This is a genomic window from Bacillus inaquosorum (assembly GCF_023238325.1).
Classification (GTDB): domain Bacteria; phylum Bacillota; class Bacilli; order Bacillales; family Bacillaceae; genus Bacillus; species Bacillus inaquosorum.
On record NZ_CP096592.1, the window covers coordinates 177,501 to 292,843 of the forward strand.

Consider the following 115,343-nt stretch of genomic DNA (forward strand, 5'->3'; position numbering starts at 1 on the left):
TTGTGCCTCTGCTACTTTCAACTTAAATTTGGGTTATACCAATAAAGAAGTTATTGATACAGTCAAAGAACAGGCTGACCAGCTGATACACGTCACTTCTTCCTACCAAACCAACGCCGTTAATAAATTAGCTGAAAAACTTGTAGAAATCTCCCCCGACAATCTAACTAAAGTTCACCCTAAGGTTAGCAGCGGCTCTGCTGCGAATGAAGGAGCTATTAAAATGGCTCAAAACTATTCTGGAAAAACAGATGTCATTTCTTTATTCCGAAGCCACCTTGGCCAAACGTATATGATGTCTGCGTTATCCGGAAATTCATTTCGAAGAGAGCCATTCCCCCCTCAGTTTTCTTTTGGCTTACAGGTGCCTGACCCCTATTGCAACCGTTGTTTTTACAATCAGAAGCCAGATTCATGCGGAATGCTTTGTGTAGAAAGAATTAATGATTTTATTGAATATGCGAGTAACGGAAAAATTGCCGCGATGATTATTGAACCGATTTCCGGTAACGGAGGAAACATCGTTCCGCCTAAGGAGTACTTTAAGCAATTAAGAAAGCTCTGTGATGAGCATGATATTGCACTTATTTTTGATGAAATTCAAACCGGATTTGGCCGGACAGGCAAGATGTTTGCGGCTGATTACTTTGATGTGAAACCGAATATGATGACTGTTGCAAAAGGATTGGGAGGCACGGGATTCCAGGTTGCCGCCACCCTCACAGAGGAAAAATACATGGGATTAGCCGGCCACAATCACTCTTTTACTTATGGCTCGAACGTGATGGCCTCGGCAGCAGCTTGTAAGACAATCGAAATCATGCAGCGGCCGGGCTTCTTAGAAAATGTAACAACTGTCGGGAATTACATTATGGATTCCTTAGAGCACATGAAGAAAGAATTCACATTTATTGCTGACGTCAGAGGCGTAGGTTTGATGATCGGTGTTGAAATTGTAAAAGAGAATAATGAGCCTGATGTAGAGCTGACCAATTACATTGCAAAACGGGCTATGGATTATGGGTTAATTTTGCGGACTTCCCGTTACGGATTCGGAAATGTATTTAAAATCCGTCCGCCTCTCACGATTACACTTAGTGAGGCTGAGGTGCTTTGTTTCAAACTTCGTAAGCTATTGGAGGATATCAAGTGAAAGAATATATTATAGAGCTTGGAACATTTGTTTATGAAGAAGTGAAGGGACAGAAAGGAACACTGAAAAACCGGTTAGTTAATGGGTATTCCCCAGGCGGAGATGCACAGTTTAACATTGATGCCGCTGCCGAGAATGCAGTGCTGGAATATGTGAATAGCAAAGAGGAATCAGTTGCGTTTTATACGGAAGATGGCGGCCTGAAGGTATTTGGGGACAATCCTCAATATATTTTGATCGTTGATCCGATTGACGGCACCCGCCCGGCAGCTGCAGGACTTGAAATGTCTTGTATCTCTATCGCATTAGCTGCATACAAGCCTGATGCAAAGATTAAGGATATTGAATTTGCTTTTCTGCTTGAGCTGAAAACAGGTGCCTATATGTACGCGGATGTTTATTCTGAAGGGATTTATTATGAAGGCTATCGTGGCACCCTGCCAAATCTGAGCAAAGTGACAGACATTAAACATATGTTCTGGAGCCTTGAGTTTAATGGGCATCCCGCGCACCTGATGATTGATGCGTACGGTCATTTGATTGATCAGTCAGCGAATAATGGCGGCGTATTTGTTTTCAATAGCGCTTCTTATTCAATCTCCAGGATTATTACAGGGCAGATGGATGCCTATGTGGATATCGGCAATCGTCTATTAAAAGATGATCCTGCGCTGCTGAAAGATTTTCAGGATGTGGGGAATGGGCAGGTCCTGCATCTGTTTCCATATGATATTGCCGCAAGTGTGTTTTTGGCGAAAAAAGCAGGTGTTGTGATTACTGATGCGTATGGAAAGTCCTTGGATGATACACTTCTGACGGATCTTAGCTACAATAACCAGCAGTCATGCATCGCTGCATCAACGAAGGAGCTGCATCAGAAGCTGCTGGATCAAATTCGCTGGGACAGAAAGGAAGAGACATATGAAAGCGTTGGTCTGGACTCCTAATGATCGGCTTGAAATGCAAGAAGTAGAAGAACCTCAAATCAAAAAAATGAACGATGTGAAAGTTAAAATATACGGGACAGGCATCTGCGGAACGGATTTAAATGTTCTAAAAGGAAAGATGCATGCGACTCACAATATGATCCTAGGCCACGAATCTGTGGGAGTGGTGACAGAAACAGGGCCTGATGTTAAAAACGTCAAGCCTGGTGATCGCGTGGTAATTGATCCGACTCAGTTTTGCGGGAAGTGTTATTATTGCCGGAAAGGTTTAACTTGTTATTGTGAAACGTTTGAAGACTGGCAGCTGGGATTAGGGGCGCATGGCACTTTTGCCGATTATTACGTAGGCGAGGACCGTTTTATGTATAAAATCCCGGACAATATGGATTGGGAACGAGCCACTTTGATTGAGCCGCTTTCCTGTGTATTAAATGTGATAGAGCGGGCTGCAATAAAACCTGACGATTCTGTACTTGTATTAGGGTCAGGGCCGATTGGGCTGCTTGTTCAAATGATGGTGAAAAAACTATCAAGGCTGACCGTTGCGACCGAGATCGGAGAGTATCGGTCAGAAGCGGCACGCCGGATATCTGACTATGTTTACCACCCGCAGGATTTAACGGCAGATGAGGTCAGGCGGATAAACCAAGGAAGAACATTTGATGTGATCTTTGACGCGATCGGCAATCAGCTTGATTGGGCATATCCGTTAATTGACAAGGGCGGAAGGCTTGTGCCGATGGGGTTTGATGATACGTATGAAATGAAAATCAGGCCTTTTCAGCTGCTTTCTAACGGGGTGACGATTGTTGGAACCGGAGAGGCTCGACAAATCATGGAGGATGCGGTATCATGTGCCGCGGACATGCCTCAGCTTTCTGAACTGATTACGGAGAAAACCCCGCTTGAGAACTATGAGGCTGCCATCCAGGAATTGATGGGCATAGATCCGTTGTCAAATGAGAGAAAAGATATTGCCGCAGTTAAAACGATTCTTGTTTCCCATCCGGATATGATATAATGCAGCGATATGGCTCAAACTTAGTTTGAGCCATATTTTTCTTCAGCATTCACCTTGCGTATTTGAATAAAATTTAATATGATACTCTTTGTATAATAACTCCTTGCCTCAATACAATATACTCAACGTTTCCCCTTTTTCTCCGATCGTTTTCCTTTTCATTTTCTCCCGTAAAATAAAGAAAGCTCCCATTACAACAGATACGGTGCGGATTTATTTTTTAAAAAGGAGTCGTTATATTTGAATAATAGTTTTACATTAAAACAGCAATGGTTCGGAAATATCCGAAAAGACATTCTTGCTGGCATTTTAGTTGCATTAGCGTTAATACCTGAAGCGATTGGCTTTTCTATTATAGCCGGTGTTGATCCGATGGTCGGTCTTTACGCTTCATTTTGTATAGCCATTATTATTTCTATTTTTGGCGGCAGACCAGGCATGATTTCAGCTGCGACTGGCTCAATGGCGGTCGTTATGGTGTCGCTGGTTGCTGATCATGGGCTTCAGTATTTATTTGCGGCTACGATTTTGACAGGAATCATTCAGGTGATTTTAGGCATCAGTAAAATAGCTAGATTAATGAAATTCATCCCGCGTTCTGTGATGATCGGGTTTGTGAATGCGCTGGCGATCCTTATCTTCTCTGCGCAGCTCCCTCAGTTTGAAGGTGCTTCTTGGAGCATGTATGCGATGCTTGCCGGGTCGTTGGTTATTATTTATGTGCTGCCGAGGTTTACGACTGCGGTTCCGTCTCCGCTTGTCGCGATTATTGTGATGACGATTATTGCTGTCACTTTCCATGTGGATGTGCGGACGGTCGGGGATATGGGGAATATTTCTAGTTCATTGCCTCATTTCTTAATCCCGGATGTTCCGTTTACCTTTGAAACACTGCAAATCATTTTTCCTTATTCCATCGCTTTAGCGTTTGTCGGGTTGCTAGAATCTTTACTGACAGCACAGATTATTGATGAGATGACGGATACGGATAGTGACAAAAATAAAGAGAGCCGCGGACAGGGAATTGCGAATATCGTGACCGGGTTCTTTGGCGGTATGGCTGGCTGCGCTATGATCGGACAATCTGTCATTAATACGAAAGCGGGCGGACGAGGACGCTTGTCAGCATTTGTTGCCGGTGCATTTCTGATGTTTTTAATTGCGGTGTTAAGTCAGGTTGTAGTGAAAATTCCGATGGCTGCGTTAGTGGCTGTTATGGTGATGGTTTCTGTCGGCACATTTGATTGGTCTTCTATAAAAGGCCTTAAAAAAGCGCCGCTCACCGACTCGATTGTCATGGTTGTGACTGTGATGACGGTTGTTGTGACGGATGACTTATCTAAAGGCGTATTCGTCGGCGTTCTCTTAAGTGCCGTATTCTTTGTGGCAAAAATCTCGAAGCTGAAAATTGTTTCACATGCAGAGGATCAAAAGCTGAGAACGTATCAAGTGAAGGGGCAAATCTTTTTTGCGTCAGTGACTGATCTTACGAATGCGTTTATTTATCAAGAGGATATTGAACGGGTCGTGATTGACTTAACTGAATCTCACGTTTGGGATGATTCAGGAGCGGCAGCGCTTGATAAGATTGTTGCGAAATTTAAAGAACAAGGCATTGAAGCTGAGTTAAAAGGTTTGAACAATGCGAGTAAAGCCCTTATGAAACAGATGACATAAAATAGGGAAGTCCAGATGAACGAGATCTGGGCTTTTTTATATAACATACGGTTGAACAGCATTGATATAATAGAGAGAAGAGAAATTTTAAATAGGGGACTTGCATATGATGCTTCAGAAGCTGAACCGTGTATTGGGGAGAGTGATGCCGCTTTTAACGCCGACTAGTGTGGTGCTGGGCGTGCTGCTGTCTCAGTTTTTAAATGGGTATGAATGGGCTGTGCCTTGGATCTTTGCTTTTATTACGTTTGCAGGCAGTTTGAGCGCTAACTTTCAATCTTTGAGACACGCGTTGTCTCATCCTCTACCTATGATTCTTGCACTATTTGTTCTTCATATTTTTATGCCGCTTTTTGCTTGGGGCAGCGGCCATCTTATTTTTAAAGGCGATCCTTTGACGATCACCGGTTTAACATTGGCTGTTGTGATTCCTACGGGGATTACAAGCTTGATTTGGGCAGCGATGTACAAAGGGAACGTCGGTTTGACGCTTTCAATTATCTTAGTTGATACTGTGCTGTCACCGCTAATCGTACCGCTGAGCCTTTCATTGCTTGCCGGCGCTCAGGTTCATATGGATGTGTGGGGAATGATGAAAGGGCTGATTGTGATGGTCGTGATTCCTTCTTTTCTGGGCATGCTGTTTAATCAGATATCATCTCCCGAAAGAACTGCATCTGTGAGCAGTGCGCTGTCACCTTTTTCAAAGCTTTGCCTGATGGCTGTGATTGCGATTAACAGTTCAGCGATTGCTCCTTATTTCAAAGCGGTTGATTTGAGATTCATAGGAATAGCTTTGACGGTTTTCTTTATCGCGTTAACAGGCTATGCCGCTGCATGGCTGATCGGGAAAATGATGAAAAGGCGCCAGGAGGAAATTGTCTCTCTTATTTTTACGGGAGGCATGAGAAATATCAGTGCCGGCGCAGTTCTTGCCGTTACGTTCTTCCCGTCTCAGGTTGCCGTTCCCGTTGTCATCGGCATGCTGTTTCAGCAGATACTGGCTGCTTTGTTTGGCTATATGCTGAATCGTTTTGAATTAAAACCTGTATTGCAGAAAGCATGAAAAAAACCGCTCATAGGGTTGAGCGGTTTTTTCCGTATAGCCATTTGAGCGCGATGATGAACTGTTTGCAGAAGTACTTGCGGTGGTGCACCGCCCCTTTTTCAATTGAAAGACACAGTTGCTCTTCAGTGAAGCCTTTTTCTTTTAAACTTTGGTGCACTTGCTTTGTATTCTGCAGCATATTCCGCTGAATGGATTGTTTCTCGCGGCCTTCGTTACTGCCGACAGACATAAAAACACTTGAAGTGCCGGGCTTTAAAGAAGATAAATGAACGGTTTCCGGTGCGTTCTCGTACCAGTATGAACCTGAGATAGAACCTATTTTTCCAAACACCGACGGGTACTTTAATAAGGCGAACATTGAGATGAGGCCGCCTAATGAGGCACCGATCATTCCTCTTGATTGCGGTTCCCTGGTGACGTTCCAGTTTTCTTCGATAAACGGAATGAACTGTTTCGTTATATTAGACAGATAGTGGTATCCCATCCCGCCGAAGTCCGGGAACCGATCACTAAGTGATGCAGCCGGCCAAGGCGTGTATTCATTTAGCCGGTTTTCGGGTTTGATACCGATCAGCACGAGTTCAGGCAGCCTTCGCTGTAGAAATGCGCTTTCTAATAATTCGATTTGGTCTTGAAACAAAGAACTGCCATCCTGCACGTAAACAGCAGGAAATGCCCTGCTGCCTGGACTGTAGGAAGGAGGGAGGTACAGCGTGAACCTCCTTTTCCCGGCTTTATGCTCTGAAAGGGATCCGTTCAAGCATTCTCCCCCTTTTTTTGCTTAAAAAGCAGATATAAGAAATAAGGAACACCGAGGATCGCCAAAATGATGCCTGCGGGCACTTCCGCGGGCTGGAAAAACAGTTTTCCGGCAAAGTCTGCGCTTATTACAAGCAGCATGCCGATTAAACCGCTCAGTGGCAGGATGTAGCGGTGTTCGACACCAGCCAGCCTCCGTGAAATATGGGGAGCAATTAAGCCGACAAACGCCATGCTTCCCGCTACGGAGACACAGGCGCTGATGATGGCTACACAGGCGACGAGCAGGATGGTTTTTTCTTTATTTGATGAAATACCGAGGCTTCGGACTGTATCTTCATCAAAACGAATGGTGTCGAGCAAGCGGGACTTGGCGATAAGAATCGGTATAAACAGCAGCATCCATGGGAGAACGGCTGTGATATACGTCCAGTTGGCAGACCAGATGCTTCCGTTTTTCCACACCATGGCCATTTGATAGTCTTGCGGGTCCATTTTTAATGATAAAAACAAAGACAGTGCGCTGAATCCTGAATTGATCGCGATTCCTACCAAAATAATTCTTCCTGAATCTAAATTGCCTCTGTGCCATGCAAATATGTAAATCAGGATCGCCGCAATCAGTCCGCCTATCAATCCGAAAAAAGGCATTCCCATCGCTGCAGCAATGGATGTCACTTCTTTCTGACCCTGGAACAAGAGCATGAACGCGACAATCCCAGCTCCCGCCCCTGCGTTGATTCCGAGAATTCCCGGGTCTGCAAGTCCGTTTCGTGTGATGGCCTGGATGACCGCGCCTGCAATGCCAAGACCGAGTCCGATAATGGCTGCCATGACGACCCGCGGCAGTCTTAAATCGAACAGCAAAACTTCATACTGCGGATTCGGATCGATCTGAAAAAGAGTGGAGAGCAGCTCAGCCGGACGAACAGAAAATGATCCGCTCGTTAAGCTGAAATAGCTGACAACGAGAATCAAAGCGATGAACACGGCATATTTTTTAGCCATTTTGCTCCCCTCCTTTTCGTTTAATCAAATAAAGGAAGAAAGGCACGCCGATAATGGATGTCACGACTTCAATCGGTGTTTCAAACGGATAATTGATAAATCTGCTTGCGAGATCACACAGGGTTAAAAAGATTCCGCCCAAAATGCAGGAACACGGAATCAGCCTGCTGTAATCGGAGCCAACGAGAAATCTCGTGATATGCGGAACAACCAATCCGACAAACGCTATTTTTCCGGCCAGCGCTACAGCACTGCCGGTTAAAATGATGACTGAAAGCATCGCCATGATTTTAATGGTTTTTTTCTTTTGCCCCAAACTTTTAGAAATGTCGTCACCTAATGATACAGCGGTCACCTTTTTGCTGAGAGAAATAGCCATTACGATGCCAATCAGGAAAAACGGAGCGGCTAGCTTCAGGAAATCAGGACTCATTTGATGAAGTCTGGCGCTGTACCAGAAACTGAGATCTTGTGAGATTTGAAAATAAATCGACATGGCCGCTGATAAACTGCTGAGCAGCATGCTTGTGACTGTGCCGATGATGGCAAGCTGCACGGGGGTAAACCCGTTAGGCATCATGGCGGCAAGGCTGAATACTAACACAGCTCCTAACGCTGAGCCGATAAAAGAGTAAATGATCATTTCAAACGAAGACGATTGCGGGAGCAAAACCATACAAAGCGTGATGATAAACGCGGAACCATCTGAAACGCCCATAATGGAGGGCGAAGCTAAATAATTGCGCGTAATGCCTTGCATAAGCGCTCCAGAAACAGCAAGGGCTGCCCCTATGAGCAGAGCGCCGGCAGCCCTTGGAATCCGGGAGTGCCATATAATTTGATGGTCTGTGTTTCCCGGATCGAAATGAATGAGAGATGTAAAAACAATATCTGTGCTTAGATGCTTTGCGCCATATAGGATTGAAAGCATCAGCGACAGTGCAATAGCAAATGGAGAAGTAATCAATATGATACGTGTCCACTGTTTTGAATACATAAAAAAACCTACTCTGAATTAGTTTTGTGTCAATTTTTCAGAAGCCGCTTTCAGGAAGCGGACTTTGCTCCAAGCTGTGCCGCCTTGTGCGAGAGGATCTACTGAGTTGACGTACACATGATCTTCTTTGACTGCTTTAAGGCTTTTCCAGATCGGATTTTTCTCTAAATCTTTTAATGCTTCAGGTTTGTCTGCATTTTCATCATCAGAAAATTGGACGAAGATATGGTCAGGATTCATTTCACTTAATTTTTCTAATGAAATCAGCTCTTGCGCTTTTGCAGCTTTTACTTCATTCGGCGCTTTAAGGCCTAAATCACCATAAAGTGTGGAGTTGAAGTACACCTGTTCAGGGTAAATGTAAATGTTGCCTTGTCTGATTCTGATGACAAGCGCTTTTGAATCTTTTGCTTTTTCATTGATTTTTGTTTTTGTTTCTTTTAGATCTTGTTCATAGTCTGCGATGATTTTTTTCGCCTTTTTCTCTTTTCCAGTCAGCTGGGCAAGCAGCATCATGTTTTCTTTCCAGTTTGAAGAGATGTGAGAAACTGGGATCGTCGTACCGGCTGTGCTTATTTTTTGCAGTGTTTTTTCCGGGAATTTTGTTGAAGCAAGGATGACGTCTGGCTTCATTTCAAGAATCTTTTCAATGTTTGGCTCCATTTTTTCTCCGGTTGCTTCGGCTTTATCAGTGATGTCTTTGAACATTTCAGGGAATTTGCCGGAGAATGAAATCGCGCCTTGCGGATGAACGTCAAGCAGTTTCGCGTCTTCCATCGATTCAACGCTTCCCGTAATGGCAATTTTGTCTGTCGGTACAGTTACTTCATATGTTTTATCAAGGTATTCAATTTTTTTCTTCTCAGATGCTGTGCCGCTTGCCTTGCTGGCAGTCGATTCGTTTTTGCTGCCGCAAGCTGCCGCCGTAAGCGCGAGAAGCAAGATTAATAAGGTAAGAGATATCTTTTTCATCTATAGAGCCTCCTGTTCAATTGATAACTATTATCAATTGGAATTATAGAGAATGAACAGATATAACACCATGGACAAATTCCATATTTATCATGGACTATCACCGGATAGTAAAGAAATGGTTTGCTGAACGATCCGTTCGTGCCCGCAAGCTGAGTATTCATTCCACGGGTCAAAGGATAGAAGATAAACACGGTTATTCCGCACCGCGCTTAGGTTTTGCCACGCTTCTGTCTGCTGCAATTGCTGATAATAAGCAATGGTTTCAGGCTCTTTAAATAGAAAAAGCATCATGCAGTCAGCTTGGCAATTTGCGATATTTTCTAACGAAATCGCTTGCTCTGAAGGCGTGTCTGCCGTTTTTGCCGAGCGAAATCCTAAATCTCCAAAGAAGACTTCGCGGACGCTTCGATTATGTGCCAGGTAAAAGTCTTGCTTATGCAGCCTTAAAAAGAGAAAACGCAGCCCTTCGGCGTGCTGAAGTGTTCTTTTGGCGGCCGCCGTCTGCTGGTCATAAGCCGCGAGCCACTTTTCTGCTTCGGTCTCTTCCTTTAAGAATGAAGCTGTTTGCAGAAAGTGAGTTCTCCAGCTTTCTTCTGAAGGAAGATAAATCACTTTTGCAATGCGATTCAGGCGATTTTGTTCTTCAGAAGTAATAGAATCCATGCTCAAAATCACATCTGGTTCAGCCTGAGATAACGTGTGCAGGTTTTCTTTCCACTTTTCATTAAACCGGTATGCGCTGAGCTGGACGGGGATATCTGTCGAATAATGCTGATAATAGTAAGACGTCCATTTTGGATGCAGCGCGGCCGCAAACGGTATGTGATGAAGAGGGATGAGATGTCCCATTGTGCCCCTTCCATATGCGGCAATTTTTTTTTGGCGTTTTTTCATATAGCTTGTAGGTGAACAGCCTGTATGTTTTTTAAAGATTCTGCTGAAATAAAATTCATCCTGATAGCCGGTTTGATGAGCGATTTCTTTCAATTTGCAGTTTGATCTTGCCATGAGCCGTTTTGCCCTGGTGATTCGCGTTTTTGTGATAAATTCTGTTACGCTTTGACCTGTCCATTTTTTAAAGGTTTCGCTGTAGTGTTTGGCGCTGATTCCTGCCATTTGCGACAGCTGGGCAAGTGTAATTTTTGTATCGGCATGGGTTTCGATGTATTGTTTTGTTTTTTCGATTGCTGAATGTGTATCCGTCTGGTCAGCTGAACTGGCAGTGAAGAGGTCATAAATCAGGCTTTGTACTTCAATCACACATTTTAGCTGTGAAAGCTGAGACGATTCATTCCATAGCGCTGCAAGCTCTTGAAGCCGAGCTGTAAGGTTTTCGATATGTGAAACATTCACAAGCTTCAGTTTGGCTAATTCCGTTTCTGTACATGGTATTAAGATATCTTGCCCGGTTTCCTTTATGTAGCTTTGAAGCCTGATCAGACAGGCATCTATATGTCCTTCGGCTGCGGGCGTAAAGCCGAAGGTCTCGTGAGGCGGACAAACATAAAGTGTCCTTTTTTGCAGAGGACTGATGTTTGTTCCGATCGAAATATGGCCGTTTCCTTTTAAATGAAAGATCAGCACGTATGAATCGGTTAATTGCTGTTCTGAGAAGAGATCACTTGTTTTTTTCAGATATTCAATTTGTATGGGATGATAAATCACTGTATTTTGCAAGAGTAGACCACCTTTTCAGAAACATTCAATTGATAATCATTTTCAATAAGATTGTACCAAATAAATGAAAGTTTTCCTATATAAAGCGGGTGGGTTTTTGTCATGAAAAAACCCTTACTCAGATGTGAAAGTAAGGGTCTTTTGTTCGGTAAGAATATGTTACACGTGTAACATACGATGCTTACGTCTTAATAGATCAGATATTTTTTTCTTGTTTTGCTGAATTGTTGGAGTGGTTTTTCATAGCTGTCAATGATGTCTTCAATAGAAGCGCCGTTTTTAATTTTTGTCCTGATCCAGCCGTTGCCTACCAGTTTATCAAATGAACCTGTTGATAGGAACTCAAAATCCTCAGGATAGAGGTCGTGTATTGTTTTAATGAGTGACAGACCTGTTTTTACTGCTTCAAACTTTTCTCTGTCTGTCACATAGAGCTGCACACCGTGGCAAAGCGTTCCTTGATGTTTAGAAAACGTCGGCGTAAAGGAAGCCGCCCTGAATGTCACGCCCGGCAGATTAAGGCTGTTTAATGCTTCTTCAAGTTCTGTGCTTTTGATAAAGGGAGCCCCAATCAATTCGAATGGCTTTGTCGTTCCCCGCCCTTCGGATATATTCGTTCCTTCAATCAGCCCGGTTGCGGGATAAACAAATGTGCTCTCCACCGTCGGCATGTTAGGTGAAGGGAGGACGAAAGGCAGTCTGGTGTCGTCAAAATCCATTTTTCGTTTCCAGTGTTTCATTTTCACCACTGTCAGATCTGCATCAATGTCAAATTCCTTGTTGAATAGTAAAGCCAATTCGCCTATGGTCATTCCGTGCTTTAACGGAATGGGATACAGTCCGACAAATGAGGCGTACTCAGGCTCTAAGATCGGTCCTTCAATATGTTTCCCGCCTTGAGGATTCGGGCGATCCAGCACCATAAAAGGAATGCCATTTTCTTTAGCGGCCTCCATTGCGTATGCCATTGTATAAATGTACGTGTAGTAACGGGTCCCGACATCCTGAATGTCAAACATAAGAACATCGACATTTTTCAGCATCTCTGGAGTCGGTTTCTTCGTTTTTCCGTAGAGGCTGTATACAGGAATCCCGGTTTTTTCGTCAATGTAAGAGCCTACTTCGTCTCCCGCCTGAGCGTCGCCGCGGACGCCGTGCTCAGGGCCGAATAGAGCTGTTAGCTTGATATCAGGGTTCTCGTAAAGAATATCGACACTGCTTTTCAGAGATGCGTTTACGCCGGTTGGGTTGGTGATCAATCCAATTCGTTTTCCTTTGAGCTGCTTTTTATAATTCGGGAAAAGCGTGTCTATGCCGGTCTGGACTTTAGGTTTTTTAGCCGTTTGATTCCTGGAATCGGGTGATGCTGAGGCAGCTGTTATCGTTCCGAACATCATGAGTCCTGTAAGAAAAGCGAATATTGTTTTTCGCATGTGCCCCTCCTTGTTAAAGCCGTTTTCCCGTTTTGATATTTAATCCATAGCCATATGGATAAAGGATGTCTTCCGGTTTCGTAACTGATGGAATGTCAACTGGAAGTGTGCCTTTAGGTTTTGCCTGGCCGAATATCGCCATAACTCCGGCCGGAATATTAGGTTGAAGATAACGCCCATTTGCGTATCCTTTAAAGCCATAGACAGCAATGAGTGCCTTAGCTTCTTCAAAATTGGCGGCATCATATGGGTTGCGCAGGCTCATTAAGACAAATTGTTTGTTGTGCTGCAGTGCGGCTTTCATCATAGCTCTCGGAAAGACGGTGGCCCATTTGCTTGAATCTGATATGGTGTCGTCGATGACACCGTCGTTGACGACAGGATCATTTTTCACGACGTAGGAGCCAGTAATGATATAATCAGCCTCTTTTACTTGTTTTTCATGCTCGGCATTAAATACTTGGTTGGCAAAATTGACTTTGCTGAGGGACACGGATTTGATTTTCTTTCGCTTGATGAGATCGCGAATGGTTTGTTCAATCGAAGCAGTTTGTTCTTCGTAAGGCGCGACAATTAAGATTCGGCTGTCTTTTTTAGGCTTGAACGGCAAGGTGTGTTGTTCATTTTTTAATACGGTCACTGCTTTTTCAGCTATTTTTTTCTCGGCTTTCAGGTGACGCTTGCTTCCTACGATTTTCTGGGCTTTCGCTATTTTTTCTTTTAGGCTGTCGTCATTTCGAGCTGGATACATACCGCGTTTTATTTTCAGGGAAATGATTCGTTCTACCGATTTGTTGATTTGATGTACAGGAATGTCTCCGTTTTTCACGGCTTCTTTTAAGGCTTGAATAACACGTGCGAATTTCTGTTCTTCTTTCAGTGAAGTAACTGAGGCAGGCATTAATGCAATATCGACGCCGGCTTTTATAGCCATGACTACCGCATCTTCCTGGCCAAAGTGATCTGCAATTGCTTTCATATTGAGAGCATCGGTAACGATGATGCCATCAAAGCCCATTTCCTGACGAAGAAGACCTGTCATCACTTTTTTCGAGAGTGTAGCCGGAACCAAAACGTCCGATCCATCGAGTTTGCTTTTGTATGTGGTGTCGTCAAAGGCAGGAAATTGAACGTGAGCTGTCATCACCATATCAGCACCGGCATCAATTGCTCTTTGGAAAGGATAGAGTTCGACCTCACGAAGCCTTTCTTGATTATGGGAAACGAGCGGCAGTCCGTAATGGCTGTCAACGTCCGTGTCTCCATGTCCCGGGAAATGTTTGAGGGCAGAGGCGATATCTTGCCGCTGCAAACCCTTCATCGTATATAAACCGAGTCGTGCTGTCAGTTCTCGATTGGAGCTGAATGACCGTACGCCGATTACTGGATTATCAGGATTATTATTAATGTCCATAACAGGGCTGAAATCTGTATTAATGCCTAAGGCAGAAAGCTCCTTCCCAATAATGGTGCCGGTCTGATAGGCATTGATTCTGCTTCTGGCTGCGCCCAGCGCCATATTCCCTGGGAAATTAGTGCCCTCCCCTAATCTCGTTACGATGCCGCCTTCCTGGTCAATACTCAGGATCAGCGGGATTTTAGGGCTCGCCTTTTGGTAAGCGTCTGTCAGCTGTACAGTTTGCTTTGTTGTTTTTACATTTTCTGCAAAAAGAATGACGCCGCCGAATTGATATTTTTTGATGAGGCCGGCGACTTCCTCATTCATTTCTGTAAAGGCTTGCGGAGAGGACTCGCCCTCCTTTTGCCAATTTCTGAAATCGGGCATCAGCATCTGGCCGAGTTTTTCATCTAATGTCATGCGATTGACAATCTGCTTGGCGTCGGCTGAGCCACTGGATGAAGTGGCTTTTGTCTGACTGGCGCCGAGAAAACATGAAAGAAAGAGAACAGCTGAAAGGATAAGCGGAAAGACAGGTTTCATAGAAACTTCCTCCTATCGTTGAATCATTCATTCCATCGTTTCATAAATCGCGGTAATGACGCTCCCATAACTGCCTGTTGGAAATTGGTCACCCTCAAACACGTTTGGATTTTCCTCTGGATCAGCTACTGGTGAATGCTTTTTATTTGTTAACAATGCGATGCCTAAATTGTAGGTTGGATCAATGACGGTAACTGTCCCTGTCCAGCCGGTATGCCCGTAAGCTTTTTCGCTGGCATAAGGGCCAAACATCCATTCCATGCTTTTACTTCCGTTTCGCCGCCAGCCAAGTGCGAATGTCGGATCTATTGCTGAAGGTGCTGTAAATAGGTCGGCTGTTTTTTGATCAAATAAAGAAACGCTGCGATATGATCCTTTGTTTAACATGACTTGCAGCAGAATGGCCATATCATCAGCATTTGAGAACAATCCGGCATGGCCGGACACGCCGTCCATTGAGTAAAATGCTTTTTCGTCATGAACTTCTCCTTGCAGCGTGTTTGTGCGGATGTTAGGGAAATGAATAACGCCGTCGCGCGTATTGCCCATACGTTCAGTAGCTGCGATCTGCTTTGGTTTAAAGCCTTTTTGGAGCGGATTGTACAAGGTATGTCTCAGTCCCAGCGGCTTGTAAAGTTCTTGCTCCGTGTAGATATCAAGCGGTTTACCGGTGAGTTTTTCGACAATACAGCCGAGGAGCATATATCCGATGTCACTGTATACGTGTTTTGTCCCTGTTTCATAATCGAGCGGGATTTTTGTCAAATATTCAATCGTTTTGTCCCGATCCTGAGAATAGTACATGCCGGCTTTTTCCGGCGTGTAAAAGTAAAAGCTTGAGGGGAGCCCGGACTGGTGCTGGAGAACATCGATGACACGAATCTTGTTTTTTCCTTTAATAAGGTCTCCCGGCTGATCTTTGAAATCAGGCAAATATGCAGAAACCTTTTCATAGACGTCGAGTTTTCCTTGGCTGACTAAGCGCTGCAATGCAAAATTAGTTGCGTACATTTTCGTATTAGAGGCTAAGTCAAACATCGTGCGGGTTTTCATTTTTACCGGACGGCGCAGCAGTTCTGATCCTTCGTACTTTTTACTGTAGCCGTATGCTTCTTTTTTTATGATGCGGCCATCCTTCACGACGACAAGAACGGCGCCTGGAAATCCTGCTGCAATATCCCGTTCAATCATCTGATCAACCTTCCTTAGTTTCTTCGACGAGAATTGTGCAGTTTCTGCATTTATGGTTTTCGGCTCAACTTGGTAATCTGCTGTTTGCGCGAAGGTTTCATTTGGCGTCAATATAGATAGGATTAAAATGGCACTGAGTAAGGACAATGTTTTAGTTTTCACAGGCTTGCTCCTTTCCGTGCTTCTATCCCGTTACTATCCCAAAAACAGAAACAATTTAATCGAACTGAGAAGCCATTTCATCTTTATACCCGAATGCGTAGGTCAATAAAAAACCGGCCGCGTATGAAATAAAGAGCCCGACGATATATAGGATGATTTGTGATGGCAGGACGAGAAAGGAAAGCGGCAGCCCGGAGACACCGATCGCAAAGGTGGCTACCTGAAAATAAGCTTGAAAAGCGCCGCCGATTCCGGCACCTAGGCATGCTGTTAAAAACGGACGGCCGAGCGGCAGCGTGACTCCGAAAATAAGCGGTTCACCAATGCCGAGCAGCCCCGAAGGAAGCCCTCCGGCGATCGCTTTTCTCAATGTTGTTTTTTTCGTTTTCACAAAGATGGCAAAGGCCGCGCCTACCTGTCCTGCACCTCCCATAGCCAGAATAGGGAGCAAAGGATCATTGCCGATTGAATTGATCAGTTCCATGTGCACAGGCGTCAAGCCTTGATGCAGTCCGGTCACGACGAGAGGAAGGAAGGTTGCGCCCAGAATAAAGCCTGCAGCGATGCCGCCGATGTCCAGGATGGACAGAAGGCCAGATGTAATGGCATCAGAAATGAAGCCGCCTAAAGGCATAAATACGACATATGTGACGATTCCGGTGATTAATAGTGAAACGGTTGGGGTGACAATGATATCGAGAGATTGAGGAATAAAACGGCGGATAAATTGTTCGGTGTAAGCAATGAATATGGCTGCGAAAAGAACTCCGATCAGACCTCCCCTGCCCGGAAGAAGCTGTTCTCCGAATAAACTGATCTTTGCGATCTCCGGATTAATAATCAAGATCCCTGCCAAAGCCCCAAGAGCGGGTGTACCGCCAAATTCTTTCGATGCGTTAATGCCGACGAGGATGCCGAGATATGTGAACAGTCCTGATCCGATGACTGTCAGGATAACAGCGATTTGTGATTCTGCAGAGAGCCATCCGGCTTGTATAATTGCTTTGGTAATCCCAGTGATTAAACCGGAAGCGACGAGTGCGGGAATAAGAGGGATAAAGATGCTGGCAATTTTACGTAAGAATAGTTTAAAAGGAGTGGCGTTTTTCCGATTTATATCTGCTTTCTTTTTGGCAGCTGCTTCTTTGACATCGACACCTTCTTCTTCTGACACGAGCTTTGAGAAAGCGGCTGTGACATGATTGACGACTCCGGTGCCGAGGATGATTTGTAAGGTTTCAGCTTCAACGACTCCTAATACGCCGTCCAGGTCTCTTAAGGCCTGAATATCTGTTTTGTTTTCATCGTAAGGCGTAATACGCAGGCGTGTCATGCAATGAGTATATGAGGAAATATTGGATTTTCCTCCGCATAGCTCAAGGATTTTCTTTGCGAGATGATTGTAGTTATTTTCTTTGCTCATCAAAACCCCTCCTCTTCAAGATGTCTTATTTTTTTCTCATAGATTGTATGGCTGCTCTCGTTTTATCGATATAGCCGGTTGTTTCTTCATACTGCTCAGCGGCCATGCCTAAAAACAAAACATCAATCATAAAAAGCTGAGCGAGGCGGGAGGAAGTGGCTGCACTTCGAATCAGGGCTTCGTTGGAATGTGCTGTGTACAACGGGACATCAGCCAGCGCAGAGACGGATGTCTGACTGAATTGTGTGAGGCTGATCGTTGTGATGCCTTTTTCCTTAGCCATGGTGAGCAGTTCAATGATTTCCTGCGTCTCTCCCGAAAACGAAATGGCGAATACGATGTCATCCTTATCTGCATTTGCAATTAAAGATGCCACAAGGTGAGTGTCTGAGAACGCGGTAGCTTGTTTATGAATGCGAAGCCATTTTTGCTGGGCGTCCTTGGCGACAATGCCGGAAGCCCCGACGCCGATAAAATGCACAGTGTGAGCTTTGAGAAGCAGAGAAACCGCTCGTTCCAGCTCTTTGTAGTCCATCAGGTCTGAAGTATCCTGAATGGCCTGAATGGCATTGCCGGCTGTCTTTTCAGAAATGGAGTGCAGCGGTTCGTGGGGAGCAATGTCCCGGTAGCCCTGTAAAGTAGGCTTTGCCAGATCCCCTGCTACTCTCATTTTTAAATCTTGAAATCCCTTTAATCCGAGTGATTTGCAGAGCCTGATGACGGCAGCGTCACTTGAATTGGCTAAGGCACTGATTTCACTAACAGTGCTTTCGATTGCTTTGTGGGGATGAGTTAGGATGTAATCTGCAAGTTTACGCTCGGATGGAGGGAGCTTGTGCTTCATTGATTGGATGATGGCTAAACCGCCTGCTGCCATTCTTGGTCTCTCCTTATCATGAATGGTAATTTTCGATTGCTTTGTCTATAAAACCGTTTGCTTCATTAAGCAATGTCTTAGCTTGTTCCTGATCTGTACGTGTTTTGAGCATGACGATTGCCGTTTTGACGTGATGATCGGCTTGTTCCAGTGTATTTCTGGCTGTGTCGTATGAAGCGTTTGTGAGGCTTTGGATGATGCTGATGGCACGTTCTTTTAGTTTTTTGTTGCTGACGTTGACGTCCACCATCAAGTTTTCGTAAACCTTGCCGATTTTGACCATTACTGCGGTGGATATCATGTTTAGAATCATTTTATGAGCGGTTGCGGCTTTCATACGTGTTGATCCTGTAATGGCCTCAGGTCCGACGACAACCTCAATGCTGTGATCCGCATCCTTGCTGATGGCGGAATTTTCATTACAGGTAAGGGCGATGGTGTGTGCTCCGACTTTGCGGGCGTATGTTAGGGCGCCTGAGGCATAGGGTGTGCGCCCGCTTGCTGCGATGGCAATGACGGTGTCGTTTGAAGTGAGTTGTATGTTTTTTAAATCCTCAGCTCCTGCTTCTTCACTGTCTTCAATGCCCTCTGCTGCCTGCAAAAATGCTTTGGGGCCTCCAGCCATGATTCCGATGACCTGATCTGGGCTTACGCTGTAGGTGGGAGGACATTCAACAGCATCCATGACACCGAGTCTGCCGCTTGTGCCGGCGCCTGTGTATATGAGGCGGCCTCCATTTTGAAACGAGTCGTACGCGCAGTCTACAGCTGTTTTAATATCGGGGAGAACCTGCTGAACGGCGGCAGCAACTTTCAAATCTTCGTTATTAATCATTTTGAGGATGCCGAGCGTGTTTGCTTTGTGGATTTCCGCTGTTTGGCTATTACGTGATTCCGTTGTAAGACGGTGAAGGTTTAATGGTTCTGACATGAGGATGCCCCCCTGTTTAAAAATAATATATCTTATTATTCAGTATATTCATTTCTGTCATGATATTTCAACTATGTTTTTGTATTTTTAAAATTTTATTTCATGCAAGACTATAAGAAATAATGAAGAATCAGCTGTTCCCCGAGCGGCCCGATTCTTCGCCGTCCTTTATCAAGGAACCCGCTTTTCATATAAAGGTGCTTTGCTCGTGTGTTCAGGTGATTGACGGCCAAGATGATTTCATCGCACCATGGAAAATAACCGCTCACAAAAGAGGGAAGCTGAAGCATTGCTTTTTTGGCATAGCCTTTCCCGTGATGCATAGCATTTAAAGACAGGGAACTGAGCAGTAAAGCAAATGGATTGTTAGAATAGGGTGCAAGCGTTTCTTTTGATGTATGTAAAATGAAAAAACCGACTGGCAGATCGTCTTTTAAGATGACAACTGGATATCGGTCCTGTATGCCCAGGGCCTGAGTCAGCACCTCTTTGGGGAGAGAGGTAAAGCGTTTGTCATCGTTATTTAGCGTGAATGATTGAAGCTCCGGCAAATGTTCAGGCTTATAGAAGGATAAAGAAATGTCTTGAGTCATGTGGTGGCCTCCTTACAATATGTCGTCTAGCTGGTTTTCTGAAATGACGCGGTAGCCCGCTTGTTTTAGCAGTGCGGCAGTCACTCCGCTGCCGGCGATTTTTTTGCCAGAGAATGTGCCGTTATAGATAAAACTGCTTCCGCACGATGGACTGTTTTCTTTTAATATGACGGCAGAGGCATTGATTTCTTTTGCGTAAGCTAATGTTTTAGCGGCGCCTTCCATATATAATTCTGTTACATCTTCTCCTGAAGCTGTCACGATTTTCGCGGTTCCATTGAGAACATCCTCGCCTTTGCCTCCGATGATCTCTGCAGGTTCGCGGGGAGTTGAGAAGCCGCCGAGAAGCTCGGGGCATGCCATAACTGCTTTATTTTCTTCGACGAGTTTTCTGATTTTCTCCGATGCGGCATGAGAGCCGTTGTATCTGCATTCAATGCCGCCAAGGCAAGAACTGACTAGAATCATATTGGTTTCTCCTCTCTTGATTTGTTTGTCTCTATCATAAAAGAAATGATAAATGTTGGGAGGCTTTTTCAGTTAAAAAAGGAGTTAAAAAGTTTGAAAATAAAAAATTTAATTTTCCTCTTTACAAACAGGGGGTAACCTGTATATAATAACTTTTGTCAGCTCGACGAGAACACAAACGGCCCGTTGGTCAAGCGGTTAAGACACCGCCCTTTCACGGCGGTAACACGGGTTCGAATCCCGTACGGGTCACCATTTGGAGGATTAGCTCAGCTGGGAGAGCATCTGCCTTACAAGCAGAGGGTCGGCGGTTCGAGCCCGTCATCCTCCACCATCTTGCCGGTGTAGCTCAATTGGTAGAGCAACTGACTTGTAATCAGTAGGTTGGGGGTTCAAGTCCTCTTGCCGGCACTCTTTTCTTACATCTATATGGAGGGGTAGCGAAGTGGCTAAACGCGGCGGACTGTAAATCCGCTCCCTCAGGGTTCGGCAGTTCGAATCTGCCCCCCTCCACCATTATTGGGCTATAGCCAAGCGGTAAGGCAACGGACTTTGACTCCGTCATGCGTTGGTTCGAATCCAGCTAGCCCAGTCACAGACACCTTTGACCAAAAGGTGTCTTTTTTTCTTTTTAAAATCATTCCAATTTCTAACTGTTCAGTCTGTATAGTAATTTTAAAAATATGTTAAGGTAGTTTATTCACGAATTACCATCTACACCCTGCCAAAAATTTGATAAACTTATTTTATAAAAAAGTTGAAACCTTTTGAAACGAAGCTCGTATACATACAGACCGGTGAAGGCAGAGGTTAGATAAATATGGAAATGATGATTAAAAAGAGAATTAAGCAAGTCAAAAAAGGCGACCAAAATGCATTTGCGGACATCGTAGATATTTACAAGGATAAAATTTATCAGCTTTGCTACCGTATGCTTGGCAATGTGCATGAGGCGGAGGATATTGCACAGGAGGCTTTCATCAGAGCGTACGTTAATATCGACAGTTTTGATATTAACCGGAAATTTTCAACTTGGCTTTATCGAATCGCGACCAATTTGACCATTGACCGCATTCGCAAAAAGAAGCCTGATTATTACCTCGATGCAGAGGTGGCTGGTACGGAAGGCTTGACCATGTATTCACAAATCGCCGCAGATGGGGTTTTGCCTGAAGATGCAGTAGTGTCGCTGGAGCTCTCAAGCACGATTCAGCAGAAGATTTTAAAGCTTCCTGACAAATACAGAACAGTCATCGTATTAAAGTATATTGACGAACTCAGATTAATTGAAATCGGCGAGATTCTGAACATTCCTGTGGGGACTGTAAAAACGCGGATTCACAGAGGCAGAGAGGCTCTCAGAAAACAATTAAGGGATCTTTAAGTGGGGTGATGAAATGAGCTGTCCTGAACAAATTGTGCAGCTTATGCATATGCATCTTGATGGAGATATCCTTCCAAAAGATGAAGACGTATTAAAGGAACATCTTGAGACATGCGAGAAATGCAGAAAGCATTTTTATGAGATGGAAAAATCCATAGCGCTCGTCCGGAGCACATCGCATGTTGAAGCCCCCGCGAATTTTACCGCTAACGTCATGGCAAAATTGCCTAAGGAGAAGAAAAGAGCTTCTGTGAAAAGATGGTTCAGATCCCATCCCGTTATCGCAGCTGCTGCGGTATTCATCATTTTGATGGGCGGAGGTTTTTTAAACAGTTGGCATAATGACCACAATTTCAGCGTGTCCAAGCAGCCGAATCTTGTGGTGCATAACAACACTGTGATCGTGCCTGAGGGTGAGACGGTCAAAGGTGATGTCACTGTTAAAAACGGCAAGCTGATTATTAAAGGAAAAATAGACGGGGATGTAACCGTCGTAAACGGCGAAAAGTATATGGCCTCTGCTGGACAAGTCACCGGTCAGATTGAAGAAATCAATCAATTATTCGACTGGACATGGTACAAAATGAAGTCTGCGGGGAAAAGTGTACTCCATGCATTAGATCCAAATGGAAAAGAGTAAAGCGCGTCAGTCGCTTTGCTCTTTTTTTACGGGCTGAGAAGGCGGGCACATTTCACTTGCTAAATCGAAATGTGGTATAATGGGCTCGCTATGTAAAGTACATATGCGTAACACGTAAAACACAAAATACGAAATGACTGAAATCTTGGAGGACGAGGAAATGGCTTTTGAGGATATCCCTTTTTTGCAGTACCTCGGCAATGCCGTTGATATTCTCCTTGTTTGGTATGTGATATATAAATTGATTATGGTGATACGCGGCACGAAAGCGGTTCAGCTGTTAAAAGGAATTGTAGTGATCGTGCTTGTTCGTATGGCCAGCCAATACTTGGGCCTCAGCACGCTTCAATGGCTGATGGACCAAGCGATAACATGGGGATTTTTAGCAATTATTATTATTTTTCAGCCTGAGCTGAGAAGAGCGCTTGAACAGCTCGGCCGCGGCCGCTTTTTTTCAAGGAGCGGTACGCCTGTAGAGGAAGCGCAGCAGAAAACGATTGAGGCAATCACAAAAGCGATCAATTATATGGCGAAACGCCGTATAGGCGCCCTGCTGACCATTGAGCGGGATACTGGAATGGGGGATTATATTGAGACCGGCATACCATTGAATGCCAAGGTCAGCTCTGAGCTGCTGATCAATATTTTTATTCCGAACACTCCGCTTCATGACGGTGCGGTGATTATGAAGAATAATGAAATTGCCGCTGCCGCTTGTTATCTGCCGCTTTCGGAGAGCCCGTTTATTTCAAAAGAACTGGGTACGCGGCACAGAGCGGCTGTCGGCATCAGCGAAGTAACGGACAGTTTGACGATTATTGTGTCTGAAGAGACCGGCGGCGTCAGTGTGGCGAAGAACGGCGACCTTCACAGAGAGCTGACGGAAGAAGCACTGAAAGAAATGCTTGAAGCCGAGTTTAAGAAAAACACCAGAGACACTTCTTCTAACCGCTGGTATTGGAGGGGCAAGAAAAATGGATAAATTCTTAAACAACCGCTGGGCTGTGAAAATCATTGCTCTGCTTTTCGCGCTCTTGCTTTATGTGGCGGTTAACAGCAATCAAGCACCGACTCCGAAAAAACCGGGTGAATCTTTCTTTCCGACATCAACAATTGATGAAGCAACACTGACCGATATACCGGTCAAAGCGTATTATGATGATGAAAATTACGTCGTGACAGGTGTCCCGCAAACGGTTAATGTCACGATAAAAGGCTCGACAAGCGCCGTGAAAAAGGCTAGGCAGACAAAGAACTTTGAAATTTATGCCGACATGGAAAATTTAAAAACCGGCACACATAAGGTCGAGCTTAAGGCCAAAAACGTGTCGGATGGGCTGACAATCTCGATCAATCCGTCTGTTACGACAGTGACCATTCAAGAACGGACGACCAAAAGCTTTCCCGTAGAAGTGGAGTACTACAATAAAAACAAGATGAAAAAAGGCTATTCTCCGGAGCAGCCGATTGTCAGTCCGAAAAATGTGCAGATTACGGGATCTAAAAATGTGATTGATAACATTTCTCTTGTGAAAGCTTCAGTGAATTTGGAAAACGCAGATGAAACGATTGAAAAGGAAGCGAAAGTAACTGTTTATGATAAAGACGGAAACGCGCTTCCTGTCGACGTGGAGCCCTCGGTCATCAAGATTACCGTTCCGGTGACAAGCCCGAGTAAAAAAGTGCCTTTTAAAATTGAACGGACAGGAAGCCTTCCTGACGGTGTCAGCATAGCGAATATTGAATCCAGCCCCAGTGAGGTAACAGTTTACGGCTCTCAGGATGTGTTGGATTCTCTTGAATTTATTGACGGCGTCAGCTTAGATTTAAGCAAAATTAACAAGGATTCCGATATCGAGGCAGACATCCCGCTTCCTGACGGCGTCAAAAAAATCTCGCCGTCAAAGGTGACTTTGCATATTGAAGTTGATAGTGAAGCGGATCAAAAATTTGAGAATGTCCCTATTAAGACTATAGGGCTGAGCAGCTCGCAAAACATTGAGTTTCTAGATCCTGAATCGCAGGCGATAGACGTGACGGCTAAAGGCTCTCCCGCTAATATAAAAAATCTGAAGAAATCTGATATTGAATTGTATGTGAATGTTTCAGATTTAGATGATGGGGAGCATAGCGTGAAGCTTGAAGTAAATGGGCCTCAGAATGTAACCTGGTCCTTGGGGCAGAAAAACGCCAAAATCAAGCTGACGTCCAAAAAAAGCAATACATCGACTAATGATAACAGTGGCAATACATCAGGAAACCAGGATGACACAGATAAACAAACGAATGATCAAGATAACAAGCAGCAAGAAGATACAACGAACACTGATAAAGACAGCAATGATCAAAAACAAGACGAAAATAAAGATCAAAACCAAGATCAGGATGAGGACGAATCCACTGCGGATTCACAATCCTCATCGGAATAAAAAAGGAGCGATTATAAAATGGGCAAGTATTTTGGAACAGACGGTGTAAGAGGTGTCGCCAATAGTGAGCTTACACCTGAGCTGGCCTTTAAAGTCGGACGTTTCGGCGGTTATGTACTGACTAAAGACAAACAACGTCCAAAAGTGCTGATAGGCCGCGATACACGGATCTCCGGCCATATGCTGGAGGGAGCCCTTGTCGCCGGACTTTTATCCATTGGCGCAGAAGTCATGCGTTTGGGTGTCATTTCTACACCTGGTGTCTCTTATTTAACAAAAGCAATGGATGCAGAGGCAGGCGTCATGATTTCTGCTTCTCACAATCCAGTGCAGGATAACGGCATCAAGTTTTTCGGGGGAGACGGATTTAAGCTTTCTGATGAACAGGAGGCTGAAATTGAGCGCCTGATGGACGAACCGGAGGATAAGCTGCCAAGACCGGTCGGAGCTGATCTTGGGCTTGTAAACGATTATTTTGAAGGCGGCCAAAAATATCTGCAATTCTTAAAACAGACAGCTGATGAAGATTTCACAGGTATTCATGTGGCGCTTGACTGTGCTCATGGCGCAACGTCTTCCTTGGCGACACACCTGTTTGCTGATTTAGATGCAGATGTGTCAACAATGGGAACTTCTCCAAACGGATTAAATATTAATGACGGCGTCGGATCGACTCATCCGGAAGCGCTCAGCGCGTTTGTCAAAGAGAAAAACGCCGATCTGGGTCTTGCGTTCGATGGTGACGGCGACCGCCTGATTGCTGTCGATGAAAAAGGAAATATCGTTGACGGCGACCAAATCATGTACATATGCTCAAAACACCTGAAATCAGAGGGCCGTTTGAAGGATGATACAGTGGTTTCAACCGTGATGAGCAACCTCGGCTTCTATAAGGCGCTCGAAAAAGAAGGCATCAAAAGCGTACAGACAGCTGTGGGCGACCGCTACGTAGTAGAAGCGATGAAAAAAGACGGCTACAATGTTGGCGGAGAGCAGTCAGGACATCTTATTTTCCTTGATTACAACACGACAGGAGACGGATTATTGTCTGCTATTATGCTGATGAACACTTTGAAAGCGACAGGCAAGCCGCTGTCAGAGCTTGCAGCTGAAATGCAGAAGTTCCCGCAGCTGTTAGTCAATGTGAGAGTAACTGATAAATATAAAGTCGAAGAAAACGAAAAAGTAAAAGCTGTTATTTCTGAAGTTGAAAAAGAAATGAACGGCGACGGCCGGATTTTGGTGCGCCCTTCAGGCACTGAACCTCTCGTCCGTGTCATGGCTGAAGCGAAGACGAAAGAGCTGTGCGATGAATATGTAAATCGCATTGCTGAAGTCGTCCGGTCAGAAATGGGATTGGAGTAACGAAGTCTATAATTAGAGAGCGAACAAGACAAGCGAGATTTACATATGATAATTGTGAGACATGTGGCAAAGTTGTTTAAAAAACAATTGACCGTTCATGGCACATGCTGTAAAATCAAGCTTGTCTTGTTCTTATTTTCTCTGAGGAAGAAAAGACGGGATTATTGCTTCACCTATAATGATAGCGCCCGAACTAAGCGCCCGGAAAAAGGCTTAGTTGACGAGGATGGAGGTTATCGAATTTTCGGCGGATGCCTCCCGGCTGAGTATGCAGATCACAGCCGTAAGGATTTCTTCAAACCAAGGGGGTGACTCCTTGAACAAAGAGAAATCACATGATCTTCCAAAAAACATGTAGGAGGGGACGATTGAAAGTCCCCTTGAAATTTGACTTTCTTCGTCTCCTTTTACAATCTTAGGAGGAAGAAAAATATGTGTGGAATCGTAGGTTATATCGGTCAGCTTGATGCGAAGGAAATTTTACTGAAAGGGTTAGAAAAGCTTGAGTACCGCGGATATGACTCTGCTGGTATTGCTGTTGCCAACGAACAGGGAATCCATGTGTTCAAAGAAAAAGGACGCATTGCGGATCTTCGTGAAGTTGTGGATGCCAATGTAGAAGCGAAAGCCGGAATTGGCCATACTCGCTGGGCAACACACGGCGAACCAAGCTATCTAAACGCTCACCCGCATCAAAGCGCACTGGGCCGCTTTACACTTGTTCATAACGGCGTGATCGAGAACTATGTTCAGCTGAAACAAGAGTATTTACAAGATGTAGAGCTCAAAAGTGACACCGATACAGAGGTAGTTGTTCAAGTAATCGAGCAATTTGTCAACGGAGGACTTGATACAGAAGAAGCGTTCCGTAAAACACTTACACTGTTAAAAGGCTCTTATGCAATTGCTTTATTCGACAACGAAAACAGAGAAACGATTTTTGTAGCGAAAAACAAAAGCCCTCTATTAGTCGGTCTTGGAGATACATTCAACGTCGTAGCATCTGATGCGATGGCGATGCTTCAAGTAACCAACGAATACGTAGAGCTGATGGATAAAGAAATGGTCATCGTCACTGATGATCAAGTTGTCATCAAAAATCTTGATGGTGACGTCATTACACGTGCGTCTTATATCGCTGAGCTGGATGCCAGTGATATCGAAAAAGGCACGTACCCTCACTACATGTTGAAAGAAACGGATGAGCAGCCTGTTGTCATGCGCAAAATCATCCAAACGTATCAAGATGAAAACGGCAAACTGTCTGTGCCTGGCGATATCGCTGCCGCTGTAGCGGAAGCGGACCGCATCTATATCATTGGCTGCGGAACAAGCTACCACGCAGGACTTGTCGGTAAACAATATATTGAAATGTGGGCAAACGTGCCGGTTGAAGTGCATGTAGCGAGTGAATTCTCCTACAACATGCCGCTTCTGTCTAAGAAACCGCTCTTCATTTTCCTTTCTCAAAGCGGAGAAACAGCAGACAGCCGCGCGGTACTTGTTCAAGTCAAAGCACTCGGACACAAAGCCCTGACTATCACAAACGTACCGGGATCAACACTTTCTCGTGAAGCTGACTACACATTGCTGCTTCATGCGGGTCCTGAAATCGCTGTTGCGTCAACGAAAGCATACACTGCACAAATCGCAGTTCTTGCGGTTCTTGCATCTGTGGCTGCTGACAAAAACGGCATCGATATCGGATTTGACCTCGTCAAAGAACTTGGTATCGCTGCGAACGCAATGGAAGCCCTTTGCGACCAGAAAGACGAAATGGAAATGATCGCCCGTGAATACCTGACTGTATCCAGAAACGCTTTCTTCATCGGACGCGGCCTTGACTACTTCGTATGTGTCGAAGGCGCACTGAAGCTGAAAGAGATTTCTTACATCCAGGCAGAAGGCTTTGCCGGCGGAGAGCTGAAGCACGGCACGATTGCCTTGATCGAACAAGGTACACCAGTATTCGCACTGGCAACACAAGAGCACGTAAACCTAAGCATCCGCGGAAACGTCAAGGAAGTTGCCGCTCGCGGAGCAAACACATGCATCATCTCACTGAAAGGCCTAGACGATGCGGATGACAGATTCGTACTGCCGGAAGTAAACCCAGCGCTTGCTCCGTTGGTGTCTGTTGTTCCACTGCAGCTGATCGCTTACTATGCTGCACTGCATCGCGGCTGTGATGTTGATAAACCTCGTAACCTTGCGAAGAGTGTTACTGTCGAGTAATATGTTTAACCCCTTTGGTTATTTAGCCAAAGGGGTTTTTTGTACATCCGGTTTATAAGTGAACGGATATTTTTATTTTTCATTCTCCGTATTCCCAACATCAAATTTGGCTCCCATTGAATTAGAATTTGAGTTTTTGTTGACAATGTTTAAAATTTAGCATATCTTATACTTAACTTAATAACGGCCCAGATGTTTATTTTCGTTTGTTAAATAATTAGGCCTTTAGCATTCTATTAATATTTAATTTTAAATCTTGATAGGATGAAAAAGGATCCTAATAAAAAAGGAAGAGTAACATAAGCCGATTTGTTTTATAGTCAAGGGACTAAATTAGAGTATAACGATATTTCATTCCTTTAGAAGGAAGTTAAAACACTGTATAAAAAATGACCAATAATAAGGTAGCTCTTCAAAAAACTTTGCTGAAGTTAGTTGAAGTGAAGCCGACAATTTTCAAGATTCAATGATCTAAATTAATCATTGAAATTTTGAAGTTGTCGGTTTTTTTGTTGGGAAAAAATAGAGGTAAATAAAATTTTAGAAAAATATGATCTGATTTAAAGGTCTTTTGAGCAATAACGAATTTAAAAAGGGAGAATTTGAAATGTTAGTTTCGCTGAGTTTGTCATCATTATTAACATTATTTTTTATTATGCTTATTATTTCCGGGATAAGTGGATTATTGTTTTTACTTCCACGAGTACCCTTGAGTTATGTTCGCATTCATATTGGTATCTTGGCTTTACCGCTTTTGGTTTCCTTCCTGCTTTTTGTCAATAGTAGTGTGAGTGGAGATATTGGCCCGTGGCACTTAGATTCCTTAGCTTGTTTAATGACTTTCTTTGTTCTTGCAATTGGTTTCGTCATTCAGCGTTTTTCTGTACGTTACTTAATGGGAGATCGATCATATCGAAAATATTTTACGCTTTTTACTTTCACTACAGGTGCTGCTTCAATTACATGGTTAAGTGGCGATCTCCGCTTGATGGTTATATTTTGGGGAGCAACTCTTGTCGGTTTAACCTTACTTATTAGGTTAAACAGTGCTTGGCATGTGGCTAGTGAAGCAGCCAAGGTTTCTGGTCGGTTATTTTTGTTAAGTTGGTTTTCTTTGTTTTTCGCGATGATTTGGCTTTTTCAAGTCACAGGTCAATGGCGGTTATCATTGGTTTTAACAAATGAAAGTTTAGCTCAACTGGGGATTTGGGAGAGAACAGTGATTCATTTATTGATTGTGTTAGCAGTGATCATTCCTGCGGCTCAATGGCCATTCCAAAGGTGGTTAATTGAGTCTATTGTTGCTCCGACTCCTGTTTCTGCGATTATGCACGCAGGTTTAGTAAACGCAGGCGGGATTATACTAACTCGATTTTCACCTCTATTTAATGGTGGTATAGCATCGATTATTTTACTTCTGCTTGCTGGCATCTCTGTATTGATTGGAACTGGTATTAGTTTGGTCCAGGTTGACTATAAACGCCAGCTAGTAGGCTCCACGATTGCACAAATGGGGTTTATGCTCATTCAGTGTGCATTAGGAGCCTATATAGCAGCTATTATTCATCTTATTTTACATGGTTTATTCAAAGCTACGTTGTTTTTACAGGCTGGTTCAGCAGTACAGCGGCATGAAGGATCGACTCGGGCTAATGAGGGATCATCCTATTTATGGATCGCGGCTGGCCGTACGTTAGCCTTAGTGATAGGCGTTGCTTTTTGGCTCGCTGCTCCTGGAGAGGGGTATCAATTCATCAGTGCGCTGATCTTAGGGTGGTCATTGTCCGTTTCTTGGACTCAGCTCGTAGCTTTTGGAGAGGGGAAAATTGGCCGAATTGTTGGCTTAATATGTTTAGGAGGAGCAGCCCTCGTCTATTTTATCATTCATAACCTCTTCTATAAGTGGCTGCATACAATCGATTTTCAAAGTGTTCAACCTCCAATGTCAGCTGTCATCATTGTTGTATGTCTCTTACTATTTGGCAGTGCTCTAGGTACGTGGGTTGCTCGTCATCGTTCTTCAGTGCTCTTCGCGGTAATCTATCTTTGGTTAGTTCGATTAGGTGAAGCAAAACCAAAGTCAGTAGAGAGTCACCCAGACTACCTTAAACAATATTTATCATAAGGAGCTAATCTGAGATGGGCATTACATCCGTATTAACGAAAGAAAATGTAAAAAAGAAAGATACAGATATTGATGTTCAAAGTGATCTTAACGTTTTAATTACATCCGCCAGCCGAGTGATTGCGCCACTTTGGCCTATTTCCACATTTGCTGCACGTAATCCGTGGATGGGGCTTGAAAACCAATCTTTTGATCAGGTTGCAGGTTGGTTGAAAAACACTCGGGATGTTGATATATACCCTAGTGCATCTATAATCCGTTCAGCAAAGAATAAAGGTGAGATTGATGAAGATTTTGTGGAAATGGGGCTGCAGCGTTGGCTTGATTCACATTCCTTTAATATCCCACGGGACGTGGCAGAACGATTTTGTCATGCTGGATTACAATTAGATCCACTGCCTTCCGACCTTTTATCATCGCATAAGCTGGAGAAATTGGTGAATGAATGCAGTGGATTGGATCATATCGAGAGTTTTTATATGCAACCAATAAGTTCATATATAGAGAATCAAGATGGTGAAAGGTTAGTCAATATCCTAGATCATCATGTCATTAAGTGGTGTAAATTATATCTTGATGACTCTCAAGCGGGTTGGACAATGCCCAATCGTGAGGAAGGTTTCTATCGTGCCTGGCAGCATCTCATTCAGTATGATCCAGCACTTAGTAAAAAGCAGCGTGAAAGGTTAAAAGGTTGGCCGCAAGAGGCACATTTGGCTTTACAAGAAGCGTTATTCGCACTAGAAATCCCCGAATCAGAAATCCAGCGTTATCTTGAAGGTCATTTACTTTCCTTACCTGGATGGGCAGGGATGATGCTTTGGCGCTCCCAACAATCGAGCCATGAACATGCACTCCTGACAGAATATTTAGCGGTCCGAATATCCATGGAGTGGGCTCTTATAAAGCCATATTTACCTATTCATAATGAACGATTTGAGAATAAAATTTCAATTGCTCCCCTTATAGCAGCTTGGATTCATTGGGGGGGACTTACATTAGAGAAATGGCCACAGATGTCGGCCGATGAACAAAACGAATATTTATCATTTGCCTACAGCTTTGATGAGAAACTTCGCAGGAAACTTTGGTTAGAAGCTTGGGAACAAACATACACTGATCGATTAAGTCAGAAGATCATCTCAAAACAACGTGAAACCAATGGTAAAAAATCTACACTAGCTCAATTGGCATTCTGCATCGATGTACGATCAGAGCCTTTTCGTCGTCAACTAGAAAAAGAAGGTCCATTTGAAACGATTGGTATTGCTGGTTTCTTTGGGGTGCCGATTGCAACTTGTGAACTTGGCAGTAAACACAGTCATGCCTCCTTGCCGGTCATACAAAAACCGCAAAATACAATAAAAGAGTTTGCAGATGAAGATGTACTCGAAAAATACAACCAACGCACGCAAGCGGTTCATTCATTAAGCCATACATTTAAAAAGATGAAACAGAATGTACTTACGAGCTTGCTTTTACCTGAGCTAAGCGGGCCTTGGCTTAGTCTGCAAATGGTAGCACGTAGCTTTGTGCCAAGAAAAACGGATCGTTTCATTCGTAATCTCCGTGAGACTTGGTTACGTAAACCTGATACAAAACTCTCGCTTCATCATGAGTATGACACAGAGGCAGAAATACCTGTAGGTTTTACTGAAGAAGAAAAAGTGAACCATGCTCGGCAAGCTCTAAAAATGATGGGATTAACAGAGAATTTCGCACCATTGGTCGTGATATGCGGGCATGGCAGCCAAAGTATCAATAACCCTTATGCGGCAGCTCTTGACTGTGGTGCCTGCGGTGGAGCGGCCGGTGGATTCAATGCAAGAGTTTTAGCTGCTTTATGTAATCTTTCAGAGGTAAGAGAAGCTCTTTTAACTGAAGGAATTAAAATCCCTGAGGATACAGTTTTTGCTGCCGCTGAACATAATACAACGGTGGATGAATTACATTGGCTTTATGTACCAGAGCTTTCAAAAGCTGCACAGGAAGCATTTGAACGTATCGAAGCTGTTATGCCGAAAGTGAGACATAACGTAAATTCAGAACGTCTAGCCCAATTACCGAATGTCCAATCGAAACTTAAAAACCCGAAGGCTGAGGCACACCGATTTGCGGAAGATTGGAGTGAGATACGTCCGGAATGGGGACTGGCTCGTAATGCCGCTTTTATTATCGGCCAACGTGAACTAACTCAGGATTGTGATTTGGAAGGAAGAGCCTTCCTTCATAATTATGATTGGAAGCAGGACGAAAGCGGTGAACTCCTAGCAAATATTATTGCAGGACCTGGAACTGTGGCCCAATGGATTAATTTACAATATTACGCATCAACGGTAGCACCTCATTATTATGGCAGCGGAAATAAAGCAACTCAAACCGTTACTGCAGGTCTCGGAGTTATGCAGGGGAATGCAAGTGACTTGTTAGCCGGACTGCCTTGGCAATCCGTCATGCAATCAGATTATGAGGCTTATCATTCTCCTCTTCGTTTGTTAATTGTCATCCAAGCACCTAGAGAATATGTAGAACGGTTATTAAATAATGACTCAGTATTTCTCCAAAAAGTTCAAAATGGATGGGTCCGACTGGCTAGTATTGATCCAGAGGGATGCTGGGAAAGCTGGTAATTATGAATCTAAATATTATCAAATGGATTTGTTACTCAATATAAAAATGAAAAACATAAAGAAGAGGTGTGCTATATGAATGGAAATCAAAATAAAAAAGTATTATTTTTGACGGACATGGAAAACGGCTTGGAGCCTATTTTACAAGAAGTGACTAACACTCCAGCAGAAAATATGCTGACTATACAAAGCTATGGTGCCGGTATCTCACATCCTTATGGAGAAATAATGAGGTCTGTTATTTTTGCGATTTACCAGGAAGATGTTGAGGAGGTTTTTGTGGTAGGAACAAAAGATAAGGGGACTTCCACAGGTAATGGACTAACTCAACTTGAAACAATGAAAGATAAAATACAAACATTGGATTATCTATTTCAAAACTGCAGGCCTGAATTTTTAGGTGGTACGGTCGATGAATGGCTAAATGAAAATAGTACTAGTGTTGAAAAAAGTGTTGATATCATTCGTCAGCATCCACTAGTGCCGTCATATGTTAAAGTTAGAGGTTTACTCGTTCATCATAAGGATGGAAAAGCCTCAATTGTGGAGGTTCCTGATGTTAAAACAGGTCAAGCCCTACCTGATCATTGCTTGTCATGATGAAATGAAGGTTCAGCTTTTAAACGCACCCATATATGGAGAAAGAAGCAGTTCTAAGGAGATTGTATGAACGCTAATTTAACTGATTTTGTAACGAAAACAATAGAGGAAATGAGCTCGTTTGATCGAGAAAATATGGAATGTATGAAAAAAGTAATTAGAAAAGCAATCGATTTTTATCATTTAAAATCCTATGAAGAGGTTGAGGAAACCCATTTAGGGAGCGTTCGATTTTTGCATGTCCACTCTATGATGGAAGAAAATATGTTATCCAAAATGATAGTGGTCTCAAGAAACGGTAAAACTGATTTGGATATTGAAGGTGTATATGAAGGACATGTTGTAAGAGAATATTAATGAGACGAAATAACTAATAGAATATGCCAATTTTTTTGCCAGGAGATGTGTTATATATGAAAAAAACGAGAGGTTCTATTGAATCAGAGATCAGTAAGTCCATTACTCAATGGGAGAAGGATTATCTTGGGCGTGGGTCTGTATCTGTTAAAACTGATATACTGCGGGATATGATCATCGTTAATTTAAAAGGAATTTTAACACCAGCTGAATATGCAGTTTGTGGTTCAAAAGAGGGGATGTTATCTATCAAACAAACTCGTTCGGAGTTAGTTGAATCAGGTATAGAAGGTCTTAAGGATATTATCCTTACGATAACTGGAGAAGAAGTGAAAAGTTTTCATACTGATTTAAGCTCCCGGACAGGTGAACGAGTGATGGTATTTAAATTATGTAATGATTTAGAGAAAAATCTTTAATATAAAGAATTAAATGTTTGTCAAAGAGGTTGGAAGCTGATTGAACATAATCAACTTCCGCTTCTTTTTTTAGAGTTAGTGCCACCATTGTTTTAATTCACAATCTAAGCGGATGCCAAAATTAACAAAGCCACTGCCGGGTTCCCCAAAGCGTACAATGCCATGATTAGAGACCAATTTCTAAAGCTTTATGATACATTTAAGCAGGAACAAAAGTCTTTGGTTTTTGGTATGCTGTCTTCAGTTTCATTTCACAGAATTAGTCATAAATAAGCCTAAAAAAAGCTAGCATCAAAAAACGAATTGACATATCGGAATATAACGATATAATAATTGTCATGGAACCAATTGAAGTATTCAAAGCCTTATCAAATGAATCAAGGCTGCAAATTTTACAATGGCTGAAGGAGCCTGATCGTCATTTTGCACCCCATGAAGGGATTGATATGAACACAATCGGGGTATGTGTCAGTCAAATAACAGACAAATTGAAAATGACGCAATCGACGGCTTCCCAATATCTCACCATCCTTTTAAGAGCCGGCCTGATTAAGGCGGAACGAATCGGAAAGTACACTTATTACAAAAGAGATGAAGAAGCCATTGGGAAACTTGCTGACTTTCTTAAAACAGAGATATAAAAATAAACATCAAAAGATGTTTATTTTTACGCCATACATATCGACATATTACGATGTGTTTATTTTTTGAATTAACATATCGATATTTCGTGATATGTTTATTATGATTAAGGAGTGAAATTTTATGTCTAACACTTGGAAAATTTACATTTTAGCCATTGTCAGCTTTTTAGTTGGAACCTCAGAGTATATTATTTCCGGTATTTTGGATCACATTGCTCATACACTCGGGATAACCTTGGCTGCCGCGGGCCAGCTTATTACGATCTTTTCACTTGTCTATGCTCTTTCCACACCCATACTTATGGCATTGACAGCAAGTATGGATAGACGCAAATTGATGATGTATGCTCTCGGTTTGTTTGTGTTCGGCAATATCTTGGCCTTTGTCCTGCCTGGTTATGGATGGTTTATTGCAGCGCGGATCATTATGGCGATGGGAGCAGGTATGGTTGTTGTCACCGCATTAACGATTGCCGCTAAGATTGCATCGGAAGGGAAGCAAGGCAGTGCCATCGCTACTGTTGTTATGGGATTTACCGCTTCTTTAATCATTGGTGTTCCGCTTGGAAGAATGATAGCAGTAGCATTAGGCTGGAAGTCTGTATTTGGTGCAATTGCTTTGTTAGGATTGATCGCAATGGCCGTTATATTCTTTACTCTTCCGCATACTGAAGGGGATAAGCCTGTCCCTTTGCTTCAACAGCTTGCTCTTTTCAAAAAACGGAAAGTGGCGATGGGATTATCAATCACTTTCTTCTGGCTCGGGGGATATTCTGTTGCTTATACCTATCTGTCACCGTATCTCTTGAACATTTCAGGAATAAGCGGCAAGCTGCTTAGCGGTGTTTTGCTTATATTTGGAATTGCCAGTTTGGTTGGATCGAAGTTTGGGGGATATAGCACCGATAAATGGGGAGTCCCTTTTACACTCGTCGGCGGGATGACATTGCATATCGTCACACTGGTTGGGCTGTCATTTGTTACTCATTCCTATATCGGAGTGTTGGTGATTCTCATATTATGGTCGTTTGCCGCATGGTCTACCGGTCCGACACAGCAATTTCACCTGGCTACAATAGAACCGGAAATGTCAGGTGTTTTGCTCAGTATTAATCAGTCCATGATGCAACTCGCCATGGCAGTTGGCGCAGGGATAGGGGGCGTTTTTGTAGAAAACGTATCATTGGCTTCGATTACTTGGATTGGTGCGTTAGGAGTTATGATTGCAATTATTGCATCATTGATGATTTTCAATTCGCAACCGAAACAAGCGCTAAAAGATATCAATCAATAATGCAGTGCGTTGTTTTAGTTCTTAAAATTCAATTGCCCTAATATATATTAGATTGCATAGTTACCAGTCCATGTAGAGCCGTCCTTTTAGATCGTTAGGAATTTTTTGATTCTATAAGATGAGATGAATTTAATGAATAAGACCTCTTTGGTTAACTGACCAAAGGGGTCTTTTGTGTCAGTGCTCAGCAGATGCGAGATAACATTAAAAAAGGCGGCGGAGTTTCTTATAATGGGATCTCACAGGATTATTTACAGTGTTTGTAGTATTTAAATGTTAATTGGAGGATAATGCGCTTGCTGGTATATCCTTGTGGAATACGCTGAGTGTCTATTATCAAACGAGAGAGGGGGCCCTTTTATGAAATCAAATGGTGATGAATTGTCGTTATCTGTTCAGAATTTAGCGAATACAAATGAGATCACAATTGTTCAAGCGATAGGGGAGCTAAAGAGATCAGGAAAAGATGCAATACCTGTTTTGGTTGAGGCCTTAAAAGAGGAAGGCTCTTTACGTAATATCGCTGCGGCTGTTTTAGGTGAGTTTGGGGAAGATGCGAGTGAAGCAGCGGAGGAGCTATCACGTTTATTAACAAGTCATGCCGAAGATACACGAATGGCTGCAGCCATTTCACTCATGAGAATCGGGAAGCCCAGTCTGCCCTTTGTCATCAAAATCGCTCAAGAAAGTGAAGGGCAATCACGTTTTTGGGCATCCTGGTGTATTGCATGGATCGATCCGGCTTGCATTGAACCGAAGATGTATGAATGCCTGAAGCACGAGCATGAACATCCTTCAGGAATAGTTGCTCCGTTTGCAGCTGAAGAGGCATTAGGAAAGCTGATTGCTTTTCAGCTGAAAGATAAGGAGGATTGAAGGTAGGATAGTAGATATGGAGGTTTTGTATCGCTAAGCAGATGACACCTTCATGGGATTTTCGGTGAAAATAAGAAAGGACGAGAATTTCTTATTGGCGGTTATCGGCAGCCTTCTCAAGGAGAAAGATATTGAGGAGGCTACCGCTTATTTCTTATCTGTCTAGTTGCCATAAATAAGTTTAATCTTTCACAGACTGGACAATACATTCCTTAATCAGCTTCCACCTGTCACGAGCATTCATAATCAATTCCGATGCAATTGCTACAACCAAGTTTTTCTCCGGAACACAGCAAATCACATTCCCGCCATCGCCCAGTGCTGAGTATGAGAAAACGCCATCCTCATCACGCAGCCACCATAGATAACCGTAGTTATTGGGGTTTATCTCTGTTGATTCGTCAATCCATGATCTCCGAATGATCTGTTGATTGTTCCAAGTACCATGATTCAAATATAGATAACCAAACCGAGCCATATCCCGTGGAGTCAGCGTAAGTCCCCATCCTCCGGTTGAGTTGCCGTCCGGGGCATTTACCCATCCCTTCACGTTTTTTCCGAATAGATCGTCAAAGCCAAATGATTTCATACCATAATAGGGGATTTCTTTCATGCCGATCGGTTTAAATAAGTGCTCGTTGGCAAACTCGCGGGCGCTCTTGCCTGTGCTGCGGGTGATGATGGCTGATAGCAGGTGTGCACCTGCGGTGGAGTATTTAAAAGTGCCGATTGTGCCTCCTTGGCCCAGCATATCCAGCGTATAGGTGATCCAATCAGGCTGCATGCACATCTTGTCGAGTGGTTCGTGCCAGTCTTCAAATGGATAGGGAGCTGTCATCGTGAGAAGGTGGCGTATGGTGATGGCTTGTATTTGTTTATAAGGAGTATCCGGGAAAAAGTACAGAACGTTTTGGTCGACACTTTTGATGTATCCTGCATGTATTGCAATCCCAATGAGGGCTGACATGATACTTTTGGTTACTGAGGCAACATGATGCGTATCATTCGGTCCATAACCATGATAATAGCGCTCATAAGCGATGTATCCATTTCTCACAACCACGATACCGTTTATATTGCTGTATTCGGATTTTATTTTAGGGTCAAGCTCAGACAGTTTATCGGCGTCTATCCCCAAGGCTGCCGGGTCTGCAGTTGGCCAGTCGTTTCTTTGCATGACGTTACCTCTCTTTTTTCTTTATTGGAAAATACACTTCAGTCACAATATCCTCTGGCACACCAGCTTGGTGGTGATCGGTTGCATACACTTCATACGGTGATTGCGCCAAATCATAGCCTTCACCTTCGACCCATTCTCTCAGCTTAGCGTATACGGTTGTTAATTCTGCATATGGTCCCTTCCAAACAGACTTTGCGCAAAGACCTCCGCGTAAATCTCTTGTCTCCCTTACCGTCTCCTCTATTGGAATCGCAAACTCTGTATCATTGCCGGCAGGGTTGTACTCAGGGCTGTGATAAATTGTCATGGGCGTGCCGAGCAAGGTAAGTTTATCAACGGCAATTCTTTCATATAGCCTGCTAAAATACTTCTCATATCCTAAGGCGTAGTCATCACTACTCAGCATTTGGCGTATATAAAGAATGTTCATTGGCTGGGTTTCGGCAAGCATTACTTCTATATCGTCAAACCATGACATCATTGGTTTGCCCTTCTCTGCACGCAGAATGTCTTGATTCATTTGTGTAAGTGTATATTCATAAGCATTAATCTTTTCCTGTACTTCTTGTTTTTGTCGCTGAAGGGTGAAACCAAGCATCTCTTCTGCCTGATCCTCTTCTACATCGAGAATGGTTTTGATTTCTTCCAGAGAAAAATGATACGACTTTAAACGGTTAATCAAGAGCATTTCTTTCAGCTGCCTGATAGAATAATATCGATATCCATTTTCAGGATTAATGTCTTCGGGGTGGATTAATCCGATTTCATCATAGTATCGCAGTGTTTTTGTTGATACTTTGCATATCTTTGAAAATTCACCGATCGATAGCAAACGATCACCTCCATGCTCCAAATGTACACCTTTCCGTAAGGACAAAGTCAAATGTCTAAATAAAATCGACCCAAAATTAATCAGAAATTTATTTTCATGTCGTATCCTTTCCGTATCACGTGAAAGGAGCATCATATGAAAACTTTATGGAAAGTCCTAAAAATCATTTTTGGCAGCTTGGCTGCTTTGGTTTTGCTTGTTTCCGTCTCCGTTTTTATTTATCACCATTACCAGCTAAATAAGGAGGCAGCCTTGCTCAAAGGTAAAGGCATAGTAGTCGATGTTGACGGTAAAAAGATGAATGTGTACGAAGAGGGAAGCGGGAAGGATACGTTTGTGTTTATGTCCGGTTCGGGGATTGCTGCGCCTGCTTATGAGATGAAAGGTTTGTACAGTAAGTTTTCAAAAGAAAACAAGATTGCTGTCGTTGATCGGGCTGGTTATGGATACAGTGATGTGTCTAATGATGACAGAGATATTGATACGGTTCTGGAACAGACGAGGAAAGCGCTTATGAAAAGCGGAAATAAGCCTCCTTATATTTTAATGCCTCATTCCATATCCGGGATTGAAGCGATGTATTGGGCGCAGAAATATCCTAAGGAAATTAAGGCGATTATTGCGATGGATATTGGATTGCCTCAGCAGTATGTCACGTATAAATTGAGCGGGATTGACAGACTGAAAGTGAGAGGGTTCCATCTGTTAACTTCGATTGGTTTTCATCGGTTTATGCCTTCCGCAGTATATAATCCTGAGGTGATTCGGCAGTCGTTTTTAACTGATGAAGAAAAAGAAATCTATAAAGCCATTAATTTCAAACAATTTTTTAATGCAGATATGGAGCATGAGCTTTTACAGTCTTACCAAAACGGTAGGAAATCTGTGAATCTGCCGGCGCCAAAAGAAACTCCCGTCTTGATTTTAGATGCGGTCTCTGACCAAAATAGACATTCAAAGTATGCCATACAAAACCGAAAAGATTATGAAGCGTTTGCGGCTCAATTTAAGACAGCCGATATAAAGGAACTGAGGGGAACACACAGTATTTATTTATATCAGCCTGATCAAATATATAAACTTTCCATGGAGTTTATGAGAAAGGTTCGCTAGGATGAAGGGTTATCATATTTTAATCGTTGAAGACGATGTGATGATTGGTGATTTGCTGCAAAAGATTTTGCAGCGTGAGGGATATCATGTGATGTGGAAAACAGATGGAGTGGATGTACTTTCGGTAATTCAGAAGGTGGATTTGGTCATAATGGATGTGATGCTTCCGGGTGAAGACGGGTATCAAATGTCTGCAAAAATCAAAAAGCTGGGGCTGCGTATTCCGGTCATTTTTCTCTCGGCCCGCAATGACATGGACAGCAAGCTTCAAGGGTTGCAGATCGGCGAGGATTATATGGTGAAGCCCTTTGATCCGAGAGAGCTGCTATTAAGAATGAAGAATATGCTTGAGCATCATTATGGCACCTTTACGCAAATCAAACATTTGTATATTGATGCGGAAACCAAAAAAGTGTTCAATGAAAGCTTGCATGATGAGGTGTTGTTTACTGCGATTGAGCGGAAAATTTTCTTTTATTTATATGAAAATAGGGACAGCACCCTGACAAAGGAACATTTCTTTGAATATCTGTGGCAGCTCGAAGACAGAAACCCGAATATCGTCAATGTGCACATTAAAAAAATAAGAGCCAAAATCAATGATCAAGCGGGTGAGATTATTGAAAATATATATGGAGAAGGGTATCGGCTGAATACCGTTGTGAAGAAATGAAGCTAAAGACAAAATATCAGCTGTTATTATGTACGGCCGTTATTAGTGTTCCTGTGCTATTGCTGGCGGTTAGTATTTTGATGTCGGTGATTTATGAAAGCATATTTAAATCAATGAATCATGGTATGCCTTTTCACAGGTCTTTTGCGTATCCGGCAATGCTCGTTGTATTTTTGTTATCACTCTTATTGTTAGCTTTTTTATTTTCAAAGTCGATTCATTCCCTGCTGCATAAAATCAATCTATTAAATCAAACCATTCGGCATCTGGCGAGTGATCAAAAGGTGCCCGATAAAATAGAAGTGAAACGCGCTGATGAAATCGGGGAACTGACCAAATCGGTCAATTTGTTAATTGAACGGACGACATACCGTGAACTGGAACTGAGACAGCAGGAGGAAATCAAAAAGGAACTTTTGCAAAAACTGCGTCATGACATTAATACACCTTTAACCGCTCTCAGGCTGCAGTTGTTTTATTTGGAAGGCCAATGTCATGATCCGGCCGTATTCGAATCGTTGTATCAGCAAATCGAATATATCTCGGAACTAACCAATGAATTCAATCTATATTCCGCTGAGACGTTAGAAAGTTCTTATATCGTAAATGAAGAAGTGCGCCTAAACGAGCTATTAGAAACAGCGGTGAAAAAGTGGGATTATTTATACAGTATGAATGGGATTGAATTGCACTATAAGCCAGAAGATCAAGAAGTGATATGGATGAGCAACGTGTTATGGATGCAAAGACTGTTCGATAATATTTTTCAAAATACGTTAAAGCATTCAAAAGCTGAAAAGATGGAAGTTACGATTGAACATGGCACTGTTTCTATTCGGGATGACGGTATTGGATTTGATCAGACCCAGAAGAGTGAGGGGCTTGGGTTAAAGATTATTGAGGATATATGCAGACTTCTCGCGATTACTTATGAGCTGCAGACAAATGAGAATGGAACAGGGTTCTTGTTTTCAAAAGAGTGACCCCGCTGATGTTTTTCTTTCTCCCATAAAATATATATAATAGGAAGAAAGAAATGAGGTGATCAGCAATGTTTAAAAAAATCATCAAAACGATCAAGTACCTCTCAGGCAGCTCTAGTGACCGATATCGCAGACACCGGCATTACAGCAGCAGCCGGCGCAGACATTACCGCAGCTACAGCAGCAGCTCAGGCAAAAGAAGACACTACGACCGTTATGGCGGCAGTCATCGTTACAAACGCCGGAGCTACAGCAGCAGTTAATCCAAAAAAAGTTCTTGTTCCGCTTTTGGGACAAGGGTTTTTTTATGTGACCGATTGAATGGCTCGGTTTAAATCTTCACGAATGAAAGCGGTGTGCTGATACTCTTCATCAATGCCCAATAATTTTTTTAGCAGCAGGGTTACTTCTTTTGTGAGCGTTAATTCCTCCATCCAGGTGCCGTTTTTCTTCTTTTTTCCTTTATATTGAGAATACATCAGGAACAACAGCGTTTCTCCAAGATCGAAGAAGTCATCCTGTTTCCTCACCTTTACTTCCTCCGTTTCTTCAGGAGTCAATTGTTTGGCAAGGCCGAAATCGATGAGGCAGAGCCTGCCGTCATTGATGATGATATTAGGCGTTCTGATGTCGCTATGAAATATCAGGCGTTCATGCAGGTATTCTAAAATCTCAAGGAGCTGTGAAATCAGCTGTAACGCCATGAGCTCTGTAAATGGCTGTTTTCGAAAAAATAGTAATTCTTCTATGTTATCTCCCTCAATGAACTGCATGACATAATAAGCTTGTCCGTCAATGATGAAATCTTCTATGAAGGCCGGGATTTGCGGGTGGTGCATGCTTTTGAGCAGTTTCATTTCCTGCTGGAACCGGACTCTTTCTTTTTCCTTTTTCGCTTTTGTCGGCCGTAGCTGTTTTAAGACATAAGAGGTTTGAGTATGGACATCGGTACACAAATAAACCAAGCCATAGCCGCCCATGCCGAGGCATTCTTCAATTTTGTATTGATGATTCAGGATAACGCCATCCTTTAGAGGGCGGTCAAAAAGGAGCTTTTTTAGCTGTTTTAATGCCATGTCTGCACTTCCCTTGGTTGTACTGATTATAGTTTATCAAAACAATTGCCTTCTAGGCTAAAAATAAAAAAGAGCCGGATAACCGGCTCGGTATAAGTTAAAACTGCTTTGTGACATCGTATTCATAATCTATTTTTGCTTTTACATTACTCATCGTCGATTTAGCAGTTGCTAGTGTATTATATTTAAAACTCCATACCTTTGCTACACTGAGTTGATCTGACAAGGATATATCATAAGACCCTGAAGTCGAGCTATTCACAAGAGCACGGCGCCATTCGTTGTTTTCACTCGTCATGATGAAGTGGCGTGTATTTCCCTGGCTTGGTGTTTGAGTGGCGGTTGTTTGTACTCTGGTTACGATGGCATCGCGCGGTATTCCGGATTGATTTGTTAAATCAACCTTGATCACGTTGGAGTCAGAACCTGAGGGACTAAGGCTTGTGTTTCCTTTATTTTCAGCAACGCCGCTGAACTGGAACGTTCCGCTGCCGGATTTGATTCGGTCTTCAATTGAAAGTGTGAAATACATGTTCCCGGTATAGGTGCCGCGTGACACTTTCACATAGAAGGTATCCGTCGTGTTTTGAGCGTCAGCATTGGCATAGATAAATGAAGAAAAAGTGTTAGGATTAATGACTTCTGTACCTTGTGAAACAGGTACTCTGTTCTTATCGTAAATTTCAATTTTCATGCCTGTGTACGTGCTCTGATATGTACTTCTCACGTATACTTTTTCTCCCTTATTAGCTGTAAAAGTGAAATAGGCTTCATCTTGTCCGGCTTCCAGTATCGTTGTATCGATATTCTTATATTTCCAATATCCGATCGGTGCTGCGGTATCAAATGAATTGTTTCCTGTAATAGCAGTGACTCCGGCAGCTGATGCCGAATAAGTAAAGGTGAATAAGACAGACAGCATAATAGCGAATGGAATAAGCCATTTTTTCGTCATGTAAACAACCTCCTTTTATTTCCATCATACATATTAAAGTTTCATGTGTAAATAAATGTTTCTTGAGGTTAATATATACATTGGATTGCCGATAAAAAAGGGTAAGAGAGAATTGTTCAGGAGGGAATCTAATGCGTCTGAATCGGCAATTTATCCGCACCCAGCTGATGGCACAGAACATATTGAATAGGAATGCGGCTACTAAACGCGAGAATACGTCTGAAAATACAGCGGCGGTGCTGGAAAAGGCATACAGCAGGCTTGAGGCACGATCTTCAAATGAAGGAATCAACCAGTTCAATTATTCTAAAACCAGTGTGGCGGGAAACGGCGGGACTTTCAGCAAAGTGTATCAATCAGCGAATGATCAAACAGTGACAGATACAGGGGAAGAAACAGTGATTCAATCCAATAACCCCTATGAATCTGAGAGTGATATCAGAATCAAAATGCTAGATGAAAAATACAGCAGGATGAATGCGATTAACAAAACAAAGTCTGATCCATTAGGCTATATTAAGGATAAGTACCAAAATTCAAAGTCGCCTTATTTCAGAAGTGATCTGTCAGCTGCAGAAAGACAGGCTGCTTACGATAATGAAACAGAATGGCTATTCAAAGGGAAGGCGCAAAACTATAACCTTCAGGATGCTGCGTTTCGCAATGTCACGTTTAATGGAGAAGTGGAAGCTGAGAATGCAAAGGTATATCAGCGAAGCCAGGTTAACCAACAGCTGCAAGTGCTGTTGAACCGAAACCATATTCACATTCCGCAGGGGATAGAGCTGACGTTTACGATTACGCCGATTGACTATAAGGTACAGGTGAGCGGGACAGACGATCAGGCACTGATTGAGCAAATTGAGCAAGTGCTGCAATCTGGAGACAACAGCAAAGAGCTATTTTTACATATCATGAAAAGCCAAAGCAGTGATTCAACACAATTTTCCGAAGAAGCATATAAAAAGTATCAGGCTGCTCGTGAGATGTATGAAGTTACAGGCTATCATTTGAAGGATTTAGAAGTGATTGACGGGCGGTATGTAACGCCTGATGGACGTGACTTATTAGACGTATATAAAGAAGAGCTTGAAAAAAATCCTCTGCAAAAACAAATGGCTTCTTATGCTATATCTCACTACCGTTCAGAGCTCAGTAAAATTGCGGAAGCCGGGTATGATACGATTCCTGATTTCATCTTATCAATTAACTACAGCAATGGATCTTTAAGAGATGTGGGGCAAAGCAAGGGCTATGGCACCGGAGATACCGGGTGGCTTGAGACATTAAAGCACCAAACGGGTGTGAATTATTAGAAAGCTGTTCATTGTGAACAGCTTATTTTTTATGAGAATCAATAGAGGAAATATAATTTTAATATTCAAATAATTTAATTATATTCATATAAAAGATTTTAATCGAAGTTTCGATGAAAAACTTTGAATGAAGGTGTTTGCCTGAAAAAAACAATTGTATTTTCCAGAGAAATTTATTATGATGAAATAAGTAATTTTGGAGATTATATAACAATTTTAAGTTTGAATTTTCTGATTGTTATAACTGATTGATGAGAAGGCAAGCAGGCATGCTGTTTTATCATTTTCGAGTATTTTGGTTAAGAGGAGGAAGAGGAGTGGCAAATAAAGAATTAAAGAGGGGCCTTGGCGCGCGTCATATTCAGATGATCGCCTTGGGCGGTACGATCGGTGTTGGGTTGTTTATGGGTTCTGCCAGCACGATTTCATGGACTGGCCCGTCTGTCCTTCTGGCTTATGCAATATGCGGAATTTTTATCTTTTTTATTATGCGTGCGATGGGTGAAATGCTTTATGTCGAGCCGAGCACGGGTTCTTTTGCGACATTCGGCCATCAATATATTCATCCGCTGGCAGGTTATATAACAGCTTGGAGCAACTGGTTCCAGTGGATTATCGTCGGCATGTCAGAAATTATCGCTGTCGGTTCTTATATGAAGTATTGGTTCCCGGATTTACCTGCTTGGATACCTGGTATCGTGGCAATGGTGATTCTTGGTGCGGCGAACTTAATTTCTGTTAAGTCATTTGGCGAATTTGAGTTTTGGTTTGCGATGATTAAAATCGTGACGATTATCTTGATGATTATTGCGGGAATCGGGATTATTTTCTTCGGGTTTGGCAACGGCGGAGATGCGATCGGATTGTCGAACTTGTGGTCTCACGGGGGCTTCTTTGCGGGCGGTTTCTCAGGTTTCTTCTTTGCACTGTCTCTCGTCATTGCGGCCTATCAAGGAGTTGAGCTGATCGGGATTACAGCCGGTGAAGCGAAGGACCCGCAAAACACGCTAAGAAGTGCGATTCAAAGTATTATCTGGCGTATTTTGATTTTCTATATTGGCGCTATCTTTGTGATCGTGACAGTTTATCCTTGGGATGAGCTCAATTCACTTGGAAGCCCGTTCGTGTCTACGTTCGCGAAAATCGGAATTACGGCAGCCGCCGGCATTATTAACTTTGTCGTGATTACAGCGGCAATGTCCGGCTGTAACAGCGGTATTTTCAGTGCGGGCCGTATGCTTTATACATTAGGCGTCAATGGACAAGCGCCGAAATTCTTTAAGAAGATTTCACGCAATGGTGTGCCGCTGTATGGCACAATTGCGGTACTGATCGGTTTGGCTGTCGGTGTTGTGCTGAACTATATTGCGCCGCCGAAGATCTTTGTATATGTATACAGCGCAAGCGTGCTGCCCGGCATGATTCCTTGGTTTATCATTTTGATCAGTCACATCGGATTCAGAAAAGCGAAGGGCGCTGCATTAGATAAACATCCATTCAAAATGCCGTTTGCACCTTTCACAAACTATTTGACGATTGCTTTCTTGCTGATGGTTCTGGTCGGCATGTGGTTTAATGATGATACTCGCATTTCTCTGATTGTAGGCGTGATATTCTTAGCGCTTGTGGTCATGAGTTATTATGTGTTTGGGATTGGCAAACGTGCGCAGGCCAATTTGACAAAAAGCAGCCAAGCGGCTGAATAACCATAGAAAAAAGAGACATTCACAGATGTCTCTTTTTTTATTTTTGGCGTATGGATTTTCCCTATTTCAGCAAGCTATAGGGTAAAGATAGCAGAAGGAAAGGTGTTCAAAAATGGATGTTACACTCGGTTATTTGCGCGAATCACTTTCAAACCATCTTGAAAATGAAGTCTGCCAGCGGATTTGCAAGAAGATGCTGGCGAAGCGGTATGTGAATGAAGAGGAATTTGTAAAAGACTTAGATGACAATGAAATGTCTTTTTTGAACCATGTATTAGAGAAAGAAATTAAGTATGCCCAGAATGAACAGGATCAAAAACGAGCCAAGGAATTAAACGAGGTGTATGAATTACTGCTTTGAAAGGCGGGGAAGAAATGGGAGCAATTGAACGAAGCGGATATACATTTCAGCCGGAGTTTAGCGTCGTCCGTCAAAATGGAGCCATCCATGTGTACCATCACGGAGAATTTGTGGAAGAAATCGAGTTTGAATTTAACGGGGAATATCCCGATCATGATTTGATTGAAGAGCTTGTGAATCATTATTGTTTTGAGCATGACATTTAGAGCCCTGCCTATGTGCAGGGCTCTTTTATTTAGGATGTGATCAGGCCATACTTTTTCAGGATATCCACTGTGATGTTTTTGGCTTTTGTGCCGGAATCATCAACATTGGTGACAAAAATATAAGAGCCATGCTCTGTTTTGATGAATCCGACAAACCAGCCTAATCCCATGTCTGTCAGGCGGGTTCCGGTTTTTCCGTAGAGCGTGTAGTGATCTCCTTCCTCTTGAATCATCATGCGCTTGACGGTTTTCATCACCGATTTGTCAAATGGAAGCTCCTCTTTAAAAAATTTCTCCAAAAAGGCTTCTTGTTCCAACGGAGATATTGTCAGAGAGCTTTGCAGCCAAAACTGGTCGATTCCCCCGCTGATATCTTCGTTGCCGTATGACAGAGTATGAAGCCATGTTTTCATTCTTTCCTCGCCGATATCTCTCGCTAATGCCTGGTAATACCAGATTGCGGATTCACGTATCGCCGATCCTAGCGTATGGTCGCGGTTCCATGATTCGAATTCGCGCTTGACCCCGTCCCACCGTTTGACATCGTATTCATCCCGAACAGCTTGTACCTGCAAACCGATTAAGGCGTTCACGACCTTAAAGGTGGACTGCGGGGTTTGTCTTTTGTTTGCCCGTTCTCTGTTGTAGACAAAGGTCTTATCCTTTTGCACATCGTGAAGAATGAAGGTTCCATCCGTATCCTTGAATTCGTCATCGACATTCATTCGGCTGACATTCAGGTGTTTTTCATAGGCAGACGTTGCTGCGTGGACGGAAAAGCCGCCGATCCCTGCAATACTCAGCACAAGCACAACATATATCCATTTCTTCATTTTGTTCTCCCCTTTGTTTTGATCAACTACCTTTTCTCTATTTCTTCTTTTCTTCCTTTAAAAAGTGCTCAAAAAGCGCTTAAATTTGATTCCGTAAACAAATACTGTTATTGGGTTTATTCTCGTAAGATAACGTGTAAAAAGAGGGTAAAAAGGAAGGCAGGGTAAGCGAATGAATGAGCAGATTCCACATGACAAAAGTCTCGATAACAGCCTGACGCTGATGCAGGAAGGATATTTGTTTATTAAAAACAGAACAGAGCGCTACCAATCAGATCTGTTTCAGGCTCGTTTATTGGGAAAAACCTTTATTTGCATGACAGGAGCTGAGGCGGCGAAGGTGTTTTATGATACGGAGCGGTTTCAGCGGCAGAACGCTTTGCCGAAACGGGTACAGAAAACGCTGTTTGGCGTCAATGCGATTCAGACGATGGATGGCGGCGCACATATTCATCGGAAGATGCTTTTTCTGTCATTAATGACTCCGCAGCATCAAAAGCGGCTGGCTGAGCTGATGACAGAGGAGTGGGAAGCGGCAGTCACGAGATGGGAGAAGGCAGATCAGGTTGTGTTATTTGAAGAAGCAAAAGAAATTCTATGCCGGGTTGCGTGCTATTGGGCAGGTGTTCCGCTGAAGGAAACAGAAGTCAAAGAGCGAGCAGATGACTTCATTGATATGGTTGACGCGTTCGGTGCTGTGGGGCCGCGGCATTGGAAGGGAAGAAGAGCAAGGCCGCGTGCGGAAGAGTGGATTGAAAGAATGATTGAAGATGTTCGTGCCGGCTTGCTGAAAACATCTGCCGGAACAGCACTGCATGAGATGGCTTTTCACACACAAGAAGATGGAAGCCAGCTGGATTCCCGAATGGCAGCCATTGAGCTGATGAATGTACTGAGGCCTATTGTTGCTATTTCTTACTTTCTTGTGTTTTCAGCTTTGGCGCTTCATGAACATCCGAAGTATAAGGAATGGCTGCGGTCTGGAAGCAGCCGGGAAAGAGAAATGTTTGTGCAGGAGGTCCGCAGATATTATCCGTTTGGCCCGTTTGTAGGGGCGCTTGTCAAAAAGGACTTTGAATGGAATAACTGTGAGTTTAAGAAGGGCACATCGGTACTGCTTGATGTTTATGGAACGAATCACGATCCTCGGTTATGGGATCATCCTGAAGAATTTCGGCCGGAGCGATTTGCGGAGCGGGAGGAAAATCCGTTTGATTTGATTCCTCAAGGCGGGGGGCACGCCGAGAAAGGCCATCGCTGTCCAGGGGAAGGCATTACAATTGAAGTCATGAAAGCGAGCCTGGATTTTCTCGTCAATCAGATTGAATACGACGTGCCGGAACAATCGCTGCATTACAGTCTTGCCAGAATGCCGTCATTGCCTGAAAGCGGTTTTGTGATGAGCGGCATTAGACGGAAGAGTTAAATCAAAAAAGCTCCCTTCTTTATGAAGAGAGCTTCTTTGTTTACTTCTTTTTTTCATCGTAGTATTGGACGGGGTACATGGAGCCTTCTGATACCATTTTGTTGTCTTCGATATCTTCCGGGTGCGGGTGTCCTGCTTTATCGACTGGGAACGTGTCCATGTCTGGCTGTTTGGTCATTTTCATTTTCATGCTGTGAATGAATTCTCTTGCCTTTTGGCGATTTGACGGGTCTTTTAATAGATAAGAAGTGATGCCGACGGTTGAAACAGCGAGACCTGAAAGTAACAGCTTTTGTTTCATGGTAATACTCCTTTCTATTGTAAGAGTAGTGTTTCCTGTATCATTCCCGTTTTGCTTATGGCTAAACCTATTGTGTTTTTATTATTAATATTTGCAGTAAATTCCATTTAGAAAGAAACTAGTGACTTCATTCCTGTATTGGAAGGTAATATACATTGACTTATTATTACTTTTAGCCACAATTCGATAAATATTGACAAAGTAAAGTAATCAGAATAATAATATAATTAGCGAGATAATGTCATCATACATGAAAGGTGTTTACGATATGAATCAATTGCATCGAAGAATGGGAACGTTTTCCCTCATGATGGTCGGGCTCGGATCGATGATCGGTTCAGGCTGGCTGTTTGGGGCTTGGCGTGCGGCCCAAATAGCAGGACCAGCTGCTATTATTTCATGGATTATTGGAATGGTCGTTATTTTATTTATTGCTCTTTCTTACAGTGAATTAGGTTCTATGTTCCCTGAAGCCGGGGGAATGGTAAAATATACGCAATATTCACACGGTTCGTTTATTGGATTTATCGCAGGCTGGGCCAACTGGATTGCGATTGTGTCCGTTATTCCGGTTGAAGCGGTGGCCTCTGTTCAATATATGAGCTCGTGGCCTTGGGAATGGGCGAAATGGACAAGCGGTTTGGTGAAGAATGGAACGCTGACTGGGGAAGGACTCGCATTTGCCTCTGTATTGCTTCTCATTTATTTTCTGCTGAACTACTGGACAGTCAATCTATTTTCCAAAGCGAATTCATTCATTACGATTTTTAAAATTATTATTCCAGGCCTGACGATTGGAGCTTTGCTGTTTGTTGGGTTTCACGGAGAAAACTTTACGGCCGGTCAAAGTATTGCGCCGAATGGCTGGGCGAGTGTGCTGACGGCTGTTGCAACTTCCGGTATCGTCTTTGCATTTAACGGTTTCCAAAGTCCGATCAATATGGCGGGTGAAGCGAAAAATCCGGGAAGATCGATTCCGATTGCGGTTGTTGGCTCCCTAATCGTTGCGACCGTGATTTATGTACTGCTGCAGGTAGCCTTCATCGGAGCGGTGAATCCTTCTGATATCGCTCACGGCTGGAGCCATCTGAATTTTAATTCTCCTTTTGCTGATTTGGCGATTGCGCTGAATATTAACTGGCTTGTCATTGTGTTGTATGCGGATGCGTTTGTGTCACCGTCTGGCACAGGGATTACGTATACTGCGACAACGTCCCGCATGATTTACGGAATGGAGAAAAACAAATACATGCCGAGTATATTCGGGAAGCTTCATCCGATTTACGGCGTTCCGCGCCAAGCGATGTTTTTTAACTTGATTGTTTCGTTCATCTTTTTGTTCCTGTTTAGAGGGTGGGGCGTGTTAGCGGAAATTATTTCTGTCGCCACGTTAATTTCGTATATCACCGGCCCGATTACAGTAATGACTTTGAGACGGACGGGGAAAGACCTGTACAGGCCTCTTCGTTTAAAAGGCTTAAGCGTGATTGCGCCGCTTGGGTTTATCTTTGCGTCGCTGGTGCTGTATTGGGCACGCTGGCCGTTAACAGGACAGGTTCTGTTTATCATCCTGATCGGTCTTCCAATTTATTTCTATTATCAGGCGAAGGCGAAATGGAAAGGGTTTGGCCAAAACTTTAAGGCCGGCGTCTGGATGGTGTTTTATCTGCTGGTCATGATGATTATATCTTATTTGGGCAGTGATAAATTCGGCGGGCTGAATGTCATTCATTACGGCTGGGATATGGTTCTGATTGCGGTTGTATCACTTGTATTCTATGTGTGGGCGCTGAAGAGCGGCTACCAAACAGAATACTTAAAGGATGCGAAAGAGATTAATTCTCAGCTGTTTAACGGACAGTCAGAAGCTGCTGCTGGAAAAGAATAAATGAAAAACCTTGCGCTGTGGGCGCAAGGTTTTTTTGTGCCGATTTGGTCATTGTCGGCGCGAAATGTTACACCAATGTAAATGTGGTTTGGACTTAAAAGGCCCATTGTTAAGTTAGTGTAAATTTGTCCGGGGATTCATTTACAATCATATGAACTTGAAACATAATCGTAGGGAGTTTTGCTGAATATGTCGAGACAGAGGTGAAAGCGTTGGCGATTGATGTACAAACATTACTGTTTGAGTTTCTCGGGGGTCTTGGTATTTTCCTGATTGGGATTAAGTTCATGGGAGACGGACTTCAGAAATCGGCTGGAGATAGATTAAGAAATATTTTAGACCGTTTTACAAGCAATCCACTGATGGGTGTATTGGCAGGGATCATTGTGACGGTTTTGATTCAGAGCAGTTCCGGAACAACGGTTATCACTGTAGGGCTTGTCAGTGCGGGCTTTATGACGCTTCGCCAGGCCATTGGCGTCATTATGGGAGCCAATATTGGAACAACGGTTACTGCGTTTATTATCGGAATTGACATAGGGGCCTATGCATTGCCGATTATTGCTGTCGGCGGATTTTTACTGTTTTTCTTTAAGCATAAAAATGTGCAGAATGCGGGCCAGATTGTGTTTGGGTTCGGAGCATTGTTTTATGGGCTGGAGCTAATGAGCGGCGGCATGAAACCGCTCCGTTCACTTGAGGCCTTTCATGATTTAACTGTTAGTATGAGCACCAATCCGGTTCTGGGTGTTGTCATTGGGACTTTGTTTACGGTTCTCGTGCAAAGTTCCAGTGCCACGATTGGTATCCTGCAAGGTTTATTTTCAGATGGGCTGATTGATATTAACGGCGCGCTGCCGGTGTTATTCGGGGATAATATCGGGACGACGATCACAGCGGTGCTTGCGTCTCTTGGCGCATCTGTTGCAGCGAGACGTGCCGCGGCTACTCATGTGCTGTTTAACCTTATCGGAACAGCGATTTTCCTGATTTTGCTTAAACCGTTTACCGCACTAATCTTATCGCTTCAGACTTCGATGGGGCTTGATCCGAAAATGACGATTGCTTTCGCACACGGAATCTTTAATACAACCAATACGATTATACAGCTTCCTTTTGTCGGGTTATTGGCTTTGATCGTAACAAAGCTGATTCCGGGCAAGGATTCAATGGTGGAATACAAGTCACACCTTGATCCGATTTTTATCGAGCAATCTCCATCTATTGCTCTCGGACAAGCAAAAGAAGAAGTGCTGCAAATGGGGAACTTTGCGGTGCAGGGGCTGGAGGTTACAAAACAGTTTTTAGTGACAAAACAGACAAAATACGCGGCGAATGCTTATCAGATAGAGGATGCGGTTAACAATCTTGACCGGAAAATTACCGATTATTTGATCGAGCTTTCTTCAAGTTCTCTCTCAGAGCACGAGTCTGAGGAGCACCATATGCTGATGGACACCGTCAGAGACATTGAAAGAATCGGCGACCACTTCGAAAATGTGATTGAACTGATTGAATATCAGCAGGCGCATCGTGTGGTTATCACTGAATCTGCCATGGCGGATTTAACAGAAATGATGGATTTGACGATTTCTACTGTGAAGGCGTCTATGGAAGCATTGCACCACAATGATGTGAAGATAGCTGAACAAGTCATTGAAAAAGAAGATGATATTGACAAAATGGAACGGAAGCTTCGCAAAAAGCATATTATCCGTCTGAATGAAGGGCTGTGCACTGGACAAGCAGGCATCGTCTTTGTTGATATGATCAGCAACCTGGAGCGTATCGGAGATCATGCGGTGAATATTGCTGAAGCGGTTATTGGTGAAAATCAATAAGAAAAAGCTTAGAATCCTAGGATTCTAAGCTTTTTTGTAGTCTTTTTTAACGTGCTGGAAGACATCAGGGTAATTTGTGAACACTCCTGTCACTCCCCAGTCAAGCAGGCGGCGCATATCTGCTTCTGTATTGACTGTGTAAGGGTGAAGCAGTAGGCCGTGGCTGCGGATAATGCTGACGTTTTCAGCATTCAGTGCTTTATAATCCGGACCCGCACCGACAGCGTATGTTTTGATTTCTTCCAGGTCAGCATCTGTCATTGACGCCATTTGTTTGGCTTCCAGCAATTGAACAGTTGGCAGGTTTGGCTGTAATTGATGGATTTTTACCAGACTTTCTTTGCTGAACGATTGAATGATCACTTGGCCGGGCTTAGCATGTTTGCCTAGTAATTTATGTTTCTGTAAAGAAGCGATCAGTTTTTCTTCCATGCCTGGGTAGGTGTCAGGCGATTTTGTTTCAATGTAGTAGTTCGCGTGTTTTCCGAAACGGTTTAATACTTCGTCTAATGTAGGAACTTTAAGGCCGGCGTACTTCCGCTTTGCTTTTTCCGGATAGGCTTCATTAAACCAAGAACCTGCGTCAAGTTTCTTAATGTCTGCAAGCGTATGGTCTTTCACCCAGCCCGTTCCGTTTGTGGTGCGGTCCAGTTTTTCATCATGCATGACAATCAATTTGCCGTCTTTTGTCATTTGCAGATCCAGTTCAATATAGTCTGCTTTCATTTTCTGAGCGGTTTCGTAAGACAGGATCGTGTGCTCAGGCACATATCCGGAAGCCCCTCTGTGCGCAACCGTCAGGATACGGTCAGGTGACAGCAGGTTTCCTTTTGACGCTGCCGACACTGGTGTTACCATAAATGAGAGTAAGCCCAGCGACAGAAGAACCAGGGCCAGTATTCTATTTTTTCGCATGATTTCTCCTCCTTATAGATAGGCAGTACCTGTCTTTCATATTAAAAAACAGATGTAAACGGCGTGTTGGAAAACTATTAATCTTTTATGTTTCTTTCTTAAACGTGCTCAGCCCGTTTTCCTGTATTCCACGTCATAGCTAAAAAGACGATAGCAAGAATGCAGGAAGAGATCAGCATAATAAAGCCGCCGTTCCAATCAAACCGGTCAACGACAAAGCCCATAATGGCGTTGGCAAAGGCCGATCCGCCGATGTATCCGAAAAATCCGGTCAAACCGGCTGCAGTTCCGGCTGCTTTTTTGGGCGCGAGATCAATCGCTTGCAGGCCGATCAGCATAACAGGTCCGTAGATTAAGAAGCCAATGCTGATCAGGGCGATGTTGTCTACCAGCGGATTGCCGGCCGGATTCAGCCAGTACACCAATACGGCAATGAAAACGCCCGCCATAAACAAAACGCCTGCCGGTGCCCGGCGGCTTTTGAAGAATCGGTCACTGATCCATCCGCACAAGATTGTTCCCGGTATGCCGGCGTATTCGTAAAGAAAATACGACCAGCGCGAGTCTTCAGGAGAAAAGCCTTTGGCTTCTGTTAAGTAAGTAGGCGCCCAGTCAACCACGCCGTACCGCACGAAATAAACAAATACATTGGCAAACGCGATGTACCAAAGAAATTTATTGTTCAGTACATATTGAAAAAGAATTTCTTTTGTTGTTAATTCTTTTTCCTGATTTTTAAAAGCGTGTTTTGGGTAGTCATTCCGATACTCTTCAATTGGCGGAAGTCCGCAAGATTGAGGTGTATCGCGCACCAATAAAACAATCAAAAATGAAATGATAATGGCAATGATGGCAGGGAAGAAAAACACGCTTTTCCAAGTCACGAACATCGCGATGCCAAGAGTGACAAGCGGTGCGAGAATTCCGCCGCCTATGTTATGGGCGACATTCCAGATCGACATTTTGGTGCCGCGTTCACTAATGGAAAACCAATGGGCCATCGTCCTTCCGCATGGCGGCCAGCCCATTCCTTGAAACCATCCGTTGATAAACATAAAGATAAACATGATGGTGACGCTCGAAGTCACCCAAGGCATTGAAACGAAAAGGATATTAACAATTGCTGATAAAAATAAGCCTGTCGCGAGAAAATACCTTGGGTTACAGCGATCAGACACCATGCCCATAATAAATTTGCTGAATCCGTACGCAATCGACACAGCGGCCAGCACTAAGCCCAGTTCTGTTTTTGAAAACCCCTGTTCCTGCAGATAAGGAATGGCAAAGGCAAAGTTTTTCCGCAGCAGGTAGTAGCCTGCGTAGCCGATGAAAATACCAATGAATACTTGCAGCCTTAGTCTTTTATAAGCCGCATCCGTCTTTGAATCATCCAGTCTCTCAATATGAGGAGCCGGTTTAAATATATGAAACATCAAAATCATCCCCCTTTGCTGTATGTGCTGGATGTGTGGTGTGCCTCCTTTCTGAAAAATAAAAAGAGCCAGAAAACACCCCTTGTTAAAAAGGGGATTGATTCCTGGCTCTCCTCATCTCCATCCAAGCTATTAACTTATCGTGATAGCGCTTTCTTAAATTATCATAGTCCGGAGTGATTGTAAACGGGTAATTTTCTAATTGGATTTTAAAATTCTTCTTAATTATTGCGGTTATGTTTTTTTGCAGGCAGCATAAAAATTTGGAGGGAGGCTGTTGCAGGTGGATGAATTAGATATTGCATTCGGTATTTTACCGTTAGGGATTATATTGATATCGGTTGCCGGGACTTGTGTTTGTAAAAACGTGTATCTCATGCCAATGCTTAGTCTGCTCATTTCGTTAGTGCTCACTTTTACCATTTTTAACGAATCATTTTTAGGGTGGGTTGTTGTCTATAGCTTGGTTTCGCTGGCTTTATCCTATATCACATTGATTGTGATCAGGAAAAGAAAAGCTTCAGGAAAATGAAAATGCCCCACTTTCTAACATATCGTTGACTATGGCAACTATATTTGATTATAATTGACTTAATCAACGATATAAGAAAGTGGGGATGAGTTTGAAAACCAGCGAATCAACTGTCGGATTAAAATTCAGAAAGTTCAATCGATTCTACACAAATGTTCTTGGCTTCCTTAATGAGCACATTTACGACAGCCCGTTTTCCTTAACAGAAACAAGGATTTTATTTGAAATTTATAATACGCCTCATTGTACCGCAAAAGCCCTTCAGGATAAGCTTGGGCTTGACCGGGGATATGTCAGCAGGATTTTGAAACAGTTTGAAAAAGAAAATTTGATCTATAAACAAAGGAGCAAAGATGACGCCCGCCACCATTATATTTATGTCACGGAAACGGGGAAAACGATTTATAAAAAGCTGGAGGAGAAAGCCAACGAACAAGTGGAACTGATGCTGAATGAAATTGACCAAAAGGACCAGCACAAGCTTGCGGAAGCGATGGCAGAGATTGAAGCGATCCTTTCACAGTCGCTTTCTTCCAGAACGCCAGACATATCGATTAGAGATTATTTTCTTTCGGATGATCTTCAGCTTCTCATCGAAAAACAGAGACACTTTTATGCGGAGGCTCATGGCTGGGACGACACGTTTTTAGCTTATCTTCATGAGACATTTGATGCGGAAATCGAAAACATATGGATCGCGGAAAGCGGCGGGAAATTTGCCGGCTGTGTCGGGTTGGTCAAACATGATGAACAGACAGTGCAGCTCAGATGGTTCCTCGTTGATGCCGCTTTTCGAGGCAGAGGGCTCGGCACTCAATTGATGGAGCATCTACTTGCATACTGCCGAGACATGAAGTTTGAACGCATTTTCCTTTGGACGGTGAGCACCATGGCTGAGGCTCGTCCGCTCTACGAAAAATTTGGATTCAGGGTAAGTGAAGTGAAAAAAGAAGCGCCATTATGGGGACAGCGTCTGACAGAAGAACGGTGGGATCTGGAGCTGTCATGAAAAGACTGCACTATGCTTGGATCATCGTTTCCGTCACCTTTTTGATCTTATTGGCCGTTCAGGGCGTGCGTCTGTCGTTTGGTGCATTTGTGGAGCCATGGGAACGGCAGTTTTCAATGGATAGAGGCACCATCTCGCTGATTTCTACGCTGAGTTTTATTGTTTATGGCATATCACAGCCTGTGATCGGGCGGCTTGTGGACAAATGGGGTGCTCGGGCAGTTTTGTCATGGAGTGCGTTACTGACAGGAGTCAGCATTTTCTTAACATACTTTGTCACTTCGCCTTGGCAGCTGTTTCTGCTTTATGGGCTGGGTGTCTCGCTTGGCGTTGGCGGAGCGTCGAATGTGGCTGCAAGTGTATTGGTCGTCAATTGGTTCAGCAAAAAGCGGGGACTAGCCTTTGGGATCATGGAAGCAGGCTTTGGCGCGGGGCAGATGCTTCTCGTTCCCGGCTCACTCATGCTGATCCATTGGTTTAGCTGGAAGCTGACGGTTGTAGTGTTGGGGTTGTTGTTAATGGTGATTGTCTTTCCGGCTGCACTGCTGATGCTGCGGAACAATCCTTCAGAAAAGAATGCAGAGCCAATAGGCGGGCTGGCTGAAGCGGAAAAAGAAACAGCATCCAAAACACCAGCTGTTTCAGTGACCGGGATGTTTCGCATGAGACAATTCTGGTTTTTGATTTTGCCGTTTTTGATTTGCGGATTTACGACCGTTGGGCTGATGGATACCCATTTGATTCCGTTTTCTCATGATCACGGCTTTTCAACGACAGTCACAAGTGCAGCTGTCAGTCTGCTCGCCGGCTTTAATATCGCTGGCATCTTACTGTCCGGAATTGTAGCTGACCGGTGGAGCAGCCGGAAAATCCTGTGCTTTTTATATGCGGTGCGCGCGCTGTCGATCGTGATTCTGATTTACAGCCACGAGCCCTACTTGCTGTTAGCCTTTGCCATTTTGTTTGGATTAGTGGACTTCGCAACGGTAGCACCGACTCAAATGCTCGCCACCCAGTACTTTCAAAACTACTCGATCGGCCTCATGATCGGCTGGCTGTCACTCGCCCATCAAATCGGCTCAGCACTCGGCGCATATGTGCCCGGCGTCATCTATACTGTAACGGGTGAGTATACACTGGCTTTTTATTTGTCGATTGGGATGCTCGTGCTGGCGAGCGTGATGAATGCGATGCTGAGGGAGCCCGCGTCGGTCACACGTGACAGTGCGGCTGTGGTGGAGAAGGTGTGAAGAGAGGAAGAAGGAGCATCTCTGATGTTGGGATTATTCAGAGATGCTTTTTTTGTATTTTTGTTCTAATACGAAGTCAATCATTCCGACAATGCGGGTGTTTTCGGATTTTTGTTTGAAGTTTTGGGAGATTTGAATGGCTTTTGCGTTTTTAAAACAAGAGGCAAGCCAGATAAACCCGACAACAACAAAAAATAATCTAGCAAGTAAACTCCCTGCATGGGGTAATTCATTCGTTGTAAAATATAAAAATAGAGTAACTAATGTGCCGTAGACTACTGTTTTTATACTATGTATAAGAGTCAGCTGGGGCTCGCTAAAGAATACTTTTAGCTGATTCAGCATGATAGAATCCTGTTTGGTTAGAAAAGCCAGGATTTCTTTATCATTTTCCTTGTACTGTGTAATTGTTTCGGCTGTTTTTACGGTCTCTTTAAATGTTTGTTGATTTAGAATCATCCAGTATCCTCCTTAAAAGTAAAGCACTACATGAGATGTGATATAAATAACCCATGTAGTGCTGGTATATTATTTATTCGCAGAAGGGAATAAAGCTAAAAACGCACTAATAAAAGCTACGGTTCCTCCTACTGCTAAGGATTCAGGTATAGCTGTTATCAAGACAACAACTCCTAATACAGTAGCCACTCCAAAAGAAATATCAGTAAGAGTAGATTCCCAATCTGGAGAGTATACTTCCTCAGTATCTGGTAAAGCAAAGTGCTTCTGTTTTATTTTAAACGTAATTGTAGTTGTAAGTCCATCTGGCACTGTCACCTACTGGAATATAAGGGGTAAAAATTTTTAACTTGAATATTTAACGATAGAGTGGTTGAATTTACATAAACCTCCAAATAACCATTGCGTGCTGATAAGCTGAGACTGTTTAAAAGGTTTTGGTAAGAGTCAATTTGTGACGCAGTGAGAGAGGTTTGTGTCTGCCCATAAACCCGTGAAATAGACAACGTTAAGCATCCATTTTACATCCGTTCTCCATCAGCTTCGCCTTCGGTTTCAGCTCTGAAATGTAGAGGCCTAAAAGTGTAAGCGCACCTCCCAGAAGAGCGATCCATGTCATGTTTTCGTGCAGGATCAGGATGGAAGCGGCGATTGTGATGACCGGGACCATGTAAATATACGCGCTGGATTTGACGGCTCCGAGCACACCGACTGAGTAATTCCATGTGGCGAAGCACAGGGCGGAAGCGCCGATGCCGAGGAAGAGCATGTTGAGTACATTTGAAGCGGATGAAAATCGGCTCAGGTCAAAATGGAAGTCGAACAAAAATAAAGCGGGAACCATAAACAACAAACCGTAGAAAAACACTCTCTGTGTCAGCTCGATGATGTGATAATCGTACGCGCTTAATTTTTTCATAAAAATCGAGTAGCCTCCAAACACGAGAGCGGCACCGACTGCCATGATGTCTCCGAACGGATTCAGACGCAGTACGACATTGCCGTTGAACGTAATCAATAAAAGCCCGATCAGTGCTGCCCCAAATCCAATGAAAAAAGTCAGCCGCAATTTTTCGCCTTCAAGCAGAAAGTGAGCCAGTACAGCAGTAATCATCGGGATAATGGACACAATCATGCCGACATTTGAAGCGTATGTATACGTAAGGGCTATATTTTCTAATAAAAAGTAAAGTGTTACGCCAAATAAACCTGCCCCGGCAAATAACAGCTCATGCCGCCAGTTTTTGAATGGAATCATTTTGGGACGTACGAGAATAAGAGCAATAAAGCCCATCAAAAACCGGTAAAATAATATTTCCATTGGCGTAAAATCAGCCAGCAGCACCTTTGTCGAAATAAAGGTCGTCCCCCAAATCAGAATGGTCACAATGGCTGCGGTATGCCCGGCCGTTTCTCTTTGTGTGCTCATCTTTGAAGCTCCTTTTCAAAAATCTTCATGTATTGCTTCGGCGTCAGCCCCACCTGCCGTTTGAAAAACTTCGTCATATGGCTTTGATCGCTGAATCCTGTCTGAAATGCCGCATCGATCGGTCTTACCCCTTGTTCAAGGAGTTTTTTCGCTTGATTAATCCGGATTGTCTCCAGGTAGCTATTAGGCGTAATTCCTTTTTGTTTTGTAAATGAACGCAATAAATGATATTTGCTCCATCCTGTTAATTCACTCAAATCATTGAGCGTAACGTTCTCAGCGTAATGTTTTTCTAGAAATCCGCAAACCATTTTGACTTCGTCGGATGGTTCCGGAATGCTGTTGAGGAACGTGACGTCTGAATAACGGCGGATCAGCTCTTCCAGTAAATGAAGAAACAGCTCCTCCTTGCGCAAAGCCTGCTTTTCCTCGGAAATCAGAATGTGCAATTCCTGCAGGCTGGATGTCAGCTCGTGGCGGAATAACACATGCTGGGAGAAATAAGGGAGATGCCCGGCGCCCGTAATCTCTTCGACCGCCTTCTCCATGACATCGGGCATCACATTGATACACCGATAATCAAGCGTCCGCCCGTCAATCTGCTCACAGCTATGCGTGTCACGGGGGTTAAAGAGGAGAAGATCACCTGGATTGATGATATATTCTTGATCTTGGCAGGCCAGATACCGCTGTCCTTTTTCAATAAAGCCAATCACATAATAATCGTGGAAGTGGTTCGGGAATTTTTGCATAATCCCCTTGAAGCGGTAGGCTTCTATATGAAGATGCGGGTCAAGTTGCAGTGTTCGGGTTTCGTTTTGCATGGGATGCCTCCTGTCGGTGTGGTGGTCTTGGGTTAAGTGTAGCATGATTTTTGGGGATTTCTTGTATGATGTTGCTGTTTGGAATAGAGAAAGCAGACCGTGATTGGTCTGCTTTCGATTAAGAATGTAAAGATTTTTATTCTTCAATAATAACTTTATCTGCACAACACTTGTGAATATTTTTTGCTCAAGATACAAATTAAGGCCGTTATTATTTTGTCTTTTTAATAAAAATTTATTTTTCAAATATTTCAGTTATAATGGTTGGGAAACAGATAGGAGGGGCAAAGATGTATCAATCAAAGAAGGTTTTATTGTTAGGTTCAGGTGAGTTAGGAAAAGAGGTAGTGATTGAAGCCCAGCGTCTTGGGGTACAGACGGTGGCGGTTGACAGTTACGAGCATGCTCCGGCGATGCAGGTCGCGCATAACAGCTATGTCGTTGATATGCTGGACCGCGAACAGATCAGAACCATTATTGAGAAAGAAAAGCCGGATTTGATTGTGCCTGAGGTTGAGGCCATTGCGACGGATGAATTGCTGAAGCTTGAAGAGGAAGGGTTTCACGTCATCCCGAATGCGCGTGCGGCGAAGCTGACGATGGACCGTGAAGGCATCAGACGGCTAGCGGCGGAAACGCTCGGGCTTGCGACCGCTGGCTATGAATTCGCGAATACATATGAGGAATTTGTACAAGCGGCAGCTCAGATCGGCTTCCCTTGTGTCGTTAAACCATTGATGAGTTCTTCTGGAAAAGGCCAAAGCGTGTGCCGCTCTGAAGCAGATTTAGAGAGCTGCTGGGAGACGGCGATGGAAGGCGGACGGGTGAAAAACGGCCGCGTGATCGTTGAGGAGTTTATTCCATTCGAATCAGAAATTACGCTCTTAACCGTACGTGCGGTAAACGGCACGACATTTTGCGAGCCGATTGGTCATGTGCAAAAGGACGGAGATTATATCGAATCATGGCAGCCTCATCATATGACAGAGCAGCAAATGGAAGAAGCGAAGCATATTGCGAAAGCCATTACAGATGAGCTTGGCGGATACGGCCTGTTTGGCGTTGAGCTGTTCCTTGCGAAAGATAAGGTGTATTTCAGTGAGGTATCACCTCGTCCGCATGATACGGGCCTTGTCACGCTGGTGACGCAAAATTTGTCAGAATTTGCGCTGCATGTTCGTGCGATTCTCGGCTTTCCGATTACAGAAATCACACAGCTTTCTCCTGGCGCCAGCCGGCCCCTCAAAGCACCGGAAGAATCAGCGGATTACACTGTTGAAGGACTGGAAAACGCACTGGCAGTTCCGAAGACACAAGTTCGCGTATTTGGTAAGCCGATAACGAAAGCCGGACGCCGTATGGCGGTTGCGCTTTCTGCGGCTGATACAGCTGAAACAGCGAGAGAGAACGCAAAGAAGGCATTGGATCAGCTATCTATAAAATAAAATTTGAGCGGGCCTTGTCTTGGACAAGGCCTGTTTTTTCATCCTCCATAAAAGTTTTATCATAAGAATCAGAAACCTGATTATAATGTAAAAGTCTTCCATCGATAAGGGTGGTTGACACAAAAGGAGGGAGATGACAAAATGAAATTAGTTTCAACATTCAGAAAAAAATGCTTCGCTTACTTAACGGTTTTGTGCTTGGCTTTGGCAGCGGCGGTATCTTTCGGAGTACCGGCAAAAGCGGCAGAGAACCCGCAAACTTCTGTTTCAAACACCGGTAAAGAAGCTGATGTCAAGAAAAACCAAACGTCAAAAGCAGAACAGGTTTCCGCCCCCTATGAGGGAACTGGGAAAACAAGTAAATCGCTATACGGCCAAACGGAACTGGAAAAAAACATTAAAACCTTACAGCCTTCAAGTATCATCGGAACCGATGAACGCACTAGAATCTCCAGTACTACATCTTTTCCTTACAGAGCAACTGTTCAACTGTCAATCAAGTATCCCAACACCTCAAGCACTTATGGATGTACCGGATTTTTAGTCAATCCGAATACAGTCGTAACGGCTGGACATTGTGTGTACAGCCAGGATCACGGATGGGCTTCGTCGATAACCGCCGCGCCGGGACGCAATGATTCGTCATATCCATACGGAACTTATTCTGGCACGATGTTTTACTCCGTCAAAGGATGGACGGAAAGCAAAAACACCAATTATGATTACGGAGCTGTTAAATTAAACGGTTCTCCTGGAAACACGGTTGGCTGGTACGGCTATCGGACAACAAACAGCAGCAGTCCCGTGGGCCTTTCCTCGTCAGTGACAGGATTCCCGTGTGACAAGACATTTGGCACGATGTGGTCTGATACAAAGCCGATTCGTTCCGCTGAAACGTATAAGCTGACCTATACAACTGATACGTACGGCTGCCAAAGCGGCTCGCCAGTTTATCGAAACTACAGTGATACAGGGCAGACAGCTATTGCGATTCACACGAACGGGGGATCGTCATATAACTTGGGAACAAGGGTGACGAACGATGTATTCAACAATATTCAATATTGGGCAAATCAATAAATACAGCAAACTAGCCATTTTCATATCTATTTTGTTTTTATGCGGATGCAGTTCACAGACGCATTCTGCTCAGAAAGAAACGGCTATTCCTGTCACACTTCATGTGGAGGATGCCAAGGGGCTGCCGGTCGAAGGGGTTCAAGTGACGATCGTTAAAGCACCGGCCTCAGACCAGGAGCCGAGTACAGAGATTGGCGAGATACTCGGTAAAACAGACAAAAACGGAGACATCAAATGGGACACCGGCAAAAAGGGTGACTACTCCGTCGCATTGACGAAGGGTGAAAAATCAGTAACCCATCACATCTCATTAACAGAGGATAAAAAAGATAAGGTTATTCCTTTAGTTTTCAAAGAATAGGCGGTTTTCCTGATTTTAAGGGAAATTGCCTTTTTTTTATTTTCACAGGAAGCCAAGCTATATACTGGAAATTTATAATATGAGATAATGAGAAATAGGCTTTTTTTCTTACGAGACAAAAGGGGCATTATCCTTTATTTTATATCAATCAAACCCGGAGGAAAAAGAAGAAGATGACACAAGATTCGATGCAGCTTGCCGCGGCAGAAAGCGGCCTTCGCTTTTACCAGGCATATGATCAAAGCCTTTCTTTGTGGCCGATCGGGTCGGAAGCATTCTATGTTTCTACTCGCTTTGGAAAAACACATATCATTGCAAGTGGGCCAAAGGACGCACCGTCGCTCGTTTTGCTTCACGGAGGGCTCTTCAGCTCTGCTATGTGGTATCCGAATATTGCGGCGTGGAGCAGTCATTATCGTACATATGCGGTCGATATAATAGGAGACAAAAATAAAAGTATACCATCAGCTCCTCTGGATAACAGAGTTGATTGCGCAGACTGGCTGAAAGACGTTCTTGATTCGCTCGGACTTCAGACGGCACACCTGGCCGGCCTTTCGCTTGGCGGGTCCCATATCGTGAATTTCTTGCTCCAAGCGCCTGAAAGAGTAGAGCGGGCAGTTGTTATGAGTCCTGCTGAAGCGTTTATATCATTTCATCCGGATGTCTATAAATACGCTGCGGGGCTTACAGGGGCAAGGGGGGCTGAGGCATATATCAAGTGGATTACGGATAGCCGTTATGATCTGCATCCTCTGCTGCAAAAACAAATTGTGGCGGGTGTGGATTGGCAAGATGAACAAAGAAGCCTGAAGCCGACAGAAAATGGCTTTCCATATGTGTTCACAGACCGGGAGTTGAAATCGATTGCGGTCCCGATATTGCTGATGTTCGGGGAGCACGAGGTCATGTACCATCAGCAAATGGCTTTAGAACGGGCTTCGGTATTAGTGCCAGGAATTCAGGCAGAAATTGTGAAGAACGCCGGACATCTGTTATCTCTGGAGCAGGCAGAGTACGTCAATCAACGTGTCTTGTCCTTTTTAAGCGAGGAATAAAATTGTCAGAAACATGAAAAGAATGGCATTCATTGTTCAAATGGTAACAAATGTTGTATAATAATAGAATTTGAGTGCTGCTTTTTTGGGGGCATTCTATGTTATTATGCTTAATAGAGAAAATTTTTCCTGTAACGCTATTCGATCCATATCGTCGAATGATATAGATGGTTTTACAATTGGAGGTTTGGTTACACTGTGAATTATATCCCCTGTATGATTACAATAGGAAATTTTACTTGCGGACTGCTGGCGATTCATTCCTTGTTATATCACAACATTCACTCAGCAGTGCTTTTCATTTTTACCGGCATGTTTCTTGATTTCTTTGACGGAATGGCTGCACGTAAGCTGAATGCCGTTTCTGATATGGGAAAAGAACTGGATTCGTTTGCCGATCTCGTTACGTTTGGCGTGGCTCCTTCTATGCTTGCTTACAGTGTCGCATTGTACGCCCTTCCATTTATCGGGATCTTATGCGCATTGACGTACAGCATTTGCGGAATGCTTCGCCTCTCTAAATTTAACACTGAGCAAAGCAAGCTTCCGACCTTTATCGGAATGCCGATTCCATTTGCGGGTATGTGTCTCGTTATTCTAAGCTTCGTCTATAACCCGATCCTGCTGGCAATCGGGACTTGCGGACTTTCATATTTAATGGTGAGTAAAATCAAATTTCCTCACTTTAAAAAACATGCGGCAGAAAACCTGGAGTCCGAGAGATGGAATTAGTTCAGCAGCTCATAGCGGATTACGGTTATCTCGCTATTTTTTTGATGCTGGTTTTGGGGATCGTTGGGTTGCCGATTCCAGATGAAGTGATGATGACCGTCGTCGGTTACTTCACACATACTGACGTGCTGAATTATGAGCTTTCAATATTGATCAGCTTTTTCGGGGCTTTGTTAGGTATGCTGATCAGCTACATGATTGGCAGAAAAGCCGGGCGCCCGTTTATCGACAAGTACGGCAAGTGGGTTGGATTGAAGGAAAAGAGAATGATGAAAGTGGAAAAATGGATGAAGAAATACGGTCCATATTCTCTTATTTTAGGTTATTTTATTCCCGGCGTCAGACATGTGACATGCTACTTTTCGGGAATCGGCAAAATGGAGCTGAAAACGTATATTGTGTTTGCGGCAATCGGCGCCTTTTTATGGTGCTTTATTTTTATTACAATCGGAAGGGTTATAGGGATTATTCATGTTTAATACGGCTGTAAAGATTCTGTATCGATCATTGATAGAGCTGACGAATCATCGTCTGTCATCCTATCTGATTAAAGGATTTTGCGAGTCTAAAATCAGCAAACCGGTCATTCCGCTTTTCTCAAAACATTTTCGGCTAAATTGGGATGATGTAAATGGTACGGCCGCTGATTACAGTTCGCTGTCCGAATTGTTCATTCGACATATTAATCTGGAGCGGCGCCCGGTGTCAAAAGAGGCTCATGCGGTAGTCAGCCCTGTTGACGGGGTGGTTCAGACAGTGGGAAAAATCAACCCGAATCAAACCTTTACGGTAAAGGGAAAAGATTACTCATTCGCTGAGCTGACCGGCTGTAAAAGCGCAGACCATCAATACAACGGCGGGTACTTTGTCGTTCTGTATTTAAGCCCGCGGCATTATCACCGTTTCCATTCCCCGATCAGCTGCAGGTATCAAAAGCTGGCCGAGCTTGGAAATCGCTCATACCCGGTCAATCAATTAGGGCTGAAATACGGAAAAGATGTCTTGTCGAAAAATTATCGGTTTGTGTACGAGCTGAATGGCGGCGGCCGAAGTGTCCTGATGATTCCTGTTGGCGCGATGAATATTAATTCTATCGTGCAGACGAGTACACGGGACGAGCTGGAGATCGGCGAGGAACTTGGATACTTTTCATTCGGCTCAACCGTCATTTTGATTTTTGAAAAAGACGCGTTCCAGCCTTCCGCCAATTTAACAGAAGGCCAAGAAGTCCAAGTCGGAGAACTGATAGGTTACGAAGAGTAAAAAGAGGAGCTAGCGTAAACGCAGCGCCTCTTTTTTTGAAGAAAGGTGAAACTCATGGAGAAACAAATCATCAGCTGGATCACAGATTATCAGAACACCGGAGACGAAGCCGTCCTGAGACAACTGCGGGAAGCGTGCTGGCCGATCGTTGAAGCGGTTCTGCAAGAGAAGGCAACAGATGAAGAGCAAGCGAGTGATTTGCGTGAGAAAGGAATCGAGCGGTTTCCGTTCATCATCAGCAAATACCAAGCCGATGTGCAGCTTCCGGTTGAGACATTCTTACGAAATACGTACCGGTTTTACTTTCATCAAGTGATGAGAGGATCCAGATAAAGCTTCTTTCAGTAGAGAAGCTTTTTTTGTTGGCCGATAAAGGAAACTTTTTCTATATCTATCTCGTAACTACTAGAGAACCCAGAAGAAAAGGAGAGATAGAATTGAAACGAATGATAATGAAAATGGCTCTGCCGCTGCTGATTGTCTGTTTGGTGTTTTCTTCTTTTTCAGCCTCAGCCCGTGCTGCTTCTGAAGAAAAACATTGGGATCGCTGGATTGAACGACATGCACATCCACTGGATTCTTCCGATACTTTAAACAAAGATCTTCGCTTTCTCAAGAAGGTGCTGAAAGGAAAACGAATCGTTCAGTTAGGAGAAACCACACATGGCGCTGGCGAAATCAATGCAACAAAGGTCCGCATGATCAAATACCTCCACGAAGAACTGGGATACGATGTATTGGCCTTTGAGTCTGGCTTTCCCGATACAAATGCATCCTACCTTAATATGGACCAACTAACCTCTAAAAGCACGATGAAAAACTCCATTTACGCTGTTTGGCACACAGAAGATGTCGTTGAACTGTTTGATTACATGAAAGAGCAAAAAGAGAAAGGCGATCCGCTTATCCTTACGGGATTTGATATTCAAAGCATGAGGAATTCATTCAATGATGCTGCAAGCCAATGGGTAAAAGCGGTGGACCCTGAAAAAGCAGAGCTGCTCTCCCAATCAGAAAATGACTTTTCTAAATTGGTGACAGACAGCAACACGTTTGATGAATTTACGCAAAAGAAGGAAAAGCTTGTGAAAAACTATCAGGAGATGATTAAGTTCGCTGAAACACATGCTTCAGAGCTAAAAGCCCACCTTCCGAAAGAGCCGAAAGCTTATGAGATGTTTATGCATTCCCTTCAGCTGAGAATTAACGTAATGGAAACGTATATGCTGGAAGAAATGAAAGAAAAACTAGAGGATTATCCGGAGAATATTGAGGATTTTTCATTCTTTATGAGAGACCGCATGATGGCTGAACAATTTCAGTGGGTAGCGGAAACCCTTTATCCGAAAAAGAAAATCATTGTCTGGGGCCACAACTACCATCTTCGCAAACAGAATACCAAGATGTTAAAGGACTGGGTACAGCTAAACGGCCCTAACATGGGTGATTATTTGCCGGAGCGGCTGAAAAAACAAACATATACGATTGGCATTTATGCTTACTCAGGTGCGAGTCTGGATAGTTCAGATAATAAGACCGTTATGCCGGTCACAAGCCCGCCGCCATCTGGAAGTCTCGAAGCCTTGCTGAAAGCTGCGGACCATCCAGCTGTCTTTGTTGATTTTCTCCATACAAAAAACAAGAAAGGCACTTCGTGGATGTACACCCCCCGGACAGCACTCTATTGGGGGGACAAAGAAGAGCAGATGATCCTGAAGGAACAATATGACGGTGTCATTTGGCTGGAGCATATCACGCCATCTGCCATTATCAAGTGAGCAGTGTCCCCCTGTGGTATAACAGGGGGTTTTTACATATCGCAAAAATAATCAAAACATATAAGCCGTGATCCATTATTCTAAAACAGAAAGGAGATTGAAGCGTGCAATGTATTATGAAAAAGCTGTCCAGAAAACGATCGATTGGATTGAATCACATTTACATGAGCAAATATCAAATGAGGATATTGTAAACGTTTCAGGCTTTTCAAAATTCCATTTTCATCGGATTTTTCAAAAAGAAGTCGGCATGTCGGTTGCTTCTTATATTCGGTTAAGACGTCTTGCGAATGCAGCGGCAGCTTTGCTTTATACAGATCTTCGTATTATTGATATTGCTTTGTATTATCAGTTTGAATCTCAAGAAGCATTTACGAGGACGTTCAAAAAGCTGTATCACATGCCGCCTGGCGCATATCGAACATTTATGAAGCGTTTTACTTCAAAAAAGGAGGAATCTTACATGGAGAAAAAAATGAAGGGGTGGGTATTGAGCGGGAGCCATCCGTTCCAATTCGAAATGGGAGTTGACCGGGAAAATGTACATCAGGGAAAAGCTTCAGGATATTTAAAGTCAACGATGGTGCAGGATATCGGTGAATTTGCGACGATGATGCAGCAATTCAAAGCAGATCGCTATCTAGGAAAAAGGCTTCGTCTATCAAGTTTTATCAAAACAAAAGGAGTGCAGCATTTTGCCTCACTTTGGATGCGGGTTGACAGTGCTGCTGATGATGTTCTCCAATTTGATAATATGAGCAACAGACCTATTACCGGAACAACCAATTGGAATCATTATGCTATCGTTTTAGATGTCCCTGAAAATAGCGCTGTGATATCTTTTGGTGTCCAATTATCTGGGCCGGGTCAGGTGTGGATGGATCATGTTGTTTTTGAAGAGGTAGATGAGAGCGTTCCTTCAACAAACCTTGAAATGCCGGGAGAACTTTTAGATGAACCGGTAAATTTATCTTTTGAAGAGGAACTACAAAAATAGTTTTCAGACAACTACTTTTATTAGTAAGTTAATGGAAAATACTATTTGGTATTAATAAACCCTTGTGCCGCGTGGGTTTGTAAGAGCTTGGATATTTTTATCAGTCTGTGCGGATATGTTCATCTTTGCGGCATTTTCCTGTATGATATAGTAAGAGTGTGCATAGCAACTAACTATAATTGAACAGGGTGTTTAAATCATGGAAAAACAATACAGAGTATTACTTTACTATAAATATGTTCCGATTGAAGATCCAGAGGCGTTTAGAGAGCAGCATCTGGCTTTTTGTAAGGAGCTTGGTTTGTTAGGCCGTATCCTTGTTTCTTCTGAAGGAATTAACGGTACGGTATCAGGTACGGTTGAGCAGACTGAAAAATATATGCAAACAATGAAAGCTGACCCTCGTTTTGCGGACATGGTATTTAAAATTGATGAAGAAGAAGAGCATGCGTTCAAAAAAATCTTCGTCCGTCATAAAAAAGAGCTTGTGACGCTTCGTCTTGAGGATGATGTGGATCCGAATGAAACAACAGGGCAGCATTTGAAGCCTGCAGAATTTTATGAGAAAATGCAGGATCCAAACACAATTGTACTCGACGCACGTAACGATTACGAGTATGATCTTGGCCATTTCAGAGGCGCTGTCCGTCCTGACATTGAAGCCTTCCGTGAATTGCCTGAGTGGATTGAGGAAAACAAAGACATGCTTGAAGGCAAACAGATTTTAACGTACTGCACGGGCGGCGTGCGCTGTGAAAAATTTTCAGGATGGCTGATGAAGCAAGGCTTTGAAGATGTATCACAGCTTGACGGCGGAATCGTGACATACGGAAAAGATCCTGAGGTGCAAGGAAAGCTTTGGGACGGCCAGTGCTATGTCTTCGATGAAAGAATCAGCGTGCCTGTCAACCGTGTCGAGCATGTGATTGTCGGAAAAGACTATTTTACAGGTGAACCGTGTGAGCGTTATGTGAACTGCGCAAATCCATCTTGCAACAAGAAAATGATATGCACACCGGAAAATGAGTATAAATATATGCGCAGCTGCAGCCACGAATGCCGCACGAACCCAAGAAACCTGTATGTTCAAGAGCATAATATGACAGAAGAAGAAGTAAACGCAAGACTGGCAGTGATTGAAAAAGAAGAACACGCTGCTGCTGAATAATAGAAAGAACACCTCGGGAATGAGGTGTTCTTTTTTTCTACACGCTTTCGGTTTTTCCGTTTGCGGATACCCATTCTTTTTGGCGGAAGGACTTCTCCCATTTCGACACCACGATGCAGGCCACCGCATGTCCCGGTACGTTCACGCCAGTTCTCGCCATGTCCATGACGCGGTCAACGCCCGCTATAATGGCAACGCCTTCTGCCGGCAGCCCTACAGCATTGGCAGTCGCCAGAAGAACAACAAGCGAGCCTGACGGAACAGCTGCAATGCCTTTACTGGTCATCACAAGCACTAGCATCATGAGCAGCTGCTGGGACAATGTCATGTCTACATGAAAGGCCTGCGCCAGAAAAATACAGGAAACCGATAAGTATAAGCTGGAGCCGTCACAGTTCAGTGACAAGCCGGAGGGGACGACAAATGATACCACTCGTTTCGGGCAGCCGTATTTCTCCATTCTGTCCATCAGCTGAGGAAGAATGGTTTCGGTGCTGGTGGTGGAAAATGCAATTAAAAACAGATCCCATATCATTTTTAATACTTCGAAATACTTAATCTGAAAGATGAGACCGACAAGCGGAAAGAGGACAAAGAGGATCAGGAACAGACCAAGGAATACCGTGCCGACCAGCTTAAACATAGGGAGGAGAAGTTCAATGCCATATTGGCCTACAGAGGCTGCCATCAGGGCAAGCACACCGATAGGAGCAGTCACCATGACGATTTGCGTGAGTTTGAACATAATTTGAGCGACAGATTCAAAGAAATTCATCACTGGTTCAGAGGCTTTGCCAATGCCAGCCGCTGCAACACCGAACAAAATAGCAAAGAATATAACGGCAAGCAAATCATTTCTGGCCATGACATCAATAATGTTTGTAGGGATAATATCGAGGATCATTTGTTTGAAATCAACAACTTTGTCTGTGTAGCCGGAAAGTTCATTGATATCTTTTTTCGCCAAATGGGAGAGGTCAAGCCCGACACCCGGTTTTAAGACATTCGCTAATAGGAGTCCGAGCGCCAATACCAACGTGGTAATCACTTCAAACCAAATGATCGTCTTGATGCCGAGACTGCCCATTTTTTTCATGCTTCCGCTTCCTGCCGCTCCGATGACAATGGTAGAGAATACAATCGGCACGACAATCATTTTAATTAAGCGGATAAATCCGTCTCCGACAGGTCTCAGTGCCATCCCGAAATCAGGAAAAAAGTGGCCGATCACTGCGCCGATTGCCAAAGCGATTAAAATTTGAAATGCGATAAATTTTTTCAAATGAATCCCCCTTTAGAATGATAAGATTTAGGCATATTCATATCATTCGTGAATCAATTGCAAACACCTTTTTTCAAATTATTTTATTTTGACAGCGCTTTCATTATGTTGGCGAAAAAGTCCCCCGCAGCAGGGGGGACTTTTTTACTTCATGTGGATGTGCTTCATCTTTCTTTCAGATGCATTTGTGAAAATAACCGGTGTTACAGCCGAAGCGGCATGCTGCTTGATGTAATCGAGTTCAAATGTGAGAAGCAGTTCGCCTTGTTTGACGGCTTGTCCGCTCGTGACATGAGCTTCAAAGCCTTCTCCATTCAACTTGACGGTATCAATGCCGACATGAATCAGGATTTCGGTGCCGCCGGCGCTCATAAAGCCGATGGCGTGCTTCGTTGGAAAAATGGAGACAACTTCGCCATCCGCAGGGGCAACGACTTTTCCTTCTGATGGGTCAATCGCAAAGCCCTCGCCCATCATTTTTTCTGAAAAGACTTGATCAGGCACGTCTGTCAGAGAGACCGTTTCTCCTTTAACCGGATAAATAAAAGTCTCTTCGGAAGCGTGCTTCTGCTGCTTGTCAGGCTCTGTATCCAGTGCGGCGGCGGTGTCCGGGACGCCTCCGGCCATGATCGTTTTGATGTCGTCTTTTAAAGCATCGGATTTTGTTCCGAATATCGCCTGGAAGTTGTTATTGACTTCCAGCACACCTACGGCGCCAAGCCGTTTTAATTCGTCCTTGCTGACTTGGCTCGGCTGATGAACGGTCACGCGAAGCCTTGTAATACACGCATCCAGGTTGGCGATATTTTGCTGTCCGCCCAAGGCCTTCAGCACATGAAAGGCAAGCTGGTCTTTTGCGACAGGAGCTTTTGCCTCAGTCTGATCGGCTTCATCTGTTTCACGGCCGGGTGTTTTCAAGTTCCATTTCAAAATCGCAAATCGGAACAAATAATAATAAATGAATGCAAACACGATCCCGACAGGAATGACAACCCAGCCGTTTGTCGACAGTCCGTAGTTCAAGACGTAGTCAATTCCGCCGCCTGAGAACGTATAGCCGTGGCGAACATGGAATAAATCACAAACGACAAAGATGACGCCGGCGAGAATAGAGTTAATCAAATAGAGCACGGGCGCAACGAACAAGAAAGAAAACTCAACAGGCTCTGTAATGCCTGTCAGCAAAGATGTGAGCGCCGCAGAAATCATAACGCCGGAGATCATTTTTTTCTTTTCCGGACGCGCGGTATGGATAATGGCAAGAGCAACTGCCGGCAGACAGAAAATCATGTAAGGGAAATCCCCCATCATAAAGCGCCCAGCTGTCGGGTCTCCCGCGAAAAACCTTGTCAGGTCGCCGGTAACGGTATTGCCTGTTGACGGGTCTGTGTATTCTCCCATCATAAAGTAGAAAGGTGTATAAAAAATATGATGCAGGCCAAAAGGAATCAGCAAACGATAGATCGTTGCATAAAAGAACAGGCCGATCGTTGAATCGGCAATTAAACTGCTGGCTGCGTTAATTCCGTTTTGGATCAGCGGCCAAACAAATGAGAAAATCACGCCGATTACCAATGAACTGATGGAAGTAATAATCGGGACAAACCGTTTTCCTGAGAAAAATCCAAGGACCGGATGCAGCTCGATTGATGAAAAACGCTTATATAAATATGCGGCAAGAAGCCCGATGATGATTCCTCCGAATACCCCCATATCAATCAGGTGCTCGGCTCCTTCATACGGAGGCTGAAGGCCGAGCAATTTTCCCATGTTGTCGAGGGTGACGGTTAAAATTAAGTATCCGATAACAGCGGCAAGTCCGGCTACACCTTCGCCGCCGGCTAAACCGATCGCGACCCCCACGGCGAAAATCAGCGGCAGGTTGTCGAATACAACGCCGCCCGCATCCTTTATAATAGGGATGTTCAGTAAATCCTTGTCACCGAAACGGAGCAAAAGACCGGCTGCCGGGAGGACGGCAACCGGAGTCATCAACGCGCGGCCAAGCTGCTGCAGAATTTGAAATGCCTTTTTAAACATGACAGTCTCCTTTATAAGTATGATGCTTTCTTTAGTTTTTGAGCTGCTTTTTGATCGGCGATAACGGTTACATGATTGTGTTTTTGAAGAATTGAGGCCGGTACATCTGTCGTGACAGGGCCTTCAGCCATCTTTTGAATGGCGTCTGCTTTTTCCTCGCCGCTCGCTAAAAGCACAATATGTTTGCTGAATTCCATGATGGTTTTAATGCCCATTGAAATCGCAAGTCTCGGCACCAGTACAGGATCGCCGCCGAAGAATCTGGCATTTGCCTGTATTGTGCTTTCTGACAGCTTAACGATTCGTGTCCGATCCTCAAAATCAGATCCAGGTTCATTAAAACCGATATGGCCATTGGCGCCGATGCCGAGGATTTGAACATCAATGCCTCCCGCCTGACGGATGAGATCCTCGTATACCATGCATTCAGCCTCAAGCTGCGGATTGTCTCCTTGCGGGATATGAATATGATCAGGCTGCATATTGATATGCTGAAAAAGATGCTGATGCATAAAATGGTTATAACTTTGCGGATGAGATGGAGAGAGACCTGCGTATTCATCCAAATTAAATGTAGTAACCTTTGAAAAGTCGATTTCGCCTGCTTGATAGTCTGAAATCAGCTGCTTGTACAAGCCGACCGGCGTGCTTCCTGTTGCCAGGCCGAGTACGGCATCTTTCTTAGCCTGTACATGTTCTTTAATAATGTTAGCGCTTAACTTACAGAGTTCTTCATAGTGATTGGCGATAAGAATCTTCATGTGACACCCCCTCAAAGAGATAGACAAGCATCATATTTGTTATGATCAATTTATGATAGTTGTCATTACGAATTTAGCACCGCCGTTATCAAACTGTCAATATTAATGTCTGAAAATTTGTTATAAAAGAAGGATACAAATCTTTCATAATCGGAAGGCAAGTGGTATTATGGTTTCAATCAAAAAGAACGGTTTGCATACAGAATGGGGAGAATGAAATGACAGCTTTATATTCTGTTATCAAGTTTAAAATCATTGAATTAATTAAGTCGGGCAAATATCAGGCGAATGATCAGCTGCCGACGGAGAGCGAGTTTTGCGAGCAATATGATGTCAGCAGAACAACTGTGAGACTGGCCCTGCAGCAGCTTGAGCTTGAGGGATATATTAAACGGATTCAAGGAAAAGGAACATTTGTATCAGCGGCAAAAATACAAACGCCGATTCCGCACAAGATTACGAGCTTTGCAGAACAAATGAGAGGCCTGCGTTCTGAATCAAAAGTGCTTGAACTCGTGGTGATCCCTGCTGATCACTCCATTGCCGAGCTTTTGAAAATGAAAGAGAATGAACCTGTCAACAAGCTTGTCAGAGTCAGATACGCCGAGGGGGAGCCTTTGCAGTATCACACCTCATATATTCCTTGGAAAGCGGCACCGGGTCTGGCGCAGGAAGAGTGCACCGGCTCGCTGTTTGAACTGTTAAGAACAAAATACAATATTGAAATCAGCAGGGGCACGGAATCGATCGAGCCGATTTTAACGGATGAAACGATCAGCGGCCACTTGTTAACCAATGTCGGAGCGCCTGCGTTTTTATCAGAATCCCTCACCTATGATAAAAATGAAGATGTGGTGGAATATGCGCAAATTATTACGCGGGGAGACCGAACGAAATTCACCGTAGAACAGTCATATCATTCATAGAGCAATGTGTTTTAAGAAGGGAATGGTGGTTCTATGTTTTTATTGACGAATGGAAAAGTGCTGTGGGGGGCTGTCATTGCGGCTTTCATCCTTTCAATCGTGTTTTACCCGTTCCTGCCGGCGGAAATGCCGATTCATTATGATGGAACGAACAGTCCGGATATGACGGTTAACAAGCTGGCAGGAATAGTGATACTTCCTGTTTTGATGGTGGTGTTTGCATGGGCGCAGAAGATCAATTGGCAATTTGTGATTGCGGTGTATATTTTGCTGATTTGCCATATTGTCGTCCTGTATTTAGCAATCTAAATCAGACAGCCGGAATGAATCTGGCTGTTTTTCTTTTATTTCATCTTCATTTGACAATGAATGTGGTGTATAATAGCTGATGATCCTAAAGAATATTCTGAAATTTATAGGTTTAAAGCGGCGTATGATAAAAGGAGAGGCTGTATACTTTTTGCAGCTTTAAAAAGACTGAATATTTAAACAATTATGGTGTGAAAGGTGTGCTGATCAAATTGAATAAGCTTATCGATCGAGAAAAAATTGCATTTCATAAGGAAAAGCCCGACCCGTCATCCTTAGGATTCGGAAAATATTTTACAGATTATATGTTTGTGATGGATTATGAAGAGGGAATAGGCTGGCATCATCCGAGAATTGCCCCGTACGCGCCGCTTACGCTTGATCCGTCTGCATCTGTTTTTCATTACGGTCAGGCTGTCTTTGAGGGGTTAAAAGCGTACAGAACGGAAGATGGCAGGGTGCTGCTGTTCCGGCCGGATCAAAATATCAAACGGCTGAACAGATCGTGTGAGCGCATGAGTATGCCTCCTTTAGACGAAGAGCTGGTGCTTGAGGCATTGACGCAATTAGTTGAGCTGGAGAAAGATTGGGTTCCAAAGGAAAAGGGTACGTCACTGTATATTCGTCCGTTTGTCATTGCCACAGAACCGAGTCTCGGTGTGAAGGCATCCAAAAGCTATACATTTATGATCGTGCTATCCCCTGTCGGCTCCTATTATGGCGATCAGATGAAGCCGGTTAGAATTTACGTCGAAGATGAGTACGTTCGGGCGGTGAACGGCGGAGTCGGCAGTGCAAAAACATCCGGAAATTACGCGGCCAGCCTTCAGGCGCAGCGGAAAGCGAATGAGCTGGGCTATGACCAGGTGCTGTGGCTGGATGCCATTGAAAAGAAATACGCGGAAGAAGTAGGGAGCATGAACATTTTTTTCGTCATTAATGGGGAAGCTGTCACACCGGCTTTAAGCGGAAGTATTTTAAGCGGAGTAACACGTGCGTCTGCGATTGAACTGATTCGCAGCTGGGGCATTCCGGTTCGTGAGGAGAAAATTTCGATTGATGAGATTTATTCGGCTTCTGTACGCGGGGAATTGACAGAGGTATTCGGAACGGGCACGGCAGCGGTCGTTACGCCTGTCGGTGAACTCAATATTCATGGGAAAACGGTGATTGTAGGCGACGGAACAATCGGGGACATCTCGAAAAAGCTGTATGAAACGATAACAGATATTCAGCTTGGCAAAGTAAAAGGGCCGTTCAACTGGACGGTGGAGGTTTGAAGATGAAAAAGAACCTGCCCGGAGGCAGGTTCTTTTTATTTTGAATGAGTCATATCAGCAGTCGGCTGGCTTTTGCGGTTTTTCGCATAATACACTGCATAGCAGATGGCCATAAACGGAATGCCGCAATACAGTGCGATTCTTTGATTCGGATCAAAGGCTATGCCGATGACGGAAGCCAGGCATAACAGGAACGCGGCAATCGGCACGAACGGATACCAAGGGGTCCGGTATTTCAGATCGGCAACCTTGTTTCCCGCTTCGACATAACGTTTTCTGAACATGAATTGAGAAGCGGCGATTCCCATCCATACGACTACGACCGCAAAACCGGAAATCGATACGAGCACAACGTATACAGTGTCTGGCGCAAATACGCTGGACAGCAATGACAGAATGCCGCCGATCATGCTGAACACCAGCGCGTTAAACGGAGTTCCTTTGGACGTCAGCTTTGCAAATGTCGGGTGAAGCGTCTTTTCTTTTGATAAAGACCACAGCATCCGGGAAGAAGCGTAGAGTCCGGAATTAGCCGCTGACAGGATCGCTGTCAGGATGACAAAGTTCATGATATCGGCTGCGTACGGGACACCGACTCTGTCAAAGACTGCAACAAACGGGCTTTTGATGACGCCAGCTTCTTGAATCGGAATCAGCCCTGACAGCACAAAAATCGTTCCGACAAAGAAGAGTGAGAGACGCCAAACCGTTGTTTTAATCGCTTTTGGTATCGTCTTGTCGGGATCAACGCTTTCTCCTGCGGCAATTCCGATCAGCTCAGTACCCGAAAAGGCAAAATTGACAGACAGCATCGTCATCAAAATCGGGACAAATCCATTTGGAAAGAGCCCGCCTTCCGCTGTGAAGTTGGACAGCATCGGAGCGGCTTCCCCGCCTTTGATCGGGATGATGCCGAACATGGCAGAGCCGCCTAAAAGAATAAACAATACAATGGCTAATACTTTGATGCTGGAAAACCAAAATTCTGATTCAGCGAAAAACTTGACCGAAAATGCGTTAAGCAAGAAAATAAACAGCGCAAAGACGGCGCTCCACATCCAAACGGACGTATGGGGGAACCAGCGCTGCATTAACAGGCCGGCTGCAGTGAATTCTGATCCCAATGCCACGGTCCATGTCAGCCAGTACAGCCAAGCGACAGTAAATCCGGTGCCCGGCCCTATGTATTTGGCTGCATAGGTGTGAAAGGCGCCTGTTACAGGCATGGCCACTGACAGCTCACCAAGGCACAGCATGACCAAATAGACGATTCCGGCCCCGACTAGGTAGGCGAGTATTGTTCCTGCCGGGCCTGCCTGCTGAATGGTGTAGCCAGAGCTTAAAAACAGCCCGGTTCCGATGACACCTCCTAAGGAAAGCATAAAGAGGTGCCGGCTTTTCATACTTCTCTGAAAGTTTGTCTCATTCTTGTTGTGAGCTGATTTCATCTTTTTCCAACTTTCTATCGGCGATTTATTTCCTTCCTAATAAAAAATCTCATGTCAGCGAGTGACACGAGACTCCGGCGAACCGGCTTTTAGATAGAATATACAAACAATTCCGATAAGTCAAGTCGTTTTTAAAGAGCGCGCCCAAGCCGCAATTTCTTGAATATCTTCGGGTTTTGTCCGGCAGCAGCCGCCAATCAGCTTCGCTCCTTTTTCATGCCAAGTGCGGGCGCTTGTTCCGTAAGGCTCTGCGCATGCTGCGCCGTTCCACGTTTTTGTTTCCGGATCATACTGCTCGCCTGAATTCGGGTAGACGATGATCGGTTTTGATGTGTGCTTTTTTAACTCCTCTATCAAGGAAGGGATATGCTGAAGCGGCGTGCAGTTAATGCCGAGCGCTGCAATTTGGCGGTGCTCATCAAGCCATGACGCACAGTCAGCGGCAGGTGTTCCGTCACTGATGTGCAGTCCGTCTTTTGCACTGAAGCTGATCCACGCATATGTTTCAGGGAACTCCTTCAGCAGCCGCACAATCGCTTTTGCCTCAGTCAGACACGGAATTGTTTCGCATGCCAAAACATCAGCTCCGGCTTCGATCAGCGCTTTCATGCGAGGGCGATGAAATTCAACCAGTTCATCCTCTGAGATTCCGTAGTTGCCGCGATACTCAGAGCCGTCCGCAAGATAAGCGCCATAAGGGCCTACAGAAGCCGCAATAATCGGTTTTGGCCGATTCAGACGGTTCTCTTCAAACGCCCAGAATTCATCACGTGCTTCAACTGCGATGGTGACGGACATCTCGATGAGCCGGCGTGCTTCCGCCTCGCTCAGCCCGCGTGCGGCAAAGCCCTCAAACGTAGACTGATAGCTGGCGGTGATCGCACAGTCGGCACCTGCAGCGAAATAATCAGTATGAACTTGTTTAATCAGGTTCGGCTCTTCCAGCAGAATTTTTGCCGACCAGAGACTGTCGTTCAAATCACAGCCCTTGCGTTCAAGCTCGGTCGCCATGGCGCCGTCTAGCACAATAAGCGGGTAAGTATCAAGAATGTGTTGGATAGGATTCATAGAATGTACCGATGCCTTCTTTCAGATTTTTTTGAAAAAGATATGAAAATCGTAATGGACGCTTACATGTTTGTCAATAAACGAAAAAGAGAAAGGTGTTCAGCCCGTATGTCTGAACACCCTTTTTTTTATGATATTTGTTTGTTGTTTGTGTCAGCCTTTGTGTCAGAAAGCGGCCAGCACTCAATGCCATTATGGTTTTTGAGCACATCTTTATAAAAGACCGGATCTTTGCCTGCTTTTTTCTGGCGTGTATAGTCTTTCAGCGCCGCAAAAACGACCTTGGATAATAAGAAAATCGCGATTAAATTCACGACGACCATCAAGCCCATGAACAAATCAGCCAGATCCCATACGAGCTGAACTTTGGCAACACAGCCAAACACAATCATTGCCAGCACGCCGATACGGTAAATAAAAATCAGTTTTTTGCTTTTGTTCAAAAAGCCGATATTTGTTTCGCCATAATAATAGTTTCCGATTAAAGCACAGAATCCAAATAACAAAATCAGAATGGCGAGAAAGCCTGATGCCCATGACCCAACATGGTCACTGAGAGAGGCTTGTGTCAAGGCGATTCCGCTCAGTCCTGGTGTATGGTAGGCATCTGAAAACAGGATGATAAAGGCGGTGCTTGTACAAATGACCAGTGTATCAGTAAGCACACCAAAAGCTTGAATCAGCCCCTGTTTGACAGGATGGCTTGTTGTTGCGGTGGCAGCGGCATTCGGTGCGCTTCCCATTCCCGCTTCGTTTGAAAAGATTCCCCGTCTGACGCCTTGCATTAACGCTGCTCCCAAGGCGCCGCCAGCGGCCTGGTCAAAACCAAATGCGTTTTTCACGATAAGCGCAAGCACGTCTGGCAGCTGTGTAATGTTGGTGAAAATCACGAAAAACGCAACTCCGATATACAGGACAGCCAATACGACGACAATGGATTCAGCCAGCTTCGCAATGCGTTTTACACCGCCGAAAATAATCGTGCCGAACACAGCAATTAAAATGAGTCCCAAAGTCAGGCGGTTTGTGCCGAACGCGTTTTCGAAGGCGAGGCTGACTGTATTTGATTGAACTGAGTTAAAGACGATACCGAACGATAAGGTGATTAATACGGCAAACAGCGCGCCCATCCACCTTTTGTTCAGCCCTTTTTCCATGTAATAAGCCGGCCCGCCGCGGAAGCCGTTTACATCTTTTACTTTATAAATCTGAGCCAGTGTGCTTTCCACAAAGCTTGATGCTGATCCGATAATGGCGATAATCCACATCCAGAAGATTGCACCTGGCCCGCCGAGCGCAATAGCGATGGCAATGCCCGTAATATTTCCCGTGCCGACACGGGCTGCCATGCTGATGCAAAAGGCTTGAAACGGAGAAATGCTGTTTTTCGACCGGGAAGCAGCTCCTTCTCTTAACACTCTCACCATTTCTTTCAGCATGCGAACCTGCAAAAACTTAAGCCTGAACGTAAAATAGATTCCCAGAGAAAGGAGCAATACAATTAATAGCTTTGACCATAAAAGATCATTTGCGATACCGACGATATGTTCCAGGATTTGCTGCATACAATCACCTCTTTTTTAATGTTTAAAAAATGCTGAGCTCCCACTCTTGCGCCATATGTTTCAGCAGCATACCGCCAGTAAGGCTGTTGCCGTATTCGTCAATAGCAGGCCCGTAAATGCCGATGCCGCATCCAGATTGAAAAGGCTGTTCTCTTCTGGCACTTGGAGGAACGAGAGCCATGATGCCGCCGGAGACGCCGCTTTTGGCCGGCACGCCGACAAACGCCGCATATTTGCCTGAAGCGTTGTACATGCCGCACGTCAGCATTAACGCCTTGGCCAACTTTGCCACGTCCTTTGGAATCACTTGCTGGCGGCGAATCGGATGATAGCCGTCATGGGCAAGGATCAGGCCGATCAATGCAATGTCTTCTGTGGTGCTCTCCATGGCGCATTGCTTCAAGTAAACCTCAAGCGTTTCTTCTACATCTGCTTCTAAAAAGTTTGTTTCTTTTAAATAGTAGGCCAGCGCTCTGTTGCGGTGGGCGGTTTCCCATTCTGACTGGAACACTTCCTCATGAATTCTTGGCCGCTTTCCTATTAAGGTTTCCATCACCGAGTAAAGAAACTCGAGCTTATCGTGTGCCGACTCACCCGGAAGAAGCGATGCGATGGTAAGGGCACCAGCGTTGATCATAGGATTAAACGGCTTTCCCGGCTTGTTGATTTCGAGCCGAATGATTGAATTAAAGGCATCACCTGTCGGCTCGACATCTACGCGGTCCAGCACATAGGGAATGCCGCGGCTCATGCAGGCGGCGATAAAGCTGATCACTTTTGAAATGCTTTGCAGGGTAAAAGGGACGTTCCAATCGCCGGCATGTATCATTGTTCCGTCAGGCTCCAATATACAAATGCCGAGCTGTGAGTCATTGACTTTTCCTAAAGCGGGGATATAGTTTGCACTTTGTCCATTGGCGGCAAAGGGGCGATAGTGCTCAACCCAATGATGCAGCTGTGACGCCGGGTCTATTTCTATTTGGGGCTCTTTTATCAATTCTTTCATCGAATTCCTCCTCACTGTTTTTCTTCTTTAAGGACTGAGGTTTATCAAAACGAAGGCTGAAGGGGCATTAAACGCTTTCATAAAAGCGGAAGGTATATTTACTGTATAATGACGACTACAGAATCATACAAAATACGACAAAAATATTTTGAAAATAAGCCGTAAGATTTATAAAAAGCTCATGTTCTGGGTCAAAAGAAATTTGCAGGTTTTCTGCTGTTTCCCCAAAATAGAAGCGAGGATGTGATCATCATAAAACTGGAACGTTTTTTTGAAAAAGATGGATATATACTGGCTCTCATGCTGATTACAGTGCCGCTGGCCGGTGAACTGAAATTTTATCCCCTTAATGAAGAGTTCCGGATCAGCTTTGGCGCACCGGTTTTTTTCTTCTTCTTATCGCTGCTGCGGCAAGTGCCCGCTGTGCTGCCGGGTTTTTTGACTGGAGCGGCAGTTTTCATCTTTCGCGTCTTTCTGGGATTATGGGGCGGGGGACATGATGGACTGGCTCCAATTCTGTATGACCAAGCGTCTGGCTTTTTCTTTTATATGACTTACGCCTGTCTGTTTTACGTATTGAAGGCTAATCGTTTTCGGGAACGGCCGGTTATGCTCGGTTTCATCGGGTTTATGATTGAAATTGTGTCAGATTGTGTCGAGCTGGCTGTTCAGTTTCTCATTTTCCATACGGTTGTGACGCCTGAGAAAATCACAGACATTGCGGTGATCGCAATTTCTCACACATTTATCGTCATGAGCTTTTACAGTGTGCTGAAGCTGTATGAAACGCAATCGAGAGAAAAACAGACAAGGCGGCAGCATGAGCACATGCTAATGATCGTTTCGAATTTATATGAAGAAACGGTGCATTTAAAAAAGACATTGAAGACGACAGAGCAAGTGACGAATGATTCGTATCAGCTCTATCGGGAAGTGAAGGGCAAGGATGAACAGCTCAGCGGCAGAATCCTGAGGCTGGCCGGGGAGATTCATGAAGTGAAAAAGGACAACCAGCGGATATTCGCAGGGCTTTCAAAACTGATTTCGAATGAGAGCTTGCGAGATTATATGAGGGCTTCTGATTTGCTGCAGCTTGTGATTCGAATGAATGAAAAGTACGCTGAATCACTTGGAAAGCAGATTGATTTTCACTGCTCGATAGAAGGGGAGCATGACGATTATCACGTATTTATCGTGCTTTCGATCATTAATAATCTAACGGCAAATGCGGTAGAGGCAATGGGAGAAGAGGGAATGATCAGCCTGAGGCTCCATAAGCCAAATGAGAGTATGGTAGAATTCCAGGTGGAAGACAATGGCCCCGGCATTTCTGAGAAAATCGGAGACATTGTGTTTGACCCGGGCTTTACTTCAAAATATGACGAATTTGGCACGCCTTCTACCGGAATCGGACTTTCCTACGTGAAGGAAATCGTGACAGAGCTAGAAGGAGATATCAGGTTCGATAATCAGCAGCGGGGAGTGGTGTTTGCTATCAGGCTGCCTGTCCGGCATTTGATTCAGAAAGGGTGAACCGAAAGCTATGCGTTTTTTTATCGCTGATGATGACCGTGCGGTACGGTCGATTTTAAGACAGATCATTGAGGATGAGGATCTGGGGGAAGCTGCTGGTGAAGCAGAAGACGGAAGCCAGGTGGAAGGTCATATGCTGCAATTTAAGCAGATTGATATTTTATTAATCGATCTGTTAATGCCCGGACGGGACGGCATTGAAACGATTCGCCAGCTTCAGGATACGTACTCCGGAAAGATCGTGATGATCTCTCAAGTGGAAGCGAAGGAAATGGTCGGAGAAGCATACTCGCTCGGCATCGAATATTTTATCCATAAGCCAATTAACCGCATTGAAATTGTCACGGTTCTCCAAAAGGTGAAGGAACGGATCGAGCTTGAGCACTCGATTGGGGATATTCAGCACTCTCTGAGCCGGCTTGTCAACCGGACTGAACGGAAAGCGCGTCCTCAGCAGAAGAGTGACAGCGGCTTAAAAGAAGCAGGAACATTCCTGTTGTCCGAGCTTGGCATGATGGGGGAAGGCGGCGCTCATGATCTCATGGCGGTGCTGCAGTATTTAGCAGAACATGAGCAATCTGAGCCGTACGAAAAACATATCCCTTCGCTAAAACAAATTTTCATCCAAGTAGCGGAACGGAAGCTGGGCGCAGGAGCATCCCAAACGGAAGTCAATCGCGAAATGAAAGCCTCGGAGCAGCGCATCCGCAGAGCAATTATCCATTCGCTGCACCATTTTGCTTCATTAGGCACAACGGATTTTTCCAATCCGAAATTTGAAACCTATGCATCGAAATTCTTTGATTTTCCGGTTGTCAGCCAGAAAATGAAAGAACTTCAATCAAAGGATGCAAAACCTCTCGCCCCTGCAAGAGTGAATATGAAAAAATTCATCCACGTATTCTTTTTGGAAGCGAAGCTTTTGCACGAGACGATGAAACAAAGAAGCATGTAAACCAAAACAGCCGGCAGTACGGCTGTTTTTTTGCTGTGCAGAACCCCGGTCAGACAGCGTTTTTCCTGGGTTCTGAAAAATATCAGAAAATAAAGATATTGACTTATTGTTTATTTGTCTTACAATAAAACAAAAGGATATAGGGAAGGAGCGGATACGAAAGAAAAAATAATAAAAGCGCTTTCAGTCAGGGGCTGTATATCCAAATAACAGGAGGTTATGTTGATGAGCCGTATCAGAAAAGCACCCGCTGGAATTTTAGGTTTTCCGGTTGCACCTTTTAATACACAAGGAAAACTGGAGGAAGAAGCTCTTTTTCAAAACATTGAATTTTTGCTGGAAGAAGGCTTGGAAGCGATTTTTATCGCTTGCGGGTCTGGTGAATTTCAATCTCTCAGCCAAAAAGAATACGAGCAAATGGTGGAAGTCGCAGTCTCGGCAGCCGGAGGAAAGGTGCCGGTTTACACGGGGGTGGGCGGCAACCTCAGCACAGCGCTGGACTGGGCGCAGCTGTCGGAGAAAAAAGGCGCCGACGGGTATTTGATCCTGCCTCCGTATTTGGTGCATGGCGAACAGGAGGGGCTGTATCAGTATGCGAAAACGATTATTGAAAGCACCGATTTGAATGCGATTCTTTATCAGCGCGATAACGCGGTTCTCTCTCTTGAACAGATCAAGCGGCTGACCGAATGTGAACAGCTTGTCGGTGTGAAGGACGGGGTGGGGAACATGGATTTGAATATTAACCTCGTCTATACGCTCGGCGACCGCTTAGGATGGCTCAACGGAATGCCGATGGCTGAAGTGACGATGCCAGCTTACCTGCCGATCGGGTTTCACTCCTATTCCTCAGCGATTTCAAATTATATTCCGCATATTTCCCGGATGTTCTATGATGCATTGAAAAATGGAAACGACGAGCTTGTGAAGGAGCTCTATCAGCATGTGATTCTCCCGATCAACGACATTCGCAAACAACGAAAAGGATATGCCGTATCTTTGATTAAAGCGGGCATGGAGATCATGGGATTGAATGTGAGAAACACAGCCAGACCGCCTGTCGGTCCGGTTGAAAAAGATCACTATCAGCAATTAGAAGCGATTCTGAAGCAGGCGGCGGATCGTTTTCCGAAAAAAGCCGCGACGGTTTGATGAACAGAAAAAATATGAAAGGGGCAATGGGCATGTCTGTGATCACGGAACAAAACACGTATCTCAACTTTATTAACGGAGAGTGGGTTAAGTCTCAATCAGGCGATATGGTCAAGGTTGTAAACCCTGCGGATGTAAACGATATTGTCGGCTATGTACAGAATTCAACAGCTGAAGATGTGGAACGGGCTGTCGCCGCCGCCAATGAAGCCAAAACGGCTTGGAGAAAGCTGACGGGGGCCGAGCGGGGCCAATTTTTATACAAAACAGCGGATATTATGGAGCAGCGCTTGGAAGACATCGCCGCCTGCGCAACACGTGAGATGGGAAAAACACTGCCGGAAGCGAAAGGGGAAACAGCCCGCGGGATTGCCATTCTTCGCTATTACGCCGGAGAAGGCATGCGCAAAACGGGTGACGTTATTCCGTCTACTGACAAAGATGCGCTCATGTTCACCACCCGTGTCCCGCTCGGTGTGGTTGGCGTGATTTCTCCGTGGAACTTCCCGGTGGCGATTCCGATTTGGAAAATGGCCCCGGCATTGGTGTACGGCAATACCGTTGTCATCAAACCGGCGACAGAAACAGCCGTGACATGCGCGAAAATCATTGCTTGCTTTGAAGAAGCGGGGCTCCCGGCAGGAGTCATCAATTTGGTGACAGGCCCAGGTTCTGTTGTCGGGCAGGGGCTTGCTGAGCATGATGGGGTAAATGCTGTTACGTTTACCGGTTCCAATCAAGTCGGAAAAATCATCGGGCAGGCCGCTTTTGCGAGAGGAGCCAAATACCAGCTTGAAATGGGCGGCAAAAACCCGGTCATCGTAGCCGATGACGCTGACCTTGAAGCTGCGGCCGAAGCTGTCATTACGGGTGCCTTCCGTTCAACCGGCCAGAAGTGCACCGCGACAAGCCGCGTCATCGTGCAAAGCGGAATTTACGAGCGCTTTAAAGAAAAACTGCTCCAGCGTACAAAGGATATTACGATCGGAGACAGCTTAAAAGAGGATGTCTGGATGGGACCGATCGCCAGCAAGAATCAGCTTGATAATTGCCTGTCGTACATTGAGAAAGGCAAACAGGAGGGCGCTTCCCTTTTGATCGGAGGAGAAAAGCTGGAGGATGGAAAGTATCAAAACGGCTATTATGTTCAGCCTGCCATCTTTGACAATGTGACATCTGAGATGACGATTGCCCAAGAGGAGATTTTCGGCCCGGTGATCGCCTTGATCAAGGTGGACTCGATGGAGGAGGCGCTGGACATCGCCAATGATGTGAAGTTCGGCTTAAGTGCATCCATTTTCACGCAAAACATCGGCCGAATGCTTTCATTCGTTGATGAAATTGACGCCGGGCTAGTCCGGATTAACGCGGAAAGCGCGGGTGTTGAGCTTCAGGCGCCTTTTGGCGGCATGAAGCAGTCGAGCTCCCACTCCCGCGAACAGGGTGAGGCGGCGAAGGACTTTTTCACTGCGATCAAAACCGTTTTTGTGAAGCCGTAATGGTGCTGGAAAGAGGCGGACGTCTCTTTCCCAGCTTTATCACAGCCAGCATATGATTCTCTACTTTGAAAAGGAGAAGATACTATGAAAAAAGACTATGCGAATGTTTCACCGGCGGGCAAAAAAACGTCTGTACGCTGGTTCATCGTTTTTATGCTGTTTCTTGTGACCTCTATTAACTACGCGGATCGGGCTACGCTTTCCATCACCGGAGATTCCGTCCAGCATGATCTGGGATTGGACTCGGTCGCTATGGGCTATGTCTTTTCTGCTTTTGGCTGGGCCTATGTCATCGGGCAGCTTCCGGGCGGCTGGCTGCTGGACCGTTTTGGTTCAAAGACTGTTATTGCATTAAGCATCTTTTTCTGGTCGTTTTTTACGCTGCTACAAGGGGCGATTGGTTTTTTCTCCGCCGGCACAGCGATTATCCTGCTGTTTGCACTGCGTTTTCTGGTAGGCTTGTCCGAAGCGCCTTCATTTCCTGGAAACGGCAGAGTTGTTGCCTCATGGTTCCCAAGCTCCGAGCGCGGGACAGCTTCAGCCTTTTTTAATTCAGCTCAATACTTCGCAATCGTCATTTTTTCTCCTTTAATGGGCTGGCTCACCCACTCTTTCGGCTGGCATTCCGTCTTCGTTGTCATGGGTGCCGCTGGCATTCTTCTGGCTGTCATCTGGCTAAAAACGGTGTATGAACCGAAAAAACATCCGAAGGTCAACGAAGCTGAGCTTGCTTATATCGAACAGGGCGGCGGGCTGATTTCCATGGATGACAGCAAAAGCAAGCAAGAAACAGAATCGAAATGGCCTTATATCAAACAGCTGTTAACGAACCGCATGCTGATTGGCGTGTACATCGCGCAATATTGCATTACAACTCTCACCTATTTCTTTCTCACATGGTTTCCGGTATATTTGGTTCAAGCCCGCGGCATGTCCATCCTTGAAGCAGGGTTTGTCGCTTCCCTGCCGGCGCTGTGCGGTTTTGCCGGCGGTGTGCTTGGGGGCATTGTGTCAGACATTCTACTCAAAAAAGGCCGTTCGCTCACCTTTGCAAGAAAAGTGCCGATCATTATCGGCATGCTGCTGTCTTGCAGTATGATTGTCTGCAACTACACGGATTCAGCGTGGCTCGTCGTTGTTATTATGTCACTAGCGTTTTTCGGAAAAGGCTTCGGCGCACTGGGATGGGCTGTCGTGTCGGACACGTCTCCGAAAGAGTGTGCAGGATTAAGCGGCGGTTTGTTCAACACTTTCGGAAATATCGCCTCGATTACCACACCGATTATTATCGGCTACATCGTGAATGCAACAGGATCTTTTAATGGCGCGCTCGTGTTTGTCGGTGCTAACGCGATTGCGGCGATCCTCAGCTACTTGCTGTTGGTCGGGCCGATCAAACGGGTCGTGTTAAAGAAACAAGAGCAAGACCCCGATCAATCATTGCCTGTCTAATATTTATGAAAGCGCTTTATATAAGGAGGAGAAAACATGAGTTCACCAATACAAGAGCAGGTTCAAAAGGAAAAGAGAGCGAATATTCCTTCAATTCGTGAGATGAAGGTGATCCCTGTTGCGGGACATGACAGCATGCTGCTGAATCTGAGCGGCGCACACAGCCCGTTTTTCACCCGGAATATCGTGATCTTAACCGACAGCAGCGGAAATCAGGGAGTCGGCGAGGTGCCTGGCGGTGAACATATCCGCCGCACACTGGAACTGGCAGAGCCGCTTGTTATCGGAAAATCCATTGGCGCGTACCAGTCGATATTGCAAACGGTCAGAAAGCAGTTTGCCGATCAGGACAGGGGAGGACGAGGAATCCAGACGTTTGATTTGCGCACCACAGTCCACGCCGTTACAGCGCTGGAAGCGGCTTTGTTAGATTTGCTTGGAAAGTTTCTTCAGGAACCGGTCGCGGCCTTGCTGGGCGAAGGGAAGCAGCGTGATGAAGTGAAAATGCTCGGCTACCTCTTTTACATTGGCGACCGAAAGCGGACGACCTTGCCGTATCAAAGTGATGAGCAGTCAGATTGTGCGTGGTTCCGTCTCCGCCATGAGGAAGCGCTGACGCCGGAGGCAATAGTACGTCTTGCCGAATCCGCACAGGAGCGCTACGGCTTTCAGGATTTCAAGCTGAAAGGCGGGGTGCTGTCAGGAGAGGATGAAATCGAAGCTGTCACCGCATTATCAAAACGTTTTCCAGAGGCAAGGATCACCCTTGATCCGAACGGGGCGTGGTCATTAGAGGAAGCCATTGCATTATGCAAAGGAAAGCATGATGTGCTCGCGTATGCGGAAGACCCGTGCGGAGATGAGAATGGCTACTCCGCCCGTGAAGTGATGGCTGAATTCCGCCGCGCGACAGGGCTCCCGACCGCGACAAATATGATTGCGACCGACTGGCGGGAAATGGGTCACGCGATTCAGCTTCATGCGGTGGATATCCCACTGGCTGATCCTCATTTCTGGACGATGCAGGGTTCGGTGCGGGTTGCGCAAATGTGCCATGATTGGGGTTTGACATGGGGCTCCCACTCCAACAACCACTTTGATATCTCCCTTGCGATGTTTACCCATGTAGCAGCAGCGGCTCCGGGGCGCATCACGGCGATTGATACCCATTGGATCTGGCAGGACGGGCAGCGTTTAACGAAACAGCCTTTTGAGATTGCTGATGGCTGTGTCAAGGTGCCAAATAAGCCCGGTCTTGGCGTCGACATTGATATGGAACAAGTCGAAAAAGCGCATGACCTCTATCGAAAAATGAATTTAGGCGCGCGGAATGACGCGATCCCTATGCAGTTTCTGATCAGCAACTGGGAGTTCGACCGGAAACGCCCGTGTCTTGTGCGATAAGTTTGATTGTAAATATTGTCATACCGGCTATTTTGTCTTACAATTGAACAACTGAAGGGAGAGTTGTTCGTGTACGAAGGTTTAGAAGATCTGAAAGTCGATACAGTCAATCGGAAAACATTAGCCAAGCAGGTCATTGAACGGATTGTCCATTTATTGTCGAGCGGACAGTTAAAGGCCGGAGACAAATTGCCGACAGAAATGGAACTGATGGACATTTTGCATGTCAGCAGGCCCGTGCTTCGGGAGGCGCTGAGTTCACTAGAAACACTTGGTGTGATTACGAGAAAAACCCGCGGCGGCACGTATTTCAACGATAAAATCGGCATGCAGCCATTTTCCGTCATGCTTGCCTTGGCGACTGATAATCTTCCGGCGATCATTGAAGCGCGGATGGCGTTAGAACTCGGACTCGTGACGATTGCCGCGGAAAAGATCAATGAGGACGAGCTTCAGCGTTTGCAGAAAACGATCGACGACATCGCCAACAGCACTGACAATCTTTATGGTGAAGCAGATAAAGAATTCCATCGAATTATAGTATTAAGTGCCAATAATCCAGTTGTCGAAGGGATGATTCAATCCCTGCTGATCACCCATGCGAAAATTGACAGCCAGATTCCGTACAGGGAGAGGGATGTAACGGTCGAATATCATAAAAAAATCTACGACGCTCTTGCTAAAAGAGACCCTTACAAAGCGCATTACCATATGTATGAGCATCTGAAATTTGTCCGTGACAAAATTTTGAAGGGCATGGATGATCAATAATTGTTGAGACAGCCGCAGTTGAAACGTAAGATCTGCGGCTATTTTTGAACCGATTTCGAAAACGCTTACTATGATATGAGGAGTGATTTTCTTATGGCGATGAACCTCAGGCAGAACCAAGCGCCCCTTTACATCAAAGTGAATGAAACAGATAACACGGCGATTATTGTCAATGATGGAGGGCTGCCAAAAGGCACTGTGTTTTCATGCGGGCTCGTACTTGAAGAGGATGTCCCTCAAGGCCATAAGGTCGCCTTAACCGATCTCAATCAAGGGGATGAGATTGTGCGTTACGGAGAGGTGATCGGATTTGCTGATGAGACGATCAAACGCGGGAGCTGGATTCGGGAAGCCCTGGTAAGAATGCCCGCTCCTCCGGCTTTAGACGATCTTCCTCTCGCAAACAGAGTGCCCAAACCGCTGCCGCCTCTTGAAGGATACACGTTTGAAGGGTATCGGAATGCGGACGGCAGTGCCGGGACGAAAAATATACTCGGTATCACCACAAGTGTTCAATGTGTCGTTGGCGTTTTGGATTATGCGGTCAAACGGATAAAAGAAGAGCTGCTGCCGAAATATCCAAATGTCGATAATGTCGTGCCGCTGCATCATCAATACGGATGCGGTGTGGCCATCAATGCGCCGGACGCTGTCATTCCGATTCGCACGATTCAAAATCTGGCGAAACACCCGAACTTCGGCGGGGAAGTGATGGTGATCGGATTGGGATGTGAAAAGCTCCTCCCGGCAAGAATTGCGCCTCGGAATCATGATGATATCCTATCACTCCAAGATCACAAAGGTTTTGCGGCGATGATTCAATCCATTTTGGAAATGGCGGAGGAACGGCTAATCAGGCTAAACAGCAGAACCCGTGTGACCTGCCCTGCTTCTGATCTGGTCATCGGCCTGCAATGCGGCGGCAGTGATGCGTTTTCCGGCGTGACGGCGAATCCTGCGGTGGGGTATGCGGCTGATTTATTGGTTCGCGCAGGGGCAACGGTTTTGTTTTCTGAAGTGACAGAGGTGCGGGATGCAATTCATTTATTAACGCCTCGGGCTGTCAGTGAAGAGGTCGGACATTCGCTGATCGAAGAGATGAAGTGGTATGACTGCTATCTCCGGCGGGGGGAAGCAGACCGAAGCGCGAACCCATCGCCAGGCAATAAAAAAGGCGGATTATCCAATGTGGTGGAAAAAGCGTTAGGCTCGGTAGCGAAATCAGGCACAAGCCCCATCTCCGGCGTGCTCGGCCCAGGTGAAAAGGCAGACCAAAAAGGCCTGCTGTTCGCGGCGACACCGGCAAGCGATTTTGTGTGCGGTACCCTGCAGCTGGCGGCGGGCATGAATCTCCAAGTCTTTACAACAGGAAGAGGAACACCGTACGGCTTGTCCGCTGCACCGGTGCTGAAAGTATCGACACGGCATTCATTATCAGAGCATTGGGCGGATTTAATCGATATCAATGCCGGGCGAATCGCAACAGGGGAGGCCAGTATTGAAGACGTAGGCTGGGAGATCTTCAGGACGATTCTGGATGTGGCAAGCGGCCGCAAACAAACGTGGGCGGACCGTTGGGGCCTTCATAATGATTTGTGCTTGTTTAATCCTGCTCCAGTGACTTGATTCATTGTTCTAGTAGATCAAATTTGGAATATGATGTAAAATGGAAATCGACGTACAAAGAACGGAGGGGTTACAGCATGGCATTCATTAGATTCCGATTGACACGAATTCAATAGTGAACGACTCTCGCCTGAATGCGGAGAATCGGGATGGATCTGCCTATGTATAAGCCCTTATATCGTAATAAAAAGAGGGTGGCAATGCTGCCCTCTTTTTTGCGTCTTCAAAACATCCCTTCTCTCTAACGACAGGCGGAGCATGAGAAAGGGGAAAAGAGATGACAAACCAGAACGACATGCAGCTGATCACAGAGACTGTCGCGCTTGCACGCAATCAAGGTTTGGCGGTTCACTCTGAAAACGCGAAATTAAATGAAACTGGAATGGATTTTCAAGTTGTATTCGTAGAGGACGATACAGGTATGCCATGGGTGCTGCGAAAACCGCGGCGAAGTGATGTTGTTGAAAGAGCAGCTTCAGAAGGCAGAACGCTTGCCTTTCTCCGCACGGTTCTTACAGCTGATGTGCCAGATTGGAAAATTCATACACCTGAATTGATTGCTTACCCAATGTTAAAAGGAACGCCAGCTGCTGGGATTGATTTGGAACAGAAACAGTATGTATGGAATATGAATCATCAGCCGCCGTCAGACCATTTTATACGGACACTTGCCGAGATACTGGCTGAATTACATGGAGTGAACCCAGCAGACGCTTGCCAATCCGGTATAAAAGTGATGAGTCCGGAAGAAGTCAGGCGAAACACAGTTGAATCTATGGATGACGTAAAGAACAAGCTTGGAGTGTCTGAACAGCTTTGGCAAAGATGGCAAACGTGGATAAATGATGATGCATATTGGCCGGGATTTTCCGCACTGATACACGGCGATCTCCACCCGGCGCATATTTTGATTGGCCAAAACGAACATGTCACAGGCCTTCTGGATTGGACAGAATCCAAAGTCGCTGATCCGGCAAAAGATTTTATCTTTTATCAAATGCTGTTTGGGGAAGAGGAAACCGCCCGTTTGCTTGAATACTATAGTCAAGCAGGCGGCCGCATATGGGCAAAAATGCAGGAACACATCGCAGAGATGCAGGCGGCATATCCGCTGGAAGTTGCCAAGTTTGCTCTGCAGACACAGCAGGAGGAGCACATCAATATGGCGCTGGAAGCACTCGGCGTAAAATCGGATTAAGAATTGACTTCTTTAAATTAACCGAGTATTATAAATTTTACTAACAAAAGAACGGATCAACAATCGTGAGGAAGAGTAAGTACGTATCAGTGTGGAGGTTCAGAGAGTCGGTGGCAGGTGTGAACCGACCCTCCCCTGATGCCGAATGGGCTTCTGAATTGCTTTGCTGAACGGATAGTAGGCGATGCCGGGATTCTCTCCCCGTTACCAAGAGAGGAGTATCGAAACGGATGTTTTCTGTACTGAGAGTGAACGGCGTATAGCTGTTAATAAAGGTGGTACCGCGAGACCCTCGTCCTTTGCATAGGACGGGGGTTTTTTGTGTCTTAAAGGAGGTGACGGCCAATGGATGATGGCTGGTGGTGCATAACAGAAAATAGGAAAGGAGGATGTCAAATGGTCATTGCAACTGATGATCTTGAGGTCGCATGCCCTGAGTGTGAAAGAGCAGGAGAAATCGAAGGCAGCCCATGTCCAGCTTGCGGCGGGAAGGGTGTCATTCTGACGGCTCAAGGAAATACGCTTCTGGATTTTATACAAAAGCATTTGAACAAGTAAAGGAGAAAAACTGAGCTGAGATGAGATTAGAAGAGCAGATTCGCAAGGCATCGGCAGGGACGGTTTTTTTGCTGATCGGAACGGTTTGTTTTGCATCTAAGTCGATTTGGATTAAATGCGCATATGAAATGGGTGCTGAGCCAGACGCGGTATTGTTATACAGGCAGCTGTTTGCTGTTCCGCTGTTTTGGCTGATTTTTTTGTTATACCGTCCGCCAATCCCAGACGGTATGAAAAAAGGGGATCTATGGAGGGCGTGTGTCGCGGGAGTGTTTTGTTTTTTTCTGTCTCCCTTGTTTGATTTTATCGGGCTGAACCATGTATCCGCAATGGTTGAGCGTATTTTGCTGATGAGCTATCCGGTGTTTATGATCGGATTCAACGCGTGTCGTGACCGGAAAATGGTTTCCATCCAAGACCTTTTCGCAGCGCTGATGGTCATGATCGGTTTTTTCTTTGCGCTCGGCGGCTGGAATGCTGAGCTTTTTCAGGCGAATATGATTGGATCTGTATTCATTTTGTTATCCTCGGCCGTTTATGCAGGTTATCTTGTCCTTTCCGGGCGTCTCGTCCATCAAATCGGCGGCATCCGACTCAATGCTTACGGGATGACAGCAGCCGGAGCGGTCATGATGCTTTACACAGGCATAAAGGCGGCGATCGGCATGAATACGCCAATGACAGCATATCCGGTTGCTGTGTACGGTTTGTTTGTGTTCATCGCAGTCGTCTCCACTGTGATTCCATTTGTGCTGATGCTTGAGGGCATAAAACGAATCGGGGCACTGCGAGCTGCCACTATTTCAATGGCAGGGCCTGTCCTGACAATTTTCTTTGGAGCCTTATTTCTCGGTGAGCGGCTCCAGCTTACTCAAACCATTGGATGCGCAGCCGTATTTATTGTTATAACGGGCATGGAATATAGAAAACTGAAAACAGGTAAAAATGAATAATTTTTGTAAAACACACACGTTTTTCAATTACAATAAGTGTAATCACGTGTGTGTTTTTTGATTTTGCAAAGGTTAGGTGAGAAGATGCAGCGCATATTGCTAGTAGAAGACGACCATTCAATCAGTGAAATGGTGGATCATTATTTAACAAAAGAAGGCTTTGAGATGGTACATGCCTTCGACGGTGAAGAAGGCATCCGGCTGTTTCAGCAGGATTCATACGATTTGATTTTGCTTGATATCATGCTCCCGAAGCTGAACGGCATGGATTTTCTGAAAATCATCCGGGAAAAAAGCAACGTTCCGGTTTTAATGATTTCGGCAAAAGACGGAGATGTGGACAAGGCATTGGGACTGGGATTTGGGGCGGATGATTATATCGCCAAACCGTTTTCGATGATTGAGCTGACAGCCAGAGTAAAAGCCGCGATACGGCGGGCGACGCAATATTCGGCGGAGGAACCGGCTGAGAATAAGGTGATCCGGATTCACCAGCTTACGATAGATATAGACAATGTCTCAGTTATGAAAAATGGGAAGCCGCTTCAGCTGACGTCAACAGAATGGCAGCTGCTGTGCCTATTTGCGGCAAATCCTAAAAAAGTGTTTACGAAAGAACAAATCTACCGTTCCGTCTGGAATAACGAGTACTTTGACGATCAAAATATCATTAACGTACATATGCGGCGGCTCAGAGAAAAGATTGAAGATGACCCCTCTTCTCCACAATACATTAAAACGTTATGGGGCATCGGTTATAAATTAGGAGAGTTTTAGAATGACAGTGTTATGGATGGCCGCTGTCATCGTTCTGGCGTGTCTGAATGTGATTCAATTCATGATGAAAAAAAAACGGGACGAGAATCTGGCGTACATGGCAGAACAGCTTGGCGCCATGCTCAACCGGGATTCGGCAGGGCAAATTTTGCTTCATACAGACGATCAGGTACTCAAAGACCTGCTTGTTAACATCAACCTTTTCGTTGAGAATCGTCAGCAGATCAGCGCTCGGTTTGCCAAAACAGAGCACTCCATGAAGCGGATGCTGACCAACATGTCGCACGATCTTAAAACGCCGTTAACGGTCATTCTTGGCTATATCGAAACGATTCAAAGTGACCCGGACATGCCGGACGAAGAGCGGGAAAGATTGCTGGGGAAGCTCCGCCAGAAAACAAATGAACTCATTCAAATGATCAACTCCTTTTTTGATTTAGCCAAATTAGAATCTGAAGATAAAGACATCCCGATCACCAAAATACATATGAACGACATATGCAAACGAAATATCCTGCACTATTATGACACTGTTCAGTCAAAAGGCTTTCAAGCAGCCATCGAAATCCCGGATACGCCGGTGTATGCGCAGGCGAATGAAGAGGCATTGGACAGAATCCTGCAAAACCTATTATCCAATGCGATTCAATATGGCGCGGCCGGTAAGTTTATCGGCATGACGCTGTCGTATGATGAAACGAACATCGCCGTCACCGTATGGGATCGGGGAAAAGGGATCAGTGAAACCGATCAGCAGCGTGTGTTTGAGAGGCTGTACACACTTGAAGAATCAAGAAATAAAGCATTTCAAGGAAGCGGTCTCGGTTTAACCATCACGAAACGGCTTACAGAAAAAATGGGAGGCGCCATATCCGTTCAAAGCAAGCCGTACGAACGGACTGCATTTACGATCACATTGAAACGCATGACATATTAACAAACGTAAGAATTTCTTAAGATTTGAGAAATAAAAATGACAGGGCCCGCCTCTACAATAGAAAACAGGAAAAGAGCGGGAAGGAGAAACAAAGTTGACTTATATCGTACAAACAAACGGACTGACCAAAACGTATGAGGGCAAAGAAGTCGTCTCCAATGTCAGCATGCATATTAAAAAAGGCGAAATCTATGGATTTCTCGGCCCAAACGGAGCAGGGAAAACAACCATTATGAAAATGCTGACGAGCCTTGTCAAACCGACAAGCGGTGAAATCAGCATCCTAGGAAATAAGCTCACCCACACGTCATACGAGGTGCTGGGGAACATCGGCAGCATGATTGAATATCCGATTTTTTATGAAAACCTGTCAGCTGCAGAAAATTTAGATCTGCATTGTGAATACATGGGGTACTACAATAAAAAAGCCATTCAAGAAGTGCTGGATATGGTGAATTTAAAACAAATCGACAAGAAGCCCGTCAAAACATTTTCGCTCGGTATGAAGCAGCGCCTTGGGATTGCGCGTGCCATCCTCACGAAGCCGGACCTGCTCATTTTGGATGAGCCGGTGAATGGTCTTGACCCTATCGGCATTAAAAAGATCAGGCAACTGTTTCAAGTGCTGAGCAAAGAGTACGGTATGACGCTGCTGATCTCAAGCCACTTGCTGAGTGAAATCGAACAAATTGCGGACACGATCGGTGTCATTCGGGACGGCAGGCTGCTTGAAGAGGTGTCAATGGAAGATGTCAGAGGCCAGAACACTGAATATATCGAGCTTGTCACGCCGAATCAGACAAAGGCCTGCTTTGTGCTGGAGAAAGAGCTGCATTTAACTAACTTTAAAATGTTAAATGAGAAAACGATTCGAATTTACGAGACTGAAGCCTCTCAGGCTGCCATATCCAAAGCGTTGATTTTAAATGATGTAGACATTGAATCAATGAACAAAAAGTATACGTCGCTGGAGGATTATTTTATCAACTTGATCAACGGCAATAGCATCAGTGCGTAAAGGAGGAGAGACACGTTGATGAATTTGATCAGAATTGAATTAAGAAAAATGAAGGTGGGCTGGTATGTCAGAGGTGTCCTCATTGCCAACCTGATCATCATGGGCTTTTTGTGGCTGATCAGTTATTCAGAAAAAGCCGAGGGCGGGGTTTCGTTCCAAAGCATGGAGGAAGCGTTTCTCATCATCGGCACTTTTGTCAGAGCGGTATTTATCGTTTTTGGTGCAGTGCTGATCGCAAAATTGGTGATTTCGGAATATAAAAACAAAACCATTCTTGTGATGTTTACGTACCCGATCAGCCGTAAGAAACTGCTCACTGCTAAGCTCATGATTGCGGGCGGACTGACGTTTATCACGATTTTACTTTCGAACATACTCATTGCCGCCGGCTTCTTTTGGCTGAACTCGATCTACCATTTTATACCGGGAGAGCTTACTTCCGAGATCATTTCTCAGCAGGCCATAAAAATGGCGGTTTTCGCTTTTGGCGCCGCTGGAACCAGTTTAGTTCCCATCTTTTTTGGGATGCGTAAACACTCGGTTCCGGCAACCATCATTTCGTCTGTAGTGATTGTTATGCTCATCAGTTCAACAAGCCCGGGTTTCTCCATTTCGTCTGTTGTTTATATCCCATTATCTTTAGCGGCTTTTGGTTTGGTTTTTTCCTACATGGCGATCAGGAACGCAGACAAGCAGGATGCGTAAACAAAGGCGCCAATATCATAATAGGCCGATGCTGCCAGCACCGGCCTTTCTACTATGAATCTGTTCTTGTTTCAAGATAATGCTTCTTGCCAATCTCTTTGCTCATCATATAGAAGTGGAAGCAATATTCACCGATTGCCATGGCGATCGCGCCGAATAAAGCCGCCAATGCAACTTCACCGCCAGTCATCCCCATAGAAAGCGGCATGCCCATCAGCCAAATGACGAGAAAGGCCAGACCGAAATCAGCTAACGTCGCAATCATATTATTCCATCTCGGCAATACATAAAGATCGCCCAGCAAATAAGAAATAACCCCTAACACAATCGTCATTAAGAGCGTATCACCAAATGTGAAACCAAAGCCCAAACCAAGCACTAGATACAACACAATAATCGTCATAATACCTTTAATCGCGAGCGCTTTCACATGTGTCATTCCAAAGTACCTCCTTCTGTGATTCGATTTGTTATGTATGATTCCTCAAATGCAGAAAGTTAAACCTTAGATTGTGTTTTTACAGTCCATGTAAAGGAAGTGAATCGCTTGTATGAAAGGAAAGATGTTCACAGTGCTGCTGATGTTTATGCTTTTCGGGGGCGGGTGCAAACCACCTGCTGAAGAACCGGCATCATCTGCTCAATCACCTGCTTCATCTGATGCTGCAAAAAACAAAGCTTACGACATTCATGAGGGTTTTATTGAAGCGCAGCGTATATTCGGAACCGTGTTGTTTCAAAACATGTCAGATAAAGACGGATTCACGGACAATCTGCTGATCTCCCCATACAGCTTGCAGCAAGTGCTGCTGATGGCTGCAAATGGAGCGGAGGGAGATACATTAAAAGAAATCAAAGCTGCTCTAAATTTGTCGGACATTCATGATCGCGCCATAAATGAGTCATCGTTGGCGCTCATGAAAAGGTTTGAGTCTTTGCCTGAAGGTGATCTGCTGACGGCCAATGCTGTATGGACAAGGCTTGAAGCCAAGCCAGACTTTAAACAAACGATTAAACAATTCTTCTCCGGCAGTATCTTTAAAATGGATGATAATATTCAGACCGCGGAGGACTCGATCAATCAGTGGACGGCTCACCAAACAAAAGGGCATATTGACGACATAGTGGATCATCTTTCGCCGGAAGCTGTTTCTCTTTTGGTAAACGCCGTTTACTTTCAAGAAAAGTGGGCGCTGCCGTTTGACCAGCATGTGACCGCTGAGGAGCATTTTTTTCTGCCTGACGGATCGGCCAAAAAACTGCTGATGATGAAGCAGACTGCACGCCTCGAATACCTAGAAAGTGAACTGTTCCAAGCAGTCAAGCTTCCATATGAAGATCAACATCTTTCTTTCACTTTATTTCTGCCGAAGAAAAAGCCGGCTTCTTTCTTGTCTCTCTTCACGTATCAAAACATAAAAGCATGGGACAGCGCATTTCAGCCAAAAACAGTAGAGCTGAGCCTGCCCCGTTTTACGCTGAAAGGAAAGTATAACGTAAAACATGCTCTTCGCGATATGGGGATGAAATCCGTCTTTTCTGATGCTGACTTTTCCAGCATGTTTACTGAAGGCCGCGGTGTTTCGATCGATGATGTGAATCACCATACATTTATCAAGGTGGATGAAGCAGGAACCGAGGCTGCGGCTGCCTCGTCAGCTGAAATTGTTGAGTCCGCACTCACGCCAGATGTTACCTTGACGGCGGATCGCCCATTTTTCTTTGTCATCACAGATGAACAAACAAAATGCCTGTTGTTTTTAGGCTTTGTCGCAAATCCGAATGAATAAATTTAAAAACTTCTCTTGTCCCTCCGTCATCACTTTTGAAGTAATGAAATATGATGAAGGGAGATCAAGGGGAGGTGACGTGATGGCGGTCGTGAAAGCAACGAGTGCGGATGTCGATTTGCTGGCAAGGCTGCTCAGAGCAGAAGCGGAAGGTGAAGGCAAGCAGGGGATGCTGCTTGTCGGCAACGTGGGAATCAATCGGCTGCGGGCAAATTGCTCAGATTTTAAAGGCCTCCGGACCATCAGGCAGATGATTTTTCAGCCGCACGCGTTTGAGGCTGTAACTCATGGATATTTTTATCAAAGAGCACGGGAAAGCGAGCGGAGCCTGGCACGCCGGTCAATAAACGGTGAAAGACGCTGGCCTGCAAAATTTAGTTTGTGGTACTTCAGGCCGGAGGGAAACTGTCCATCCCAGTGGTATAACCAGCCGTTTGTGGCCAGATTTAAGTCACACTGCTTTTATCAGCCGACAGCGGAAACGTGTGAAAATGTATATAACACATTTTAGAGACAGGACGCCGTTCAAATTGAACGGTGTTTTTCTTTGAAAAGATATACAATGGAGAAAAAAGAGCTGACGGAGATGACAGAATGGCAACAATCGACCTGCAAAAGAAAAGCGTAAAGATCGTACTGGAGAAAAAGCAATTAACGAAGGTGACGGCTCGTGTCGGACTGGTGCTTGATATTACGGGTTCAATGAGAACACTCTACAAAAACGGGACCGTTCAAAACGTGGTGGAACGGATTTTGGCAGTGGCTGATCAGTTTGATGATAACGGCTCGCTGGATGTATGGGTGTATGATAATGAATTCTCCCGATTAAAGCCAGTCTCTGAAAAAGATTTTTCAGGCTATGTTGATCGTGAAATTTTGAATAATGACCGCTTGCATAAATTCGGCAGAAATGATGAGCCGCCGGTCATGATAGACGTGCTGCGCAAATATGTTGCGGAGGAACCGAGTTCATATCCCGCTTTCATCGTTTTTATCAATGACGGAGGCTGTAAAAAGTCGATCAAACCGATCATTGAAGCTTCCTCTGATAAACCGGTGTTTTGGCAGTTTGTCGGCATCGGAAACGGAAACTTCGATTTTCTCAATACATTGGATACGTTAGAAGGGCGTGCAGTTGATAACACAAACTTCCTGCATATCGAAGAGATTGACCGCATTTCTGATGACGAGCTTTACGACGCTCTGCTTACTGAATTTCCATTTTGGCTGAAAGAAGCGAAGGAAAAAGGAATTGTAAGAGATCGAGAGCCTCCTGCTGAAAAGCCGAAAAAGAAGGGCTTTTTCAGCCGATTGTTTTTGAAATAACTGATACGGCACTGAGTCATTTTGCGAAATGGCTCGGTGTTTTTGTTTTTTTAAGATCATGTGAAGAAAAATAGTCCGAATGGGCGGCTTGCAAACGACAGAATATGCAGAAAACGCGCCGTTTAGCCAGCTTTCGGCATGTTTCAGCGGCAGGTTTGTGAGTGAAGACCTGTTTCTGTAGTTCAGCGCTTACAATCGGTTCACACTTCTTCACAGCTATTTAACAATGATTCCCTATAATGGAGGCGATCAATGAGAAGAGAGGGGATCTTGAATGGCATACGACAGTCGTTTTGATGAATGGGTACAGAAACTAAAAGAGGAAAGCTTTCAAAACAGTACGTTTGACCGCCGCAAATTTATTCAAGGAGCGGGGAAGATTGCAGGACTTTCTCTTGGATTAACCATTGCTCAGTCAGTTGGTGCATTTGAAGTAAATGCTGCGCCTAAGTTCTCGAGCTATCCGTTTACGTTAGGGGTCGCGTCTGGAGATCCGCTTTCTGACAGTGTCGTGCTTTGGACGCGCCTGGCGCCAGATCCGCTGAACGGCGGGGGAATGCCGAATCAGGCGGTCCCAGTCAAATGGGAGGTCGCAAAGGATGAGCATTTCCGCAAGATCGTGAGAAAGGGCACTGAAATGGCCAAACCAAGTCTCGCCCACTCCATTCACGTGGAAGCGGACGGGCTTGAACCGAACAAAGTGTACTATTACCGTTTCAAAACCGGTCATGAACTAAGCCCTGTCGGAAAAACAAAAACGCTTCCTGCCCCTGGCGCCAATGTGCAGAAAATGACCTTTGCGTTTGCTTCCTGCCAGCAATATGAGCATGGATATTATACAGCCTACAAGCATATGGCGAAGGAAAAACTTGATCTTGTCTTCCATCTCGGTGATTACATATATGAATACGGCCCAAATGAATATGTATCAAAAACAGGCAATGTCCGCACGCACAGCAGCGCGGAAATCATTACGCTGCAAGACTATCGGAACCGCCATGCCCAATACCGTTCTGACGCCAATTTAAAAGCTGCTCATGCAGCGTTCCCTTGGGTTGTGACGTGGGATGACCATGAAGTGGAAAACAACTACGCCAATAAAATACCGGAAAAAGGACAGTCGGTTGAAGCATTCGTGCTCCGCCGTGCGGCTGCGTATCAGGCGTACTATGAACATATGCCGCTCCGCATCTCCTCTCTGCCGAATGGCCCGGATATGCAGCTGTACCGGCACTTTAACTACGGAAACCTGGCGTCCTTCAATGTCCTTGATACCCGCCAGTACAGGGATGACCAAGCCAATAACGACGGCAATAAGCCGCCTTCTGATGAATCACTCAATCCGAATCGGACTCTGTTAGGAAAAGAACAGGAGCAGTGGCTCTTCAACAATTTGAGCAGCTCGACTGCCTACTGGAATGTGCTGGCGCAGCAGATTTTCTTTGCGAAGTGGAATTTCGGGACAAGTGCAAGCCCGATCTACAGCATGGATTCGTGGGACGGCTACCCGGCTCAGCGCGAACGGGTCGTCAATTTCATTAATAGCAAAAATCTAAATAACGTTGTCGTGCTGACAGGAGATGTACACGCAAGCTGGGCATCGAATCTCCACGTCGATTTTAATAAAACAAGCTCAAAAATTTTCGGAGCTGAATTTGTCGGCACCTCAATCACATCCGGAGGAAACGGAGCGGATAAGCGGGCGGATACTGATCAAATTTTAAAGGAAAATCCGCATATCAAGTTCTTTAACGATTATCGCGGATATGTCCGCTGTACAGTGACGCCTCACCAGTGGAAAGCTGATTACCGGGTGATACCGTTTGTGACAGAGCCGGGCGCAGCCATTTCAACACGTGCTTCATTCGTTTATCAGAAAGACCAAACCGGGTTGAGAAAGGTATCATCCACAACGATCCAAGGCGGGGTGAAGCAATCCGATGAGGTCGAGGAGGATCGTTTCTTTGCTCACAACAAAGCCCACGAAAAACAAATGATTAAGAAACGGGCAAAAATCACGAATTAAGGAGTGAAAAAACATGTTTTCAAACATTGGTATACCGGGCTTGATTCTGATCTTTGTCATCGCCCTCATTATTTTTGGCCCTTCCAAGCTGCCGGAAATCGGGCGTGCCGCCGGACGGACACTGCTGGAATTTAAAAGCGCCACAAAATCACTTGTGTCTGGTGATGAAAAAGAAGAAAAATCAGCTGAGCTGACAGCGGTAAAGCAGGACAAAAACGCGGGCTGAGTGCTGATGAGGCAGACACCGGGTCTGCCTCTTTCTTTATGAAAGGGAGGGCTTTTTTGAATGGATAAAAAAGAAACCCATTTGATCGGGCATTTAGAAGAACTTCGCCGCCGGATTATTGTGACCCTCGCGGCATTTCTTCTATTTCTCATCACGGCTTTTTTGTTTGTGCAGGACATTTATGACTGGCTGATCAGAGATTTGGACGGAAAGCTGGCTGTGCTTGGCCCGAGTGAAATCCTCTGGGTGTATATGATGCTTGCCGGCATTTGTGCCATTGCGGCTTCCATCCCTGTTGCCGCGTACCAGCTGTGGCGTTTCGTTGCGCCGGCGCTCACGAAAACAGAGCGCAGGGTGACACTCATGTACATACCCGGGTTGTTTGCATTGTTTTTGGCGGGCATCTCCTTTGGATACTTCGTCTTGTTTCCGATCGTGCTCAGCTTTTTGACTCATTTGTCTTCCGGCCATTTTGAAACGATGTTTACGGCTGACCGCTATTTCAGGTTTATGGTGAATTTGAGCCTGCCGTTCGGCTTTCTGTTTGAAATGCCTTTGGTGGTGATGTTTTTAACAAGGCTGGGCATCTTAAATCCATACCGGCTGGCCAAAGCGAGAAAGCTGTCCTATTTTCTGCTGATCGTCGTGTCCATATTGATTACACCGCCTGATTTTATTTCTGATTTTCTTGTGATGATCCCGCTGCTTGTCCTGTTTGAAGTAAGTGTCACCCTATCGGCGTTTGTCTACAAAAAAAGGCTGACGAGCGAAACGGCGGCCGCTTAATGCAGCGTACCGCCTGGTGATTTCAAATCCTGATCATACTGTGCGGCCATAACAGCGGCGATCCTTAACGCTCGGACAATCATGTCCAGACTGAGGCTCGGCGCTGTTTTGTCGATGGTTTGCTCAGGAATGTAAGGGATATGAATAAACCCGCCGCGAAGGTGCGGGGATGTACGGCTAATGTAATCCATTAACCCGTAGAACAAATAGTTGCATACAAATGTGCCCGCTGTGTAGGAAACCGCGGCTGGAATGCCGTTTTCCTTCATTTTTTCAGTCATTCGTTTAACGGGAAGTCCTGTCCAGTAAGCGGCGGGCCCTTCAGGAGAAATCTCTTCATCAATCGGCTGCTGTCCTTCATTATCAGGGATGCGCGCGTCTGCAAGGTTGACCGCCACCCGTTCCGGCGTGACCTGCATTCGCCCTCCGGCTTGGCCGACACAAATCACGATATCCGGCTGATGCTTCTGAATGGCTTGGCGCAGAGTGTCCAGAGCGGTTCTAAAAACAGTCGGAATTTGTTCTGCTGTGATGATTGCTTCATCCGTCTCGAAGCCATTCAGCCGTTTCGCCGCTTCCCATGATGGATTGACGGTTTCTTTGTCAAAAGGGTCGAAGCCTGTGATCAGCACTTTTTTTCTCATCTTCCCATCTCCTTTTTTCCTTTTATTCTATTGTTTATTTATGGGTTTTTCATCAAAATAATGAAAAGGAGTGAATCACAATGGAGCATTTGCCGCAGGAGTATCGTCAGCTGTTCCCAATCGTGCAGACACATACCATGCTTGCCAGCTGCTCACAGAGCGCGTTGGCAGAGCCTGTATCAAGGGCGATCAAAGACTATCATGACAGCCTGCTGTACATGGGGACGAACTGGAATGAAGCGATCGAAAAAACAGAGAGTGCCAGAATCGAGTTTGCAAAGCTGATAGGGGCTGAACCGGATGAAATTGCGATTGTGCCGTCAGTTTCTGATGCGCTGGTTTCTGCAGTATCATCCTTGTCTGTTTTCAGAAAGAAGCATGTTGTGTATACAGAGATGGATTTTCCGGCTGTGTCTCATATTTTGCAGGCACAATCCGATTATAACGTATCTGTGATCCCTTCAATAGACGGTGAGCTGCCGCTTGAACAATATGAAACGCATATTACGGATGAGACAGTGCTGACATGTGTTCCGCACGTTCATTACCGTGACGGCAGCATTCAGGATGTAAAGGCCATCGCCGCCATTGCTAAGAGAAAGGGTTCTTTGTTATTTGTGGATGCTTATCAATCAGCGGGGCACATTCCCATTGACGTGAAGGCGTGGGGCGTAGATATACTGGCGGCAGGCGCCCGAAAGTATTTGCTCGGCATACCGGGCATGGCATTTCTTTATGTGAGAAAGGAGCTGGCGGATGCACTGAAGCCAAAAGCATCTGCTTGGTTCGGGCGGGAAAACGGGGATGGCGCCTCTTATGCGAAAGGCGCGCGGCGTTTTCAGACAGGCACCCCTGCTTTTATCAGCGTATACGCAGCGGCAGCGGCTTTATCACTGCTGAATCATATCGGGGTTTCTCATATCCGGGAACATGTAAAAACGATCTGTGCCGATGCAGTTCAATATGCTGCTGAAAAAGGCCTGCAGCTAGCAATAGCATCAGCGGGAGAGCAGCCGGGCATGGTTGCGATTCGGGATGAGCGGGCATCAGAAACGGCGGCGCTGCTGAGGAAGAAAAAAGTGATTTGCGCGCCGCGGGACACTGTCATCCGTCTCGCTCCTCACTTTTATAACACTAAGGATGAATTGCGTCATGCGATTGATGAAATCGCGGAAATCGCGCTCCACATGTAAACATAAAAAAGCCCCTGAACACAAGGTCAGGGGCTTTTCATATTAATGATCGACTTTAACCCGCTTTAAGAAGAAAGCGCCAATTAAACCGATAATCGCAACAATCATTGCAAACACAAACGCGTGCTGCACGCCCGCTGTCAAAGCCTGCGGGATGACTGCCGGATCGGCAGGGTTTTTGACTGTGCTCATATAATCATGCTGGCCTGCAGCCATAATGCTGACCGCAACCGCTGTTCCGATAGCGCCCGCCATTTGCTGCAGCGTGTTCATGATAGCGGTGCCGTCTGGATAAAACTCGCGCGGCAGCTGGTTTAAACCATTTGTCTGCGCAGGCATCATGATCATAGAGATCCCGATCATCAAGCAAGTGTGCAGGATGATAATCAACGCAGCCGTTGAAGTGGTCGTGATGTTTGAGAAGAACCAAAGGACAACAGTAACAATCACAAATCCGGGAATGACAAGCCATTTCGGTCCGTATTTGTCGAACAAACGGCCTGTAACGGGGGACATAAATCCGTTTAAAATGCCGCCCGGCAAGAGAATAAGACCAGAAGCAAATGCCGTCAGGACTAAGCCGCCTTGCAGATACATCGGCAGAAGCAGCATAGACGAAAGGATGACCATCATGCAAATGAACACCATAATAACACCCAAAATAAACATCGGATATTTGAATGCACGGAGGTTCATCATCGGCTGCTTCATCGTCAGCTGGCGGATTGAAAATAGGATAAGACCGACAACGCCGACAATCAGTGAGACGATCACAGTCGGGCTGGACCATCCGCCGGAGCCTTCACCTGCGTTGCTGAATCCAAATACAATGCCGCCGAAACCAATCGTCGACAGAATGATAGACAATACATCAATTTTCGGCTTTGTAATGTCAGATACATTTTGCATGTATGCAATACCGAAAACAAGCGCCAGCACCAGGAACGGAAGAGAGATCCAGAAAATCCAGTGCCAGTTGAGATGCTCCAGAACCAATCCGGAGAAAGTCGGGCCGATGGCGGGCGCGAACATAATGACAAGTCCGATCGTTCCCATCGCCGCGCCCCGTTTATGAGGCGGGAAAATCACCAAGATCGTGTTAAACATCAGCGGCAGTAAAAGCCCGGTTCCGAGTGCCTGAACGATCCTCGCCGCTAATAAAAACGAGAAGCTTGGCGCAAGCGCCGCGATCAACGTGCCTATGATAGAAAAGATAAGCGATACGATAAAAAGCTGTCTTGTTGTGAACCACTGCAATAGCAATCCTGATACAGGAACGAGGATACCGAGTACAAGCAGGTAGCCTGTGGTTAACCATTGAACGGTTGCCGCTGTAATGTTCAATTCCTTCATAAGATCGGTTAACGCAATGTTCAGGGCCGTTTCACTGAACATGCCGATAAAACCGGCCAACAGCAAGGAAATCATAATCGGCATCACTTTGTATTGCTGAGATGCTTTAGCTGCTGTTTCCAAAATTATTACCCCTCTCTGTCAGCTGAATGTATTCATTCAGCTTGTATAAGTATGTCATTTTTATCTCTTCAGCAGACCAGGAATGCGGTTGGAGATTTGAAGGAGCGGTGTGCTGTTTTTTGCCGTCAAAGATAAAAGAATACCGCCTTCAATCATCGCGTTAATTACGGTGCCGGCTTCCTTAGCATGGCTCTCGCTGTAGCCTGTCTTCCGCAGTTTTTCCTCATACACTAGGGCCCACTCTTTGTAGGCTTCATGGCAGGCTTCCCGCAACGGTTCGCTTTTTAATGACGTTTCAGCCGCAAGCAAGCCGACAGGCAAGCCCTCAATGTCTTCCGTGCATGAAAATTGGCAGGAGAGCTCCTTCAAAAAGGCTTGAATGCCTTCCGCTGGATCGTTGTAGGCTTCCATGCAGTCCGCGATTTTCTGGCGGATATATTCCTTCATCTCATTCACTGCTTCGATCGCCAGCTGTTCTTTACCGCCCGGAAAATGGTAGTAAAGAGAACCTTTAGGCGCTCCGCTTTCCTTTATAATCTGGTTCAGCCCCGTGCCGTAATACCCTTGCAGCTGAAAAAGCCGGGTAGCTGCCGAAAGGATTTTTTCACGGGAATCTCCATAACCCATAACATTCCCACCTTACTGAATTGCAATCAAAAATATAGTGACTGGTCTATTATCTTGATTCAACCATCAGTTGTCAAGAAAAATTCTTTGTATGAAAAAACAAAAAAAGAAGTATATGACAACTTGAAAAAAGCAGAGAGAAAAGCTGACACGTTTTTTGACTGAATAAATAAAATATTCAATCATTAAACATCATAAGGACGTAAGGAGAGAAACAGATGAAAAAACAACGATTGCTCATACTCACTCTTTTTACCGCACTATTGCTGGCTTTTACCGGATGCTCACAATCTCCTGAAACAAAAGAATCCCCGAAAGAAAAACCGCAGACGCAAAAAGTCTCTTCGGCTTCCGCCTCTGGAAAAAAGGACCGGCCAAACATTAAAATTTTAGCGACAGGAGGCACGATTGCAGGGGCCGATAAATCGAAAACCTCGACCACTGAATATAAATCAGGTGTCGTCGGCGTTGAATCACTGATCGAGGCGGTTCCGGAAATGAAGGACATTGCGAACGTCAGCGGCGAGCAGATTGTTAACGTCGGCAGCACAAACATTGATAATAAAATATTGCTGAAGCTGGCGAAACGCATTAATAAATTGCTCGCTTCAGATGATGTAGATGGAATCGTCGTGACCCATGGAACGGATACATTGGAAGAAACAGCTTATTTTTTGAACCTCACTGTGAAAAGCGATAAACCGGTTGTTGTTGTCGGTTCTATGAGACCGTCCACAGCCATCAGCGCCGACGGGCCGTCTAACCTGTACAATGCAGTTAAAGTGGCAGGCACACCTGAGGCAAAAGGAAAAGGGGCGCTCGTCGTTCTTAACGACCGCATTGCCTCAGCCCGCTATGTGACCAAAACAAACACAACTGCAACGGATACATTTAAATCAGAAGAAATGGGATACGTCGGAACGATAGCTGATGATATCTATTTTAATAATGAAATGACCCGCAGGCATACGAAGGATACCGATTTCTCAGTTTCTAATCTTGATCAGCTGCCGCAAGTAGATATTATGTACGGATACCAAAATGACGGAAGCTACCTGTTTGACGCGGCTGTGAAAGCCGGAGCAAAAGGGATTGTCTATGCTGGTTCTGGGAACGGGTCTTTATCTGACGCAGCCGAAAAAGGAGCGGTCAGCGCAGTCAAAAAAGGCGTCACTGTGGTGCGCTCAACCCGTACGGGAAATGGTGCCGTGACACCAAACCAAGACTATGCGGAAAAAGACCTGCTGGCATCGAACTCTTTAAACCCGCAAAAAGCACGGATATTGCTGATGCTGGCGCTCACCAAAACAGACGATCCACACAAGATCCAAGCTTATTTCAATGAGTATTAAAGAAAAGAAGGCGAATAGGCCTTCTTTTTTTGGGCATTTCAGGATCAAAAAACAGCAAAATTTCCTCTGAACCTTAAAATCTCATTAAAATTAAGTAAAAATTACCCTTTACTTAATTAATTTGTCAACGTAATATAATTGAAGAATTTGTTACAAAAAAAGGAGGATATTATGAAATTTGTAAAAAGTAAGTTCATTGCACTTGTAACAATTTTGATGCTGTCAGTCACATCGCTGTTTGCGATGCAGCCGTCAGCAAAAGCCGCTGAACACAATCCAGTCGTGATGGTTCACGGTATTGGAGGAGCGTCATTCAATTTTGCGGGAATTAAGAGTTATTTGGCGTCTCAAGGCTGGTCGCGGGACAAGCTGTATGCAGTTGATTTTTGGGACAAGACAGGCACGAATTATAACAATGGCCCGGTATTATCACGATTTGTGCAAAAGGTTTTGGATGAAACGGGTGCGAAAAAGGTGGATATTGTCGCTCACAGCATGGGGGGCGCGAACACACTTTACTACATAAAAAATTTGGACGGCGGAAATAAAATTGAAAATGTCGTAACGCTTGGCGGCGCGAACCGTTTGGTGACAAACAAGGCTCTTCCAGGAACAGATCCGAATCAAAAGATTTTATACACATCCATTTACAGCAGTGCCGATATGATTGTCATGAATTATTTATCAAGATTAGACGGTGCTAAAAACGTTCAAATTCATGGTGTTGGGCACATCGGTTTATTGATGAACAGCCAAGTCAACAGCTTGATTAAAGAAGGACTGAACGGCGGAGGCCAAAATACGAACTAACGAGATACATAACCTTGAAGAATGCTATTCTTCAAGGTTATTCTGCTTTCAGCACAATTGTTTTCGCAGCCATATCATGAACGGCTTGTTTTTTCTTCGTAAATGCGGCTGTCAAATAGATCAGGCGGGAGAACACATGCACCCACGCTATCAGGTAACGGACAATCGCCTGTGGGACGGATATTTTTTCATATGTTTCGTCTCGCACGATTTGCAGCCCGATGATTTTTTTGCCCAGTGTACCCCTCCAATTTGTCAGCGGCATCAGCAAAGGATACACAAGCAGCATCAATATGGCGATAATAATGACGCCGGCGGACCCGTCGCCAAACGTAAATCCGGCTGCCAAAATCACTGCTGCGGCAATGATCACATCAAGTAAAAGAGCGCAGGCGCGCAGCATAAAACCAGCTGGTTCCAACATAAACACTCCTTAAAATTTTACATAAATACCTAACCATTGTAAAAAAGAGGGCCTAAAGTGGGAATAGGTTATAAGTCTTAAATCACAAAAGTTGGTGTAAAAGTCATAGGTAAATTGACATCATCAGCCAACTTATCATATTACCAAATTCTTTTTTAGCCCGAAACCAAGCCCTCAGAAGTTATTTTTGTTAAAATAGAAAAGTTACAACAGAATTCGGAGGGTTTATTGTGGGAAAAGTGAAACGAAATGCCCCTTGCCCATGCGGCAGCGGCAAGAAATATAAAAAATGCTGCGGAAGTAAAGTTGTCGACTTCCCGACAGAACTAGCGGCAAAAGAAGCGAAACAAATTCAGGAAGACTTAGTGGAGTATGCCTTCACAGTACATAGAGAAAGCATTTCAGGCTTTATCAACCAGCATGATTTTCTTTCTGCTATGGACAGACAGACGAAAGACATCAGCGTATTTAATTTAGGAATCTGGGGAATCTTCTTCCATCAGCTTGCTGGTGAAAAGACAATCTTCGAAGAGTACCTTCAGAAAAAAGGCGATTCGATCACTCGTCCGAAAACGCGTGAGATCGTTGAATCATGGAAGAGCATGACGCCTGCTTTATTGCTGTTGCAAGACCTGAAAGAAGGTGTCATTCACTTTGAAGATGTCATTACGAAAAAACAATTCGAAGTGGAAATGGACGCTAATAACCAAGACCTCCCGCCAGTGGGAAGCCTGATTCTCGGATATCCAATCCACGAAGCGGAAAAAGCGGAATTCTTCATGCAGTTCACGATCTTCCCGGTGAAGAGAACAGAAGCACTGATCAGCAAGGTGAAGAAATATGCGGATGCCGCTGTGAAGAACGGCAAAACGCCGGAGGACTTCATGAAGCAGGAATTCAACAATGTTCTGTTCGCGCTGTTAGCGGAGAAAGATGAAGAGCCGCAAGCAGAGACAGCAGCGGAAGAAAGCAGTGTTGAGTGGGCAAACGATATGGAGAAAGAAACAGCTGCGGCTATCGAAGAAGGCTTGAGCGGAGATGAGTATCCGACTGAATTGATTCCGGCTGTCATTGATATCTGGAAAACATTCTGCGAGAAAAAATCACCTGTCATCAGAAAACCGGAAGCTTTTGCGGCGGCAGTTGAATATTATGTGAATGCAATTTCTCTTAACGGCGCGTCCGTTTCTCAAGCCAAACTGGCGAAAAAATACGGCGTCAGCGCATCAACGATTTCCAGCCGTTACAAAGAAATTGAAAGCACACTGCAGGATGAAGCGGACCGTTTTGCACAAGCATTATCCTCATAATGAAAAAAACCTTGAAAAGCCGGGCTTTTCAAGGTTTTTTTATTTCTGAAACGGAATTTTGATTTCTAACCGGAAGACGGGGTGGCGGTAGGTAAAATCCAGCCTGCCAAAAGCGCTCTTCACCAGTTTTTGAATGATATACGTGCCCATGCCTTCATGAGGGCCGCTTTTCGTGGAACGGCCAAACGATTGATACAGTGTATCGAGCACTTTTGGGTCCATGCCAGGCGTGCTGTTTTCACAAATCAGCACATAAAGCCCGCTTCGCAGCGAGGTTTCCAGCTTAATCTCCGCTTTTTCTTGGGTCTCCGCCGCGCTGTCGAGCGCATTTTCCAATATGTTGCCGACCAAGCTGACCTGATCAGCTGGTGAAAACGGAAGTGAAGAAAGCGGTGTATGCATATGCAGTGAAACCGTGATACCTGAAACACGTGCTTTTTCAAGAAAATCATAAATCACCCCTGCAACGTATGCATTCTCTCCCTTCAAAAACCGGTCATATTGACTGTACTGATCCGCCCAGTTTTGAATATATGCTTGTGTATCTGCCTTGGACTGCGCTGAACGGATCGCTGTTATATGCTTCATTGTGTCGTGATTTCGGCTTCTGACATCTATCAGCATCCGATTAGCATGCTGTTCCGCTTGAGTCAGCTGATCAATTTGATCAGAAAACCTAGCCAGCGAGGCAGACTGTCCGATACGGAGCCCTTCACATGCTGCAAATATCACGATCGCAAACAATGCCGGCAGTATAGTCGCGCCATTCAGCACAGCCGCCGCTGACATCAATTGGATCACGGCAATCCACGCACAAAGCTGGAAGGAACAGCGGTCCCACACCCGCTTCGTTTTCCATAGGTACAATCCTGCTGCCGCTGCGCCTAAAGCAGCGGTGAGCCAAGAGAGGGCTGTACTGTGCGAAAGAGCAGCAGCCCCCTGATAAAATATGAAACTAAATAAAAACAGATAAAGACATTGAAAAAGGGTAATCACATCCTGAACTCCTCAAAAATAATAGTTTTGAAAATAATCAAGCTGCTGCTTGGTGATCATCGCTTTTTTAGGCGTTCCCTCAAAGGAAACCGTAAACGAATGCTTTGTATAAGCGGAAAAATGTTTTATGTAATGAATGTTGATAATAAAGGATCGGTGCGAACGGAGAAAATCCTTCTCCGGCAGATCGCCTTTAATATCATTTAATGTTTGATACGTCTGCACTTCTTCGGCGGTTGTCACAATCGTCGTCGAACGTCCCGTCCGTTCTGCGAAAATGATATCCTTTTTTTGCAGAACGTGCATTTCAGATTTTTGCTTAATCAATATCCGCCCATTCAAACTCGTTTCCGTTTTCTTTTTCAAATAACGTTCGAAGGAAGCGTTCAGCCGGTCGGCATGGTACGGCT

At 44.8% G+C, this 115,343-nt stretch carries 110 protein-coding genes, 5 tRNA genes, 3 pseudogenes and 1 other annotated feature (2 of these 119 cut by a window edge); of the genes and pseudogenes, 78 read left to right on the plus strand and 40 right to left on the minus strand.

Annotation, left to right across the window (positions count from 1 at the left end):
* From M1M80_RS01015 to M1M80_RS01035, 5 genes are all read left to right on the plus strand, one after another.
* Positions 1 to 1,153, plus strand: the 3' portion of a protein-coding gene (locus tag M1M80_RS01015; RefSeq protein ID WP_003241495.1) for an aspartate aminotransferase family protein. It extends 116 nt beyond the left edge of the window; the window shows 1,153 of its 1,269 coding nt (coding positions 117-1,269); its start codon lies off the left edge, out of view; it ends in the stop codon at positions 1,151 to 1,153.
* Positions 1,150 to 2,100 carry an inositol monophosphatase family protein gene (locus M1M80_RS01020; protein ID WP_060397800.1) on the plus strand — a complete coding sequence of 317 codons (951 nt, stop codon included), beginning with the start codon at positions 1,150 to 1,152 and terminating at the stop codon, positions 2,098 to 2,100. The genes M1M80_RS01015 and M1M80_RS01020 overlap by 4 nt, the downstream gene beginning before the upstream one ends.
* Positions 2,075 to 3,121: a zinc-dependent alcohol dehydrogenase gene (locus tag M1M80_RS01025; protein WP_060397801.1), complete on the plus strand. Its 1,047-nt coding sequence runs from the start codon at positions 2,075 to 2,077 to the stop codon at positions 3,119 to 3,121. Before M1M80_RS01020 ends, M1M80_RS01025 begins: the two co-directional genes overlap by 26 nt.
* Positions 3,122 to 3,361: 240 nt before the next feature.
* The gene (locus M1M80_RS01030; protein ID WP_003241487.1) at positions 3,362 to 4,798 is read left to right on the plus strand and encodes a SulP family inorganic anion transporter; all 1,437 of its coding nucleotides are present in this window, start codon (positions 3,362 to 3,364) and stop codon (positions 4,796 to 4,798) included.
* Between the two features lie 145 nt (positions 4,799 to 4,943).
* Entirely contained in the window at positions 4,944 to 5,864 is a 921-nt protein-coding gene (locus M1M80_RS01035) for a bile acid:sodium symporter family protein (RefSeq protein ID WP_080428954.1), read from the plus strand.
* A 10-nt stretch (positions 5,865 to 5,874) separates the two neighbouring features.
* Here the strand turns inward: M1M80_RS01035 and M1M80_RS01040 are convergent, their stop codons facing one another.
* The 13 genes from M1M80_RS01040 to M1M80_RS01100 all read right to left on the minus strand — a co-directional run bounded on the left by M1M80_RS01040 (position 5,875) and on the right by M1M80_RS01100 (position 20,303).
* Positions 5,875 to 6,627, minus strand: coding sequence for an alpha/beta hydrolase (locus M1M80_RS01040; RefSeq protein WP_060397803.1), 753 nt, complete (start codon positions 6,625 to 6,627; stop codon positions 5,875 to 5,877).
* A complete protein-coding gene (gene feuC / locus M1M80_RS01045; RefSeq protein WP_060397804.1) occupies positions 6,624 to 7,634 on the minus strand; it encodes an iron ABC transporter permease FeuC in 1,011 nt (336 codons plus the stop codon). Before feuC ends, M1M80_RS01040 begins: the two co-directional genes overlap by 4 nt.
* Positions 7,627 to 8,631: a FecCD family ABC transporter permease gene (locus M1M80_RS01050; RefSeq protein WP_060397805.1), complete on the minus strand. Its 1,005-nt coding sequence runs from the start codon at positions 8,629 to 8,631 to the stop codon at positions 7,627 to 7,629. The genes feuC and M1M80_RS01050 overlap by 8 nt, the downstream gene beginning before the upstream one ends.
* A gap of 18 nt (positions 8,632 to 8,649) precedes the next feature.
* Positions 8,650 to 9,603: an iron ABC transporter substrate-binding protein FeuA gene (feuA, locus tag M1M80_RS01055; protein WP_060397806.1), complete on the minus strand. Its 954-nt coding sequence runs from the start codon at positions 9,601 to 9,603 to the stop codon at positions 8,650 to 8,652.
* A 90-nt stretch (positions 9,604 to 9,693) separates the two neighbouring features.
* Positions 9,694 to 11,283 carry a bacillibactin transport transcriptional regulator Btr gene (gene btr / locus M1M80_RS01060; protein WP_060397807.1) on the minus strand — a complete coding sequence of 530 codons (1,590 nt, stop codon included), beginning with the start codon at positions 11,281 to 11,283 and terminating at the stop codon, positions 9,694 to 9,696.
* Positions 11,284 to 11,471: 188 nt separating this feature from the next.
* A complete protein-coding gene (locus M1M80_RS01065; protein WP_060397808.1) occupies positions 11,472 to 12,716 on the minus strand; it encodes an exo-beta-N-acetylmuramidase NamZ family protein in 1,245 nt (414 codons plus the stop codon).
* Positions 12,717 to 12,729: 13 nt separating this feature from the next.
* Positions 12,730 to 14,658, minus strand: a complete 1,929-nt coding sequence (locus tag M1M80_RS01070; protein ID WP_060397809.1) for a glycoside hydrolase family 3 protein — start codon at positions 14,656 to 14,658, stop codon at positions 12,730 to 12,732.
* Positions 14,659 to 14,685: 27 nt separating this feature from the next.
* The gene (pbp4b, locus tag M1M80_RS01075) at positions 14,686 to 16,011 is read right to left on the minus strand and encodes a penicillin binding protein PBP4B (protein ID WP_060397810.1); all 1,326 of its coding nucleotides are present in this window, start codon (positions 16,009 to 16,011) and stop codon (positions 14,686 to 14,688) included.
* A 55-nt stretch (positions 16,012 to 16,066) separates the two neighbouring features.
* Positions 16,067 to 17,434: a PTS transporter subunit EIIC gene (locus M1M80_RS01080; RefSeq protein WP_060397811.1), complete on the minus strand. Its 1,368-nt coding sequence runs from the start codon at positions 17,432 to 17,434 to the stop codon at positions 16,067 to 16,069.
* Between the two features lie 25 nt (positions 17,435 to 17,459).
* A complete protein-coding gene (locus tag M1M80_RS01085; RefSeq protein WP_060397812.1) occupies positions 17,460 to 18,311 on the minus strand; it encodes a MurR/RpiR family transcriptional regulator in 852 nt (283 codons plus the stop codon).
* A gap of 16 nt (positions 18,312 to 18,327) precedes the next feature.
* Positions 18,328 to 19,242, minus strand: coding sequence for an N-acetylmuramic acid 6-phosphate etherase (gene murQ, locus M1M80_RS01090; RefSeq protein ID WP_060397813.1), 915 nt, complete (start codon positions 19,240 to 19,242; stop codon positions 18,328 to 18,330).
* Positions 19,243 to 19,352: 110 nt separating this feature from the next.
* Positions 19,353 to 19,835 (minus strand): GNAT family N-acetyltransferase, encoded by a 483-nt coding sequence (locus tag M1M80_RS01095; RefSeq protein WP_019257306.1) that lies wholly within the window; start codon positions 19,833 to 19,835, stop codon positions 19,353 to 19,355.
* A 12-nt stretch (positions 19,836 to 19,847) separates the two neighbouring features.
* A complete protein-coding gene (locus M1M80_RS01100) occupies positions 19,848 to 20,303 on the minus strand; it encodes a 2-thiouracil desulfurase family protein (RefSeq protein WP_003241460.1) in 456 nt (151 codons plus the stop codon).
* Between the two features lie 180 nt (positions 20,304 to 20,483).
* On the opposite strand from M1M80_RS01100, the gene M1M80_RS01105 reads away from it, so the two are divergent.
* The 19 genes from M1M80_RS01105 to skfG all read left to right on the plus strand — a co-directional run bounded on the left by M1M80_RS01105 (position 20,484) and on the right by skfG (position 37,301).
* Positions 20,484 to 20,558, plus strand: a tRNA-Glu gene (locus M1M80_RS01105).
* A 3-nt stretch (positions 20,559 to 20,561) separates the two neighbouring features.
* Positions 20,562 to 20,637: transfer RNA gene (locus M1M80_RS01110), tRNA-Val, on the plus strand.
* A 4-nt stretch (positions 20,638 to 20,641) separates the two neighbouring features.
* Positions 20,642 to 20,714: transfer RNA gene (locus M1M80_RS01115), tRNA-Thr, on the plus strand.
* Positions 20,715 to 20,734: 20 nt separating this feature from the next.
* Positions 20,735 to 20,819: transfer RNA gene (locus M1M80_RS01120), tRNA-Tyr, on the plus strand.
* Between the two features lie 4 nt (positions 20,820 to 20,823).
* Positions 20,824 to 20,895 (plus strand) — tRNA-Gln (locus M1M80_RS01125).
* Between the two features lie 228 nt (positions 20,896 to 21,123).
* Entirely contained in the window at positions 21,124 to 21,687 is a 564-nt protein-coding gene (sigW, locus tag M1M80_RS01130) for an RNA polymerase sigma factor SigW (protein WP_060397815.1), read from the plus strand.
* 13 nt (positions 21,688 to 21,700) lie between these two features.
* A complete protein-coding gene (gene rsiW, locus M1M80_RS01135; protein WP_003241455.1) occupies positions 21,701 to 22,327 on the plus strand; it encodes an anti-sigma-W factor RsiW in 627 nt (208 codons plus the stop codon).
* Positions 22,328 to 22,487: 160 nt separating this feature from the next.
* A complete protein-coding gene (cdaA, locus tag M1M80_RS01140; protein WP_003223651.1) occupies positions 22,488 to 23,309 on the plus strand; it encodes a diadenylate cyclase CdaA in 822 nt (273 codons plus the stop codon).
* Positions 23,302 to 24,756 (plus strand): CdaA regulatory protein CdaR, encoded by a 1,455-nt coding sequence (cdaR, locus tag M1M80_RS01145; RefSeq protein ID WP_060397816.1) that lies wholly within the window; start codon positions 23,302 to 23,304, stop codon positions 24,754 to 24,756. Before cdaA ends, cdaR begins: the two co-directional genes overlap by 8 nt.
* An 18-nt stretch (positions 24,757 to 24,774) precedes the next feature.
* A complete protein-coding gene (gene glmM / locus M1M80_RS01150; RefSeq protein WP_003241450.1) occupies positions 24,775 to 26,121 on the plus strand; it encodes a phosphoglucosamine mutase in 1,347 nt (448 codons plus the stop codon).
* A gap of 432 nt (positions 26,122 to 26,553) precedes the next feature.
* Positions 26,554 to 28,356, plus strand: coding sequence for a glutamine--fructose-6-phosphate transaminase (isomerizing) (gene glmS, locus M1M80_RS01155; RefSeq protein WP_003241446.1), 1,803 nt, complete (start codon positions 26,554 to 26,556; stop codon positions 28,354 to 28,356).
* Positions 28,357 to 28,963: 607 nt separating this feature from the next.
* Entirely contained in the window at positions 28,964 to 30,481 is a 1,518-nt protein-coding gene (locus M1M80_RS01160) for an NADH dehydrogenase subunit 5 (protein WP_060397817.1), read from the plus strand.
* 14 nt (positions 30,482 to 30,495) lie between these two features.
* On the plus strand, positions 30,496 to 33,111 hold the full coding sequence (locus M1M80_RS01165; protein WP_060397818.1) for a DUF2309 domain-containing protein: 2,616 nt from the start codon (positions 30,496 to 30,498) through the stop codon (positions 33,109 to 33,111).
* A gap of 75 nt (positions 33,112 to 33,186) precedes the next feature.
* Positions 33,187 to 33,711, plus strand: a complete 525-nt coding sequence (locus M1M80_RS01170) for a carbonic anhydrase (RefSeq protein ID WP_060397819.1) — start codon at positions 33,187 to 33,189, stop codon at positions 33,709 to 33,711.
* Between the two features lie 66 nt (positions 33,712 to 33,777).
* Positions 33,778 to 34,068 carry a DUF6407 family protein gene (locus M1M80_RS01175; protein ID WP_003241434.1) on the plus strand — a complete coding sequence of 97 codons (291 nt, stop codon included), beginning with the start codon at positions 33,778 to 33,780 and terminating at the stop codon, positions 34,066 to 34,068.
* Between the two features lie 56 nt (positions 34,069 to 34,124).
* A complete protein-coding gene (locus M1M80_RS01180; RefSeq protein ID WP_060397820.1) occupies positions 34,125 to 34,487 on the plus strand; it encodes a Na-translocating system protein MpsC family protein in 363 nt (120 codons plus the stop codon).
* A 338-nt stretch (positions 34,488 to 34,825) separates the two neighbouring features.
* Positions 34,826 to 35,128: an ArsR/SmtB family transcription factor gene (locus tag M1M80_RS01185; protein ID WP_003234907.1), complete on the plus strand. Its 303-nt coding sequence runs from the start codon at positions 34,826 to 34,828 to the stop codon at positions 35,126 to 35,128.
* Between the two features lie 124 nt (positions 35,129 to 35,252).
* The gene (locus tag M1M80_RS01190; RefSeq protein ID WP_060397821.1) at positions 35,253 to 36,425 is read left to right on the plus strand and encodes an MFS transporter; all 1,173 of its coding nucleotides are present in this window, start codon (positions 35,253 to 35,255) and stop codon (positions 36,423 to 36,425) included.
* Between the two features lie 360 nt (positions 36,426 to 36,785).
* The gene (gene skfG, locus M1M80_RS01195) at positions 36,786 to 37,301 is read left to right on the plus strand and encodes a sporulation killing factor biosynthesis/export protein SkfG (protein WP_060397822.1); all 516 of its coding nucleotides are present in this window, start codon (positions 36,786 to 36,788) and stop codon (positions 37,299 to 37,301) included.
* Between the two features lie 181 nt (positions 37,302 to 37,482).
* Here skfG and M1M80_RS01200 read toward each other — a convergent pair whose 3' ends face one another.
* Complete coding sequence (locus tag M1M80_RS01200) at positions 37,483 to 38,478, minus strand: serine hydrolase domain-containing protein (protein WP_060397823.1); 996 nt, start codon at positions 38,476 to 38,478, stop codon at positions 37,483 to 37,485.
* Between the two features lie 4 nt (positions 38,479 to 38,482).
* Complete coding sequence (locus M1M80_RS01205) at positions 38,483 to 39,313, minus strand: MerR family transcriptional regulator (RefSeq protein ID WP_060397824.1); 831 nt, start codon at positions 39,311 to 39,313, stop codon at positions 38,483 to 38,485.
* A 135-nt stretch (positions 39,314 to 39,448) separates the two neighbouring features.
* On the opposite strand from M1M80_RS01205, the gene M1M80_RS01210 reads away from it, so the two are divergent.
* The 4 genes from M1M80_RS01210 to M1M80_RS01225 all read left to right on the plus strand — a co-directional run bounded on the left by M1M80_RS01210 (position 39,449) and on the right by M1M80_RS01225 (position 42,403).
* Positions 39,449 to 40,426: an alpha/beta hydrolase gene (locus M1M80_RS01210; protein ID WP_060397825.1), complete on the plus strand. Its 978-nt coding sequence runs from the start codon at positions 39,449 to 39,451 to the stop codon at positions 40,424 to 40,426.
* A gap of 1 nt (position 40,427) precedes the next feature.
* On the plus strand, positions 40,428 to 41,099 hold the full coding sequence (gene ybdJ, locus M1M80_RS01215) for a two-component system response regulator YbdJ (RefSeq protein ID WP_060397826.1): 672 nt from the start codon (positions 40,428 to 40,430) through the stop codon (positions 41,097 to 41,099).
* On the plus strand, positions 41,096 to 42,082 hold the full coding sequence (gene ybdK / locus M1M80_RS01220; protein WP_060397827.1) for a two-component system sensor histidine kinase YbdK: 987 nt from the start codon (positions 41,096 to 41,098) through the stop codon (positions 42,080 to 42,082). Before ybdJ ends, ybdK begins: the two co-directional genes overlap by 4 nt.
* Before the next feature lie 117 nt (positions 42,083 to 42,199).
* Positions 42,200 to 42,403 carry a hypothetical protein gene (locus tag M1M80_RS01225; protein ID WP_003241419.1) on the plus strand — a complete coding sequence of 68 codons (204 nt, stop codon included), beginning with the start codon at positions 42,200 to 42,202 and terminating at the stop codon, positions 42,401 to 42,403.
* On the opposite strand, the gene M1M80_RS01230 is transcribed toward M1M80_RS01225, so the two are convergent.
* Positions 42,388 to 43,158, minus strand: a complete 771-nt coding sequence (locus M1M80_RS01230; protein WP_060397828.1) for a serine/threonine-protein kinase — start codon at positions 43,156 to 43,158, stop codon at positions 42,388 to 42,390. The two genes, M1M80_RS01225 and M1M80_RS01230, sit on opposite strands and share 16 nt — an antisense overlap.
* 97 nt (positions 43,159 to 43,255) lie before the next feature.
* On the minus strand, positions 43,256 to 44,113 hold the full coding sequence (locus M1M80_RS01235) for a hypothetical protein (RefSeq protein WP_060397829.1): 858 nt from the start codon (positions 44,111 to 44,113) through the stop codon (positions 43,256 to 43,258).
* 131 nt (positions 44,114 to 44,244) lie between these two features.
* Between M1M80_RS01235 and M1M80_RS01240 the strand changes: the two genes are divergently transcribed.
* The 4 genes from M1M80_RS01240 to M1M80_RS01255 all read left to right on the plus strand — a co-directional run bounded on the left by M1M80_RS01240 (position 44,245) and on the right by M1M80_RS01255 (position 47,702).
* A complete protein-coding gene (locus M1M80_RS01240) occupies positions 44,245 to 45,429 on the plus strand; it encodes a DUF4885 domain-containing protein (protein ID WP_060397830.1) in 1,185 nt (394 codons plus the stop codon).
* Positions 45,430 to 45,746: 317 nt separating this feature from the next.
* Positions 45,747 to 47,135, plus strand: a complete 1,389-nt coding sequence (locus M1M80_RS01245; RefSeq protein ID WP_019257328.1) for an amino acid permease — start codon at positions 45,747 to 45,749, stop codon at positions 47,133 to 47,135.
* Between the two features lie 112 nt (positions 47,136 to 47,247).
* Positions 47,248 to 47,496: a sigma-G-dependent sporulation-specific acid-soluble spore protein CsgA gene (gene csgA / locus M1M80_RS01250; RefSeq protein WP_003241413.1), complete on the plus strand. Its 249-nt coding sequence runs from the start codon at positions 47,248 to 47,250 to the stop codon at positions 47,494 to 47,496.
* Positions 47,497 to 47,510: 14 nt separating this feature from the next.
* Positions 47,511 to 47,702 (plus strand): DUF5370 family protein, encoded by a 192-nt coding sequence (locus M1M80_RS01255; protein ID WP_041521120.1) that lies wholly within the window; start codon positions 47,511 to 47,513, stop codon positions 47,700 to 47,702.
* 29 nt (positions 47,703 to 47,731) lie between these two features.
* Here the strand turns inward: M1M80_RS01255 and blaOXA are convergent, their stop codons facing one another.
* Complete coding sequence (gene blaOXA / locus M1M80_RS01260) at positions 47,732 to 48,535, minus strand: class D beta-lactamase (protein WP_060397831.1); 804 nt, start codon at positions 48,533 to 48,535, stop codon at positions 47,732 to 47,734.
* A gap of 172 nt (positions 48,536 to 48,707) precedes the next feature.
* Between blaOXA and cypC the strand changes: the two genes are divergently transcribed.
* Complete coding sequence (cypC, locus tag M1M80_RS01265) at positions 48,708 to 49,961, plus strand: CYP152 family fatty-acid peroxygenase CypC (protein ID WP_060397832.1); 1,254 nt, start codon at positions 48,708 to 48,710, stop codon at positions 49,959 to 49,961.
* Between the two features lie 40 nt (positions 49,962 to 50,001).
* Here cypC and M1M80_RS01270 read toward each other — a convergent pair whose 3' ends face one another.
* Entirely contained in the window at positions 50,002 to 50,262 is a 261-nt protein-coding gene (locus M1M80_RS01270) for a hypothetical protein (RefSeq protein ID WP_003241409.1), read from the minus strand.
* Between the two features lie 268 nt (positions 50,263 to 50,530).
* Between M1M80_RS01270 and M1M80_RS01275 the strand changes: the two genes are divergently transcribed.
* Together M1M80_RS01275 and M1M80_RS01280 are read left to right on the plus strand one after the other, a co-directional pair.
* Positions 50,531 to 52,150 (plus strand): APC family permease, encoded by a 1,620-nt coding sequence (locus M1M80_RS01275; RefSeq protein ID WP_019257332.1) that lies wholly within the window; start codon positions 50,531 to 50,533, stop codon positions 52,148 to 52,150.
* Between the two features lie 212 nt (positions 52,151 to 52,362).
* The gene (locus tag M1M80_RS01280; protein ID WP_019257333.1) at positions 52,363 to 53,991 is read left to right on the plus strand and encodes a Na/Pi cotransporter family protein; all 1,629 of its coding nucleotides are present in this window, start codon (positions 52,363 to 52,365) and stop codon (positions 53,989 to 53,991) included.
* Between the two features lie 24 nt (positions 53,992 to 54,015).
* Here the strand turns inward: M1M80_RS01280 and M1M80_RS01285 are convergent, their stop codons facing one another.
* Together M1M80_RS01285 and glpT are read right to left on the minus strand one after the other, a co-directional pair.
* Entirely contained in the window at positions 54,016 to 54,906 is an 891-nt protein-coding gene (locus M1M80_RS01285; RefSeq protein ID WP_060397833.1) for a glycerophosphodiester phosphodiesterase, read from the minus strand.
* Between the two features lie 98 nt (positions 54,907 to 55,004).
* Positions 55,005 to 56,339: a glycerol-3-phosphate transporter gene (glpT, locus tag M1M80_RS01290; RefSeq protein ID WP_003241404.1), complete on the minus strand. Its 1,335-nt coding sequence runs from the start codon at positions 56,337 to 56,339 to the stop codon at positions 55,005 to 55,007.
* Positions 56,340 to 56,622: 283 nt separating this feature from the next.
* On the opposite strand from glpT, the gene M1M80_RS01295 reads away from it, so the two are divergent.
* The 3 genes from M1M80_RS01295 (at position 56,623) to M1M80_RS01305 (ending at position 59,130) form a co-directional block, all read left to right on the plus strand.
* Complete coding sequence (locus M1M80_RS01295) at positions 56,623 to 56,871, plus strand: YbeF family protein (protein WP_003241403.1); 249 nt, start codon at positions 56,623 to 56,625, stop codon at positions 56,869 to 56,871.
* A 91-nt stretch (positions 56,872 to 56,962) separates the two neighbouring features.
* On the plus strand, positions 56,963 to 57,880 hold the full coding sequence (locus M1M80_RS01300; protein WP_080428955.1) for a bifunctional helix-turn-helix transcriptional regulator/GNAT family N-acetyltransferase: 918 nt from the start codon (positions 56,963 to 56,965) through the stop codon (positions 57,878 to 57,880).
* Positions 57,877 to 59,130 carry an MFS transporter gene (locus tag M1M80_RS01305; protein ID WP_060397835.1) on the plus strand — a complete coding sequence of 418 codons (1,254 nt, stop codon included), beginning with the start codon at positions 57,877 to 57,879 and terminating at the stop codon, positions 59,128 to 59,130. Before M1M80_RS01300 ends, M1M80_RS01305 begins: the two co-directional genes overlap by 4 nt.
* A gap of 33 nt (positions 59,131 to 59,163) precedes the next feature.
* Here the strand turns inward: M1M80_RS01305 and M1M80_RS01310 are convergent, their stop codons facing one another.
* The 4 genes and pseudogenes from M1M80_RS01310 to M1M80_RS01325 all read right to left on the minus strand — a co-directional run bounded on the left by M1M80_RS01310 (position 59,164) and on the right by M1M80_RS01325 (position 61,842).
* Complete coding sequence (locus M1M80_RS01310; RefSeq protein ID WP_060397836.1) at positions 59,164 to 59,589, minus strand: hypothetical protein; 426 nt, start codon at positions 59,587 to 59,589, stop codon at positions 59,164 to 59,166.
* Positions 59,590 to 59,658: 69 nt separating this feature from the next.
* Positions 59,659 to 60,074, minus strand: a pseudogene (locus M1M80_RS01315) (glycoside hydrolase domain-containing protein); the annotation flags it as partial.
* A 23-nt stretch (positions 60,075 to 60,097) separates the two neighbouring features.
* Positions 60,098 to 61,018 carry a DMT family transporter gene (locus tag M1M80_RS01320; RefSeq protein ID WP_060397838.1) on the minus strand — a complete coding sequence of 307 codons (921 nt, stop codon included), beginning with the start codon at positions 61,016 to 61,018 and terminating at the stop codon, positions 60,098 to 60,100.
* The gene (locus M1M80_RS01325; RefSeq protein WP_019257343.1) at positions 61,015 to 61,842 is read right to left on the minus strand and encodes an AraC family ligand binding domain-containing protein; all 828 of its coding nucleotides are present in this window, start codon (positions 61,840 to 61,842) and stop codon (positions 61,015 to 61,017) included. The genes M1M80_RS01320 and M1M80_RS01325 overlap by 4 nt, the downstream gene beginning before the upstream one ends.
* A gap of 290 nt (positions 61,843 to 62,132) precedes the next feature.
* Between M1M80_RS01325 and purT the strand changes: the two genes are divergently transcribed.
* The 11 genes from purT (at position 62,133) to trhO (ending at position 71,724) form a co-directional block, all read left to right on the plus strand.
* On the plus strand, positions 62,133 to 63,287 hold the full coding sequence (gene purT / locus M1M80_RS01330; RefSeq protein ID WP_060397839.1) for a phosphoribosylglycinamide formyltransferase 2: 1,155 nt from the start codon (positions 62,133 to 62,135) through the stop codon (positions 63,285 to 63,287).
* Positions 63,288 to 63,428: 141 nt separating this feature from the next.
* Entirely contained in the window at positions 63,429 to 64,367 is a 939-nt protein-coding gene (gene mpr, locus M1M80_RS01335) for an extracellular metalloprotease Mpr (protein ID WP_060397840.1), read from the plus strand.
* The gene (locus tag M1M80_RS01340) at positions 64,330 to 64,728 is read left to right on the plus strand and encodes a YbfJ family protein (RefSeq protein WP_019257346.1); all 399 of its coding nucleotides are present in this window, start codon (positions 64,330 to 64,332) and stop codon (positions 64,726 to 64,728) included. Before mpr ends, M1M80_RS01340 begins: the two co-directional genes overlap by 38 nt.
* Positions 64,729 to 64,901: 173 nt before the next feature.
* Positions 64,902 to 65,786: an enantioselective carboxylesterase CesB gene (gene cesB / locus M1M80_RS01345; protein WP_060397841.1), complete on the plus strand. Its 885-nt coding sequence runs from the start codon at positions 64,902 to 64,904 to the stop codon at positions 65,784 to 65,786.
* Positions 65,787 to 65,984: 198 nt separating this feature from the next.
* Positions 65,985 to 66,518 carry a CDP-diacylglycerol--serine O-phosphatidyltransferase gene (gene pssA / locus M1M80_RS01350; protein ID WP_019257348.1) on the plus strand — a complete coding sequence of 178 codons (534 nt, stop codon included), beginning with the start codon at positions 65,985 to 65,987 and terminating at the stop codon, positions 66,516 to 66,518.
* On the plus strand, positions 66,509 to 66,997 hold the full coding sequence (locus M1M80_RS01355; protein WP_003241384.1) for a DedA family protein: 489 nt from the start codon (positions 66,509 to 66,511) through the stop codon (positions 66,995 to 66,997). Before pssA ends, M1M80_RS01355 begins: the two co-directional genes overlap by 10 nt.
* The gene (locus M1M80_RS01360) at positions 66,990 to 67,781 is read left to right on the plus strand and encodes a phosphatidylserine decarboxylase (RefSeq protein WP_003241382.1); all 792 of its coding nucleotides are present in this window, start codon (positions 66,990 to 66,992) and stop codon (positions 67,779 to 67,781) included. Before M1M80_RS01355 ends, M1M80_RS01360 begins: the two co-directional genes overlap by 8 nt.
* A 54-nt stretch (positions 67,782 to 67,835) precedes the next feature.
* A complete protein-coding gene (locus M1M80_RS01365; RefSeq protein ID WP_003241380.1) occupies positions 67,836 to 68,114 on the plus strand; it encodes a hypothetical protein in 279 nt (92 codons plus the stop codon).
* A 104-nt stretch (positions 68,115 to 68,218) separates the two neighbouring features.
* The gene (locus M1M80_RS01370) at positions 68,219 to 69,559 is read left to right on the plus strand and encodes an erythromycin esterase family protein (protein ID WP_060397842.1); all 1,341 of its coding nucleotides are present in this window, start codon (positions 68,219 to 68,221) and stop codon (positions 69,557 to 69,559) included.
* Positions 69,560 to 69,668: 109 nt separating this feature from the next.
* The gene (locus M1M80_RS01375) at positions 69,669 to 70,556 is read left to right on the plus strand and encodes a helix-turn-helix transcriptional regulator (protein WP_019257352.1); all 888 of its coding nucleotides are present in this window, start codon (positions 69,669 to 69,671) and stop codon (positions 70,554 to 70,556) included.
* Between the two features lie 199 nt (positions 70,557 to 70,755).
* On the plus strand, positions 70,756 to 71,724 hold the full coding sequence (trhO, locus tag M1M80_RS01380) for an oxygen-dependent tRNA uridine(34) hydroxylase TrhO (protein ID WP_003241374.1): 969 nt from the start codon (positions 70,756 to 70,758) through the stop codon (positions 71,722 to 71,724).
* A 37-nt stretch (positions 71,725 to 71,761) separates the two neighbouring features.
* On the opposite strand, the gene gltP is transcribed toward trhO, so the two are convergent.
* From gltP to nagB, 3 genes are all read right to left on the minus strand, one after another.
* Positions 71,762 to 73,006, minus strand: coding sequence for a glutamate-aspartate/proton symporter GltP (gltP, locus tag M1M80_RS01385; RefSeq protein ID WP_003241372.1), 1,245 nt, complete (start codon positions 73,004 to 73,006; stop codon positions 71,762 to 71,764).
* A gap of 144 nt (positions 73,007 to 73,150) precedes the next feature.
* On the minus strand, positions 73,151 to 75,046 hold the full coding sequence (gene ptsG, locus M1M80_RS01390; RefSeq protein WP_060397843.1) for a glucose-specific PTS transporter subunit IIBC: 1,896 nt from the start codon (positions 75,044 to 75,046) through the stop codon (positions 73,151 to 73,153).
* Between the two features lie 11 nt (positions 75,047 to 75,057).
* Positions 75,058 to 75,807 (minus strand): glucosamine-6-phosphate deaminase, encoded by a 750-nt coding sequence (nagB, locus tag M1M80_RS01395; protein WP_060397844.1) that lies wholly within the window; start codon positions 75,805 to 75,807, stop codon positions 75,058 to 75,060.
* Positions 75,808 to 76,025: 218 nt separating this feature from the next.
* On the opposite strand from nagB, the gene gamR reads away from it, so the two are divergent.
* The 3 genes from gamR to M1M80_RS01410 all read left to right on the plus strand — a co-directional run bounded on the left by gamR (position 76,026) and on the right by M1M80_RS01410 (position 78,322).
* Positions 76,026 to 76,733: a transcriptional regulator GamR gene (gene gamR, locus M1M80_RS01400; protein WP_003241365.1), complete on the plus strand. Its 708-nt coding sequence runs from the start codon at positions 76,026 to 76,028 to the stop codon at positions 76,731 to 76,733.
* A gap of 33 nt (positions 76,734 to 76,766) precedes the next feature.
* The gene (locus tag M1M80_RS01405) at positions 76,767 to 77,042 is read left to right on the plus strand and encodes a DUF1648 domain-containing protein (RefSeq protein WP_019257356.1); all 276 of its coding nucleotides are present in this window, start codon (positions 76,767 to 76,769) and stop codon (positions 77,040 to 77,042) included.
* A 212-nt stretch (positions 77,043 to 77,254) separates the two neighbouring features.
* Positions 77,255 to 78,322, plus strand: coding sequence for a branched-chain amino acid aminotransferase (locus M1M80_RS01410; RefSeq protein ID WP_060399985.1), 1,068 nt, complete (start codon positions 77,255 to 77,257; stop codon positions 78,320 to 78,322).
* 35 nt (positions 78,323 to 78,357) lie between these two features.
* Here the strand turns inward: M1M80_RS01410 and mmuP are convergent, their stop codons facing one another.
* From mmuP to M1M80_RS01430, 4 genes are all read right to left on the minus strand, one after another.
* Positions 78,358 to 79,770, minus strand: coding sequence for an S-methylmethionine permease (gene mmuP, locus M1M80_RS01415; protein ID WP_060397845.1), 1,413 nt, complete (start codon positions 79,768 to 79,770; stop codon positions 78,358 to 78,360).
* Between the two features lie 120 nt (positions 79,771 to 79,890).
* The gene (mmuM, locus tag M1M80_RS01420) at positions 79,891 to 80,838 is read right to left on the minus strand and encodes a homocysteine S-methyltransferase (RefSeq protein WP_060397846.1); all 948 of its coding nucleotides are present in this window, start codon (positions 80,836 to 80,838) and stop codon (positions 79,891 to 79,893) included.
* 128 nt (positions 80,839 to 80,966) lie between these two features.
* On the minus strand, positions 80,967 to 82,403 hold the full coding sequence (locus M1M80_RS01425; protein ID WP_060397847.1) for an alanine/glycine:cation symporter family protein: 1,437 nt from the start codon (positions 82,401 to 82,403) through the stop codon (positions 80,967 to 80,969).
* 22 nt (positions 82,404 to 82,425) lie between these two features.
* Positions 82,426 to 83,409 (minus strand): glutaminase, encoded by a 984-nt coding sequence (locus tag M1M80_RS01430; RefSeq protein WP_003241345.1) that lies wholly within the window; start codon positions 83,407 to 83,409, stop codon positions 82,426 to 82,428.
* Positions 83,410 to 83,709: 300 nt separating this feature from the next.
* On the opposite strand from M1M80_RS01430, the gene glnK reads away from it, so the two are divergent.
* The 15 genes from glnK (at position 83,710) to M1M80_RS01505 (ending at position 99,947) form a co-directional block, all read left to right on the plus strand.
* Positions 83,710 to 84,942 (plus strand): two-component system sensor histidine kinase GlnK, encoded by a 1,233-nt coding sequence (gene glnK / locus M1M80_RS01435; protein ID WP_050556905.1) that lies wholly within the window; start codon positions 83,710 to 83,712, stop codon positions 84,940 to 84,942.
* 10 nt (positions 84,943 to 84,952) lie between these two features.
* Positions 84,953 to 85,897: a glutamine utilization two-component system response regulator GlnL gene (glnL, locus tag M1M80_RS01440; protein ID WP_060397848.1), complete on the plus strand. Its 945-nt coding sequence runs from the start codon at positions 84,953 to 84,955 to the stop codon at positions 85,895 to 85,897.
* A 225-nt stretch (positions 85,898 to 86,122) separates the two neighbouring features.
* Positions 86,123 to 87,049 (plus strand): 5-dehydro-4-deoxyglucarate dehydratase, encoded by a 927-nt coding sequence (kdgD, locus tag M1M80_RS01445; RefSeq protein WP_003241339.1) that lies wholly within the window; start codon positions 86,123 to 86,125, stop codon positions 87,047 to 87,049.
* 32 nt (positions 87,050 to 87,081) lie between these two features.
* On the plus strand, positions 87,082 to 88,548 hold the full coding sequence (gucD, locus tag M1M80_RS01450; RefSeq protein WP_060399986.1) for an alpha-ketoglutaric semialdehyde dehydrogenase GucD: 1,467 nt from the start codon (positions 87,082 to 87,084) through the stop codon (positions 88,546 to 88,548).
* 84 nt (positions 88,549 to 88,632) lie between these two features.
* A complete protein-coding gene (gene gudP, locus M1M80_RS01455) occupies positions 88,633 to 90,000 on the plus strand; it encodes a glucarate transporter GudP (protein WP_003241335.1) in 1,368 nt (455 codons plus the stop codon).
* A gap of 36 nt (positions 90,001 to 90,036) precedes the next feature.
* A complete protein-coding gene (gene gudD, locus M1M80_RS01460) occupies positions 90,037 to 91,404 on the plus strand; it encodes a glucarate dehydratase (RefSeq protein ID WP_060397849.1) in 1,368 nt (455 codons plus the stop codon).
* A gap of 69 nt (positions 91,405 to 91,473) precedes the next feature.
* Positions 91,474 to 92,175, plus strand: coding sequence for a FadR/GntR family transcriptional regulator (locus M1M80_RS01465; RefSeq protein WP_060397850.1), 702 nt, complete (start codon positions 91,474 to 91,476; stop codon positions 92,173 to 92,175).
* Between the two features lie 93 nt (positions 92,176 to 92,268).
* Complete coding sequence (gene garD, locus M1M80_RS01470; RefSeq protein ID WP_060397851.1) at positions 92,269 to 93,801, plus strand: galactarate dehydratase; 1,533 nt, start codon at positions 92,269 to 92,271, stop codon at positions 93,799 to 93,801.
* 277 nt (positions 93,802 to 94,078) lie between these two features.
* Positions 94,079 to 94,999 carry a macrolide 2'-phosphotransferase MphK gene (mphK, locus tag M1M80_RS01475; RefSeq protein ID WP_060397852.1) on the plus strand — a complete coding sequence of 307 codons (921 nt, stop codon included), beginning with the start codon at positions 94,079 to 94,081 and terminating at the stop codon, positions 94,997 to 94,999.
* A gap of 56 nt (positions 95,000 to 95,055) precedes the next feature.
* Positions 95,056 to 95,302: a binding site (T-box leader), on the plus strand.
* A gap of 93 nt (positions 95,303 to 95,395) precedes the next feature.
* Positions 95,396 to 95,557 carry a hypothetical protein gene (locus tag M1M80_RS01480; RefSeq protein WP_003241325.1) on the plus strand — a complete coding sequence of 54 codons (162 nt, stop codon included), beginning with the start codon at positions 95,396 to 95,398 and terminating at the stop codon, positions 95,555 to 95,557.
* Between the two features lie 20 nt (positions 95,558 to 95,577).
* Positions 95,578 to 96,510: a DMT family transporter gene (locus M1M80_RS01485; RefSeq protein ID WP_060397853.1), complete on the plus strand. Its 933-nt coding sequence runs from the start codon at positions 95,578 to 95,580 to the stop codon at positions 96,508 to 96,510.
* 96 nt (positions 96,511 to 96,606) lie between these two features.
* Entirely contained in the window at positions 96,607 to 97,287 is a 681-nt protein-coding gene (gene ycbL, locus M1M80_RS01490) for a two-component system response regulator YcbL (protein WP_080010731.1), read from the plus strand.
* Position 97,288: 1 nt separating this feature from the next.
* Positions 97,289 to 98,224: a HAMP domain-containing histidine kinase gene (locus M1M80_RS01495; protein WP_060397854.1), complete on the plus strand. Its 936-nt coding sequence runs from the start codon at positions 97,289 to 97,291 to the stop codon at positions 98,222 to 98,224.
* A gap of 94 nt (positions 98,225 to 98,318) precedes the next feature.
* Positions 98,319 to 99,242 carry an ABC transporter ATP-binding protein gene (locus tag M1M80_RS01500; RefSeq protein ID WP_060397855.1) on the plus strand — a complete coding sequence of 308 codons (924 nt, stop codon included), beginning with the start codon at positions 98,319 to 98,321 and terminating at the stop codon, positions 99,240 to 99,242.
* 18 nt (positions 99,243 to 99,260) lie between these two features.
* Positions 99,261 to 99,947 (plus strand): ABC transporter permease, encoded by a 687-nt coding sequence (locus M1M80_RS01505; protein WP_080429080.1) that lies wholly within the window; start codon positions 99,261 to 99,263, stop codon positions 99,945 to 99,947.
* Here the strand turns inward: M1M80_RS01505 and M1M80_RS01510 are convergent.
* Together M1M80_RS01510 and M1M80_RS01515 are read right to left on the minus strand one after the other, a co-directional pair.
* Positions 99,908 to 100,040, minus strand: a pseudogene (locus tag M1M80_RS01510) (hypothetical protein). The gene M1M80_RS01505 and the pseudogene M1M80_RS01510 sit on opposite strands and share 40 nt — an antisense overlap.
* Positions 100,000 to 100,386: a YndM family protein gene (locus M1M80_RS01515; protein WP_014112528.1), complete on the minus strand. Its 387-nt coding sequence runs from the start codon at positions 100,384 to 100,386 to the stop codon at positions 100,000 to 100,002. The pseudogene M1M80_RS01510 and the gene M1M80_RS01515 overlap by 41 nt, the downstream one beginning before the upstream one ends.
* 112 nt (positions 100,387 to 100,498) lie before the next feature.
* Between M1M80_RS01515 and M1M80_RS01520 the strand changes: the two genes are divergently transcribed.
* The 7 genes and pseudogenes from M1M80_RS01520 (at position 100,499) to tatC (ending at position 106,101) form a co-directional block, all read left to right on the plus strand.
* Complete coding sequence (locus M1M80_RS01520; protein WP_060397857.1) at positions 100,499 to 101,737, plus strand: serpin family protein; 1,239 nt, start codon at positions 100,499 to 100,501, stop codon at positions 101,735 to 101,737.
* 82 nt (positions 101,738 to 101,819) lie between these two features.
* Positions 101,820 to 102,248: a cell wall hydrolase CwlJ gene (cwlJ, locus tag M1M80_RS01525; protein WP_003241308.1), complete on the plus strand. Its 429-nt coding sequence runs from the start codon at positions 101,820 to 101,822 to the stop codon at positions 102,246 to 102,248.
* Between the two features lie 83 nt (positions 102,249 to 102,331).
* The gene (locus M1M80_RS01530) at positions 102,332 to 103,063 is read left to right on the plus strand and encodes a vWA domain-containing protein (RefSeq protein WP_060397858.1); all 732 of its coding nucleotides are present in this window, start codon (positions 102,332 to 102,334) and stop codon (positions 103,061 to 103,063) included.
* Between the two features lie 79 nt (positions 103,064 to 103,142).
* Positions 103,143 to 103,319: pseudogene (locus tag M1M80_RS01535) on the plus strand (hypothetical protein).
* Between the two features lie 18 nt (positions 103,320 to 103,337).
* Positions 103,338 to 105,089: an alkaline phosphatase PhoD gene (gene phoD, locus M1M80_RS01540; RefSeq protein WP_060397859.1), complete on the plus strand. Its 1,752-nt coding sequence runs from the start codon at positions 103,338 to 103,340 to the stop codon at positions 105,087 to 105,089.
* 13 nt (positions 105,090 to 105,102) lie between these two features.
* Entirely contained in the window at positions 105,103 to 105,315 is a 213-nt protein-coding gene (gene tatAD, locus M1M80_RS01545) for a sec-independent protein translocase protein TatAD (RefSeq protein WP_003223835.1), read from the plus strand.
* Between the two features lie 60 nt (positions 105,316 to 105,375).
* Entirely contained in the window at positions 105,376 to 106,101 is a 726-nt protein-coding gene (gene tatC / locus M1M80_RS01550; protein WP_019257374.1) for a twin-arginine translocase subunit TatC, read from the plus strand.
* Here tatC and pcp read toward each other — a convergent pair.
* Positions 106,098 to 106,745, minus strand: a complete 648-nt coding sequence (gene pcp, locus M1M80_RS01555) for a pyroglutamyl-peptidase I (RefSeq protein ID WP_060397860.1) — start codon at positions 106,743 to 106,745, stop codon at positions 106,098 to 106,100. The genes tatC and pcp overlap by 4 nt on opposite strands.
* A gap of 80 nt (positions 106,746 to 106,825) precedes the next feature.
* Here pcp and M1M80_RS01560 point away from each other — a divergent pair, with 80 nt between their 5' ends.
* Positions 106,826 to 107,938: an aminotransferase class V-fold PLP-dependent enzyme gene (locus tag M1M80_RS01560; RefSeq protein WP_060397861.1), complete on the plus strand. Its 1,113-nt coding sequence runs from the start codon at positions 106,826 to 106,828 to the stop codon at positions 107,936 to 107,938.
* 42 nt (positions 107,939 to 107,980) lie between these two features.
* Here the strand turns inward: M1M80_RS01560 and lmr(B) are convergent, their stop codons facing one another.
* Both lmr(B) and lmrA read right to left on the minus strand, forming a co-directional pair.
* Positions 107,981 to 109,420: a lincomycin efflux MFS transporter Lmr(B) gene (lmr(B), locus tag M1M80_RS01565; protein ID WP_080030898.1), complete on the minus strand. Its 1,440-nt coding sequence runs from the start codon at positions 109,418 to 109,420 to the stop codon at positions 107,981 to 107,983.
* A gap of 54 nt (positions 109,421 to 109,474) precedes the next feature.
* Complete coding sequence (gene lmrA / locus M1M80_RS01570) at positions 109,475 to 110,041, minus strand: transcriptional regulator LmrA (RefSeq protein ID WP_003241293.1); 567 nt, start codon at positions 110,039 to 110,041, stop codon at positions 109,475 to 109,477.
* A gap of 218 nt (positions 110,042 to 110,259) precedes the next feature.
* On the opposite strand from lmrA, the gene M1M80_RS01575 reads away from it, so the two are divergent.
* On the plus strand, positions 110,260 to 111,393 hold the full coding sequence (locus M1M80_RS01575; RefSeq protein ID WP_060397862.1) for a type II asparaginase: 1,134 nt from the start codon (positions 110,260 to 110,262) through the stop codon (positions 111,391 to 111,393).
* Between the two features lie 171 nt (positions 111,394 to 111,564).
* Positions 111,565 to 112,203, plus strand: coding sequence for a lipase EstA (gene estA, locus M1M80_RS01580; RefSeq protein ID WP_003241287.1), 639 nt, complete (start codon positions 111,565 to 111,567; stop codon positions 112,201 to 112,203).
* 37 nt (positions 112,204 to 112,240) lie between these two features.
* Here the strand turns inward: estA and M1M80_RS01585 are convergent, their stop codons facing one another.
* Positions 112,241 to 112,624 (minus strand): RDD family protein, encoded by a 384-nt coding sequence (locus M1M80_RS01585; protein WP_032732285.1) that lies wholly within the window; start codon positions 112,622 to 112,624, stop codon positions 112,241 to 112,243.
* Positions 112,625 to 112,857: 233 nt separating this feature from the next.
* Between M1M80_RS01585 and M1M80_RS01590 the strand changes: the two genes are divergently transcribed.
* The gene (locus tag M1M80_RS01590) at positions 112,858 to 113,937 is read left to right on the plus strand and encodes a helix-turn-helix domain-containing protein (protein WP_003241283.1); all 1,080 of its coding nucleotides are present in this window, start codon (positions 112,858 to 112,860) and stop codon (positions 113,935 to 113,937) included.
* A 39-nt stretch (positions 113,938 to 113,976) separates the two neighbouring features.
* Here the strand turns inward: M1M80_RS01590 and natK are convergent, their stop codons facing one another.
* On the minus strand, positions 113,977 to 114,933 hold the full coding sequence (gene natK / locus M1M80_RS01595; protein WP_060397863.1) for a two-component system sensor histidine kinase NatK: 957 nt from the start codon (positions 114,931 to 114,933) through the stop codon (positions 113,977 to 113,979).
* 12 nt (positions 114,934 to 114,945) lie between these two features.
* Positions 114,946 to 115,343, minus strand: partial view of a two-component system response regulator NatR gene (gene natR, locus M1M80_RS01600; RefSeq protein WP_003241280.1) — the 3' portion only. 304 nt of this gene lie beyond the right edge of the window; 398 of the gene's 702 nt are visible here — the last part of the coding sequence; the start codon falls outside the window, past its right edge; the stop codon is at positions 114,946 to 114,948.

Coding starts and splice junctions, on each gene's coding strand:
- M1M80_RS01515 (WP_014112528.1), bottom strand. CDS start 100,386: ATGACACATGTGAAAGCGCTCGCGATTAAAGGTATTATGACGATTATT.
- ybdJ (WP_060397826.1), top strand. CDS start 40,428: ATGAAGGGTTATCATATTTTAATCGTTGAAGACGATGTGATGATTGGT.
- M1M80_RS01165 (WP_060397818.1), top strand. CDS start 30,496: ATGGGCATTACATCCGTATTAACGAAAGAAAATGTAAAAAAGAAAGAT.
- nagB (WP_060397844.1), bottom strand. CDS start 75,807: ATGAAGATTCTTATCGCCAATCACTATGAAGAACTCTGTAAGTTAAGC.
- M1M80_RS01160 (WP_060397817.1), top strand. CDS start 28,964: ATGTTAGTTTCGCTGAGTTTGTCATCATTATTAACATTATTTTTTATT.
- cwlJ (WP_003241308.1), top strand. CDS start 101,820: ATGGCGGTCGTGAAAGCAACGAGTGCGGATGTCGATTTGCTGGCAAGG.
- skfG (WP_060397822.1), top strand. CDS start 36,786: ATGAAATCAAATGGTGATGAATTGTCGTTATCTGTTCAGAATTTAGCG.
- cdaR (WP_060397816.1), top strand. CDS start 23,302: ATGGATAAATTCTTAAACAACCGCTGGGCTGTGAAAATCATTGCTCTG.
- M1M80_RS01050 (WP_060397805.1), bottom strand. CDS start 8,631: ATGTATTCAAAACAGTGGACACGTATCATATTGATTACTTCTCCATTT.
- M1M80_RS01035 (WP_080428954.1), top strand. CDS start 4,944: ATGCCGCTTTTAACGCCGACTAGTGTGGTGCTGGGCGTGCTGCTGTCT.
- M1M80_RS01495 (WP_060397854.1), top strand. CDS start 97,289: ATGACAGTGTTATGGATGGCCGCTGTCATCGTTCTGGCGTGTCTGAAT.
- M1M80_RS01480 (WP_003241325.1), top strand. CDS start 95,396: ATGGTCATTGCAACTGATGATCTTGAGGTCGCATGCCCTGAGTGTGAA.
- M1M80_RS01530 (WP_060397858.1), top strand. CDS start 102,332: ATGGCAACAATCGACCTGCAAAAGAAAAGCGTAAAGATCGTACTGGAG.
- gudD (WP_060397849.1), top strand. CDS start 90,037: ATGAGTTCACCAATACAAGAGCAGGTTCAAAAGGAAAAGAGAGCGAAT.
- M1M80_RS01305 (WP_060397835.1), top strand. CDS start 57,877: ATGAAAAGACTGCACTATGCTTGGATCATCGTTTCCGTCACCTTTTTG.
- M1M80_RS01560 (WP_060397861.1), top strand. CDS start 106,826: ATGGAGCATTTGCCGCAGGAGTATCGTCAGCTGTTCCCAATCGTGCAG.
- M1M80_RS01235 (WP_060397829.1), bottom strand. CDS start 44,113: ATGACGAAAAAATGGCTTATTCCATTCGCTATTATGCTGTCTGTCTTA.
- gudP (WP_003241335.1), top strand. CDS start 88,633: ATGAAAAAAGACTATGCGAATGTTTCACCGGCGGGCAAAAAAACGTCT.
- M1M80_RS01425 (WP_060397847.1), bottom strand. CDS start 82,403: ATGCAGCAAATCCTGGAACATATCGTCGGTATCGCAAATGATCTTTTA.
- mmuM (WP_060397846.1), bottom strand. CDS start 80,838: ATGAATCCTATCCAACACATTCTTGATACTTACCCGCTTATTGTGCTA.
- M1M80_RS01065 (WP_060397808.1), bottom strand. CDS start 12,716: ATGCGAAAAACAATATTCGCTTTTCTTACAGGACTCATGATGTTCGGA.
- M1M80_RS01360 (WP_003241382.1), top strand. CDS start 66,990: ATGTTTAATACGGCTGTAAAGATTCTGTATCGATCATTGATAGAGCTG.
- glmS (WP_003241446.1), top strand. CDS start 26,554: ATGTGTGGAATCGTAGGTTATATCGGTCAGCTTGATGCGAAGGAAATT.
- M1M80_RS01505 (WP_080429080.1), top strand. CDS start 99,261: ATGAATTTGATCAGAATTGAATTAAGAAAAATGAAGGTGGGCTGGTAT.
- M1M80_RS01180 (WP_060397820.1), top strand. CDS start 34,125: ATGAAAAAAACGAGAGGTTCTATTGAATCAGAGATCAGTAAGTCCATT.
- M1M80_RS01190 (WP_060397821.1), top strand. CDS start 35,253: ATGTCTAACACTTGGAAAATTTACATTTTAGCCATTGTCAGCTTTTTA.
- M1M80_RS01485 (WP_060397853.1), top strand. CDS start 95,578: ATGAGATTAGAAGAGCAGATTCGCAAGGCATCGGCAGGGACGGTTTTT.
- M1M80_RS01575 (WP_060397862.1), top strand. CDS start 110,260: ATGAAAAAACAACGATTGCTCATACTCACTCTTTTTACCGCACTATTG.
- M1M80_RS01365 (WP_003241380.1), top strand. CDS start 67,836: ATGGAGAAACAAATCATCAGCTGGATCACAGATTATCAGAACACCGGA.
- ybdK (WP_060397827.1), top strand. CDS start 41,096: ATGAAGCTAAAGACAAAATATCAGCTGTTATTATGTACGGCCGTTATT.
- mphK (WP_060397852.1), top strand. CDS start 94,079: ATGACAAACCAGAACGACATGCAGCTGATCACAGAGACTGTCGCGCTT.
- glnL (WP_060397848.1), top strand. CDS start 84,953: ATGCGTTTTTTTATCGCTGATGATGACCGTGCGGTACGGTCGATTTTA.
- M1M80_RS01185 (WP_003234907.1), top strand. CDS start 34,826: ATGGAACCAATTGAAGTATTCAAAGCCTTATCAAATGAATCAAGGCTG.
- tatC (WP_019257374.1), top strand. CDS start 105,376: ATGGATAAAAAAGAAACCCATTTGATCGGGCATTTAGAAGAACTTCGC.
- phoD (WP_060397859.1), top strand. CDS start 103,338: ATGGCATACGACAGTCGTTTTGATGAATGGGTACAGAAACTAAAAGAG.
- M1M80_RS01405 (WP_019257356.1), top strand. CDS start 76,767: ATGTTTTTATTGACGAATGGAAAAGTGCTGTGGGGGGCTGTCATTGCG.
- ptsG (WP_060397843.1), bottom strand. CDS start 75,046: ATGTTTAAAAAGGCATTTCAAATTCTGCAGCAGCTTGGCCGCGCGTTG.
- garD (WP_060397851.1), top strand. CDS start 92,269: ATGGCGATGAACCTCAGGCAGAACCAAGCGCCCCTTTACATCAAAGTG.
- M1M80_RS01210 (WP_060397825.1), top strand. CDS start 39,449: ATGAAAACTTTATGGAAAGTCCTAAAAATCATTTTTGGCAGCTTGGCT.
- csgA (WP_003241413.1), top strand. CDS start 47,248: ATGGATGTTACACTCGGTTATTTGCGCGAATCACTTTCAAACCATCTT.
- glpT (WP_003241404.1), bottom strand. CDS start 56,339: ATGTTTCATATATTTAAACCGGCTCCTCATATTGAGAGACTGGATGAT.
- mpr (WP_060397840.1), top strand. CDS start 63,429: ATGAAATTAGTTTCAACATTCAGAAAAAAATGCTTCGCTTACTTAACG.
- M1M80_RS01025 (WP_060397801.1), top strand. CDS start 2,075: ATGAAAGCGTTGGTCTGGACTCCTAATGATCGGCTTGAAATGCAAGAA.
- M1M80_RS01080 (WP_060397811.1), bottom strand. CDS start 17,434: ATGAGCAAAGAAAATAACTACAATCATCTCGCAAAGAAAATCCTTGAG.
- mmuP (WP_060397845.1), bottom strand. CDS start 79,770: ATGAAATCAGCTCACAACAAGAATGAGACAAACTTTCAGAGAAGTATG.
- glnK (WP_050556905.1), top strand. CDS start 83,710: ATGCTGATTACAGTGCCGCTGGCCGGTGAACTGAAATTTTATCCCCTT.
- M1M80_RS01375 (WP_019257352.1), top strand. CDS start 69,669: ATGTATTATGAAAAAGCTGTCCAGAAAACGATCGATTGGATTGAATCA.
- M1M80_RS01325 (WP_019257343.1), bottom strand. CDS start 61,842: ATGCAAAACGAAACCCGAACACTGCAACTTGACCCGCATCTTCATATA.
- tatAD (WP_003223835.1), top strand. CDS start 105,103: ATGTTTTCAAACATTGGTATACCGGGCTTGATTCTGATCTTTGTCATC.
- trhO (WP_003241374.1), top strand. CDS start 70,756: ATGGAAAAACAATACAGAGTATTACTTTACTATAAATATGTTCCGATT.
- glmM (WP_003241450.1), top strand. CDS start 24,775: ATGGGCAAGTATTTTGGAACAGACGGTGTAAGAGGTGTCGCCAATAGT.
- gucD (WP_060399986.1), top strand. CDS start 87,082: ATGTCTGTGATCACGGAACAAAACACGTATCTCAACTTTATTAACGGA.
- M1M80_RS01170 (WP_060397819.1), top strand. CDS start 33,187: ATGAATGGAAATCAAAATAAAAAAGTATTATTTTTGACGGACATGGAA.
- M1M80_RS01275 (WP_019257332.1), top strand. CDS start 50,531: ATGAATCAATTGCATCGAAGAATGGGAACGTTTTCCCTCATGATGGTC.
- estA (WP_003241287.1), top strand. CDS start 111,565: ATGAAATTTGTAAAAAGTAAGTTCATTGCACTTGTAACAATTTTGATG.
- cypC (WP_060397832.1), top strand. CDS start 48,708: ATGAATGAGCAGATTCCACATGACAAAAGTCTCGATAACAGCCTGACG.
- M1M80_RS01520 (WP_060397857.1), top strand. CDS start 100,499: ATGAAAGGAAAGATGTTCACAGTGCTGCTGATGTTTATGCTTTTCGGG.
- blaOXA (WP_060397831.1), bottom strand. CDS start 48,535: ATGAAGAAATGGATATATGTTGTGCTTGTGCTGAGTATTGCAGGGATC.
- M1M80_RS01230 (WP_060397828.1), bottom strand. CDS start 43,158: ATGGCATTAAAACAGCTAAAAAAGCTCCTTTTTGACCGCCCTCTAAAG.
- M1M80_RS01200 (WP_060397823.1), bottom strand. CDS start 38,478: ATGCAAAGAAACGACTGGCCAACTGCAGACCCGGCAGCCTTGGGGATA.
- M1M80_RS01095 (WP_019257306.1), bottom strand. CDS start 19,835: ATGACTCAAGACATTTCTTTATCCTTCTATAAGCCTGAACATTTGCCG.
- cesB (WP_060397841.1), top strand. CDS start 64,902: ATGACACAAGATTCGATGCAGCTTGCCGCGGCAGAAAGCGGCCTTCGC.
- lmrA (WP_003241293.1), bottom strand. CDS start 110,041: ATGGGTTATGGAGATTCCCGTGAAAAAATCCTTTCGGCAGCTACCCGG.
- M1M80_RS01430 (WP_003241345.1), bottom strand. CDS start 83,409: ATGAAAGAATTGATAAAAGAGCCCCAAATAGAAATAGACCCGGCGTCA.
- M1M80_RS01285 (WP_060397833.1), bottom strand. CDS start 54,906: ATGCGAAAAAATAGAATACTGGCCCTGGTTCTTCTGTCGCTGGGCTTA.
- murQ (WP_060397813.1), bottom strand. CDS start 19,242: ATGTCAGAACCATTAAACCTTCACCGTCTTACAACGGAATCACGTAAT.
- gamR (WP_003241365.1), top strand. CDS start 76,026: ATGACAGCTTTATATTCTGTTATCAAGTTTAAAATCATTGAATTAATT.
- pcp (WP_060397860.1), bottom strand. CDS start 106,745: ATGAGAAAAAAAGTGCTGATCACAGGCTTCGACCCTTTTGACAAAGAA.
- M1M80_RS01340 (WP_019257346.1), top strand. CDS start 64,330: ATGTATTCAACAATATTCAATATTGGGCAAATCAATAAATACAGCAAA.
- M1M80_RS01355 (WP_003241384.1), top strand. CDS start 66,509: ATGGAATTAGTTCAGCAGCTCATAGCGGATTACGGTTATCTCGCTATT.
- M1M80_RS01310 (WP_060397836.1), bottom strand. CDS start 59,589: ATGATTCTAAATCAACAAACATTTAAAGAGACCGTAAAAACAGCCGAA.
- M1M80_RS01085 (WP_060397812.1), bottom strand. CDS start 18,311: ATGGCAGCAGGCGGTTTAGCCATCATCCAATCAATGAAGCACAAGCTC.
- M1M80_RS01270 (WP_003241409.1), bottom strand. CDS start 50,262: ATGAAACAAAAGCTGTTACTTTCAGGTCTCGCTGTTTCAACCGTCGGC.
- M1M80_RS01070 (WP_060397809.1), bottom strand. CDS start 14,658: ATGAAACCTGTCTTTCCGCTTATCCTTTCAGCTGTTCTCTTTCTTTCA.
- M1M80_RS01255 (WP_041521120.1), top strand. CDS start 47,511: ATGGGAGCAATTGAACGAAGCGGATATACATTTCAGCCGGAGTTTAGC.
- M1M80_RS01240 (WP_060397830.1), top strand. CDS start 44,245: ATGCGTCTGAATCGGCAATTTATCCGCACCCAGCTGATGGCACAGAAC.
- cdaA (WP_003223651.1), top strand. CDS start 22,488: ATGGCTTTTGAGGATATCCCTTTTTTGCAGTACCTCGGCAATGCCGTT.
- kdgD (WP_003241339.1), top strand. CDS start 86,123: ATGAGCCGTATCAGAAAAGCACCCGCTGGAATTTTAGGTTTTCCGGTT.
- feuA (WP_060397806.1), bottom strand. CDS start 9,603: ATGAAAAAGATATCTCTTACCTTATTAATCTTGCTTCTCGCGCTTACG.
- feuC (WP_060397804.1), bottom strand. CDS start 7,634: ATGGCTAAAAAATATGCCGTGTTCATCGCTTTGATTCTCGTTGTCAGC.
- sigW (WP_060397815.1), top strand. CDS start 21,124: ATGGAAATGATGATTAAAAAGAGAATTAAGCAAGTCAAAAAAGGCGAC.
- M1M80_RS01320 (WP_060397838.1), bottom strand. CDS start 61,018: ATGAGCACACAAAGAGAAACGGCCGGGCATACCGCAGCCATTGTGACC.
- purT (WP_060397839.1), top strand. CDS start 62,133: ATGTATCAATCAAAGAAGGTTTTATTGTTAGGTTCAGGTGAGTTAGGA.
- M1M80_RS01100 (WP_003241460.1), bottom strand. CDS start 20,303: ATGATTCTAGTCAGTTCTTGCCTTGGCGGCATTGAATGCAGATACAAC.
- M1M80_RS01175 (WP_003241434.1), top strand. CDS start 33,778: ATGAACGCTAATTTAACTGATTTTGTAACGAAAACAATAGAGGAAATG.
- rsiW (WP_003241455.1), top strand. CDS start 21,701: ATGAGCTGTCCTGAACAAATTGTGCAGCTTATGCATATGCATCTTGAT.